Source organism: Pseudobdellovibrionaceae bacterium, assembly GCA_019637875.1.
Classification (GTDB): Bacteria; Bdellovibrionota; Bdellovibrionia; order Bdellovibrionales; family Bdellovibrionaceae; genus JAHBUW01.
On record JAHBUW010000012.1, the window covers coordinates 56,796 to 144,549 of the forward strand.

The following is an 87,754-nucleotide window of genomic DNA, read 5'->3' on the forward strand; positions in this document are numbered from 1 at the left end:
ATCATTGAGCTGACCTGAGAAAATGCTGCCACTTTTAACTTTTATCTCCTAGCGTCAATAGACCAAGGGAGAGTCAGATGAAGAAGCGGTTCACGGAAGAACAGATCGTTAAAGCGATCAGCAGACTTCGCAACGGTACGCCAGTAAAAGAGCTCGGTCGCGAACTCGGAGTCACGACGACAACGCTCTATGCGTGGAAGAAAAAGTACAACGACATGTCGGTCAGCGAAGCCAAACGCCTTCGCGAGCTCGAACAGGAGAACGCAAGATTGAAGCGCTTGGTTGCCGATCAAGCACTCAACATTGAAGTCCTGAAGGACATAAACTCAAAAAAGTGGTGAGCCCAAGAGCACGCAAGGAAGCGGCCAGGTACGCAATCACCGAACACGATTTGTCGCAGCGGCAGATCTCACGGTTCTTGGGCATTGCTCGAACGACATTGAGTTATACGCATCGCCCGAAGAACGATGAGTCGATCGAGGCGCGCATGAAGCAGCTCGCATCGAAGCATCGTCGCTGGGGCCTCAGAACATTGCACAACCTCATGTGGCGCGAAGGTCTTGTCGCGAAAAGCAAATCGAAGTCCGAGCGAATTTACAAGAAGCTGAGACTTCAAATCAAAACGCGAAGGCGTCAGAAGCTTCCAAAGGTCGTGCGGGTTCCGTTTGAAAAGGCATCGCGTCCGAATGAGATCTGGTCGTTTGATTTCATTCACGACTACTTCGAGACGAATCGTCGGCTGAAATGTCTCGCGATTGTCGATGATTGCTCAAAACGCTCGCCAGGACTCTTACCTGCGTACTCGATCACGTCGAAAGATCTCACCGAGTTCTTCGACTCGCTACCAAATCTTCCGGTGAAGCTTCGATGCGACAACGGACCAGAAATGAGCTCTCGTGAATTTATGGACTGGGCAATGAGGCGCAACATCGAGATAGAATTTATTGAACCAGGAAAACCGATCCAGAACGCGTTCATCGAATCGTTCAATTCTCGGTTCAGGCACGAATGCCTCAATGGAGAATTGTTCTTTGATCTCGAAGACGCACGGAAGAAGATCGAACACTGGCGACGGATCTACAACGAGAAACGACCACACTCGTCTCTCGGAATGAAGACGCCGGAGGAATTTGAAGAAGAGTTTGAATGATAACCTGACGCTGGACGATAGAAGTAAAAAACGGACGGAAAATTCAGGTCAGCTCAACACTCCTAGCTCAGAAATATCTTTAGGGAACCAAAAAGTGCGCCCGCCAAGACCAACCATGCTGAATTGATCTTCCATCGGATCAAGATGACGGCACTAACCACACCAAGAGCAATGGTTGTTGTATCAACCAAAGCTGCTTTTCCAAGTAGAATGGTGACAGCACCCATAAGGCCAAGAGATGCCGCATTCACGCCATCTAAAAATGCACCCGCCCACGTTGATTTTCTAATTGCCGGAATCAGTCGGCTCGAAATCGCCACAAAAAAGAAGGATGGGAGAAAAATGCCAAGTGTCGCGATGAACGCTCCGCTTACGCCAGAAAGAATGTAGCCGATGAAGGTTGCTGTGGTGAAGACGGGACCTGGAGTAAATTGACCCACTGCTGTTGCATCTAAAAGCTGACTTTGAGTGAGCCAGCCATATTTTTCAACCAGCGTGCCTTGCAAGAACGCAAGAAGAACATATCCACTGCCATAGAGCACTGAGCCAACTTTCAAGAAGAAAAGAAATAGTTTTCCATGGCTAAAAGGAACAAGCATTGGAACTGTCGCCAAAGCGCCGAGTGCCCATGCAGATCGGCGTGAAAATATGCTTACAGCCAATAGGGCACCGATAGTTGGACCGCTTCCTCGCATTTGGACCTTCCGAATGAGAAGAGTCAGAAATCCAAAACCAAGCAAAATCAAAAGCTCCGATTGTCCCAAGAGACTTGCACCCATAGCACAAACCCCTAAGACAGCTAAGAGCTTGGACTTCATTGTTTTACGCGCAAGATTCCAAATGGCTTGAGCAATGATGGCTACAATGACGGGCTTCGTCCCATACAAGAGGCCCTGCACTTCCGGGAGCTTTCCGTAGATAGAATAAGCCCAAGCAACGACCATAACGATGGTCATTGCGGGAAAAATGAAACACACACCAGCTACAATCAATCCCCAAAAGCCTGCGCGTTCTTGTCCAATGTGAATGGCCATCTCTGTAGAGTTCGGACCTGGAATCAAGTTCGTGGCTCCGATGAAATCCAAGAATTGATTTTCGGTGAGCCATTTGCGTTTTCGCACAACCTCTTCTTCCATCATAGCGATATGAGCCGCAGGGCCACCGAAGCCTATGGTTCCGAGTTTAAGAAAAAGAAGTGCGAGTTCTTTAAGGTTTTTTAAAAGATCCTCTTTTTTTAAATCGTGCACGGGTCATCACCTAACAGCAGTTATCTTGTCTGAGTTTACTTATTTTTTGCGACCAATCGCTAAGGTGTCGCTGATAGCGGTCAAATACTTTCCAGTCGATACAATATCGAGATCTTGGACCATCAACCGTGCCTTTAATGAGTCCTATTTCTTTAAGAGCCTTTAGGTGCTGACTCACGGTGGATTGTGCCAGAGGAAGGTCCAATACCAGATCGCCGCAGATGCACTCCTTTTTTTCTGCAAGCAGGGTCAAAATCGCAATCCTTGCGGGATGCGCCAAAGCCTTGGACCATTCGGAAAGTTGGATGTCACGATTCGGAAAATCTTCTGTTCTTGCTAATGCCATAAATTAATCGTATATCGTAATCATACGATTATCAAGGATCACTTATGAATAGACTTTCTTTTTTGGATCGCTACCTAACCTTATGGATTTTTGCGGCTATGACTTTTGGCGTTCTGGTAGGACGCTTTGTGCCTTCGTTTTCATTAATGCTCGAACAGATGAGCGTTGGCTCTACCTCGATACCCATTGCGGTTGGATTGATCCTGATGATGTATCCTCCACTAGCAAAAGTGAAATATGAGGAGCTGCCAAAGGTTTTCTCTAACACGAAAGTGCTTATGCTTTCTCTTGTTCAGAATTGGCTCTTGGGACCAATTCTGATGTTCGCGTTGGCAGTGACATTTTTGAGGGACTACCCGGAATACATGACAGGCCTTATTCTTATCGGAATAGCTCGATGTATTGCAATGGTCATCGTATGGAATGACCTAGCGGGTGGAAGCAGAGAATACTGCGCGGGACTCGTGGCGCTCAATTCACTTTTTCAGATTTTTACTTTTCCTTTCCTGGCTTACTTCTTTCTAACTACGGTTCCCGGTTGGCTTGGAATTGCGGCTGTTGAGGTGAATATCACCATATGGGATGTTGCCGTAGCGGTTCTTATTTATCTGGGGATTCCGTTTTTGGCAGGATTTCTTACGAGAAGAGTTTTGATTGGAGCCAAGGGAAAAAATTGGTTTGAGCAGGAGTTCGTGCCGATAGTTTCCCCTCTCACGCTCGTGTTTTTGCTTTTCACGATTGTAGTCATGTTCTCCCTTAAGGGTGATCGCATTATCGAGCTTCCATTAGATGTTTTGAGAATCGCAGTTCCTTTACTGATCTATTTTGTGTTGATGTTTTTATTCTCCTTCTATATGAGCCGAAAAGCCGGGGCTGACTATGAAAAATCAGCGACACTTTCATTCACCGCTGCGTCTAATAACTTTGAACTAGCAATAGCGGTCGCAGTCGCAACATTTGGAATCCACCACGGAGCTGCTTTTGCAGCGGTGATCGGTCCTCTTGTTGAAGTGCCTGTGCTTATTGGACTTGTTTCCGTTTCACTTTGGATTCGTAAAACTTATTTTTTGAAGGTGGCTTAAAATGAAGATTCTATTTTTATGTGTAGCAAATTCTGCTCGCAGCCAGTTAGCTGAAGGTTTAGCAAAAGCATTATTTGGAAATAACGTGCAGATCGAAAGTGCTGGTTCTGAGCCTTCAGGGAAGGTGCAGCCCTTGGCGGTTGAATCGCTCAAAGAAATTGGCATCGACATCACTCAAAATTGGTCGAAATCTTACGATCAACTCTCACCGAAGTTTTTGGTGGATCTAGATTTTGTCATTACTCTCTGTGCGGAGGAAGTGTGTCCCGCGATGGTCTCTAAGGCGAAAAGAATCCACTGGCCAATAAAAGATCCAGCGAAGGCCCCAGAAAATGAAAAGGCCGAGGCCTTTAGAATTGCTAGGGATGAAATCAAAGAAAAATTGGAGTTATTCGGGCGAGAGCAGAACCTGCTTTGATTTATTTTTGGAGATTTTTTTTCTGCACCGGAAGAAGCATCGGTTTTCCCCAGTTTGAGCTTTGGGCTTCCTTAAGAAGCCTAAGCTGTGCAATGCGAAGCTCTAAAATGACATTAGACAAACGACCACTCGCTACGGCAGTAATCGCTAATCCTAACGCTATCGGAATCAATTTTTCGATGCCCATAGAATTTTCTTCCTTTCTCTTTCAGAAAGGCCAGAAACACAAAATTCCCGCCGTTTAAGATCTTGAAAGTAATTCTGGATCGCCACCGTCGTTTTTCCGTATTTCTCGGCCAGTTGTTTACGGGAATAGCCTTCGACCCACCGCAGTCGCGCCAGCTCCGCGAGATCAAGCCTTGGCTCCCGCCACTGGATCGGGTAGGTTTCTACCTTAACCAGTGGTTCTCCTATCCTCGGATGGCGGGCACCAAGAAAATCGGCGCAGCCGATTTTCATGTCCGTTGATCTGCTTCCGCGCGGGTGCGCGGTGATCGCGACGAACCCGCTCCACGGGTTCGCCGGCCCTTCGGGGCTGCTTCGTCTGCGGACCCGGCATGCCGTTGATACGCGCCATTATCTGCATTTTTCAGAGCTTTGCGAGGTCACCATTTCGAAATGTTTAGCTGTCGTTCAGGCGACCTTCCTACGCGCGACCCAAAGATCATACTCCGCCTGAATTCGTACCCACATCTCCGCCGTCGTGCCGAGCACTCTCTCCAGAATGATGGCGAAGTCGGGGGAGATCGCTCTTTTTCCGTTCACAATTTCATTGATCTTGCGTGGGGAGCATCCGCATCTCTCTGCAAGCTGGGTCTGGTTCACACCCATTTCGGCCATGTAGACTTCATTCAACACCACTCCGGGATGCATGGGCTTGGGATTTTTAATCATAAACACCTCAATGATAATTCTCGATCTTGACGTCAATAAACTCGCCGGCCTTGAACTTGAAAGTGATGCACCAAGGCAGTTTGATCGTGAGGCTCCAATCGTCCTTCCGATTCCCTTGCAGCTTATGCAGCCGAATGTTCGGTGGTTGTCCTTTGATCTTCAAGTCGTTCATATCTGTCGTGCCGTGCATGATAGTCAGTAGGGCTTTGGCGCGAAGCCAAAGCTCCTTGGGGAGTGACTTGGAGGCATCGGTTTCCCCGCTGAAAAATACTTCAGATCGACGTCGCTTCTTTCTTAACAAGCGACTTGTGGGTTTAGTCGAAAATGGATCTGGCTATTCGAAATCCCAAATCGTCGATTTGATAACTCTGCATACTGCGGCGCCGATTCGTGGCAAGGCAGCCTCGCTCGGGGTCGTTCCATCCACCACCACGAAAGACGCGATAAGTTCCATAAACTTCTGGATCGTATAAATCTTCGCACCACTCCCAAACATTGCCTAACATGTCGTACAAACCCCATTCGTTAGGTTTTTTCAAACCCACAGCATGAGGGGTTCCCGAAGAGTTTCCCTCGTACCAACCAATTTCGGAGAGTTCTCCATACCTTGGCTTCTTCGAGCCTGCCTTGCATGCGTACTCCCACTCGGCTTCTGTCGGAAGGCGATATCCATTTGCTGTCTTGTCCAAAATCGACGTCTTTTCGCCGATCTCGTAACAACGTCTGAGTCCCGATTGCTCTGATAGTTTATTGCAAAAATCGATGCAATCCGTCCAGCTCACGCTCTCGACGGGATTTTCTGAGCCCCGAAATACCGATGGGTTTTCCCCCATAACGCGGAAGTAAACATTTTGCGTCACCTGGTACTTCGAGAGAAAAAATGAGGCGAGGTCCGTCGTCCAGATTTTTCCTTTGCGATCATCTCGCATAGAAAGACTGCCCGTCGGAATTTTTACTAATTGATTCTCAATTCTCAACATAAGTATTAGATACTAACTCTATTGCGTCGGCAGACAAGCGGTTCAAAACTCTTCAAGCCCGGCGCACCAGAAAGCAAAGGCATTCCCATCGAAGACTTTATTCCGCCCCGGCCCCCCAAATCTTTTCGTGTCACTCTCGAGCTGAATAAGCGAGCGGCGCGGTTAGACACGATTCTTTTGGCCGCCCTCAGGGAACAAAAAGAGAATCTTGATCTTCGAAATATCACCCGCTCCCAGATCAAAACCCTGTTCACCACGGGTAAGATTTTGATCAAAGGCCAAAAGGCGACCCCGAAATCCGCCATCGCCAAGGGCATCACGTACGTCGATATTTTGGGTTACTAGACGCTGCATTCGAAATGGCGAGCTGGATCTGATTCAGGTCCCCCGGGGCTTTTTCAACGACAAGATTGTCTTTATGTCGATTGCTCTCGCCTTCGGTGCTTGCTTGGGCGTGACTCTGCCGGAATAATTGACGTGGGTTTTTAACCTTCGAAAGGATTCGTATGGCGCACTACGTGGACGGCTTTCTTATTCCGATCAAAAAATCGAAACTCAAAGCTTACAAAAAGATGGCTCAGATCGGGTGCAAGACCTGGATGAAGCATGGGGCTTTGAGCTACTACGAATGTGTCGCCGATGAACACATGGCTTACGGCACGGGCTTCAAAAAGCTGTGCAAGCTCAAGCCGAATGAGACCGTCATTTTCGCCTACATCGTCTACAAGTCGAAAGCGCACCGCAATCAGGTGAACAAGAAGGTCCATAAAGAGTTTAGCGACATGGGCGGAGAGGCGGCCTTCGAAATGCCTTACGACATGAAGCGCTTCTCTTCCGCCGGCTTCAAGGCCTTGGTGAAATCGAAGTAGCGTCTTCACCCAAAGCGGGAGAGCGCCTTGATCATCAGCCGGAATGACGTCTGCGGTTTGTGGATCTGATTGACCGTGCCGGAGAGGAAGAGATTCTTCTCCGGGCAGTGGAACAAAAAGGCGCCGGAAAGACCCGAGTGTCCCACCAGATCCGGAATGCGCGTGAACGGCGGCGTTCGTTTCGCGGAGTTTCTGCAGGATCCGCAGATCTATATGAACAAAGCGCGAGCCGAAGCCGCGAAAACGTCCTCGCCCTGAGCGTTGACGAACCGGGAGGAACGGATGTCCGACTATTTCAGTAAAGACGCTTCGAAAAGTTACGACGAAAGAAATCGCAAGCTGGCGCCGATTGCCGACGGGATGCACTTCCTGATCCGTTTGGCGCTCAAAGAGCTGCCGCCGCGCGCGCGGATTCTGTGCGTCGGTGTCGGGACGGGCGCCGAGATTTTGTCGCTTGCCGAGGCCTATCCCGATTGGACGTTCGTGGGCGTCGATCCCGCGGAAGGCATGCTCGACGTCTGCCGCGAACGCCTGGCGAAAGCCGGTCACGCCGCACGCGTGGAGCTGATTCACGGCTACGTTCAGGATGCGCCCGCCGGGGAAAACTTCGACGCCGCGCTCAGTATCCTCGTCGGTCATTTCGTGAAACGCACCGAGCGCGCCGATTTCTACGGCCAGATGACGAAACGTTTGCGGCCCGGCGGTGTGCTCGTGAACACGGAAATCAGCTTCGATCTCGACTCGCCGGAGGTTTCCTCGATGCTCCCGAACTGGATGCGCGTGCAAGAGATGATGGGTGCCACGCCCGAGTCCCTCGCGCAGGTGCCGCGGCTGCTTCGCGAAGCGCTCACGGTTTTACCGCCCGCCGAGACCGAGAAATTCATCAAAGAATCGGGGATTCCCGTCCCGGTTCGCTTCTTTCAAGCTTTCATGATCTCGGGCTGGTACGGGCAAAAGTCCTAAAGACCGACTCAAGGTCCGTCGCAGGTCAGCGGCAGATAGGTTCCGCGCATCGCGATCCCCACGTAGGGACCGTACTTGATTTCGCCCGCGTCGTCCCAGACGAGGATGCGGGCGTTCGTTTCCTTCGCCGCGCCGATCTTGAAATCGTGACGGAAGGTCACCTTCGCGTTCGCGGGCGCCGCGAACTTCAGCGGGGCCAGGTCGTGCTTTTCGTCCACCATGGCGAGCGCGACGATTTTCGATTCACCATCGGCGGCGACGGGCGCGCGCTGGAGCTCGGATTTTGGAACTTCGACCGTGAACTCGGGGCGGTACTTCGAGCCGCCGTCGTTTTCACACCAGAATACGCCCAGAAGATGCGCGGGGGCCTTCAACGTCCCCAGTAAACCTTTGGCGTCGTAAAGGGCGATCGTGCCCGCGAGCTTCACCGGATAGTTGCGCGCGGTGTAGGGCGTGTCGTCCTGATTCGAGGGGGAATTCGTGCCGTCGACCTGCTCGTTCGGGAAAACGATTTTCAGGCGGTAGTGGTTCGCTTGCTGAGCCACCTCGAGGTACACGGCGCCCAGCGCACCTGCGGGAAGTTCCCCCGGCGTCGCGGTGGTCGTCGTGGGGGCCGCGGCCGAAGCCGGCGCGAGTTCCGTGGCGGGGGGTGCCGCTTTTTTCGTGCAGGCAAAAATGCAGGGCAGAAGCAGGAAAACGAAAAGTTTCTTCATCCGGACATTGAAGAGGACTCTCCGTTCGGAGTCAATTTCCGTATGGGCGCAACCTCAATTCGCGGGAACTTCGACGAGGCCGTTGTAGAACAGAGGTTTCGTGCCGACACGCCACTTGCGTCCCCCGTTCGAGGTGGTGGCTTTGAAGATCAGCTCTTGGCCGCGTTTCATGTCGCGCTCCAGTGTCTTCTCGGAAGAGGTGAAGCTCGCGTCTTGCGTGAGCCAGGCTTCGCCGATCCCGCGTGCGTTCACCCAGATATGCGAAAGCGTCGCGCGCGGATGGACCGAGGGGCGCATGAGCGGTTCGCCGATGGCCCAGGTATCGCCGCCGTCGTCCGAAATGATGAACTCGTACTGTTCGCCCGGTCCGGCCACGCCCCACTCCAGGATGACCCAAACGCGGCGATTGTATTCATCTTGCAGAACGTTGGTAACGACGTGGTTGCGAAATCGTTCGCTCAGGTCGAGGAGCGATTTTTCTTTTCCCTTCGTGATTTCGATGACGGGACCGAAACCGTACTGTTCGTCCATCGCGGGATCGTCGCCGGGTTTCGCCTTGATTTGCAAAACGCGAAACGCGCGATCTTTCCATTCGAACTTGCGATCCGTCGTGGGCGTTTGCGAAACGAGCGCGGCGGTGCCCGGGGCCGCGAGCACGGGCTTCAACTGCGCTTCCTTGGTTGCGGCTTGGCCGACGATCGAGAACAGCAAAATGAAAATGGCGAAAAGAGTTTTCATACTCCGCAGGTCTAGCGAACCAGGAACTCCGCGACAAGGTCCAAGATCAGGTCCGGTTTTTCCCGATGCGGAACGTGACCGCAGTCCGTCAAGAGGTGCATTTCCGTGGACCCGGCGGCGCCGTCACGGAGCGTCTCGGGAAAGCGCGCCGAGCCGTACTCGTCTTGATCCCCATGCAGAATTAAAAGGGGCGAGGTCACGTGGGCGAGCGTCGATCGCAAACTCCAGTCGCGAAACTCCGGTGAAAGCCAGACGCCGATCCACGCGTCGAGTACCCAAGCGGTTTTCGGCCCGTGGTATTTTTCAAGTTTCGCGAAGACCTCGGGGCGCGCGAACTTTGTCGCGGCCGCTTCGATGCCCGTGCGGGTGCGGTCTTCCACGAAGGCCTGCGCCGATTCCGAAATCACCGCTTGGCAGCGTGATCCGAAATGTGCGGCCGCCGTGACGGCCATCGCGCCGCCGACGCTATGGCCGAAAAGCGCGAACTCCCGCACGCCAAGCGTGTCGAGAACCCGCGGCAGGTAGATCTCGGCTTCTTCTTCGATGAAACGCGCCGACGGGCGCAAGGGGCGGGCGGAAGACTCGCCGAAGCCCCACCGATCGTAGGCAATCACTGAGCGATCCAGGCGCGCCGCCAGTCGCTCCGGAAAATCCCGCCACGTCGCGATCGCGCCCAGCGAGTCATGAAGCAAAACGAGCGGCGCTCGATCCGCCTCGGACTCCCAAAGACGTGCGATCATCTCGCCTTTCTTTTCCGGAAGGGGAATACGGATCGTTCGGCTCGTCATCATCTCGCTCCTCGGGACTCTCATCTTGATTCACGGGGCGGGAATGTCTAGTCTGAATGCCGATGAATCCACTGAATCCACGCAACGAAACGCTGCTTTTTCAGTTCGACATGACTTGGGCGCTCGCGACTTACCACCTGCCGCGGCTCAACGAGCAAAATATGTTCTGGGAGCCCTCGCCCCATGCGTGGACGATCCGCCAAGGCGCGGACGGACTTTGGCGGCCCGACTTCGCCGAGACGGAGCCGATCCCGCTCCCCACGCCGACGGCGGCGTGGGTGTTATGGCAGATCCGTTGGTGGTGGACGGGGGCGCTTCAGGCGGCGGAAGGAAAACCCTTGCCGGGCGTTCACGAGGTTGAGCCGTTCGGAACGGCCGCGATGGCCGAAAAAGAAATCGCCGCGCTGGCGCAGACGTGGCGACACAAACTGCAAACGGCGGATTTGGACGTCAAGGTCCAGCATCTTTGGGCTGAGCCGACGCCGCTTTGGCAAACGGCCGCGTGGCTGAACGCCGAGCTCATGAAGAACGTTTCCGAAGTCGGAAACCTGATCACGCTTTTCGAAGCGCGTTAGTTGTAGCGTCGCGGGGGTGCGCGACGGTCTTCGCAGCTTGCGGGCAGCGAACGGACGCTGGCGCGGCAGCGGGCGGCCTCTTCGTCACCGCGGTGTTCGCGAACCTGTTCGCAGAAGTCGCGGCGGGCTTCGATCTTGCGACGAAGATCGTCGCAGTCGACGGTCGGATTGTATTTCGCGAAGACGGGAAGAGTGGTCAGAACCAGGAGTGAAGTCCAAAGAAGTGCGCGCATAAGTCCCTCCAGGGCCGCTTCTAACCCTTTCTGCGAGCGGCTCACAAGGCTTTTGAAAACTCGAAACGTTGACAGAGGCGAATCTTAATTCGTGGCGAAATACCCCATGGGATTTTTCCATGCTCTTTCCATTTCAACGCGATAATCTGCGCCGATGACTCCCTTTCTCTTTGTGTTCGCGCTCTTCGGTTTGGATTTGGCTCAGGCTCAGGATTGGCGCACGGCCGATCGCTCGAGCGCGGGCCTCGCGCCCCGTCCCCAAGACGAGAAGCGCGCCGTCGTGCAAATGTACGCCGCCCGCGTGATCGGGTGGAAGGGCACTTTCGGCGTTCATTCCTGGATCGCGGTGAAGGAAAAGGACGCGACCTTCTACGAACGGCTGGAGGTGATCGGTTACCGCGCACGCCGGGGGCTGGAGGTCGTCGTCGTGCACCAGGCCGAACCCGATGGGCGTTGGTTCGGCGCCGAACCCGAGCTGCTGCGCGATTTGCGTGGCGCTTCCGCCGAGCGCGCCATTCCGAAAATCAAGGCGGCCGCCGCGAGCTATCCTTACCCGAAAGAGTACCGCGTTTGGCCCGGCCCGAACTCCAACAGCTTCGTGTCGCATATCCTGCGGCAAGTGCCCGAGATCGGCGTGGAGCTGCCCGCGAACGCGGTGGGGAAAGACTGGATCGGGCGGGGCGCGCCGTTCGGGCTCAGCGAAACGCGGACGGGGATTCAATTTTCACTTTTCGGGCTCTTGGGACTGACGCTGGGGCTTGGTGAAGGGATCGAGTTCAATTTCTTGGGCGCGACGTTCGGCATCGACTTTCTTCGCCCCGCCTTGAAGCTCCCGATGGTGGGACGCGTGGGGATGCAGGACAAACCGATTTTTGCCGACGATGACGAAACCCCGCTCGATCAGTCCGAGACCCAACCCCTGGTCATCGAGCGTGAGCCGAAACCCTAGCGCGAGTCCAAACGGTCCCACACCTTGCCGAGCCACGAGAGCTGCGCGGGGTCTTTCGTGACGACCCGAATCGTCTGCGTGCAGGTGTAGGGACAGCCCGACACTTTCAAGGGCACGAGCTGCGCGCTGGCGATGAAGTAATCGGGAAGGTAGGCGAGCGCGAGTCCGCGGTCGACCAAGTTCTCCATGAGCTTCAGGCCGCAGACCTTGTACTTGATCTGGCGTGGGAATTTGTCGTCGCGCCAACCGTCGATCGACGAGGCTTTCGCGATTTTTCCCAGGATCGCCGAGTCGGGCGCGACGAAGGGATGTTTAAGCAATTCCTCGACGGGGACGGCGCGGCTGCCGTACTTTTTCACCAACGGGTGGCTTTTACCCGCGCAGGTCAAGAACTCAACCCGGCTCAAAGTTTTCGCCACCAGATCTTGCGGCGGTTCCTGTGTGATGAGGGCCAGATGCGCTTCTCCGGTCCGTACCTGCTCGAGCGCTTGGTTTTCACTGCGGATCAGGAACTGAAGCTTCGCGGACGGGAAAAGCGCGTTGATCTCGCCCGCGATGTCCAGTCCCGCCGAGGTTTGCAGGATCTCCTCCGACGAGATGTAGACGTTCAAGCTTCCGCGTTCGCGACCGCGTAGCTCAAGGCGGGCGTCCTCTTCGAGCTGGAGAATGTGCGCGGCTTTACGGCGTAAAAGCTCGCCTTCGGGGGTCAGTCGGATCCCGCGACCGGATTTGAAGAAAAGCGGGGTTTGCAGCTCATCTTCCAGGCGCGCGATGGCTTTCGAGAGCGATCCGGGGGAAACATGGATTTCCGTAGCGGCACGATTCAGGTTTTCTCGTTGGGCGACCGCCAGAAAATAGCGCAGTTCGAAGATTTCCATGGACGAAACGGTTAGTCCGAAATCGTTTCGGCGTCTACCGCTTTTGTCCCGAATTTCCCCATTGTTTACGGGGTTGCTTAAGGTTCCCTAAATGACTACGCTTTTTCCATATTCCGTTCTGTGATGAGGGGTCCCCGCGAATGCCCGAAGCCACGATTCTCAAGTACGAGCGCGAGCGTATGCTCTTATCACCCGCCGTGGTGTTCGTGCTGTGCTCTTTGTTCACCGTGCTTGCATGGTTCGTGGCCTCGCTTTTGTCCACGGCGGAAAATAGCGCGCGTTTTGATCGCTCGGCTTTGTCGCTTCACTACGCTTTTAAAAACCGGATGAACGTGTACACGAATGCCCTCGTCTACACCCGCAACCTTTTCCAATTGAAGCCGGATTTATCCGCGGATGAGTTTCGCCAGTTCGTTCGCGGAATGAATCTGAAGGCGGAATATCCCGGCATCACGGTGATGGGCTACGTGCGGCGCTATTCCCGCGCCCAGCTTCTGCAGACCTTGCCGCGGCTACCGGAAAACGCGCGTGCGGTCCTCGATGTCGCGAAGGATGACTACGACGTCGTCGTCTATGCCGAAAGTTTGGTCGAGCAGGCTGGAAATGCCCTCGGCATGGATTTGTCGACCAGCTTACCACGTTACGAGGCGATGAACCGCGCGGCGACGCTCGGTCTTCCGGTGGCGACGGACAAAGTGACCCGGATTTCCGTGCCGGAATCCGCGGACGCCGGCGCGATCTTTTTGGTTTTTTCCCCGCACTACCGACAAGGCGTGAAGCTCGACACTCCCGAAGAGCGCCGCGAGGCCCTGATCGGTTTTGTTTACGCCGGGTTTCGCGCCCCCGTCCTGTTCGGGAATCTGGCGCAGGACGCGAAGATGCAAGATTCGAAACTCATTTTGCGCGTTTATGACGGCGCCGAGATGAGGCCGGAAGAGCTCGTATACGCCAAAGGGGATTTGCAGGACGCGGGCGAGTTTCGCACCACGATCAAGCTGCGCGCGGCCGAACACGACTGGGCCATTGATTTCATGGGCACGAAAGACTTCGCGCCCCCGTACTCGCGATATCTGCCGTTGATGGTCCTTTTTATGGGCATCGTCCTGACTTTCGCGGTCACGCTGTGGGCGCGTAAAGGTCAGCGTTTCGCCGCGAAACTTCAAGAGGACATCGAGATCCGGCACCTGACCGAAGCGCAGCTGCAGGAAGAAAAGCGCATCGTCGAGCTGACGTCGACCATCGGCACGACCCTCAAAGCCGAGCAAGATCTCGAGTCGATCGTGCAGATGGTGACGGACGTCGCGACGGATTTGACGGGCGCGAAATTTGGCGCGTTTTTCTACAATCTGCTGGACGCCAAAGGCGACACGATGACCCTGTACGTCCTGTCGGGCGCGAAGATTTCGGACTTCGCGCGGTTCGGAATGCCCCGTAATACGGAGGTGTTCCGAACGTCGTTCGAGGGCCGCGGCATGATGCGCGTGCATGATATCACGAAAGATCCGCGCTACGGCCGCAACGCCCCTTTACACGGAATGCCCGAGGGGCATCTTCCCGTGCGCAGCTATTTGTCCGCGCCGGTCATGTCGAAAAACGGGAAGGTGTTGGGAAGCCTGCTGTTCGGTCACCCCGAAGCCGGCGTCTTCACCGCGCGTTCCGAAGCGATTCTGAAATCGCTGGCCATTCAGGCGGGAATCGCGATGGACAACGCGAACCTCTATCGCGAGCTGACCCTCGCCCGCGCGCAAGCGGATTCGGCCAATCGCGCGAAGTCACTTTTCTTGGCGAACGTCAGTCACGAGATCCGCACCCCGCTCGGAATCATGCTGGGCTTCGCGGAATTGACCTCCGAACACAAAACCGATCCCGCGCGCGTGGACGAGAACATGAAGAAGATCTTGCGCAACGGACGCGAACTTACGCGCATCATCGGCGAGGTTCTGGACCTTTCCAAAATCGAAGCGAACGCGCTTTTGATCGAGAACTCGGCGATTCCGTTGATGCCGTTTTTGACCGAGATGCGCAACGAGTGGGGGCTCCTGATCCAGGCGAAGAAGCTTGGCTTCGAGTTCGAGATCGAAGGTGTGCTGCCCGCCGAAATCCGCACGGATTCGACCCGTTTGACGCAGATTCTGACGAATCTTTTGAACAACGCTTTGAAGTTCACCGAAAGCGGCGCCATTCGCGTGCGCGTTTCGGTGGCCGAGTCGCAGATTGACTTCGAAATCGAGGATACGGGGCTCGGGATTTCGCCAGAGAACCAGCAGCAGCTCTTCAAAACCTTTTCGCAGGGGGATTCGTCGATCACCCGTCGCTTTGGCGGCAGCGGGTTGGGCCTTGCGCTGTCGAAGCAGCTCGCGATCGCGTTGGGCGGAGACCTGCGTTTGGGGCGCAGTCAGCTGGGCCAGGGTAGCCTCTTCATCCTGACCTTGCCGATCCGGCAAGAGGCGGGAGTTGCGATCGACGTCGTGGGTTCGCGTCCCGGCGTGACCGCGACGGACTTGACTGGGATCAAGGTTTTGCTGGTGGAAGATTCCATCGATAACCAGCAGCTCATCAGCACCTTCTTGGAAAAAGCGAATGCGACCGTGGTCACCGCCGACAACGGCGAAGAGGGCGTCACGGAAGCTTTGCGGACGCACTACGACGTCGTGCTGATGGACATCCAAATGCCGGTGCTCGATGGCTACGGCGCTTACGAAAAACTTCGCGGCGCGGGTTACGATCGCCCGGTGATCGCGTTGACCGCGCACGCGCTCATCGAAGAAAAAGACAAAGCCTTCAGCATGGGTTTTTACGACTATTTGACGAAGCCCGTGAATCGCAAAGCGCTCATCATCGCCATCGGCCAAGCGGCTTTCTTTGGCGGTCGCGGCGCCGACGCCAATCCTTAAGCCCGGATGAGTCGGGCCACGCGCTGACCGCTCATGAAGGCGCCATGCATGGTGCCGCGGGCGGAGCCGGTCTGGGTGGCCTCGCCGGCGAAGAAAATCGTCTCCGCGAGCGGTTTCCCGAAGGCCTTCGCGCCTTGCTGGCCTCCCACGCCGACGTAGCTGTACGCGCCCCGCGCGAACTCGTCACGGCTCCAGTCATGGTGGTGAACCGAGACGATCCTTTCGCGAAGTTCGACTTTCGAGAGCCCACTCCACGCGGTGAGTGTCGTGACCGCGGCGTCGACGAGTTCCGTTTCGCTCCAGGCGCTCATGGCCTCGGCGCGGGGGCCACCTTGCCAAGCCACCAGCAGCGGCGTGCGCCGCGGATGTTGGGTCCACCAGGTCGGAAAGTTGAACTCCGGACCCAAATGGACGAAGGAGACGGGGAGGTCCGCGCCCAGGTTTTCCCAGAATCTTTCCCGCATACGAAAGACGAGCTTTTGCACGTGGCCCACCTCGAGATGTCGCCAACGGCGACTCAGCTCCGAGGGGGCCGGGGACCAGACGAGGTCCGTGCCGTTTTTCAAAACGCCTAAGGGCAGGGTGCAGACCAGTTTTTTTGCGTGAAAGGTGCGCGTCCCTCCAGCGGCGTCCGTGACCTCCACGGTGACCCGACCGGGGCGCCACTCGATGCGGCGGGCCCGCGTATTGAGTCGGAGTTTTCCCTTCGCGATCAACTCCCGCGCCATCGCGTCGAGAAGCGGCCCATACCCGCACCGGGGACGAAAGTTCGCGACGCCTTCCAAGTCGGGGTCGTCGGTTTCCTCCGTGTCCATGAGTCCCCGTACGCTCAAACGTTCCAGGTTCGCCGCATGAAATCCTTCGACGAAACTTTGAAAAAGCGCGCGTTGATCCACCGTGAATGAATTCGGGACCTTCTTCCGCGCCGAGCGAAGAGGTCGCGGTCGGATGCGTCCGCGCGCGACCGCCGACGCGATCCCTCGCCTCCAGCACGAGCACGCTTAAATCCGAGGTCTGGAGTTCGCGCGCGCAGGCCAGGCCCGCGGCTCCCGCGCCCAAGATCAAGACATCAAGAGTGGAATTTTGAACCATGACTCACCTCGGATGAGTCCTTTGCAAACTCAATTCCGGTCGAGAAAGGCGATGGTCTTCGCGGTTAAATCGTCCGCGATGGCCGGAACTTCGTTGTGAAGCTCGTGATAGCCCTCGGAGTAGCGGATCAGCTCGAAGTGGCGCGCGTTTTTCTTCAAGAGCGTTTGGCTTTTCACGGCGTCCACGTAGGTGTCGTGCTCGCCGCCCAGAAAGACCAGGCCCTTGATCGCGGGATCGACCTTCCAACCGGGGGCTTGACGGTAAGCGGTCGAGAGCAGGTTCGTCGCGAACTCTTTCACCATGAACGGGGAGTTCGGCTTAATGGGGTCGAAATGAGGATCCTTGCCGTCGGGATAGCGATTGGAGGTGAGCGTGCGCAGCGTGATGATCTGATCGACCTGCAGGCTCTTCAGCAGGCAACGCGGAATCGAGGGGCCCGCGATTTCGCCCGCGCACGGATTCGGCGCGAGGCCCGGCGCGATCAAGATGACGGCTTGCGCCCACTTCTCGCTCGCCATGCGGTAGGCGGCGAGGCCTCCGGTCGACCAGCCGATCACGCGGATCGGGGATTTGGAGCAGTCGCGACCGTAAACGGGGTCGGGCGTTTCGGAGTAACGTTTCCAGACGAACTTCGCCTGCTGGTCGATTTCGAAATCGCGTTCGGTGACGAAGGGATCGCCGCCCGCGACGATGCGGGTCTTGGCCATGTCGCCGTCCGAGCCGCCCTGACCGAGATAGTCGAACATCAACACGCGGTAGCCGGCGCGGTTGAGCGCACCGAAATAGAAATCGTGATTGCGAATCGAGTCGCCCAAGCCCGGCAAGTAAAGAACGCAGCCCTTGAAGGTCGTATCTTTCGCTTCCAGCTGGTAGCCCATGCGCTGCGCGAAGGGGAGTTTACCGATCTTCTGTTTTTCGAGAAAAAGCGGCGACTGGCTGAGCGCGGTTTCGATCAGCTCGGCGCCTTTCCCCGCGGCCGTCTGGGCGACCGTACGGGCGGGCTTCGCCGCTCCCGTGGTGGACGTTTTTGCCGGGCTTCCCGGCGCCGTTTTCGGTGGGTGAGCGCAGCCCAAAAAAAGGAAAGAGAGAAGGAGGAGTCCGCGTGCCATCAGCTGTGGATTCTTGCGCGAGGACGCCCGCAACGCGAAGTCATTTTTGTGTGGCGGGGCCAAGCATCATGAGTCGGACCGATCACGAATTCGTGAATTTCCGGCGCGAAGACAGATCAAGACAGATAACGACGGTCGAACCAAAACGAGCCGAAGGGAATGGAACTCGTGATCAGCGCGAGGAGGGTCTTCTTCGTCCCCCACTTCTCTTCGAAGGCGAGGGTCAGTGCCGTATAAATGAACATCAAAAACAGCACACCGTGAATCGAGCCCATCAGGGTCACCATCGAGCGGTCTCCGGTGAGTGCCCGATAAGGCATCGCGCCCAGCAGCAGAAGCAGCAGCGAGCTGCCCTCAGCCCAGGTCAGCCAGCGGAAGTAGCGGTGCGGGCTGAAACTCATGACAGCCCCCGAATCCACGCACGCCCCACGTCCATCCAAGGCCACGGAATCGCGCTCAGGACAATCACGAGCGTGAGCGCGATGGTCACCGCGAGTTTTTTGAAGCGCGCCGCGCCCTCGAGGCGACGGGCTTTCGCTTTCATCATGTGGAAGACGCCGATCGCGACGAACATCGTGAGGGGGTGACGGAGGCTCCAGAAGAACACGAACGGATTTTCCAGACTTCCCACGGGATCTTGGAAAAAGGCTTTCGTCCATGGACTCATGCCCGCCCACAACGTGAGGCCGAACAGGAACTGGTATCCGAAACTTTGATCAAACGCCCAAAGCAGATGCTGGTCGCCGCCGTTCCAGGGGCGATTCGCGCGCGCCGCGAGCGAATAACGAACGACCAGATAAAGCCCCGCGAACAGCACCACCCAACGCACCCACGAGTGAATGAAAAGAAGCGGCTCGTACATCACGCGCCTCCGATCAGGACGAGGTGACGTTCGACATCGAGGACCGGCGATTTCAAAATTTCGATGCGCGTCTTCACGTCTTTCGCGATCTTGCGCGCGTCGCGCAGCTCTTCTTCGATTTTTTCCAGACGTCCCTTCAGCAGGAAGTAACGTCCGCCCTGAACGGCGTGCGCGCGGCTGAGTTGCAAGATGACGTCGATGGGTTTGAAAGCACGCGCGGTTACGAGGTCGATCTCGGGCAGGCGTGGGGGAATATCGGCGTTCACTTTCAGGTTGGGGGCGATCGCCGTCGCCCGACGCAAAAACTCCTGCTTCAGTTTGGACTTTTCGAAAAGCTCGAAACGCACGTCGGGAAATTGAATTGCGTAAAGGACTCCGGGCAGTCCGCCGCCCGAGCCGAAATCGGCGACCGCTTTCACGTCTGTCGGAAAATGCCGCAGGGGCAGCAGGCAATCGATCACGTGATTGTCGATCAGATCGTCGAAAGTCATCTTGCGGCTGATCAGATTCAGCTCTTCGTTCGCCGACCACAAAAGATCGAGGTAGCTCTGAAGCTGCGGCAGGGCCGCTTCGCGAAACCCCAATTGCAAAAGAATTGGGCGTCGTTGTTCAAGGGTCGTGGACATGGGACTTTTCTAAGTCGGCGCGGATCGAAAATCTAGCGATTTCCGAGGTGACGGCGCGACCGCGCGAGACTGCCGAGGCCCCGGTGATCGAGTGTGGAGTGTCTTTCGGGGTCCATCTCAAAATCGCGGCATTCGGTGTGGGCGAGCACGCCGGGTTTCACGACGACTTCCGCCAGGGTCACGAAAGGGGCCTGCGCTTCAGGCCAACGCCAATCCAGATTTTCGACCCACTCGCGCGGGGCGTGTTTGCGACCATCGGTCGTCGTCATGGTCGCCGCCTCGAGGACTTGTCCTTCCAGCCAGAAGCAGGCGGGGACGCTATCTTCCGTGAGGTGCCGACGCAGTTCCCGCGCGCGGGCGCCCGGGGCGTCTCCGGGCGCGAGGGCGGGGTTCCAGGCACAAGGCCGCAGACGGTAACGGACGGCCTCCATGGGGCCGAGGCGGTAGGGGTGTTCGCCGTAGTAGCTCAGCTTCTGGTAAGCGGCGGGGGGCGCGGGAATCGCGGCGCGCTCGGGTCCCAGGCGGAGGACCTCTTCGATGCCGAAGGTGCGCCCGGTACTCCAGAATCCTTCGATCTCTTTTTGCCGGCGGATCGCGAGTTCGACGACATCTTTCGCGCCGACCTCTGAATCCGTCGAGAACCGAAAATCCAAACGGGTGTCGGGCGTCGGTGAGTCGGGTCCGGTCATCACGGCGATTTCGGCCGTGAGCTTCGGACCGAAATCTTGAAAGCGCAGTAAAGCGGGGGCTTTTTGTTTGCGGCTGAAAAATCCTTGGCGCAGGCGGGGCGGCAGCTCTTCGCTCACGCGAAATTCCACCCGCGCGCAGACGACCTGGGCGGGGTCGGTTTTGGGGCTCAGGCGTTTGAGAGTGGCGCGGGCGAGGTCCTCGCGGGGAAGGACCCGTTCAAAGACCGGATGCAGGGAGGCCCCCGCCGGAAGCGTGAAGAGCAAAAACAAGAGAAACGCGCGCATGGCATCCCTTAGGATGCGCGGCGCTTGCGGTCAATCCTAACGACCGAAGAGCAGGCTTTGGAAGACGGGAACCATCAGCTGAATGAGCTGCTCGCGGTCGCCGTTCACCAGGCTGGGGTAGCAGGCGACGTGACGGCCGGTCGAGAGCCCTCCCAGAACCGCCAAGACGAGCTCCACGCGGGTTTCGGCATCGGGCGAGTTCAGGCGCGCGACCATCGGCACCACGAGACGCTCGCGGAGCGTTTCGCGGATAATGGGGCCGGCCACTTCACTGGGGGCCGAGCGGTGCAGGATCAGCATCGAACGTTGATCGATTTCCGTTTCATTCCCCAGGATCAGACGGGTGAGAACTTCCGGATATTGGGCGAGTTCAATGCCCGCCAAGGAGTCGATGTGAATGTGTGTTTTGATAACTTCGCGAAACAAACCTTCTTTGGAGCCGAAGTAACGGATGATGAGCGCGGGGTCGATCTTCGCTTCTTGCGCGATCTCGCGCAGGCCCACTTCGTCGTAGGACTTTTGCGCGAGCGCCGCCTGGGCGGCCCAAAGGATGGCTTTTTTCGACGCTTCGGAGTTGCGCGGCCGGGTGGCTTTCGCGGTGTCGGAAGTCGAATTTTCGGAGCCCGCGTTTGCGGACGGATCGGAATTTTCGGTCATAAAACTGAACCCCTCAGCGCTTGTGAGACTGGCACGAGGAGACTGTCGATTACAAGAACAGCTTCGAAAAAAACACCGGGTCTCTCTCGAAGTGGCACCAGTTCTCGGCGTCCACAAGCATTGAGATCATCCTAGCGCTCACTTCGTCCCTCTCGCAACTGGCACCGATCTTGGAGAAGGGCTCTTCATATTTGGTGGGGTTTACGAAATCTAAGGGGCAATTTGGGAGGTCCTTGATGTCAATCTTTGGAAAAAAGGCCGCAGTGGCCTTGCTCATCCTCGCTTCGAGCGGGATGGCAACAGCTGATGAAAACGTGGAAATGAGCCTGACCACGACCTGCAACTGCTATCAGGTGGGAAATAGGGCGGGATATTTGGGTGAGGTTTTCGCGGCCGCCGTGGTCGAAGTTCCTCGCTCGTCGGTGATGGGAAAGACGGAAGAGCAATTGCGCGAAGATCTGACCGCACGTCAGTACCTCGCTCTGCAAGACGCCGCGAGAAGCGCGTGCAGCCTGCAAGCGTCGCGTAACCTTTCGCAGCGTCGCATGGGCAGCGGCTCGGGCGCAGGCGACATGCACTTGTCGCCGATGGAAAGCACACGCGTGCACTGCTCGGCCGACATCCGGATTCGTCTGTCGCGCCGTTAGTAGTTAGTAATTGCAACCCAGGGCCGTGAGGGCCCGGGCGAGCTGGGGATCCTCTCCCGACTCGGAAGAAAGACGGGCCTGTACGCAGGCCGTCAGTTTTTGGAGCGCCTGAGGGCGTGGGGTAACCCACTTCTCGGGCGTTTTCTTTTCCAGGCGCAGCGCTTTGGGAAACAGATCAAATTCACGGGGCACCCACTCGTCGTCGCCAGGGGCGGCGTCGACCGCGAGATCCGGAAAGATCCCTTCACCTTGGTTCGTGCGTCCGTTCGGCTGGTAGAAGAGTTGAACGGTGCGCGCTTCGACGGCTTCGCCGGGGGCTTCTGTGAAGGCGTTGAAGTCTTGGAGCGAGCCTTTGCCGAAGCTACGTTTGCCGACGACCCAGCCGGCGCCAAGATCTTGGACCGCGCCGGCCAGAAGCTCGGACGCGGAGGCGGAGGCCTCGTTGATCAAGACGACGAGGCCGCCCGTGTAGCGACGTTCGCCGGACGTGCGGTAGACCGTTTCCGCCGAGGTCGCGCCGGGCGCTTTCGCACGCACCGCCACCTGATCGGGTCCCGTGAAGAGCGACAGGATGCAGATCGCCTGATCGATGAAGCCGCCCGGATTGTCGCGTAGATCCAGCACGAAGTTCTTCGCGCCGTCCTCTTGCAAGTCATGCAATTGCAGATCGACTTCCGTGCAGAGTGAGAGATTCTGATCGCCGGTCGCGGCGAAGCGCTCGATGCGCACGACGCCCGTCGCGCTGGCGGGCAAGAAACGGCTTTCGATGTTTTTCATGCGGAAGGGCCGACGCGTGACTTTGAAGATGAGCGGTTGTCCCGCGCGTTCGATTTTCAATGTGACGACGGAACCTTCGGGGCCGCGCAGGCGTTTCACGACCTCTTCCGAGGACAGATCGAAGCCGATCTTTTGACCGTCGATCTCAAGTAAAAGGTCGCGGTCTTTCAGGCCCGCTTGGGCGCCGCCGCCACTCGCGATCACGCGCTGAAAGCGGTAGGCGCGGTTCGCGGGGTGCAAGGTCACGCCGACGCCGATGAGGCCCGGATCGTTCGAACCTTGGAACTCTTCGAAGTCCTGATGGGTCATCAAAAAGGCGTGGGCGTCGCGCGACTTCAGCTGACCGTCCAGCGCGGCCAGCACGATTTTGGACTCGGGCGTTCCGGTGGGCACGAGGGCCGCGACGCCGCGGATTTCCGCGCGGTAGTCGAAGGGGGGCGTTTTGCCGATGAGCGCTTTCACGCCCTCTTCCAGCGCTTGAAGTTTGCGGTCGCGGAGCTGGAGGGCCTCTTGATAGGTCGCGGGTTGAAGGCGCGTGATTTCGCGCGCGAGTTTCACGGGGCCGTAATCTTTCAGCAGCTCGTAGCGCGCCGACATTTCGGCTTCGCCGATGAGTTCACGACCATCGGGTACGAGTTTCAGGGCCGAGTTCAGGCCTTCCGCGCAGGTCATGGCGAGCTCGAAGTTGAACTCAAAACACTTCACGGGTTTGAAGTAGGTCTCGATGATGGTGAAGTTCAAACCGGGGTTGGGATCTTTCGCGGCGAGGTCCGCGAACACGGGATGCTGACAGGACGTGAACAGAAGGAGGACGACTTGAACCCAGAATTTCATGGCTCCGGGATCTAGCACAAAGGGCTTCGTGACGGGGAGGGGGCCCTCACCGCCATGTGCTTATTTCATGAGCGGAGAGGGGGCGAATCCCCTAGGTCCGCTTTAAAGCCTCGGCGATTTCGAGGGCCGCGTAGGTGAAGATGATCTCGGCGCCCGCCCGGCGGATCGAAATCAGCGACTCCATCATGATACGGGGGGCGTTGATCCAGCCCTTTTCGCCGCCGGCTTTGATCATCGCGTACTCGCCGCTGACCTGGTAGGCCGCGATGGGTAGATCCGAGGCCTCGCGCAGCTCGCGGATCACGTCCAGATAAGCGAGCGCGGGTTTCACCATCAGAATATCCGCGCCTTCGGCCGCATCCAAACGGGCTTCGCGGCGAGCCTCGCGGCGGTTGCGCGCGTCCATCTGGTAGGTCTTCTTGTCGCCGAAGCTCGGCGCCGACGAGAGCGCGTCGCGGAACGGACCGTAGAACGACGAGGCGTACTTCGCGCAGTAAGACAGGATGCCGACGTTCGTGAAACCCTTCTCGTCGAGTGCTGAGCGGATCGCGCCGATGCGGCCGTCCATCATGTCCGAGGGACAGACGAAGTCCGCGCCCGCTTCGGCGAGCGTGAGGGCCTGCTTCACCAGGACCGCGACGGTTTCGTCGTTCACGATCTGGCCGTCTTTGACGAGGCCGTCGTGTCCGTGGCTGGTGTAAGGGTCGAGCGCGACGTCGCAGAAGATCACGAGATCGGGGTATTCCTTCTTCAGCACGCGCACCGTTTCGGCGCACAGACCCTTCGGGTTGTAGGCCTGGCTGCCGCCGTCGTCTTTGAGCTTTTCGTCGATGACGGGGAAAAGGGCGATCCCCGGAATGCCGAGGTCGACCAGCCGGTCGCAGGTTTCAAACAAGGACTCGCGGCCCTCGCGGAAGATGCCGGGCATGGAGGGGATCGGAATACGCGCCTTCGGATCTTCGACGATGAAGACGGGAAGGACCAGGTTGCGCGCACCGAGGTCGGTCTCGTGGACCATCCGACGGATATTTTCAGTGCGTCGATTTCTGCGTGGCCGCTCGTTCATTTTCAGCATGCTGCAAGTCCTCCAGTTCGATCTCGACCTGTTCTTCGATTCGGTTCAATAAGTAGTTGTGCACTTTTTGGGTCCACTGCGCGTCCGCGTTCAGGCACGGGATGCGGTCGAAGACCTCTCCGCCCAGCGCGAGGAATTTTTCGCGCAGGCCCATGTCGAGCTCCTCGAGCGTCTCCAGGCAGTCCACCGCGAAACCGGGCGCGAGCACCATCAGCTTCTTCACGCCTTTTTGCGCCAGCGCGGTGATCGTGGGATCCGTCGCGGGCGTCAGCCAGGGTTCGCGCGTGAGTTTCGACTGGAAGGTCACGTGCACGGGCACGTTCCGCCACTCGGGGAAACGGGCTTTCAATTTGCGCTCCAGCGCGCGCGAGGTTTCGTAGCACTGGCCGCGGTAACAGAGTTCATGCTGCAAGATCTTACACTCCGGCGTCTTCACGCAATTCTCGCAGCGCGGATGCATTTTCGTCACGTGCCGGACCGGAATCGAATGGTAACTGAAAACGATGGCGTCGGGTTGCTCGAGCTTGCGATGTTCGGCGACCGAGTCCACGAGCGCGTCGATGTAGAAATCCAGATGGTAGTAATGCTGGACGAGCTTGACGCCCCGAAACGGCGAGCGGCGCAGTTTCTCTTTCAAGTTTTCGAAGCTCGTCAGCGTCGAGCTTTCCGCGTACTGCGGGTACATGGGCATGACCATGATGCGCTCGACCTTCTGTTTGCGCAGTTCCAAAAGCGCCTTCATCAGATCGGGTTCGCCGTAACGAAACGCCCAGACGATGGGAAGGTCCATCTGGCGGGTCAACGGCCCCTCTTGAAAATCCATCTTCAGATTTTTGACGAAGTCTTCGGTCAGGTATTTGAGCGGGCTTCCGCGCGAGGTCCAGATTTTCTTGTAAAGCGCGCCCGATTTCGGGGCGCGAAACGGCGCGATGATTCCGTACACGAGGAGCGCGCGGAAAAGCCACGGGCGGTCGATGACGAAGGGATCCATCAAGAACTCGATCAAGTAATTGCGGACATCTTTGGTTTCGGTGGTGCGCGGGGTCCCCAGATTGAGGATCAGTAGGCCCCAGCGGCTGGTTTGCAGGCTCATCGGTTTTTTCCTTCGAACTGGTCGTCGACCCATTCGGTGATTCGGGTCAGCCCGATCCCCGCGACGTAGTTACCGACCAGACGGATCTTGCCCCAGTCCTTCTGGAACTCCGGCTGCACTTGGGCGAGCGCGAAGTCGTAGCGGGGAAGGCCCGCGGGCCATCTTTGGATTTCGACGTGCAGGGCGGGCAGGGCGCGGCCCGTATCGCGGGCGCGGGTCTCCTCGATCAGCTCGCGGATTTTCGCGTCCGGGGCCTGGGCGAGGTTTTCGCCCTTCATGATGTAAGTTTCCGAGCGGTGGGCTTCGCTGCGGCCTTTGAAGATGCGGTCGTTGAAGAGGACGCCCAAGACTTCGCCGCCGAGCTCGGGATGGTTCAGGTAACCGAAACCGTCACGGTCGCGGGCGTCGCGCGTGAAAAAGGCCGTGGCGGTGACGACCGGAACCCGCGGAACCGCCGCGAGCGCCTGAGCCAGCTTGGGCTCCAGGTTTGCCGTCAGGGCGGCCGCCGCAGGCGAGGACAAGGCGATCCAGATTTTACGGACGGCGGGATTCTTGTGAAATTCTTCGAGATCGGCGGGCGTCACGCGTTTTTGGATCAGTTGCGTTCCCGGATCTTCGTTGAGCCTTTCCACGAGCGCGCCGATCAGCTGCCCCATACCACGCGGGAACGAGACGGTGCCTTTGATCCGGCCTTTGAGTTTTGCGCGGCGTTTGCGTTTCGCGAAGAAACGGCCCAGCACGAGCTGCGCGGACAGCTCTTCCGCCGGCAGGACGTAAATCCCGCGCGTGGCGGGACGAAGCAGTCGTTCGGTCGCGGCGTGACCGAGCACGCGCTCGCCCCAGTCGCGGACGCTCTCGTCCGCGCGCGGGGGCATTCGTCCAGAGACGAGACTCCACAAAATCCGCAGCGCCATGAGGACCGACTGCAAAATCGAAAGCGGCCAGCGTTGAAAGCCACGGGACGAGTGGATGAAACGGGCCTTGGATTCGTCGTTCGCTTTTAAGATCGGGATCTCGAGGTCTTTCGCCAACTCCACCAGACTGGGATTCGCCAAAAAACCGTTGGCCGCGGTTTCGGTCGGACCGAAAACCGTTTGCCGCGTCTGGATCATGCCGCCGAACTGACCGGCTTCGTACAAACGCACCCACACCCCGGCCTGACGTAAACGCCAGGCGAGGTAAAGCCCGCTGAACCCGCCACCGATGATGACGTGGTGGGGTTCTTGGCCGTCGGGATGGCGTTTCAGTTCAAACATGTCCGGCCTCAGATCGACGAAGAGAAAATACGGGTTTGGGGTTGCGCGCGGCGGAAACGCAGATCGAAACCCAGACACGCGTTTCGCAGAAACGGGCGGCCCGCGTCGGTGATCTTGAGTTCGTGCGCGTCGAGTTCGACCAAGTGATCGGTCAGCATCGGCGCCAGAAATTCGCGAAGATCTTTTTCCTGCTCGGGACCGGTCAGGCGCACGTGCCCTTGGGTCATGAGCTGCAGGATCTGCGCGCGGGCCGTGCGGTCCTCTTCGCTCAGGCGGTGGCCGCGGAAAATGGGAAGTCCCCCTTTGTCGACGAGCTGTTCGTACTTCGGCAGCACCTTCTCGTTTTGCGCGAACGCGGTCGGCGTTTCCGAGATGGAGCTCACGCCCAGGCCCAGCAGCACGTCGCTCGGCTGATCGCCGTAGCCCATGAAGTTCCGGTGAAGCGTTCCGTTCGTCAACGACTGCGCCAGCGAATCCGTCGGCAGCGCGAAGTGATCCATACCGATCTCGACGTAGCCCGCGTTTTTCAGCTCCGTGCGGGCGATTTCGTAGAGTTTACGTTTCGCTTCGCCCTTCGGCAGATCTTCGTCGCGGAAGAGTTTCTGCCCGGGCTTGATCCACGGAACGAGCGCGAACGAGTACAGCGCGATGCGATCGGGGCGAAGCTGCAGGGTCTTTTCGACCATGACCCCGATGGTCTGTTCGGTTTGTTTCGGCAGTCCGTAGACCAGATCGAAGTTCAGTGAACGGAAACCGAGTTTACGTCCTTCGTTCACGACGGCTTCGGCCTGCTCGTAAGTTTGGTAGCGGTGGATGATGCGCTGGACTTCGGCGTCGAAGTCCTGCACGCCCAGGCTCAGCCGATCAAAGCCCAGCCGCCGCAGGACCTGCAGCTGCGTGGGGCGCGTGCGGCGCGGATCGACCTCGATCGAACCTTCGAAGTTCGAGGTGCGGGTGAGGCCCTCGAGCATTCGGGTCAGCAGCGACTCCATGTTTTCTTCGCTCAAAAAGGTCGGCGAGCCGCCGCCGAGGTGGATGTGCTTGAGCGGGCGCTCGCGAAACTCCGGAACCCGCTCCAGATAAGCCGCGCGCTCTTTCAAAAGTCGCTCGACGTAGGGGATTTCGGTTTTGTGGTTTTTCGTGATCGTCGTATTGCAACCGCAGAAGGTGCAAAGGGTTTCGCAGTATGGGATGTGCAGGTAGAGCGACCACGCGGAATCCTTCGGGGTCAGGGCGTCCTTCAGGGACTTCACCCACTGCTCTTCGGTCGGCGTCTCGGACCAGTAGGGAACGGTGGGATAGCTCGTGTACCGGGGGGCCGGGACGTCGTACTTGCGAATCAGATCGGCCAGGGCCGGGGCACCCGCGGTGCGCGTGACGTCGCCGCTCACGAGAAGACCTCGCGCACGCGCTTCACGAAAGTGCGGACGTTCTCTTCGGGGGTTTGCGGCAGAATCCCGTGACCCAAACCGCAGACCCAACCGCGGCGCTCTTCAGGCGTTAGACGTTGCAACGGCAGGACCCAGCTCCACAGCATGCGGTCAAAATCCGTCGGCGGCAGGAACAGCCATTCGGGATCGAAGTTCCCTTGGATGAAGTGCGCACGCGGATGCGCGGACGACGGGTCGTGCAGAATGTCGGTCAGCTCATGGCGGTGATCGAAGCCCAACCCCTTGAAGGACTTGGTCATCAAACATTTCGCGAGCGCCGACTCGGAGAGTTCTTTGGAGTAGTAACCGATCTTCCCGGGGAACGCGCGCGCCAGGCTTTCCGCCGGCTCCAGCGCCCAGGTCTGGAAGTAGTCGGGGGCGAGCTCGCCCGCTGCCGTGTCGAGGATCATCACGACCTCGGCGCCGCCTTCCAGTTGCAGGCGGATGTTCTCTTTCAAGAGCGGCATCAGGTGCTCGTAGAACTGCGGCAGGATTTGGTTCGCCAGGGTTTTGGCGACTTTCATGCCGCCCTTGTGGCTGCCCTGGGTCGCGTAGGTGAAGAGCGTGAAGGGGCCGCCGATGAAACCGATCAGGCTTTTGTCTTTCGGCAGGACCTTGCGGGTTTCGATCAGCGCTTCTTTCTGGAAGGCGAGCTGGTCCACGACGGTCAAAGGATCGTTCAGTTTCAAAAGTGATTCGTTCGTCAAAGGCATGCGCAGCTTCGGGCCGCCGGCGTCTTCGAAGTAAAGACCCATGCCGAGCGCGTCCAGCGGGAACAGGATATCCGAGAACAGGATCGCCAGATCGAAGTCGAAGTCCTGAATGGGACCCAGCGCGGTTTCGGCGGCGAGTTTCGGCGAACGGCACAGCTCGAGGAACGTGTGATTCTTGCGGAGCGCCTGGTAGTGACGATGGTAACGTCCCGCTTGGCGCATCATCCAGACGGGCGGCGTCGCTTGCGGGATCAGCTCGATGGCGTTTCGAAATTTGTCGTTCATGTCGTTTCCTCGTTTAGATTTTTAACCCACTGATAACCCACGCCGCGAACCGAACGGACGATCTGGCCTTCGTCGTCGCGGATCGTTTGACGGATCCGCACGATGGCGTTGTCGATCGTGCGCTGGGTGGGGAAGTTGTCGTGCCCCCAGACCTGATCCAGGATCTCGTCGCGGTGGACGGGCTTGGGCGAATGTTCGATCAGCATTTGCAGGACGCGGAAGTCCTTCGGCGCGAAGAAGGTGATGCCGCCGGATTCGTCGGTGAAACACATCCGCTCGAGATCCAGCTGGCCCGATGGAAGCTCGATCACCTTGGGCGCGGCTTTGCCGGAGTGGAACTCCATCATGTGGTTGATGCGCAGAAGCAGCTCGCGGAAGTGAAAGGGCTTCGGGATGAACTCTTCGCTGCCGAGCTCGTAAGCCTCAAGACGGTTTTCGGCGGTATTCTGCGCGGTCATGATGATCAAAGGGCGTCCGCGACGTTTCACTTCCATCGCGAGATCAAAACCCGAACCGTCCGGCAGCCCCAGATCCAGAATCGCCAGATCGTATTCGCCCGCGAGGAGCGGCTTCGCTTCGGCGAGACTGCGCGCCCAGTGGACTTCGAAATTTTCTTTCTTCAGACGTTCGCTGAGGGTTTGGCCCAGCGAAGGATCGTCTTCGGTCAGCACGATCTTCAGACTCATCGCGCACCCCCGGCTTTGGCTTTCGGCAGCACGACTTCACCGGGCAGGATCACTTCGACCTGAAAGCCGGGGCCGTCGTCGACGAAACGGATTTCGCCGTCGATCTGATGCAGCAGCTGCGCCGCGAGCGACAGGCCCAGGCCCGATCCGCCCGTGGGGCCTTGCGGAGTGAAGAGCTGGCCGAGCTTCGTGCGGTCGCCCGCGAAGCCTTTACCGTCATCCGAGATCTCGAGTTTGACGTGATCGGGGCCGTTCGCGCCCGGCGTGATCCGAAAGGCGCCCGCGTCCCCGTGCACGACCGCGTTCTGCATCAGGTTCTTGAGCACGGATTCCAGGATGCGGATGTCGGCGCGCAGCTTGGCGTCGCTTTTCAAAGTGATCTGGAGCGGGAACTGCGGTTGCAAGGTCGAGATCACGCTGGCGAGGCTGAGCTCCTGCACGAAGATGCTTTGGCCCGCGCCGCGCGCGAGGAAAAGCGAATTCTCCAGTTGAACTTCCAGGCGCCCCAGGTCTTCGAGGAGCTGCACCGCTGGCCGGCCCAGGTCGCTCGATTTGAAGTCGCTCAGGATGTTTTCGGTTTGCAGCTTCAAGCGCGAAAGCGAGGTCTTCAGCTCGTGACTGAAGGTCGCGAAGAATTTCTGGATCTGGAAGGCCCGGGCGCGCTCTTGCAGGATCAGGGCGAAGAGGGCCGCGCCGCCGATGAGCAGCGACAGGATGAGCGTCAGCATCTCCCAGAAGATCATGCGGTGATGGCGCGCGAGTTCATCCACGCCGAGCGCGCTGCCGCTTTCAACGCGGTCGAAGAACGACAGATTGAAAATCAAAATCCAGACCGCGAGCGCCGTGGTGAAGCCCAGCCAAAGAATCGCTAGGAAAAGGCGCGCGTCGCGGGTCCTCAGTTTCACCGGATCTTCTTTCCGGCGGCTTCGAAGGCGGCCAGGGTTTTGGCTTGGATCTCGGGCGTGTGCGCGAAGCTCATGAAACCCACTTCAAATCCCGACGGCGCGACGTAGACGCCTTCGGCGATCAGCGCGTGGAAGAGCTTCGCGAAGCTTTCTTTCTGTCCGGGGGGCAAATCACCCAAAGAGCGGATCGGCTTTTCACGGCGCTCGTGGAACCAGAAGAGCGAACGGAACTCGCTGACTTGAAGGTTCCAGTCCGTGCGGTCAAACAGCGCTTGCAAATCATTCGCGAATTTTTTGGAGCTCGCGTGAAGCGCGTCGAGTCCGCCTTGGGCTTCCACGCGTTCGAGTGAAGCGAGGCCTGCGGTCATGCCGACGGGGTTCGCGCTGAGCGTGCCCGCTTGGTAGACGGGTCCTGCCGGGGCGACCCAGTCCATGAGCTCGGCGCGTCCGCCGTAGCAGGCGACGTTGAAGCCGCCGCCGAGGACTTTGCCGTAGGCGCAAAGATCGGGGGTGATGCCGGTGACTTCCGCCATGCCGCCTTTGGCGACCCGGAAGCCCGAGATGACTTCGTCGAAAACGAGGAGCGCTCCGTGTTTCGTCGCGATCTCGCGCAGGAATTTCAAGAACTCGGTCCGCTGCGGGAGCAGGCCGTAGTTCGCGGGGATCGGCTCGATCAGGATCGCCGCGATGTCATTGCCGTGGGCTTTGAAGATGCGCTCCACGTCCTCTTCACGGTCGAGCTCGGCGACCAGGGTTTCGCGCGCGGCTTCGGGGCTCACGCCCGCAGAGTCCGACGAGGCTTCGCCGGCCATGCCCGAGCCCGATTTCACGAGCATGCCGTCCGCGTGACCGTGGTAGCAGCCGTTGAACTTCAAAACGTATTTGCGTCCGGTCGCGGCCCGCGCCACGCGGATCAGCGACATGACCGCTTCGGTGCCCGAGGCGACGAAACGGAGCTTTTCAATATGCGGCACCCAGGTTTTGATTTTTTCCGCGAGCGCGAGCGAGTAGGGCTCGCAGGTGCCGAAGCTCCAGGCGGTGCGGATCATCTCTTCGACTTTGGCCTGCACGTGGGGATCGCGGTGTCCCAGGATCAAGGGGCCGAAGCTCATGCAGTAGTCGATGTACTTTTGTCCTTCGACGCTTTCCAGGTAAGCGCCCTGACCGGCTTTGAAAAAGAGGGGCTCGCCACCAACGCTGCGAAACGCGCGGACGGGAGAGTGGACGCCGCCGGGAGCGACTTTTTGCGAGCGGGCGAAGAGTTCTTTGGAGTTCATGATGTTAACCTTTCGAAGAAGTCTCGACCCACGTTTTCCAATCAAGTTCGTTGAAAAACAAGCGATCCTCGAGGGAACGCCCTAAGTCGTGCTCGAGAACTTGGCGCGTGGCGCCGGGCCCGCAGGCGTGGTCTTTTTCCTTCAGGGAGGGAACGTGTTTTATCGCTTCTTTATAAAGCGCGGCGGATCGCCAGAAGAAGGCGACCGCGTTCTTCAAAGTCTCGAGCGTCGCGGCGGTTGGCGCTTTGGGAGTCAGGCGATAGGTCGCGATCAACCGCTCGTCATCCCCGAGTCCGCCCGCACGATCTTCGTGCGAGACCCGCGCCCAGAGGGGGGGAGTCCTGTCGGAGGAGCGACCCGCATTGACGCGCATCAGATGATCGAGGCCGCGCGAAAGACCGGACTCGGTGCCCAAACCTTCATCGCAGCCGCGCACCCAGATTCCCTGCGCCGCAAGTTTCTTCCAGCTTTCGAGTCCCGAGGCCCAGACCCAGGGATCTTTCGGCCCGCGCGACTTCAAAAGTGCCGCGATTTCGGTCGTGAGTGCGCGCGAGTGCGCCAGACGCACGGGCGCGGATTTTACGAACGCGAGCGGATCTGCAGCCGCCGAGGGATCGTCCGAGACCCCACGCACGGGGATCGACGCGGTTTCAAAAAGGTCTTCCGTGCGCAGCGAGGCGACCGGGCCCACGGGGGCGGGCGCTCGTGTCAGTCCGAAGGCGCCGCGGTGGGAAAAATCCACGCCCGCAGGAGTTTGACCACGTTCGATGGTGAGCCGCAGGGACGAGTCGGGTGCCCAGCGGGTTTGCAAAAGGCCGATCTTCAGATGGCATCCGCCGCCGTGGTCGGACAGACGTTGTCTTTCCCAGTGCACGGCCTCGAAGGTCGGCGCGTGATTCAAAGGCGCGAAGATCTGGCGCAGATCCGCGCGATCCGAGCGAATCTCGATGGCGAGCGCGCCCTGCGCGGCGGCGGGGGGATTGAGTTCCAAGGGCAGGGCGATGATCCAGAAATTTTGCAGCCAGCGCTGAAGTTTTTCGCGTGTGGGGGCGAACTCCGCGTAACGGTCATCCAACAGACGGTCCAGCGCGGCCTTCGCCAAAATCAGTCCGTCGCCTTCGCCCTCGGTGAGTTTTTCGATCCGGCGGGGAACGTTTCCGCGCACGGATTTGAACTCCACCGAAGCGGGTTTCACGGGCAGGAAACTTTCGAAGAAACCTTGCAGATTGTGCGCGCGGCGCGGGGACGAGCTCAGGATTTTCCAGTCGCCGCCCTCGGGAAGATCCCGGCGGAGTAAAACCAGATCGCGCGCGTCCGCGCGGGGCAGGGTCGCGACGATTTCGGCGCCGGGTCGATTTTCCGTGGGCAGATCCTTCCACGAATGGACCACGCAGTCGAACTCACCGCGCGCGAGACCCTGGACGAAGTCTTCGGTGAAGACGCCGCGCTCGGGAATTTTCCAAAGCGGATCGGTCAGATTGATGTCGCCGAGGGATTCACGGAAGTGGTGTCCGACCTCGAGGCCCGGCCATGCGGCGCGGAGGGCGTCAGCCACCATATAAGCTTGGATTTTCGCAAGGTCGCTTTGCCGGCTGGCAATCAGGACGCGAGGCGTGGGCTCGTTAGCCACACAGATCCTCCCACCCCATCGGCCGGTGCCACAGCGAATCCCAGGTCTTCTCGGTCAACTGAATGATCCGCGACTGGGCCCGCTGCAGAATGTCCTGCTGACGGTGGTGGTGGATTTCGCTCAAAGAATCGATGTCCTTCAGATCGAAGTCGATAAAGTTCAAGCGTGAGGCCTGCACTTCGCGCAGATCCATGATGTAGTCAAAGCGGGAACCTTTGAGCTTTTCCAGAAACATCATCTCGTCGTTCGAGAGCGGCGCGCAGACGACCAGCGCCCGGCGACCGTCGAAGTCGGGCGGGTTCTGGCTGAGCGCGACTTGCGGGCGATTGAGTTCGGTTTTCATCCGGCGCGCCCAGTAGGTGACATCCGACGACTTCAACGATCCCGCCACCGAAACGGCGAGCTCACCGTTGCCCAGAATCCAGACCTGATCGAAGGGACGCAAAGTCTTGCGCACGACGCCGCCCCAGGTTTGGGTCGTGGAGTCGCGGAAGAACTCGGAGCGGATGCGTTTCACGTCTTCGAACAAAAACTTCGCCCACGGTGCGAAGAAGGACGCCTTGACGGAATCTTTCTGCGCCACTTCCCAGAAGTTTTTGAATTGCGAGAAAACTTCGGTTTCACCAAAGACCGGCGACTGGAGGCCGCTCAGGACTTCGAGGAGGAAAATGTAGGCGTCGGGTCCCGCGATCAGCTCATAGCCTTCACGCTCGGCGAGCTCTTCCCCCCCGAAGTGGGCTGGGGCTTCGCCCCAAGGAAGGATGCTGATCTTTCTCATGCAGGTTTCAAAAACGAGGGCCGCGGGCGAATCCACGACGACGGGCACCGCGCCGACGTTCACGGCGGGGGCTTTCGCTTTCAAATGATGTTCAATAACGAATGGAACCACGTGATCAATGTACTTTGCCGAGGGGGTGTGAATGTCACGGATTTGTCACCGGAACGGGGATTTTCCGAGACACTCATTGACTCAATGCAGCGTTCGCCTTTGAGTCTCTAAGTTTTAGGCAAAATCGGCCACTTTGACGTTCGATCTTGCGAGTGCTTCTCATTCCGGGAGCTGAATCGCGATGCCATCGCTCTCCGCCCTTGGTCCGGCTTTTGGATTCTCTACAGGGGTCCGCGGATGAAGGACAAGGTGGAGCACTTCAGGGGGGCCCGATGTTGAGAGTTTCGACGATTTTGGCGGTGTTGCTGGCGATCGGTTTTCCTTTTCAAGGTTATGCCCAAACGTCTCAAATTCAGACGCCCGTGTGCGAGCTTCCTCGCTAAACCACGCCTCGACCAACGTCCTTCCAGCGAATTCTTCACCTTCAAGTTGATGCCAACTTAGAGGCTCTCGCTCATGCTGAGGGTATGATTCAAGCCAAAAATATCATGCACCGTTCAACTCCGGTTCTGCCGTTTTCGGCGAGCATTCCGGAGGCCATCGAGTTTCTGAAAGCGCAACCCAAGGGTTTTGCCATCGTGCAGGCGACGGCAGATCGCTTTCATGGTGTGCTGACCGAAGCGCAGCTCATGCGCATCTTTCTGCGCTACCAAGCGAATCCGGATCGCGACACTTTGATTTTGTACCGCGATCTTTTCGAACCCGCGCAGTTGATCCACGAAGACGAATACTTTCCCGAGATCGTGAAGAAACTCGTTTCGGCGGCGGGGAATCGCGTTTTTGTCATCGACAACAAATCGAACGTCGTCGGCTACATCACGGCGAAAGACATTCTGCCCTATTTCTCGCCGAAGGGGGCGGACGGGCAGGCGGGCGACACCGCCGGTGAAGCGTTGACGTCGAACCTTTATCTTTACGAGAGCTTCTTCACGAAGTCGCCGTTTCTGATGCACTCGGTGAATCGTGAAGGCGTCATCCAGATGGCGAACGAGGTGCTGCACCGGGTGCTCGGTTTTGAGTTCGGGGAACTGCACGGCCGCACGATCTTCGACATCTATCCGAAAGAGCACCACGCCAAAGCCGAAGCCGGATTGAAGGCGATTTTGAATCAAGGCTACCATTCGGCGATTTCGGCCGAGATGCGCGCGAAAGACGGGAAGACGGTCGCCGTCGAGATGATTTCGCGCGTTTTGACCGATCAGCGCCAAAGCCCCGTGGGCACGATGACGGTCTCGCGCCCCTTGGATATGAATTTGCTGTTGAAAGTGCTGCCCGAAATGGACGCGGGAATCTAGATTCCCGCTCCCGCGTCGACGAACTCAGGGGCGTCCGTCAGAAAGGGCTGCGCGTTCGGGTTCGCCGCGAACTCGCACGATTCGGCGCCCGCTTTGATTTCGCTGCGGATACGTTTCAGCTCGGTCTCTTTCATCGCGAACTCTTTTTCGTCACAGCCGGCTTGGCGGACGTGTTCGCGGATCGCTTCGCCTTCTTCGATCGACATGGTCAGATCCCAAGACGCTTTGATCACGAGCCAGTTTTTCAAGTAACCGCACTGCACGCGGCGGAGCGGGGGCATGTAGCGATCCGGTCCCGCATCGCCTTTGACCGCATTTTCACGCTCGCCGACGGCCTGCAGGTGGTAGTTGTTCTTCTGGTAATTGAAGTAGCTGCAGCGTTTGTTCATCGACCACTTCCAAGCGCCATTGTCGTAGGCGTTTTTCAGCGGAACGAAATGATCGATCGCCATTTTTTCGGCCGACTCGATGATCTCTCCATTATAAGGATCGACCCAGCGGCCGGTCACGACCGAGCAGCCGATGGCGCTGGGGCGGGTCGAGATCTGCTCTTGGGATTCGCGCTGGAGGACGAGACCCCGAGAATCCAGGCAGCTGCCGTCGCGGGCGATCCGGCGCCATTTGCCGAACTGCAGGCGGCGATTGTACTTCTCTTTGGGCTTTTCGAGATTGTCGCGATGTTTGACCCAGTGGAGCAGGTCGACGGTCGTCGCGGTGTCCGCCTTCACGTCGATCGAGAAGTGTCCCGGCGATGATTGCGCGAAGCTATCAACGGCCAAGATGTCGTATTTGTCTCCGACTTCGATCGCACTCTCGGTCCGAAAGTCGTCTACGCTTTGCGCGCGAGCCGACAGAGCGGCGAGGGCAAGAAGCCCCACGCTGAGTCCGATTTTGACCGTTCGGATGACATAAGATCTAGTGACCCGACCTTGGTGCTGCCCCAGTCCCGTTTCGTCTTGAAACATGAACTCCCCCCTCAAATTGTTCCCCTGAGGATATTGAAAACGCTACAAAGGTCCGGGGCAAGCCCCGAATCTTCAGAGTTTACACAGGTTTACACGGAGCAACATTATCATGCGCTCCAGATCTAATATATTTCAGCCCGCGCATGAATGTCCGGAATCAAACGTTTGATTAAAAGGATTTGCTCTTAATCAAATGATTGAATTATCCTTTGAGCCATGTCGGATCCCAAAAAGAAGGTCGAAAATCCCCTGTTCACGGCCACGGAGAATTCCGGCGTCGGCGTGGGGGGCGAAGAGAACGAATCGCGGCGTCGTTTGCTCAGCACGGCGGGACGTTTGTTTGCGGAGAAAGGTTTTGATGGCGTCTCGACTCGCGATATCGCGAACTCGGCGGGCGTGAACATCAGTCTGATCAGCTACTACTTCAACGGCAAAGAAGGGCTTTACACCGCGGTTCTGCGCGACGCCTGCGAAGGCGCGGAAATGAAGCGCGACGAGCTTTTCAAGACGTTCAAGCTGGAAGAGATGACGAAAGACATTTTTGTGAACGTCATGACCACTTTGGTGCGTGAGCTGCTTGAGATGAAAATCAAAAATCCGTTCATGCCGGCCTTGATTCACCGCGAGTTGATCGCGAACTTCCCCCGGGCGCGGGTGTTTGTCGACGACCTGACGAGCCGGGTCCTTCCGTCGATCTTCTCGATTCTCGAAACCGCGCAGAAGAAGGGGATCATCCGTCAGGATTTGCACATCCCGACGTATTTCATGACCATGGTCCACGCGATCGACACCTACTACTTATTCATTCAAACCAAAAGCGCGTCCGCCGATATGTGCATGCAGCTTCCGCAAGAGAAGGAAGCTTACATCCGGCAGAACGTTATTATGTTCATCGAGGGAGTCTTGAAATGAAGTCGAAACTGAAGGCCGTTCTGCAACCGGAGTTGTGGTTGATCCCTCTGGCGGCGCTGGTTTGTGTGGACGCGCAAGCGCAAGGTGCGAAGGTTACCCCGGTGAAGCCAACCGCGATTCGTAAAGACGCGGGCCCGACGATCGACTTGTCCGCCTTCCTCGAACAGGTCGGGCAGCGCAACGGGAACTTCCGCGCGTTGCAATCCTCGCGTGAGGCGGCGGTCGCCCGTCGCCTGCAAGGTGACCTGGAACTTTCGCCGGTTTTCACCGCGAACGCGCAAGCCGTGGACGATAAACGTCCGCAAATTTTCGGCCCCGCGTTTTCACTGACCGGAACGAAAAACCAAGAGGTCTCGCTCGGTCTTTCGAAGAAATTCTCGACGGGAACCCAAGCGTCGTTGACCGGCAGCGTTTCCGAAACCACGACGACCCTCGCGATGGCGGGCGCGCCCGAAAGCAGCACGACCAATGCGATCGGCGGACTGGGGCTTTCGGTTTCGCAAAGCTTGTGGAAGGACTTCTTCGGGACTTCGACCGACCTGCGCCGCGAGCGTGAGTCGTTAATCGAGAAGGCCGAAACCCAAGGCCTGGATCTGCAAACACGCCAAGTGCTGATCGAAGCCGAAGGCGCGTTTTGGGATCACCTCTACTTGAAAGAAGAAATCCGTCAGCGCGAAGACTCCCTCGCGCGCGCCAAAAGAATCGAGACCTGGGTGCGCAACCGCGCTTCGAACGGGATCGGGGACCGCGCCGACGTTTTGAACGCGCAGGGCCTGGTCGCCGGCCGTGAGCTGCAACTGCTGAATAGCGAAGACGAACTGCGCGCCTCGGAAGAGAAGATTCGCGACCTGCTCGAAATGGGCGCGGCCGAGCCGCTGCCGAATCTCGCGGGAAATCTTGAGGGCGCGCGCTCGCCGCAAGCCTTCATCGACGGCGCGATCCGCGCGCGTGGAGAAACGGCCGACAGTGCCGCGCAAGTGGTGCGCTTGGACGCTTACCTGTCGGTTCTGGAAGCGAGGACCAAAGCGGTCGTCGCGCGCGAGGTCGCCGAAGGCGTGAAACCCGACTTGGTTTTGCAAGGGATGTATAAGACCAATTCCGTGGAGGACGGCATGAGTGCCGCGTTCAGCGGCGTGACCGATCCCGCGAAACCGACCACCATGGTCGGCGTGAAGTTCACCTACCTTTTGGACGGGGGCGTGAAAGATGCGGCCCGCAATTCCGCGAAAATGGAATCATTGGCGGCGGAGCAGCGTCAAAGCCGCAAGCTGATGGAAAGTCAGACCTCTTGGGAAGAGCTGCAGCGCCGTCACGCGGAGCTCACCAAGAAGATCGATGCGGCGGCGAAATCGAGCACGATCCAAACGCAAAAAGCCGACGCCGAACGCGATCGTTTGGCGAAGGGACGCACGATCACGTCCACGGTGATCCTGGCCGAACAAGACGCGGCCGAATCCCAGCTGTCGCTGGCGAAAATGCGCGCCGAGCAGCGCAAACTGGAATCGCAAGGAAGACTTTTTATCCAAATTTCCGAACAGCTTTCGGAGGCTAAATAATGAATCTCGCATCACTCTCCATCAAACGACCGATCTTCATCACGTGTATCGTGAGTCTGATGCTGATCCTGGGGTTCTTCTCGCTGAAGAAGATGCCCGTCGATCTGTTTCCGGACGTGACGTTCCCGATCGTTTTCGTCCAGACCATCTATCCCGGTGCGTCCCCTGTCGACGTTGAAAAACTGATCGTGAAGCCCATCGAAGACGAACTCGGTTCGCTGTCGGGTCTGAAGACTTTGACTTCGACCGCGGCCGAGTCGGTGGGTTACGTCATCCTTGAGTTTCAGCTCGGGACCGACGTCAAAGACGCCGAACAACAGGTGCGTCAGCGACTGGGGAATATCCAGCGGACTCTTCCGGCCGATATGGAAACGCCGATCGTGCGTCGTTTCGATCCCGCGGATCAAGCGATCATCCGTTTGGCCGTCATCAGCGAGATGCCGCCCGCCGAACTTTTCGATATGGTGGATGAACTCGTCAAACCGCAGTTCGAGACCATCGATGGCGTCGGTCAAGTCGACATCATCGGGGGCCGTAAGCGCGAGATCCAGGTCCTCGTCGACAAAAAGAAAGTTGAAGACCGTCGTTTGTCGCTGTCGCAGATCGCGGACAAGATCCGCGCGACTTCGAAGGACGTTCCCGTCGGGAAACTGGACTCGGGCAAGTCCGAGATGTCCTACCGCGCCAGCGGTGAATTCGAGTCCATCGGTTCGATCAATAACGTGAACGTCAGCTTTTTCGGTTCGGACGTCTCGACGCCGCTGTCGCAAGTCGCGCGGGTCGTCGAGGGCCTGGAAGAAGAGACGGCGTTTTCGACCTTGATGACCCGTGGCGGGAATTTCGAAAGAAAACCCGCGATCTTTCTGGACGTCTTTAAACAGTCCGGCGGGAACTCGGTGGCCGTCGTCGATCAGGTCTTGTCCCGTCTGGGCAAGGTGAACGAGACCCTCGCGGCCAAGGGAATTTCCGCGAAAATTGAACGCGTCCGCGACACGGCGGGACCCATCCGGCTGAACATCTTTGACGTCACCGAATCCATCGTGATCGGGATCATCCTTTGCGTCGTCGTCGTTTTGTTCTTCCTGGGTTCGTTCCGTTCGACGTTCATCACGGGGATGGCGCTGCCGAACTCGCTGTTGGGCGGTTTCGTCCTGATGTACGCGATGGGCTTTTCGATCAATATCATGTCGCTGCTCGCGCTGTCGCTGGCGGTCGGTCTATTGATCGATGACGCGATCGTCGTGCGGGAAAACATCTTCCGTCACTTGGAAATGGGGAAAAGCCCGAAGGATGCGGCCCTCGAAGGGACGTCCGAAGTGGCGCTCGCCGTCGTCGCCACGACCCTCGTCGTGATCGCGGTCTTCGGGCCGATCGCGTTCTTGGATGGAATCATCGGCCAGTTTTTCCGACAGTTCGGATTGACGGTCTGTTTTACCATGTTGATTTCGCTGTTCGATGCGTTCACGGTCGCGCCGATGCTGTCGGCTTACATGGCCGCGCCCGTTCACGGCGAGAAGAAGGGGTTCTGGAACAGCATCTTCAAGAAATTTGACGCTTTCCAGACGAAGCTGGAAAACGTGTACGTCGTGATCCTGAAGTGGGTCATGCGTTACCGCATGGTCACCCTGGGCGGCGCGGTCGTGATCTTCGTCGCGTCCATGTCGCTGGTCGCGTTCATCCCGAAAACCTTCTTGCCCGCAGGGGATAACGGAGAGTTCGCCGTGATGGTGGAGCTGCCGGTGGGGTCGTCGATGTCGCAAACCAAAGAAACCGTCAAAGCGGTCGAAGACAGACTCAAGGAGCTGTCCGAGATCGAGCTGATGGCGACCGTCGTCGGCTCGACGCAAGGGGCTTCGGCGGCGAACAAGGGGACCGTTTTCGTGGCGTTGGTGCCCGCGAAAGAGCGCTCGGCCAATACCTCGCAGGTGAAAGAAAAGGTGCGTGAGTTCTTCAAGGGAGATACGTCGGGTACGATCTTTTCGGTCGGCGATATCGATATCGGCGGTGGTAACCAAAAGATCTTCAACCTGAATTTGTTCGGCGAGAACTTGGAAGAGCTGGCGGCTTACGCGGATAAGTTCAAAGCACGTTTCGAGAAAATTCCCGGCGTCGTCGACGTCGATACGAACTTCCGGGCGGGGAAGCCCGAATTCCACGTCGCGTTTGACCGCGTGAAATCCGAGCAGCTCGGGGTCTCGACCGTGATGGCGGGAGCCGAACTGCGTGCGCGGGTTGAAGGAACGGTGGCCTCGACTTACCGTAAGGATGGTCGCGAATACGATATCCGCGTTCGTTTGGACGAACAAGATCGTGACTTGCGCAAGAACTTCAATTCGACGCTGGTTCCGAACGTCAATATGGATAAGATCCCTTTGAACCGGGTCGCCCACGGGGTCGAGAAAGTCGCGTACTCGCAGATCAACCGTTCGAACAAAGCGCGCTACATTCAGATCAATGCCGGTCTGGGGCCGGATGGCTCGCTCGGGACGGTCATGGCCGAAGCCGAACGTATCCTGAAAGAGGACCCGGAGCTCAAGATGCCCGCGGGCATCAGCTACCGCTTCCTGGGGCAGGCCGAGAACTTCCAAGAGCTCATCGCGAACATGCTCATGGCGATGTTCTTAGGGGTCGTTTTCATCTACTTGGTGCTCGCTTCGCTGTACGAGAGCTTCGTGACGCCGTTTGCGATCTTGCTGGCGCTGCCGCTGGCGATCTGCGGGGCGATGGTCGCTTTGTTCATGTTCGGCAAGTCGATCGACTTGTTCAGTATGATCGGGATCGTGCTATTGCTCGGGGTCGTGGCCAAGAACTCCATCCTTCTGGTCGATTACACGAACCAGATGATGGATCAAGGTGTCGATCGCACGAAAGCGCTGATCGAGGCGGGACGCGTCCGTCTGCGCCCGATCTTGATGACGTCGCTCGCGCTGATCGCGGGAATGATTCCGATCGCTTACGGTCTGAACGAAGCGTCGGCGCAGCGGACTTCGATGGGGATCGCGATCATCGGGGGTCTGATCAGTTCGACGATTTTGACTCTGGTCGTGGTGCCGGCGGCGTTCGGTTACATCGACGACTTCCGGATCTTCTTCCACCGCAAGATCTTGCGTCGGAAGGACTACAATCCCCACGGTCAGGGGCCGACGCCTCCGACCTCCTCCACGAACGGTCATCACGACCTGCCGATGGCGAAGTAAAAAGAAAAACCCGGCTCCGGCCGGGTTTTTTTATGCGTGACCGCGATGACCGTACAGACCGCGCATCGCGCGCAGTTCGTTGATGCGGTACTGGTAAAGTCCCCAGTCGTCACGGAAGCGGATCGCATCCCAGATCGCCTCGATCTCATCGATCAAAAGAGTGACCGGCGCCGTGCGGGTGAAATAAGGGTCTTGCGCGTGGTTCGCGTTCGCGATTTGGTAGTCGTTCCATTGACGCATGAATTCTTGCGCCCGCGCGGATTGGTAGGCGGGAAGCGAGTCGGGGCTCACGTTGCGGCCGCGATAGAAATCGAAAAAGGTCCGTTCGAACGGTGCGCGGCTTTCGGCGAGGAAGTCAAAAAGCGCGATCAAGAGCGCCTCGTCATGATCTTCGCCGCGTGATTTGATGTTCAGACGCCGGCAGAGATGCGCGCGGGCCTTCGCGTGCAGCACGTTTTGGTAGTAAGGCCCGATCTCTTCCAGATTCAATTGCGGTTCGAGCACGCGCAGGCAAAAGCCCAATTGGTGCAAATTCCAAAGCACCGCGTGGGGCTGCTCGCCGTACGCGTAAAGTCCCGACTGATCAAAGTACGCCGCCGTGAACGTCGGGTCGTAATGGGGTAGAAAGCGGAACGGACCGTAGTCGAAACTTTCCCCGGTGATGTTCATGTTGTCGGTGTTCAGGACTCCGTGGACGAAGCCCGCCATCATCCACTGCGCGACCAAATCGGCGGTCCGGTGAATGACCTGGGTGAAAAGTTCGGTGACTTCGCCTTTTTGCGTGAACGCGTTTTCGAACGGCGGGCGCACCAGATGCTCCCGCGTATAGGCGAACAGTTTGTGAAGTTGCGCCGTCTGCTGCAGGTAAGTGACGCGTTGGAACGTCCCGAAGCGGATATGGGAATGACTGAAGCGGGTCAGCACCGCCGAACGAGTGGGCGAGGGCTCGTCGTTTCGTTGCAGCTCTTCGCCCGTTTCGAAAAAGGCGAGCGTGCGACTGGTGCGCACGCCGAGCGATTCCAAGAGTTCGGTGGCGAGGCTTTCGCGAACGGCGCCCTTCAGTGTCAGTCGTCCATCGCCGCGACGAGAGTAGGGCGTTTGCCCGGAGCCTTTGGTGCCGAGCTCCCACAGGACGTCACCCTCTTTGAATTGCGCGAAGCTAAATCCGCGACCGTCACCGAGCTCGGGATTGTATTGTTGGAATTGGTGTCCATGATAACGAAGCGCGAGGGGCTGCGGGAGCGAGCCGGGAACGGGTTGGAACTCTCCTAGGTGTGTCTTCAGTTCGCTCGCGCCCCAGCGCAGCTGATCGCAGAGGCTGGGGTTGTAGTAGCGCAGCTCCAAGCGGGGAAATTTCGCGGCCTCGACCGGATCGTAAAAGTCGGGGCCGAGGTCCAGAAGAGTTGAGCTAGGAAGCAGTGAAGAGTTCGTCACGCGCGCCTCGCAAAATAATCGAAATTTGCGGGGAGAGGGAGCATTGCGCGCAGCGCAAGTGAAAAGCAGTTGAGAATGGGGTGAGAATCAATTGAGAATAGCTCTGCCGAGCTTTGGAATCGGCTCTCCACTCGAAAGGAGTCTCTTATGACCACTCGTCGTCAACTGCTGAAAACTCTCCCGGCCATCGTGGGTGTCGGTCTGCTCGGAGGCGCCAGTCTCGCCTCGGCTCAAGAACGTCGTCGCGCGAAGAAGGCGGACGCCGGAGGCGCCGCGGGCGCACTGCCGCCTGTCGATCCCGCGAAGGATCCCATGGCGAAGTCGGTGAACTACGTCGAGAAGCACGCGGATATGAAAAAAGCCGAGCTGAAAACCGAGCGCCAAAGCGTCGCTTGGGACAAGCAGTTCTGCAACAACTGCCAGCTTCACACCGTCGTCGCCGGTCAAACGGCACGTGTGGGCTGTACGCTCTTCAGCGGCAAAACCGTCGCCGCCGAGGGCTGGTGCAGCAGTTGGGCAAAGAAATCGTGAATTGACACGCACTCCCCCCTTTCCTAACGTGGGAGCGATTTCGGAGGTGGGAGCCAGTGCGACCGATTTCATTTCTAGTCCTGTGCTTGGCGCTGAGTTTGGTCGGCGCCTCCGCGCATGCGCTTCCCGTGCGCATCACGGAAAATTCCGTCGAGATCGCGATCAATCAACAGTACGCGATCTATTTACGTCCCCAAGGGATCTCGCTGCGGGGAATTCAACTTCATTGGGTCGAGGACGTTCAAGTCTCGGACAAAGGCCGCATCGAGCGTTCCGACATCGGTTCGGTGATCAAGGCTGCGGACGCCATCGGCAATCCCATCGAAATTCAGTGCGTCTCGTCCTTCGTTTCGCAGAACGAGCGTCTGGTGTTCGATCCGCGTTTGGCTTTGAATCCGTCGTGCATCGTGAACACGACGCCGTCGCCCATGAGCGAAGCCGACTTCTCGGTCGCCGAGTGGTATCCCCATGCCGGCGCCGTGGATCGTTATTCGTTCCACGCTCTTTATGATGCCTTCGATCTGTTCCTGACCCGGCGTGGGTACTATACGCCGTCGTGGAACCGCGACTCTTGGATTTTGCGGGCCAAGGTGAACTCCTCTTTGAACGTCGACCGGCTTTGGATCTTCGCGAGCGCCCTCATCGATCGCGAGTCCTTGAACATCGAAAAACGCGCCGACTGTCACGGCGAAGTCTATCGCCAGCCCACGGGCAAACATAACGGCGACATCGAGTTGGCCGACGCGTGGGGCGTTTCGCCCTCGTACACCTGCCGAATTCAGATTTATCGTTACTCCAAGATTTGTTACGGTCCTCAGCCCGGGGATTGCGAGTACGAATGGGCGCCTTGCGAAGGCGCGGCCTGCACCCCCTAAAATAAAAAAGGCACCCCGCAGGGTGCCTTTTTTATTCGTTCTCTTTGTCGACGGCAGTCTTACGCGGAGTCGCGCAGCGCGCGGCGCAGGATTTTACCGACGTTCGTTTTCGGAAGTTCGCTGCGGAACTCGACCTGCTTCGGAACCTTGTAGTTCGTCAGGCTTTGCTTCGCGTGTTTGATCACGTCTTCGGCCTTGAGGTTCGGATCTTTGCGCACGACGAAGGCTTTGACCGCTTCGCCGGTGTCCTCGTTGGGGACGCCGACCACGGCGACTTCAAGGACGCCCGGGTGGCTGGCGATCGCCTCTTCCACCTCGTTCGGATAGACGTTGAAGCCCGAGACGAGGATCATGTCCTTCTTGCGATCGACGATTTTGAAGTAACCGTTCTCCATCATGACGGCCATGTCGCCCGTGCGCAGCCATCCGTCGTTCAAAACTTTCGCGGTTTCGTCCGGACGTTTGTAGTAACCCTGCATGACCTGCGGTCCTTGGATGCAGAGTTCGCCTTCCTCGCCCACCGCGACTTCTTTGCCGTCGTCGTCGACGACTTTGACCACGGTCGAGGGAAGCGGGATGCCGATGGTGCCGATGATGTCGCCGCCGTTGATGGGATTGCAGCAGGCGACGGGCGAAGATTCGGTCAATCCGTAACCTTCAAGCAGCGGCGTCTTCGTGAGTTTCCGCCAGCGTTCGACGACCGATTTCTGCAGCGCCATCGCGCCGCCGACGGAAATCTTGCAGTTCGAGAAATCGATTTTGTCGAAGTCGGGGTGATTCATCAAACCGTTGTACAGCGTGTTCACGCCCGTCATCGCCGTGAACTTCGTCGTCCGCAGCGTCTTGATGAAGCCGGGAATGTCGCGCGGATTCGTGATCAGGATGTTGCGCGCTCCGTAGCGCATGAACGCCAGGCAATTCACCGTGAGCGAGAAGATGTGGTACAGCGGAAGCGCGGTGATGATGTGCTCTTGACCTTTACGCAAAAGCGGCTTCATCCACTGAACGATCTGTTCCATGTTCGCGCAGATGTTCCGGTGCGTGAGGACCGCGCCTTTCGAAACGCCCGTCGTGCCGCCGGTGTATTGCAAAAACGCCGTGTCGTCGAGGGTCAGCTCGGCCGGAGTGTAGGGCTTCGCCGAGCCGATCTCGAGCGCCTGACGGAAACGGTACGCCGTCGGCAAATTGTAGGCGGGCACCATTTTCTTCACGTACTTCACGACCGCGTTCACGATCATGGATTTCGGGAAAGGGAGCAGGTCCCCGATGTCGGTCACGACGATCGATTCGATCGGCGTTTCTTTCAGGATTTTTTCGAGATTCGAACCGTAGTTCGAGAGGATCACGATCGCCTTCACGCCGGCGTCTTTGAACTGGTGACGCATTTCCACGGGGGTGTAGAGAGGGTTCGTATTCACGACGATGAGTCCGGCGCGCAGCGCTCCGAAGAGCGCGACGGGGAATTGCAGAAGGTTCGGCATCTGGATGGCGATGCGGTCGCCCTTCTTCAGTTTCAGCTCGTTTTGCAGAAACGAAGCGAATTGGCCCGACATCCGGTCCAGGTCGCGAAAGCTCAAAGAGACGTCCATGTTCGTGAAGGCGGGGGCGTCCCCGTGTTCACGAATGGCCTCGTCGATCACGGTCAAGATGGACTTGAACGGAGTCAGATCGATCTCGCGACTCACACCTTCGGGGTACGAACGCAGCCAGGGTTTTTGTTGCGATGACGTCATGCGGTCCCTTTCGCTAAAGAAGTTCTCAGTTGATGACGGTTCATTGTGGTGGGCGCGCGCTTGGCCAATCAAGCAAAAACTCCAGTTCCTTCATCGACTTGGATGCGAAGTTTGAAGCGCTTCGCGAGCGCCACTTTTCGGCCCGCGGGCGCGAGTTCGTGTTTCAAGCTGAGGCGTCTTGAAGTGAGACGTGTAAGCATCTGAAATTACAAACTTTAATTGGAGGCTTGTGGGGCGTCTTGGCGGCGAAAATTGCACCACCGAGGGGTATGAAACCGAGCCGCGCGTTTTCCACATTTTGGTTCTTGGGATTGGGGCTTCTGCTCGCTCTCAATACCGGCTGCACGCCGAAGACCGAAATCGCGACACCCGTCGTGCCCGCGAAGAGCGCAAAAAAGGTGGTCGTGAAGACGCTCCGCCAAGCCGAGATGAAACCCGAAGACAAACAACTCAAAGACTGGGCGATCGAACTGAAAAAATCGCACGAGATCTTCCGCGAAGTTTGGGCGCACCTTTGGGAAGACCGTTTGCAGAATCCGATGTCGGTTTTCTTCGAGGTCGAGCGACTTCTGCAAACTCACAAAAATCCCGAGACCGGTCACTTTCAAGCGCGTCGGACCGAATGTCCCGCGAAGGCGAGTGAAGTGGAGTTCCTGCGCGACGCCGCGGGCGCGATTCAAGGCGGCGTATTTTACCGTTTGCCCTGTCGCGGAACCGAGCTGCTTTCGGGACGCACGGAAATCGCACGTGTGCATAAAAACGGTCGCCGTCAGATGTGGAGCTTCGTGAACGAAGCGATGCCGCGCGCGGCGGGACAGAGTATGGCGTTTTTGCGTGAAACCACACGCTGTGTGTCCAGTCTGGATGAACGGTCGCGGATGACGGCGCTCGAGTGTCAAAACCTGGGGCAAAACCGCGATCTCGAAATGCACATCAACTTCTCGCAGTTCAGATATCAAAAGAATGCGGCCACACTCGTCGAGGTCGAAGGGAAGAAGTTCAAACTCTTGACGACGCCGGTCTGTGACAGTCCGAAGTTCTGTACGACGTTGAAGGTTCCCCTTGCGGGAACGATTCAGGTTTTTGACGACACCGTGTCGGAGCAAGTGCGCCAGGAGCGCCTGCAGGCGATGCGCAAAAAGGAACGCGACGAAGAGGCGAAAGAGGCCTTGGAGCAGCATAAGAAAAACATCGCGGAACTTCAGAAAAATCCCCCGAAGATGGCGCCGGCCCCGGGGAGTCCTACTCCGTCGATGCCGTCCGGAGTGATTCCGGGGCAGACGTTGGGACACGGTCAGCTTCCTCCCGGCGTGGAGCCTCAATTCGGTGGCGACGCCTTTATCGGGAATGATCAAGCCGGACCGCCGAGCTTCTCGCCTCGACCCGTCGGTGCCGATGGCATCGCGGTGGACCCCGTCATGGAGTTCGAGCACGGCGAAGCGACGCCCGGCGTGGCGACGCCCGGCCCCCAAATCCTTTCCGAGGAAGAGTACAATGCTCGTCTCGGTCAACCTGATGGCGGCGCCCCCGTGGAGCTGCCTCGCGAAGCCCATCACCAACCCATCGAGCGCTAAGGCGCGGGTCACGCCGCAGTGAGCTTGCGCGGGTCACGCCGCGACATCCCTATACGTCACGGGGAAGTCGGCTTAATTTTGGGGGTGGAGGCTCACCCCATGGCAAAAAAGAAAAGCGCTTCGAAAAAGACCCGCCCGAAGGCCGCAAAAAAAGCGGTGAAAAAAACCACGAAAAAGAAAAGCGTGCGCAAGGCCGCGACGGTGAAGAAAACCGCCAAGAAAAAGGCGGCCCCCGCGAAGGCCGGCAAGGCCATGGCGAAAACATCCGTCGCGAAGCCCGGCTACCGTGGACCCGCGATCGGCGCGATGGTTTCGGACTTTGCGCTGCCCGCCACCGGCGGTGAATTCCGTCTCTCCACGCACAAGGGACAAAAGATCGTCCTCTATTTTTATCCGAAAGACGCGACTCCCGGTTGCACGCTGGAAGGTCACGATTTTTCGAAACTCAAAAATGATTTCGCGGCCGCCGGCGCGGTGGTGATGGGTGTTTCGCGCGACGATATGAAGTCGCACGAAAAATTCAAAGCCAAAGAAGGCTACAGCGTCGATCTCATCTCGGACGTGAACGAAGAACTTTGTCAGATCTTCGACGTCATCCAAGAGAAGAACATGTACGGCAAAAAGGTCTTGGGCGTTGAGCGCAGCACCTTCTTGATCGACGCGGACGGAAAGCTGGCGAAAGAGTGGCGGAAAGTCTCTGTGCCCGGCCACGCCGCGGAAGTCCTGGAAAGCGTCAAAGCTTTGTGAGTGCCCCGTGAGCTGGATCGACATCAGTCCCATCATCAGCGAGCGCCTCGGCGTTTTCCCCGGAGACACGCGCTTTTCGCGCGAGATTTTGCTCGACTACGCGAAGGGGCACAATCTGCGCTTGTCCGCGGTGAAAACGACGCTGCATCTGGGAGCGCATGCGGATAGCGTGGGGCACTACCATCGCGATGGCGGGGGCGTGGATCAGCGCGATGTGGGGGCTTACCTCGGAACCTGTCAGGTCGTGCACGTAAAAACGGGGCAAGGCCGCATTCAGCTCCAAGATGTCGCGGGGCTCGTCGTGAAAGCGCCGCGCGTGCTTTTTCGCACGGACTCGTTCCCGGATCCGGATCATTGGAACTCGGATTTTCGCAGCTTCTCTCCGGAGGTGCTGACGTTTTTGGCCGATCACGACGTGAAGCTCGTCGGCATCGATACGCCGAGCGTGGACCCGGAAGACTCGAAGGCTCTGGAAAGTCACCAGATCCTGCACGCGCGCGGGATGGCGGTCCTGGAAGGACTCGTGCTGACGCAGGTCGGGGAAGGACTTTACACGCTGATCGCGCCGCCGCTCTTGATCGAGGGCGCGGACGCGTCCCCCGTGCGGGCGCTTCTGCATCCGCAGGCCGGGCTGATTCCGGAATAACCCGGCGCGCGGGCGTGGTCCGCGCGGAATTTTCCCGTTACGCTTGATCGATGCGTTCTTTGTTCGCTTTTCTTCTTTTGACGTTCGCGGTCGCGTTGCATCTGCACGCGCGGGTCGAGGACGGGGTCCTTCTCGTGATCGACGATCCGCGATTGCTCGCGGCTCTCGAAGAGAAGGGATTTTCGGCGCCCGAAAAGATTGAAGGCGCGAAAGTCACGCCCGCGCATCTGCAGTCCTGGTCCGCGAAACCCTTTTACGACTCCATCCGCAAACAGCTCGTCACCGATCTCCAAGAGGTGAAGGCGGGGGACCGCGCCCTTGGCGTCACGATGGCGAACGGGCACCGCCTGTTCAACGGCGAGTGGCTCGCGAGCCCCGACGCGCGTTTCGATCTGGTCGGCGTCGTGAATCGTCTGGACCGCGCCTCTTTTTATCGGGCCACCGACGAGGGGGCCTGCGGCGAGATTCGTTTCATCTACCGGTTGAGCTACACCCGGCGCATGAAAAATCTCGAAGGCGTCATGGAGACCGTCTACACGCGGCTGCCGATGACGTTGAACGTGGTGTACTGGGCCCCGGGCCCGGACTGTCAGGGAACCGCGAAGTTGTGGCTGCGCGCGGGCGAGCCGAAACTCGCCGACGTGGACGCGCTGCTCGCCGGCCCCCTGAAGCCCGCGCTTTTTCCGATTCAAAAACTCAAAAGCGTCGAGATCAATCTGCAGTCCGTGCGTTGGCCCTCGACGATCCGGCCGGATTTGGGCGGGCACGCCGAGTACATCCTGCGCGTTTTTCACCGCACGGGCGGGAAGTTCGTGCCTGCGGGACTTGAGAACACCCCGGACATGGCGCGGCCGTCCTTGGGGGCGGATCTGAAAAAACACCTTCGGCAAAACGAGGTTCGTCAGGCCTTCGACGAAGGGATCGCGGTCTTACCCGAAAAGTTTCTGGCCAAACGCGCGACCTCGGTCGCCTTCTACGGGCAAAGTCGCCAGGCGAACCGGCCCTTCGAAAAATTCCTGACCGAAAAAGACGTTCGCGATCTGGTCTACGACGGCGCGAAGTTCGTGAAGTCGCCGGCGGGTTACGTGCGGCGACTGAACGAGATGTCGTGCATGGGCTGCCACCAAGGTCGCTCGATTGCGGGCTTTCATTTCGTCGGCATCGACGCTCCCGGCACGCATCCGGCGAACGCGATCAAGGTTTCGCACTCGGCGCATCTGCTGCTCGACCTGCCCCGGCGTGCGGCTTTCGTGAAGGCCGTCGCGGGCGGCACCGGCGCGGATCCCGCGCGTCCTTTCGCCGAGCGGGTCGAAACCGCGAAGGGCGGTTACGGCGAGCACTGCGGACTCGGGAACGATCCGACGTTCAAGGCGTGGACCTGCGAAAAGGGACTCGAATGCCGACTGGAGAGCGGTCCCGCGAACGGCTCGCCGGTGGGCGTATGTCTACCGCCGCGCGGACGCGTGGAGTTGGCGCGCTCGGGCGATCCCTGTGATCCGGGCCGGATGACCCAGAACTTCAACGCCCATAAGGATCGTCTGACCGACAAAAAAATCGAAAATTGCGGCGAGCACCGCGGCTGCTTCGCGGCCGGCGAAGGTTTCCCGGGCGGTCTTTGTTTCGGGGATTGCGATAAACTCGAAAGCGGCGAGGCCTGCGGTCTGATCGCGGTTTACGGTTTCAACGAATGCCTGTTTCAGGGAAAGCTCTTCACCGATTGCCTGAAGAACCACACGGGCCCGATCTCACTTCGCAAATGCGACGAAAATACCCCGTGCCGCGACGATTACATCTGCACCGGCACGGCCGAGGGCCCGGGCACCTGCATCCCACCCTATTTCCTGTTCCAGCTCCGCCTGGACGGCCACGTCAAACCCGTCTCCCGCGAAAGGTAGCGCCTACCATCCGGAAGGTACCTGCTACTTTCCGAAAGGTAGCAGGTACCTTTCAGAAAGTAGATGCTACCTTTTTTCGCTAGTAGTGGAACGACATCCGCTTTTGCAGTTCGGCGGGGAGTGGCGGGATCTGCGAGCGCGGGATCAGGAAGGTGGCCAGGTTGAAGAGGTCGCCGTAGATTTTGTGCTTTTCGGTGGCCGAGCGCAGATAGTCGTGGCCCGAGGTGCCGCCGGTGCCGATCTTGCGGCCGAGCATCCGGTGCGCCATCAGCGCGTGTTTGTAGCGCCACTCGGTCATCTTTTCGTCGATGTTCTGCAGAACCCGCAGCAGGCGGAAGGGTTGTTGCAACGCCGGTTCGTCGCGGTAGATCTGGACGAAGAGGGCGCCCTGCAGGCCCTTCAGGCCCATACGGAAGTAGCCCTGCTCTTGCAGCTTCGCGTATTCGGCGGGTTCGAAGATCGAGCGGAAGGTTTTCAGAGACGCTTCGATCTGCGCGCGGGTCCGGGCTTTGGTTTCGTCGTTCAAGTGGGTCGCGCTGTCCACCAGCTGCAGGTCGCCCACGAGCAGCTTTTCGACCGCTTCGCGGTAGGTCTTCCAGAATTCGAAGTCGCCGTCTTTCAAGAAGGGCGTGCGCGCGAGCCATTTTTCGACGGCGTCGAAAAGGCTGTCGCCTTCGAGCATCTTCAGCATGCGGGTCTGCTCTTCGGGTTTCAGGGCCGCGTGGAAGGGCGTGCCGTTGAAGACCAGGCGCTGTTCGCTGCGCAAACCCAAGAGCGTTTCAATGGCGCGCCACTGGAAGCTCTGAAAACCGCTCGCCGGGAAAAGCGCGTCGCGGAAGTCCATGAAATCGAGCGGCGTCATCGTTTCGAGGACATCGATCTGCTGGTTGATGAGCTTCTGGATCTCGAAAATGCGTTCAAGGCGCGCGCAGGCGAGACCCATCTGCGATTCGTGGACGTCTTCGCCACGGAAGATTTCGAGCACGGATTCCAGTTCCCACAGAATCTGGCGGAACCACAGCTCGTAGGTCTGGTGGACGACGATGAAGAGCATTTCGTCGTGCGCTTTCAGGCCGAACTCGGGGCCGCGCGGAACTTGAGAGCCCAAGAGCGAGTTCAGTTTCAAATAGTCGTAGTAAGTGACCGCGGGGTACTTCATGTTTTCGGGCTCCCTTGGCGCTTGAGGACTTCGTGAATCGAAGAGTGAATCATCAGGGCCGCCACGCGCGATGTGCGGTTGTCGACATCATGCGGAGGCGAGACCTCGTAAATCCCCAGTCCCTTCACGTCGAAATGAGTGAAAAGCCAGGGCCACAAAAGCTGCAGATCGCGCACTTCCAGGCCCGAGGCGTTCGGCGCCGAACAGCCGGGCGCTTCGCTCGAGCGCAAGCAGTCGATGTCGAGGCTGAGAAACAAAGGACGACGCGGAGCGGGCTCAAGAACCCCGGCGAGACTTTCTTTCAAGCCGTGCTGCTGGATCTCTTCCAGGCTGACGACGCTTGCGCCATTTTGCAGCGCCCACTCCCAGTGAAAGGGGCTGTTGCAATGATTCTGAAGTCCGACCTCGACGAAGTCGAAGGTGTCGGGGAAGGCCTCGATCAAACGCCGAAACGGCGTGCCGCTCGTCGGGCCCCGGTCGAGGGGGCGCACGTCGAGGTGCGCGTCGAAATTGATGACGATGGGTTTTTCGCCGCCGTTTTTGGTGAAGGCGTCCAGAAAGCCCGCGGCGTCGGGATAGCCGTAGTCGTGACCGCCGCCGAGCGTGATCAAAAAACTTCCGCGCTCTTGGTGGTGGGCGGCCGCCGCTTGGCGCAGCAGTTCCCCGCGATCCCCGAGTCTCATGCCGTCGAAGACCCAGTCGCCTTGATCGCGCACCAAGCAGGTGCGTGGCCAGCTGCGGGCGGGCGTCATGCGGTAAAGGCACAGACGGATGGCTTCGGGGGCGAGGGCCGCTCCGGGGCGTCCGCCGTTCAGGCGAATTCCCTCATCGTCGGGATAGCCCCAAAGTGTCGCGACCTCGGGACCTAGATCCTCAAGCGTGAATTCGCCGAGGCGTGGGTCCTCGGGGTCAGACCGCGAGAAAAAGAGTTTTTCATCACACGGCTGCAAAAAAGAGTTGGGGTCTGTCACGGATTCTTTCGCACCAGTTCGAGCGGTTTTTCAAACGCGCCCGTGTCGAGGTTGATGAATTGCAGAACCAGACGCTCGCGCTCGATCTTCATCGTCGCGATCGAAACCGACTGCGCGCCCGAAACGAAAATCTTCCAGCGGCTGCCGGTGTCGGGCGCGACGCTGTAGTCGAACATCGCCACGCGGTCGTAACCGAGCGTGCGGGGATTGAAGATGCTGAGCGTATTGTAGGATTCGAACGTGACCAGGGCCCGGTCCTGCTTGGAGTGCCAAGGGCCGAGCAAAGAATAGAGGCCCACGAAGTCGACCGTTTGGACCAGGAAAACGGTGCCGAAGAACTCGCCTTGGCCCTGATAGAAATCCTGATCGGCGAGGCGCTCGAGATTGCGTTTGGCTTCTTCCGTGGAGGGACGCATCTCGAAGAGCGCGGTGGACTCAGGCAGCTGCAGATAGCGTGCGCCTTCCTTCACCTTCACGACGCCCGTCACCGACGCGGCGTGGGCGAAGGCGCTCAAGCAAAACACCGCGATCCAACTTGTCAGTCTCGTCAGTGCCCAATTCCAGAATGAGGAACCTCGGCGGGCAGTTACGCTCCGGAGGCTCAAGTCGAGCTTCAACTTCATAAAGCCCACCATGAACACCGTGATTCCGAAAGGGGGTCAATCCTGAACGTATAACTTGGCGCATTACGTCTGTTCATTTTCCTCGGTGATTTCAAGATTTCTGTTCATAATAGAAGCACCAGGAGGGTTTGGTAATGACCGACTTTGTCCGAGAACTCGAGAGAGTTTATCCGGCGACAGTCAAATCGCTGCGGCGTGCTGATCAGGAAGATCTCATCCACCAGTTTGAAAATTTCTTGATGGAAGACCTCTCGGGCGTCTCAGAGCCCGCACGTTGGCTTCCGCTGTTTCTGAAGACCCGGGCCGTTCCGGGTAAAATCTTGCAGGCTTCGGAGTGGGAGTGGGCTCACTTCGTCTGTCAAATTGTCGACTACGGTCGTCGGCCCCTGGATCCGGGGCAGATCCACATCAATCCGTCGATGCAGTTCATCGAGCTGCACGAGTCCGTCCCCGATTTGCGGCGGGACTCGGGTCTTTACGGAATTTTTGTGTTCGGGAACCGCGTGCACTCGCGCCAGTTCGCGTTGGGCGAGGCCCTGCTTCTAGAGACCCTTCATGAAGATCGTAAGTTCAGTCGTTCGCAGCTGATCGAGGCGGCACGGATCGAAGCGCAGTCGTGGCCCCAGCTTCAAGCTGTCGACTGGGATTCTTTGTTGAATGAAATGACGGTGGCGGGCGTCCTGACGGAGTCGCCTCCGGCAACCACACCCTAGGAGGGGCGGATGAAACGGATTTTATTGGGCCTTCTGGTGAGCCTGCTGGCGACACCGGCCTTTGCGGCATCGGCGGGGAGCGGTTTCCACGTCGGGCTCAGCGCACTGAAGTACGACGAGGCTTGGTCGGGCGATGCCTATGCGACGGGCGAGCAAAAAGATAACCGTACGCACTTCGATCTCAAGCTGGGCTATTTGTTCTCGAACTCCGTTTATGTCGGTGCTTTGTACTCCAACCTCAGTCGCAACACGACGACCGATTCACCGTCGCGCACGGCGACCGGTTTGAGCGTCGGTTACCATGCGGCTTCGGGCCTGTATTTTGACGTGAACTACTTCCTGCAAGCCGAGTACAACGTCGGCGGCAATACGACCTACAAAGAGGGTTCCGGCTTCGGCGCGGACTTCGGTTACAACATCCCGATGTCGTCGTCGTTCTACTTGGGCTTCCAGTTGTCGTACAAGTCGCTCACGTTCAAAAAGATCAACACGATCTCGAGTTCGAATACGCAAACCGAACTCGCGCCGATGTTCAATCTCGGTTTCGTGTTCTAAGAAATTCCGTTACAAAATCGGAATCGAAAGGCCCGCGTCAGCGGGCCTTTTTCGTTGGCGCGTGCCGCGCGCGGACGGCATCATGAAAGCACAAACTTTTTCCGAGACCCGCGGGCGCGGATCTTTCGATCAGGAGGAGCTGGTGGGGCGTAACGCCTTGGCCGCATTGACGGCCATTTTGTTTTTGCAGACGGGCTGCGCGATCTTGCACCACGTGCAGATCGGGCAAATCGACAGTCGCGACGGGAACGCCGCATGGATTCCCTTCGAGGTCATGGTCTCTGAGACCGGCGTGAACACCGAAGAGATCGGCCGCTTCGCGAAAGCCGCGAACAACGGTCAGAACAACGCCGTCAGCGACGCCGCCGCGATCGTGAGCCTGTTCCAGATCGGGCCGCGGACGGGGAATCTGGTGTACAACCAGACCTACGCCGAAAAAGTGATCTACCTTATTCACGAGAAGTGCCCGTCGGGCCGCGTGACGGGACTGATGTCCGTGCGTGAGATGCGTAAGTATCCCGCGATCTCGGGCGAAATCGTGAAAGTGACCGGTTATTGTTTACGGACCCGCAAAGCGGGGAAAGGTTCGGACACATGAAAAAGCTTTTAGGTTTGGGGTTGGCATTGAGTTTGGTATTGAGCCTTGCGGGTTGCGCGTCGATCAACTCGGTTTCGCTGACGCCCGTGCCGGCAGGACGTCAAAACGTCGTCCGTTCGCAGGTCGAAAAGACGATCATTCTTGGTTTTAACTTCGACAATGACTTCATCAATCCCATCGTACAGGACTTGAAGCGCCAATGCCCGAACGGAACCGTCACCGGTATCCTGACCAAGGATGAAATCATCAGCTACTTCCTGGTCTACACTCACCGCGTGGTCGCGACCGGTTACTGCTCCACCGCGACCACCGCGTCGGCGGGACGTCGGAACGCTGCAAGCGTTCAAGGAAGCAGCAACGCTGCGAGCGTTGAAGGTGCGGAATGAGACTCGCGCTGATCGCTCTGTCCGCGCTTGTCTTCGCGGGCTGTGCGCACTCCATTCACCAGGTCCATACGTCGGACTTCGTGCCGATGGCGGAGCTTGAGAGCGGCAAAGTCGTGCGCGGTTACGCCGAGCAGTTCGTCATCATGGGCTTCGTGCAAGAAACGGATTACGTGAACCAGGCCTACGCCGACATTCAACGTCAGTGTCCGCGCGGTCAGATCACCGGCATCACGACGCAGCTCTCGACGAGCATGGGCTTTTTCTCGTGGACCAATAAGGCCCTCATGCAGGGACTTTGCACCGGCGGAAACTAAGTCTTCCGGCGAAACGCGTAGATCAGAAGTGCCAGGGCGGGAAGAGTCAATCCCGCCCAGGACGTGAGCTCCCATCCCCCGCGGGCGTAAGCCCAAGCCCCCAAAGTCGATCCGGCCGCACCGCCGATGAAAATGATCGCGATGTAAAGACCGTTCAGGCGTCCGCGCGTGTGCGCGGGCAGCATGAAGATCGTGCGCTGTCCAAGGACAAGGTGCGCACTCACGCCGGCGTCGAGTAAAATAGCGGCGGCCAGTAAACCCATCAGCGCAAGTGAACTTCCCCGTTCGACGATGAGCCCATCATTGAAGTGATGCCCGATGACGAAGCTGAACGCGCCCGCGCCCAGCGCGATCCAAGTCGCGCGCCGGGTGTGCCCGCGATCCGCCATACGCCCGGCGAAGGGGGCGGCGACCGCGCCCGAAACGCCGGCCAGCGCGAAGACCGCGATTCCTGTCTGCGACAAGCCGAAGTCCGGGCCCGCGAGGTAAAGCGGGACCGCCGTCCAGAAAAGGCAGAACGCCCCGAACAGGCAGCCTTGATAGAACGCGCGTTCGCGCAGTGCGGGCGTCGTTTTTAAAAGTGTCCACATCGAGGCGAGCAGACTCGGATAACGCAGTCCCAACGAAGCCGGGCGCCGCTCGGGGAGAAGCGCGCGCAAAGCGAGGGCCAGGATCGTCATCAACGCCGCGGACAACATGAAGATCGCGTGCCAGCCGAAGAAACTTGTCATGAAACTCGAGAGCGGCCGCGAGAGCATGATCCCGATCATGAGTCCGCTCATCATCGAACCCACGACCTGCCCGCGGCGCTCCTCGCTCGCGAAGTGTGCCGCGTAGGGGACGAGGATCTGGACCGTCGAGGTGCCCAGGCCCGTCGCGAAGGCCGCCGCGAAGTAGGGCAGCGCCTGATCCGCGAAGATCAATCCCAGTAGACCGAAGATCGCGATCGAGAGCATGGACAGGATCAACCGACGATTTTCGATGAGGTCGACGAGCGGCACCGCGAAAAGAACGCCGAGTCCGTAGCCGATCTGCGTGAGCGTCACGACGAGGCCCGCGGCGGCGGGATCGATGCCGAGGGCTTCGCTGATTTCGCGGACCAGGGGTTGCGCGTAGTAGAGATTCGCGGCGACCACGCCCACCGCAATTGTCAGAAGAAAAAGCACCGCACGGGACATGGCGCGACTTTACGCCCGGGGGACGGGCTCCGCAACTGGAGCTTTTCTTCTAATGTTTGTCCAGGAAGTTCGGCACCGGGGACGACTGGTAGTCGGCGCCGCCGCCTTCGGGTTTCAGATCTTCGAGGGACAGATCGAAGTACTCGATCCGGCCGTTTCGCTCGTAAGCGATGCAGCCTTTTTCGTTGGCGCTGATGTTGAAACCCGCGCCCCACCAGTAGTAACCGGGAAGGCCGCCGGTCGTATTGTGTTTGTGCGTGGGGTTTTGCACGAGGGCGAGTTCGCCCTTTGCGCGGTTATCGCCGACGAGGTTGCGCGAGAAAAAGCGCCACTGCAACCGACGATCGGGCAGTAGCTGTGAGTTGTCGTCGGTCATGCGGAGCTGTTCGGCCGTATGGTAAACGACGAGGAGTTCGGGATCGTGGAAGAAACGGTTGTAGGTCTTCGACATCTCTTTCACGGGCGAGTTGCGGTATTCGGCCGCGTACTTCGCTTCGGGAATCAGGAAATGCGAGTGGCCCATGTCGGGGAAGAAAAGCCCGTCGATGTAGTCGTTACGGAAGGCGGTCTCGACGTGGCGGATGACGCTCAAAACGAAGCGGTAGGGAAGCTCGACGTGACCGCCGCGGTCCGCGCCGAACGGCAGCATCAGCGAGCCGCGGTTCTCATCCCAGTAGGCGCGATCGGGCAGGCGTTTCGCGCCGGAGTAGATCTCGCGGAATTTCTCGATCATCTCGGGTAGCGAAAAGTTCCAGTGAAAGTCGTTTGAATGCAGTCGGGGATCGTTCGCGCCCTCGCGTGCGCAGCGAAGCTGAAGGTCGCGCGGAAGATTCGGAGCGGCGGCGGCGCCGATGGAGAGGGTCAAAAGGCAAAGGGTGATGATCGCGCGCATGGGGCCTCCGTTCGTTTTTCCGAGGGTCGGCTCAGGGTTAGTCGGAGGGGGTGCGGGCGCGCAAGGGACGGGGGCTTCGCTGTAAAATGGACAGTGCGTTTCGTGGGGACGCGCTGATGCGTCCCATTCGGGATTATTTGGGAAGGATCTCGGTCATGGTTTTCATGATCTCGAGGGGATAGCGGCCCAGGGCATTGATCATGTATTTCTTGGCCGCCTCGGCGCGGGGGACGCCCTCGAAAGCGACCATGCGGTCCAGGGCATTGGCGGCGGCGACGTAGATCGCCAGCGGCTCCATTTGTGACTCTTTCAGGCCGTTGGGGAAGCCACCGCCGTCGATATACTCTTCGTGCTGGGCGATGATTTTTACGACCTGCGTGTCCATGTGTTTGAGCGCCTGGAGTTTGCGGGCTCCTTCCGCGGGATGGCTGCGATAGTACTTCATCTCGTCTTCGGAAAACTGCGCGAGCGGGCGGGCGATCTCGATGGCGGAATGGAAGTGCTCGATGTCGTGAAGAAGCGACGCGAGCACCAGAATCTGGATCGCGCGTTTGTCGAACTTGCCGATTTTTTGCGCCGCCGCGGTCGCGAGTGTCGCGACCGTGACACCGTGATGGGCGATGGAGCGGTCGATGTTTTCGATCTGCAAGATGATCCCGGCGGCGCGCGCCTCGGCGGCAAGGAACTGGGCGAAACGTTCGGAATCCTCTTTCGCTTTTTGGTAATGCTCGGGGCTTTCGGGATTTTCGAAAACGGCCTCGGCGGCACTTTCTTTGATGCCTTGGACGATCTCGCAGCGGACCTCGAGCGGCTTGCCGCTGAGGGGATCGAACGCCATCGAGATGTTGCGTGAAAGGTAAGTGCGGTAGTTCGCCTCTTCGTCGGGAATGATGAACATCTTCTTGAGTTTTTTCTCGCGCAGACGTTTCAGGCGCGGCCCTTCGAAGCTGTCCCCTTGCCGCAAATACAGAATGTAGCGGTCGTTGATCTTGATGTACGCGTTGAAATCGATGGGGACATCCCCACGCAAAGTCGAGACGCGAATGGGGAGGAAATTCATTTCCAAGGCGCTCTCCGGACTGTTAGGCTTGTTTCCATGTCAGCACAAGATTTGAAATTGATGAATGAATTTCGAGGTCGGGCCCAGCCACTGATCGTGCAAATGACCGGAATTCTGGAAGAGGTCGAGGGTCAATTGCCCTCGGCCGCGCGGCTGACGGAGTTCGCGCGCATCATCGACCTCATTCATCAGACGAGCCGGACCTTGGGGCAGGGGGCGGACAATCTTATGCACCCCATCCACCGCATCGGCGATTACGCCCTGATCTGCCGGGCGGTCGCGCAACAAACCGCCGAGATCACCGAAAATCAAACGCTCTTCGATACGGCGGTCGCGCTTCTGATGGACGCGACCGAAGTGCTGAACGAGATGGTCGAAATGAAGGGCGAGGGGAAGGAAGATCCGGTCCGTAAATTCCTGAATCAAAAGCTGGTCGAGCGGCTGCAATGGCTGAACTACCAGTTTCGCGGGATGATCCCGAAGAGCAAGATCCCCGAGGACAAAAAGCTCAATCAGGGCGACATCGACGATCTGCTGAAGAAGCTGGGCGTGGCTTAGGCGGGGGCGGGCTTACGTGGGCTCGCTGCGGAGTTCGCGTTGGTTTGGAATCGGATTTTGATCCTGCGCCCCACATCCCTTCCGAATCGCAATTCAGGTTTGGCTCACGATGCCGTCCGCGGACAACACTGGATATCCAGTGCTCATTGGAGAAAGCTTGTTAATCCACAAGAAATTCATACATCGTTTTAGCGGCGCAACGTGTTCGAAGTTTTCCGAGCGCAAATATAAAAATCTGTTGACCGATTTTCTCGCTCGCGAGGAACGCTTTGAGCGCGAGGAGGCTCCGTGGATCGAAAAATTTGAATTTGGGTCGGCAAAGATCGCCGCAAGAGCCTGTCCGTGGCAATAGCGAGAGGTTTGCCTCAGGTTCTCCATCGCGAAAACGTCTCTCCCAAAAAAACCGTGTTAAACAAAAGCCATGACGAATCAAGAGCTACACCTCAAAACCAAATCCGTCGCGAAAACTTATCTGCAGATCGAGGCTGACCTGGTGGCGCTCCTGATCGAGATGGATCGTCGCCGCGCCTTCCGCGATCTTGGGTACGCGAGTCTCTTTCAGTACTGCGTGCTCGAACTCAAACTCTCCGAAGCGGTGACGTCGGCGTTCATCACCGTCTCCAGAAAAGCCGCGGTCGTTCCCGATCTGATGGAGGCTCTCGAGGCTCAAGTCCTTACGGTATCGAAAGCCGCGAAGATCACGTCCGCACTGGATATCCAGCACGTCGAAGAAACCAAGCAAGTGATCGAGTTCGCTTCTCAGCATTCGGCCGCGGAAACGGAAAAGTGGCTTCGTGAGAAGAAGGGGCTCGAGACTCTCCATACGCTGAAAATCGATTCAGCCACCATGGCGAAACTCAAAAAAGCGCGGACTCTCACGAAACGCGATCTCACACTCGAAGAGACCCTGAATATGTCCCTGGACGAGTACATCCAAAGGCACGATCCGCTTGAGAAAGCGAAGCGCCGTTTCGAGCGTGAACGCTCGGCGGAAGAGCGTCTCGCCCGCGACGAGGCCAAGAAAGAAATCCTGAATCACAAAAGCTCAAACGGCGTTGGATATCCAGCGGAGCGGGCTCGGCCGCTGTGCCCGCCGGGAAAGCGCCGACCGCTTCCGGCGCACGTCAAACATCTCGTGATCCGTCGGGACGAAAATCGTTGCACCCACGAGATCCGGCCGGGGCTCCGCTGCGACCACAGAAAATTCTTAGAGATTCATCACCGGCGGCCTCTCTCGGAAGGCGGGCGGAATGTGATGGAAAATCTTGAGCTTCTTTGTTCCGCGCATCACCGGTCGAGACATCGGTAGAGCTGAGTTTTGACGAATCCAGTCGTGGCGGCACGAAGGGCGCGGCTCGGCCGGGGGCTGGTTTTTGGATCTTCTTACCGCCGCCGCAAACTCACAACGAAGCGCACGAGCTGCACGCTCCACAGCAGCGCGAACAGCGTCCCGAACTTCACGAGGTCGGCCTTTTCGATGGACAGGACGTGCGCCGTGACCAGAAACGCCGCGAGGTGGACCGCGCGGTGGATGTTCTTCCAGTCCCGGCCGCCCAGACGGCGCACCGAAAAATCGTTCGACGTCGCGGCCAAAAGGCCCAGCAGCAAAAACGCGAGCGAGCCGAACATCAGGTAGGGCTTCGAGATCATTTGTTCAAAGGCCTTCGCCTCAAACCCCTCGTAGGCCAAATACAAAAAGACGTGGCCGCACAAAATCACGAAGGTCCATACGCCCAAAAAGCGCCGGGTCAGCACGAGCGCCCGCAGCCCCACCGGCCGCGCACGCACGAACGCGAGCGCCGCCCCCACCAGCAAATTCAGCAGTAAAAAATAAAGCGCGACCTCGCCCATCAGGTGATTGAGCGTCTTCGCCGGATCCGCGCCCAGTCGGTCCGCGAAGATCAGGTAGATCCAGTAGACCAAAGGGATCAGCGACAGAACCTTCAACACGCGTGCGAGCGTCTTCGCCGTCAGGGGGGCCGTCATTCGCGCCCCCTTAGTAGTTCTTCTTCAGGTCGAGGCCCGTGTACAGACTTGCGACCTCTTTGGCGTAACCGTTGAACAGCAAAGTGGGTTGCCGCTTCGGGAAAAAGCTTTTCGAAAGAACCCGCTCGGTCGCCTGCGACCAGCGCGGGTGATCGACCTCGGGATTCACGTTCGCGTAAAAACCATACTCGCTCGGCGCGAGCTCTTGCCAAAGCGTCTTCGGTTGGGTGGCGGTGAATTCGATTTTCACGATCGACTTGATGCTTTTGAAGCCGTACTTCCAAGGTACGACCAAGCGCAGGGGCGCGCCATTTTGTTTCGGCAGGGGTTTACCGTAAAGCCCCGTGGCGAGCAAGGTCAGCGGATGCCGGGCTTCTTCGAGCGTGAGGCCTTCCGTATAGGGCCACGGATAGTGCGGAAGCTTCGCGATATTGGGACCGATCTTCGCGTCGCCGAAGGTCGTGAACTTCACGAACTTCATGCCGGCCTTGGGCTTCAGCGCCGCGATCAAACGCCCCAGCTCGAAACCCGTCCACGGCACCACCATGGACCACGCCTCCACGCAGCGAAAACGGTAGACGCGCTCTTCTTCGCCGCCGCCCATTTCGATCAGCTCGCGCACGGAAAAGGCGCGCGCGTTCTCGGTGCCCGTGATTTCGACTTTCCACGCGGCGGGATCGAGTTTCCAGTTCTTCGTCGCGGGAGTGACGTCTTTGTCGAGATTGAATTCGTAGAAATTGTTGTACGAGGTCGCGAGTTCTTCGGGCGTGAGCGAAAGGCCCGCGCCGTCGAACTTCGCGTTCTTGCGGGCGGCGCCGTAAGCCTCGGCGGTCGCAAGCCCCGCGAGTCCCGCAAGTCCCGTTCGGGAAAGGAGAACGTGGCCCAGTCCCCAAAGGCTGCCGTGCCGCATGAATTGGCGGCGGTTGCGGTAAAAAACTTCGGGAGTCACGACGAGTTTCGGATCTTCTTCGCGCTTCATCCCCTCAGCCTGAAACCCGAGGCTTCTTCGCGCAAGCTTGGCCGCGTCAACGTCGTGAACGCGCGGTCAAATCAACTGGCTCCGCGTGCGCGCGGCGAGCTCGCCCAAGTCCGGATCATCCAGGAGCGCCTCGACCTCCGGAAGCAAAGCGAGCAGGCGGCGGTTGCCGATGACGACCAGGGCATTTCTCCTGAGGCCCACGGGTTTCGCGCGCGACAAAGGCGTCGTCTTCAAAAGGCGGCGCAGGTCCGTATCCGTCATCGTTAAAACCTCGCGCAGCTCCGACGCCATCGCGGCGTCGTCGCCGGGCAGAAGGGGCGCGGCATTCAAGACCGCTTCCCCGCGCAGAGGCTTCGCGTTCCACGGGCAGACGCTTTGGCAGATGTCGCAGCCGAAAAACCAATCGCCGAAGCGGGAAGAAAGCTCCGGCGGTGCGAGCGCGCGCGACTCGATCGTCCAGTACGAAATGCATTTCGTCGCGTTGAGCGCGCGCGGCGCTTCGAGCGCGCCCGTGGGGCAGGCGTCCAGGCAGCGGGTGCAGTTGCCGCAGAAATCCGGCAGCGGCGCGGGCTCCATGCTCACCGGCACGGTCGAAAGGATCGCGCCGATGAAAAAGAACGAGCCTTTTTTGGGATGAATCAAACAGGTGTTTTTACCGACCCAGCCCAGGCCCGCTTGGCGGGCGAGATCGCGTTCTAAAACGGGGAGTGAATCCGTGCCCGCGCGAAAACCCGCGCCGGGGAACAGCTCTTCCAAATGCCGCGCGAGGCTTTTCAGTTCATCGCCGAACTCCTCGTGATAATCGCGGCCCCGCGCGTAGGCGGCCATACGCAAATTCGCGAAGACGCCATGAGGTTTGACGGGCGGCACGTAGGATTTGGTCACCAAAATCAGACTGCGCACGCCCGGGAGCAGCAGCGCCGGATCCCGCTTCAACGCCAAGTGGCGGGCGAGGTACTCCATCTCGCCGTGATGCCCTTTTTCAAGCCAGGCCTCGTAAGTCTCGAGCGTCTCTACGCCTTGAAACGGAATCCATTTCGCGTCCATCCAATCGCGGCACTCTTGGCGCGACGTGAGGAGGCTTTGGAGGCACTGATCGGCGTTTTGCCGCGTGGCTATTTCGGGTGTGACGGCGGTCGGCGTGCCGGTCTTTGGAGTGCCTGTGGACAAACTGAAAACTCCCTGTTCTGATGGGGCATGCCGACGCCGATGACGCTCCCGTTTTTTGAGCATCCCGATGCTGCTGTCGTAAAGAGCATTTATCACAGTCTCGGACGTGAGGGCCATCAGCTTTTGATCGTCGGCGGTGCCGTCCGCGATTGGATTCGGGGCGAGCCGCCCAAAGACCTCGATTTGGTCACGACGGCGACTCCCGATGAGCTGGAGCGCATTTTCCCGAAGACGGTGCCGGTGGGTAAGGTTTTCGGGGTCATGATCGTGGTCGAAGGCGAGAAGTCCTTCGAGGTCGCGACGCTCAGAACCGAAGGGCGTTATCTGGACGGCCGTCATCCCGAAAAGGTCGTCTGGGGCACCATCGATCAGGATGTGCACCGCCGCGATTTCACGATCAACTCGATTTACTACGATCCGTTTAAGGGCGTGGTTTACGATCTCGTCGGCGGGCTTGCCGATCTGAAGGATGGCATCCTGCGCACGGTGGGTGAGCCCCGCCGCCGGTTCGACGAGGATCATCTGCGCGTGCTGCGCGCTTACCGGTTTCGCGCGCAGACCGGATTTACTTTCGATCATCAGCTGAAGGGGGCGCTGAAAGAATCGCTCCCGCTGCTCGCGGACGTGACGGGGGAAAGAAAACGCGAAGAGCTGAGTCGGCTTTTCGCGGCCCCGCACCGCGGGCAGGTCATCGAAGAGATGGTGAACGAAGGCGTCTTCAAAATTTTGCTGCCGCAGGTGGATCTCGACTTCAAGGCCTACCGTGAATGGCAGTCCGAGCAGACGGTGCGCATGATCGGGCTTTTCCGCTGGCTCACGGTGCTTTACCGTGAAACGGGAAAATCCGCCGTGCAGACCTTCGGGGAGCTTTTGAAGCTCAGCCGCGACGAGAAAAAAGCCCTCGACGAGGCCCTGATCTTCTGGCAGCAGCCGGGGATTTTAGAGCAGTTGTCGCTCGCGGAACTCACGCTGAAGTTGTGGAGTCCGCACTTTCGAACGGGTTTGGAGCAGTATCTGCACGAGTTTGCGCCGACTCCCGAAATCCAAACGAAAGTCGACGAGGCCCGGCGCCTGAAAAACCGCTGGGGGGCGCGTACGCCGCCGCCCTGGATGTCGGCGAAGGATTTTCCGGAGCTCACGGGGGCGGCCCTCGGCGAACGTTTGAAGAACGAATATCATGAACAGATCGTCAGCGAAGCGGCGAACCGCGAGGAGTTTCTGAAGTGGAAGACCAAAGCGCCCGCCAAATAAGACATCACATCCCCACGCTCACGCGGCGGTTTTACGCGTTCTATATCGACGAGGGATTGCGGATCACTTTTTTCCTGCCGTTCTTTTTCATGAATCTCGGCGAGCTCGGGCTTTTCGGCGATCCCGTGAAGAGCGTCGCGAGCCTCGCGCTCGGGATCGTGACCTACCTCGCCTTCCGCATGGCGTGCCTGTATTTCTTGGGCGCAAGCCTCGGGAAACTGGCGTGCGGCCTGCGGGTCGTGGACCGTGAAACGGGCGGGGAGCTTCAGCCGATTCAGGTCATGCTTCGGGTGATTGCGGACGAACTCGCGATCTTTTTCGCCTTCGCGCCCCGGGCGCTGGCCCTTTTTCGCTGGGACCGGACCCATCTTTCGGATTGGATTGCCGAGACCCGGGTGGTCAGCCTGAAAGAGCAAGCCTACATTCCCGAGCTGCGCCCGGTGGCGGGATCGATCCTCGTGCTTTTGGGGCTCTTTTGGGGCGCGGCCGCCTGGCTTTAGCCCCTCGTTGTAAGCTCTCCCTGTCCGAATCCTTACAGTCGAGGGTGACGATCTTTGGCGCTACATTGGGCCCCACAAGAAGACTGGGGTGGTCGAATGGGGATTCGTCTCGCGGTATTGGGGTGTCTTTGTCTCTGGGGTGCGGTCGGGTCCGCGGACTCGATTTTTTCGGGGGCGCCGAGTGGCGCGAACCGGCCCGGGCCGGTCATGATCTTGAGCCCCGGCATCAATGATCTCATTCTGGAAGACGCCTGCGCGCGGGCGACGCACGATCGCCTGAAAGCGGACGCCAAGAAGTCCCGGGCGGATATGATCGTCGTCGAGGATCTGCGCGCGGTGGAAAGCGGGAAGTCCTATGAGGTGAAACTCGAAGGCCGCTCGTCTTTCGTCGCTCGGACGAAGATCACGGGGCGAAGCTGCGCGGTGGCGCAATTCCCTAGCCGGTCCAAAATCTTTTAATCGATTTTCTAACCGCAACATAATCCCTGCAGTTTGAAAGAACCTGGACTATTTCCAGGCCTTGATCCTAAGGCGGCGACCGATTCGGTCGCCGTTTTGCGTTTTCTCCCCTCGAAAAGTCGGTCCAGTTTCAAAAAAATGTGGCCCGAAGGTCTTGCGTGGGTCTTGTTTTATTGTCAGACTTTGAGACAGGAACGCTTTGCAGAATTCGTCGAGCACGACGAGTGAAAAGTCGGGCAGGTCGGGGAACCGAAACGGGACCTTCAGACAAGAAGCCAGACCTGTGAACGGGCAGCGGGGAAGAAAGTTAAACCTACTCACCCAAGTCAAGAGGACGACGGGGGTAGGAAAAAGACGAACGACGCTAACCAGGGTGAAACCGATTGGTGTCTAAACAAAAAAGGGGAGGAGCAAGGATGCTCAGAGATATCCTGATTCAAAAAGGTCTGTCGAACCGCGAAGCCGAAGTTGCAGAACTCGTTTCGAAAGGTCTTTCCAACAAGGAAGTTGCGAACCAATTGTTTGTCACAGAAAAAACTGTGAAGTTTCACCTGACCAACATCTACAAGAAGATGAACGTCAAATCGCGCGCGCAGTTGATCGTGTGGTGTTTGCCTCACTTGGGTTTCGTCGAGTCGAACGAAACAACCAAAGAGAACACTCTCAATATGGCGTCGGGCGCTCAAGTTGCTCAAACCATCCCCGCGGGCGTTGCGACCGTCGGTGGCATCCAGACAATCATTCCCGGTCGTTCGAATGACCTCGGCGGTGGAAACCGCGGTGGTAATACCGACGCCGGCGCAATGGGTCTCTAAGCCCAGCTCCACGAGGTCATCACCATGGCAGGTAAACCGGTCTCGGATTCCGAAGTGGTGATGACCGAACTCGTTCTTCCCTCACATACCAACTCCCTCGACAGTATTTTCGGGGGAGTTGTCATGTCCTGGATCGACATCTGCGGGGCCATCGCGGCCCAGCGGCATGCCTCCAGCGAAGTCGTCACCGCGTCCATCGACGATCTTCACTTCATCGCGCCCGTCTACAAAGGCTGGGTCGTCAATCTGAAAGCCTCGGTCAATTTCGTTTCGAAAACCTCCATGGAGGTCGGTGTGCGCGTCGACGCGGAAAATCCGCGGACGGGCGACACCTTCCACACCGCGAGCGCCTACCTGACGTTCGTGGCCATCGGTCCCGACGGGAAGCCCCATCCGGTCCCGCCGCTCCTGCTGGAGTCCGACGAACAAAAGCGTCGCCATCAGGCCGCGCAGACGCGTCGGTCGCTGCGTGTGCAACGCCGGAAAATCTCGGAGACGAAAGCGTGATCGCCGCTCGCGCGCTCGGTGTGGGACTGCTGCTGTTCTTCGCCGCCTGCAGTTCGCGCACGCCCCGTGAGTCGGCCCCCAAAGAATCGACGGTTCCCGTGACGGAAGAACCCGCGCTCCCGCCCGATCCCGTGCGTGACGAAGCCGCGCGCGAACTCGAAGCGACTTGCGTAAAACTTGCGCGCCTCAAAGCGCCCGCCGCGATCTGCGGCTGTGTTTCGCGCAATCACCGTCAGCGTCTCTCCGCGCAGGACCTGCGTTTACTCATCAAGAAATACCAATCCGGTCGCAAAGGCCTGGCCCCGCGCACGCCGAGCGAAGAGCAGCTCTTCCTCTACGACACAGGCGTCGCCGCCGAATGCGCGAAGAACGCCGCTTACATCGTGCCCGAGGAGCCGTAAGGCGACTTCCGCATTCAGAGCCGTAAGGCGACCTCCGTATTCGGAGCCGTAAGGCTTTCACCGTGTCCTTCCCAACTTTGTCTCATCCCGAGACGCTCGGGTCAGACTTGTCAGCCGTGACGAGCGTCTCCGCCATTTAAACTGGTTTCCAGAGGCCGGTCGTGTGGATCGGTCCCGCAAAAGGGGAAACCATGCTGACGCCGAAAAGCCTGAAATCGATCCTGTTCCTGATGTTGATTTTCAGTCCCGTCGCCTTCCTGGCGCGCACGCTGGTCGCGAACCAAGAGCGGGTTGAGATCTACGAGTGGCGAGAGAACGGCATCCCCACCGAAAAGGCCGTGCTGCCCGCGACGACGGGTCCGAAATCGGTTTCGCCGCGTGCGCCCGCGAATGTTCCGGAAGAGGTCGAAGCGGTCGAGATCGACATGGACGCGGCCGCGAACTGGTCGCTGCCCGAGAAGTTTTTGCCGGAGCTGCGTGAAGGTGAGTGGGTCACGCAAAGCTTTCAGGATGAGCGCGAAGTCTTCGGAAGGAAACTGAAATTGATCGTTTTGATCGATCTACGCCGCGTGAAGATGCGTGGAAAATTGAGCGGCGTGCAGTTCCGTGAGCCCCGTTTCTTCATCGAAGGTTCGGAGCGGGCGATCGTCTTTCGCCATCTGGATCTGGTGTTCAATGCGCAGAAGCTTTCGGCCATTCAAGCCTATCACGATCTGAACGTCGTCGTGCCGGAAGGCGAGCTTGTCAGCCTGGGGACGGAGGGGGCGAAGCCCCTGGTCGTCCTGCCGCTGAACGAGGGGGGAAACTTTTTGGGGATCAAGATCTCGGAGCTGGAAGTCTTCGAGGTCCGTGGCGGCGAACGGATGGTGGCCAACGGAAAATAGGTTTTAAGGATTCAGCTGACGGAGTTCGTACAGATTCATCGGGATGCCGTTGAAAGAGTGGCCCTCGAAGCGGAAATAAAACTGCAACCCGCCGACCTGTTCGTCCCACTCGGTGCGGATGCGGAAGGGGACCGGGCGCCCTTTGCGTTTCAGGCTGCGTTCGGATAGTTGGAAGACCTCGCAGGCTTCGGTCATGTAGCCGGCGGCGCCCGAAACTTCCGAAGCGACCCGCTTGCAGCCAAAAATTTCGAAGTAAAGCCAGCCCCGACGGCCGCGATCGTGGTGAATCAGGATACTGCGGCCATCGAAGGGTTCGGGGCGTGCCAGACAGAAGAAGAGGGTGTTGGGAAGGGGACGGGTAAACGCACGGGGTCCATGAGTGGTTCCGCAAGTGACGAGGTGCAGGCGCTCTTCTTTGAATTTCAGAACTTGGCGCGCCCAGGGTTCGTCCGGCGAAAAGGCGAAGGTGGAAAGGGCGTAGGCCTGCGAGGTCAGAAAAAGCGAGAACAAAACTTTGTGCATGTGGCGGGCAGGCTTAAGCCAGGAAATCCGCGGGCGCCACGAGTGATCGGGATCTTGAAATGTTTGGATGTCGTGAGCGTTGGAAGCCGGCTTGTCGGTTCCGAATCGGCACTATCAACAGAGTTGTGTCGGCTGGGCGTTTACTTCACGAGATATTCGCGCCAGCGGTTGATCAAAGAGGGCGTCATCTGTGCGTAGCAGATGGTGCCCTCCGAGGCGGGCTCTTGGCGCACGATTTTGGTTTCGCGGCCGAGGTCGAAGATCTTGTGCTCTTGGGTCTTCGGGAAGAAAAGCTCCACGTCCTCTTGCATCGAGGAGATGCAGTCGGCCATCAGCTTCTTGAGCTGCTCGATTCCCTGCCCGGTCAAAGCCGAGACGAAGACGCGGGGGAAGGCGCGGACCTGGAACTGACGCTCCATGGGGGCCGTGTCCACTTTGTTAAAGATGTGGATGATCTTTTTCTCCTGCCAGCCGAACTCTTCGATGAGCTTTTCGACCACTTCCACCTGGCGGACCATATTGGGCGAACTCAGGTCCACGACGTGCAAAAGCACGTCGGCTTCGGCGGACTCTTCAAGTGTCGCTTTAAAAGCTTCGATCAGCTGCGTGGGAAGTTTACGGATGAAACCCACCGTATCGGTCACGACCGCGGGCGGACCGTCGGGCAGAAAGATCTTGCGCGTGGTCGGATCCAGTGTCGCGAAGACTTGGTTCTTCGTCATGATCTGCGCGCCGGTCAGGCGGTTCAGCAGCGAGCTTTTTCCCGAGTTCGTGTAGCCGATCAAAGCGAAGGACGGGATCTCGTGACGGCGGCGCGACTGTCGGTGCTGCGCGCGGTTTTTACGGACGGTTTCGAGCTTTTTCTTGATGATGGCGACGCGCTCGCGGATGCGGCGACGGTCGCTTTCAAGCGCGGTCTCGCCCGGTCCGCGGGTCCCGATTCCGCCGCCCAGGCGTGACAGCGAGCCCATCCAGGCGTCGACCATGCGGGGGAGTTGATCGAGCATCTGCGCGAGCTCCACTTGAAGTTTTCCTTCAAAGGTCTGCGCGCGCATGGCGAAGATGTCGAGGATCAGTTGGTTACGGTCGAGAACCTTGCAGCCGATGGCGGTCTCGAGGTTGCGGGCCTGAACGCCCGAAAGCTGGTGATCGACGACGACGAGGTTCGCTTGGGTCTCTTGGACCATCTCGCGGACTTCGTCGACTTTTCCCGTGCCGATGAGGGTGGCGGGGTTCCACTGGGGCAGGATCTGGATGATCGAGCCGACGACTTCTCCGGAAGCCGCGCTCACGAGCTCTTCGAGCTCGAGCAGGTTCTCTTTCACCTCAAGGGTGGACTCGGTCTTGAGCCCCACGCCAATCACGATCGCCCGGTCCGTGGATTTGATCGAAGCTTTATTCAAGTCGTCTGCCTCCGCATCCGTACCTGTTTGAGATATTGAGCCTCAAGAGTGGTTAAAACAACCGAATTTACGATGGAGTCGACGGTGGTGGTGCGTTGAACCACGTTGGCGGAGCGGCGGATTCCCATGAGGAACGGACCGATAACTTCTCCTTTTCCCAACTGTTGCAGAAGCTTATAGGCGATGTTTGACGCCTCCAGATTGGGGAATATTAAAATATTAGCACCGTCTTTGAGTTCGCTAAAGGGGAAAATGCGCTTCGCGATCTCGGGGTTCACCGCCGTATCGGCTTGGACGTCGCCGTCCACCGTCAGATCGGGGCGTTTCTTTTTCACGAGCTCGGCCGCCCGGCGCATCTTGGCCGGAGTCCCGGGCGAGTTGGTGAAGTTCGAGTAAGAGAGCATCGCGATGGAGGGCTTCTGGTTGAAGTACTCCTGCACGCGCGCCGCTTGAATGGCGATCGCGGCCAGCTGCTCGGAGGTCGGATCGAAGTTCACGGTGGTATCCGCGAGCACCAAAATCTTGTCCTCGGTCAGCATGAAGTTCAGGCCCGAGGCGATGCCATCCGAAGTCGTGCGGATGATTTCGAAGATCGGCTTCACCGCGTCTTTGTAGTTCTGGCTCGCGCCGTTCACGAGCGCGTCGGCGTCGCCCATTTCAACCATCATCGCGGCGAAGTAGTTCGGATTCGCCATGAGTCGCTCGGCTTCCGCCAGCTGTACGCCCTTGCGTTGGCGGCGGGTGTAGTATTCGAGCACGTAGTCTTGCAGACGCGGCGATTTCGCGGTATCGATGATGGTGACATCGTCCAGATTCCGCAGTTCCAGTTGGCGGATGCGCTCTTTGATCCTTTCGGGGGATCCGAGCAGCACCGGGCGGCACATCTCTTCGTCCACGAGGGTCGCGATGGCGCGCAGGATTTTTGTCGAAGTTCCTTCGGGGAAGACGATCTGCGGTAGGACTCCACCGTCGTTCGCGGCGTTCGCCTTCACTTTGTTGATCGCTTCGCGGATGAAAACCTTCGACGGTCCCTGGAAGCGCTCCAGACCGTGGCGGTAAGCTTCCATGTCTTCGATCGGGCGCTGGGCGACGCCGGACTTCATCGCGGCTTGGGCCACGGCCGGAGCCACCCACAGAAGAACGCGGGGATCGAAGGGTTTCGGGATCAGATATTCGGGGCCGTAGTTGAAGGTCTGTCCCCCATAACGGGCCGAGACGTTTTCGGGGACCTCTTCGCGCGCGAGCGAGGCCAAGGCGTGGCAGGCGGCGAGCTTCATCTCTTCGTTGATTTGCGTGGCGCGGGTGTCGAGGGCGCCGCGGAAGATCGCGGGGAAGCCCAGGACGTTGTTCACTTGGTTGTTGTAGTCCGAGCGGCCGGTGGCGGTGATCGCGTCGGGGCGCGCTTTTTTCACCGTGGGCGGATCGATCTCGGGATCGGGGTTCGCCATGGCAAAGACGATGGGATTTTTCGCCATAGGCATGATCATCTCGGGCGTCACCGCACCCGCCACCGAAAGACCCACGAAGACGTCGGCGCCCTTCAGTGCGTCGCTCAACGAGCGCGCTTCGGTGTCGTTGGCGAAACGCTCTTTGTATTTGTTCATGCCGTCTTTGCGGCCCTTATAGATCGTTCCCTGGCTGTCGCACATGATCAGGTGTTCGCGACGGACCCCTAACGCAATAAAAATATTCGAGCAGGCAATGGCCGATGCGCCCGCGCCGTTCACGACGATGCGGATGTCTTCCAGTTTGCGGCCCGTGACGTGGCAGGCGTTGATGAGGGCTGCGCCCGAAACGATCGCCGTTCCGTGCTGGTCGTCGTGGAAGACGGGGATCTTCATTTCCTTTTTCAAGCGCTCTTCGATTTCAAAGCACTCGGGGGCCTTGATATCTTCCAGGTTGATGCCACCGAAGGTGGGCTCCAGCGCCTTGACGGCGGCGCACATGCCGTCGACGTCCAGTGTGTTCATCTCGAGGTCAAAAACGTCGATGCCGGCGAACATTTTGAAGAGGATGCCTTTCCCCTCCATGACGGGCTTCGAGGCGAGGGGTCCGATGTTCCCCAGACCCAGGACGGCGGTTCCGTTCGAGATGACCGCGACCAGATTCCCGCGTGCGGTGTAGTCCCATACTTTGGAAGGATCCTTCGCAATGGCCATGCAGGGGGCCGCGACGCCGGGCGAGTACGCGAGACTCAGATCCTTTTCGGTGTTCGCCGCCTTGGTGGGGACGACTTCGATCTTTCCGGGTTTGCCTTGGCTGTGGAACTCCAGCGCCTGATCGTTGAGGGATTTGGCTTTCACGGGGGTGGCGGTATCATCCGGGGGGCGAGTCGCGGTCACGGTATCTCCTTCGCAGCTGAACAAGTGGCCGCATTCTGGACCTTCTAGAGCTTATCGTCAAAGGTGTCGCCGCGTCATGTCTCGGTCGAGGGGAGGCGTTCGGCGTTTGCCTCGCTTCCCCTCTGGGGAGTAGAATTCTGCTGTTCAGAACGAACACGGAGGATCGATGAGTGATCGTGATGTTGTAATCGTCGAAGGCGTCAGAACGCCCTTTGCTAAATCAGGAACCAAATTCGCTAAGGTTCACCCCGCAGAACTGGGACGCGTCGCCCTGCATGAATTGCTGGAGCGCACGGATGTCGACGTGAATCAGATCGACGAAGTGATCATCGGTAACACCGGAAATCCGGCAGATTCTGTGAACATTTCAAGAGTCGTCGCGCTGGGTGCGGGCATTCCGCAAAAAACATCGGCCTATACGGTGCACAGAAATTGCGCGTCCGCGCTCGAGTCGATCTCGAACGGTTATGAAAAAATCAAATCGGGCACCATGGAGATGATCGTTGCGGGCGGCACCGAAAATATGTCGCAGCTGCCGATTCTGTTGCCGCAGAAGTTCCAGGATCTTTACGGCAAACTTTTCGCCGCGAAAGGCCCGAAGCAGGCGTTGCCGCTCTTGGGCTCGCTGCTGAAGATGAACCTCAAACAAATCAAAGCGCTCGCCACCGCCGACCAGAAGAACGAATACTTCCCCATCATCTCGGTGATGCAAGGCCTGACCGATCCGTTCGTCGGCATCAATATGGGGCAGACGGCGGAAATCCTCGCCAAAGAGTGGAACCTCTCACGTGAAGAGCAGGATCGCTTCGCTCTGCGCTCCCATCAACTGGCCGCGAAGGCGATCAAAGAAGAGCGCCTGAAAGACGAAATCGTCGCGTTCCCGCTGGCGCCGAAATTTTCGGAAACGATTCTGACCGATATCGGTCCCCGGGAAAATCAAACCATCGAAGCGCTGGCGAAGCTGAAGCCCTTCTTCGATAAACGCACGGGCACCATCACCGCGGGCAATTCGTGCCCGGTGACCGACGGCGCGGCGATGCTTTTGATGATGTCGCGTGCGAAAGCGAAAGAGCTGGGTTACAAACCGCTGGCGAAGATTCGTGGCTATGCGTTCGCGGGTCTCGAGCCCGAGCGCATGGGGCTGGGTCCCGTGTACGCGTCGCCCATCGCGCTGAAACGTGCGGGACTGACGATGAAGGACATGGGGCTCATCGAATTGAACGAGGCCTTCGCGGCGCAGGTCATGGCCTGCCAGAAAGCGGCGGACTCGGACAAATTCGGTCAGGACAAGCTGGGGCTTCCGGGGAAGCTCGGCGAAATGCCGCTGGAAAAAATCAACGTGAACGGCGGCGCGATCGCCTTCGGACACCCCGTGGGCGCGACCGGCACCCGCATCGTGGTCACGCTCGCCAAAGAGATGAAACGTCGCGGAACCCAATTCGGTCTGGCGACTCTTTGTATCGGTGGCGGCCAGGGCGGCGCCATGGTTCTCGAAAACGAAAACTAAAAGGAAACGACGATGGACACGCAGACCAACACCACAGCGAAGGGTCAAAGCAATATGAGCAACATGAACGACGCGATCAAGATCGTCCGTCACCCGAAAAATGCCGATATCGCCATTGTTGAGTTCGATCTCCCCGGCGAGAAGGTGAACAAGTTCTCGACGCCCGTGATGATGCGCCTGAAGGACGTCGTCGCCGAGTTGAAGAAAAGTTCCTACAAAGCGGTCATCTTCAAATCCAATAAGCCCAAGATCTTCATCGCGGGCGCGGACATCGACGAAATCAAAGTCATGAAGACCGCGGAAGAGTTCGAGCGCGCGGTGGCCGGCGGCCAGCAGGTGTTCAACGAAGTCGAAGATCTGCCGATGATCACCATCGCGGCGGTGAATGGCGCCTGCGCGGGCGGGGGCTGTGAGTTCATCATGGCCTGCGACTACCGGATCGCTTCGGACGACGCGTCCACGCGGATCGGTCTTCCCGAAACCAAACTCGGCATCATCCCCGGCTTCGGCGGCTGCGTGCGCATGCCCCGGCTCATCGGCCTGCAGTCGGCCCTCGACATCATCCTGAACGGCAAACTCGAGCGCGCGGCCAAGGCGCTGAAAATCGGTTTGGTGGACGCGGTCGTGCACCCGTCGATCCTGCTCGATCAGGCGACGCAAATGGCGCAAGAAAAAATGGGCCAAAAACGCCGCAAGACCTTCAAGCCGAAGGGCGCCATGGCGGGACTTCTGGAAGGTCCGCTGAAGTTCGTCGTCTTCAAAAAAGCGCGGGAAGGCGTGATGAAGTTCACCCACGGTCACTACCCGGCGCCGCTGAAGGCGATCGAGGTGATCCAGAAGACCTACGGCATGTCGGACCGCGAGCGCGCGCTCGAGATCGAACGCAAGGCCTTCATCGAGTGCGGCATCACCGACATCTCGAAAAACCTGATCCACGTCTTCGACCTGATGGAGTCCGTGAAAAAGCAATCGGGCGTCGCGGGGACCACGGTGAAAGCGAAGGACGTCACCCATTTGGGCGTTCTGGGCGCGGGCACCATGGGCGGCGGGATTGCCTACGTCGCGGCCGACAAGGGCGTCTACGTGCGCATGAAGGACGTCAACTGGGACGCGATCAATCGCGGACTCAAACACGCGTCGGATCTGTGGGGCAAGCTGCAGAAGAAAAAGGCGATCAACGCCTACGAAAAGCAGCACCGCATGGACCGTGTTTCGGGCACGCTGGATTTCAGCGGCTTCCGTCACATGGAGCTGGTGGTTGAGGCCATCGTCGAGGACATGGAGATCAAAAAGAAAGTCATCGCCGAAACCGCGAAGAATATGAAAGACGACGCGATCATCGCGACGAATACGTCTTCGCTCAGCGTGACCGAAATGGCGGCGGGGCATCCGCGCCCCGAATACTTCGCCGGCATGCACTTCTTCAACCCCGTCGACAAGATGCCGCTCGTGGAAGTCATCCGCGGCGAGAAGACCTCGGACGAGACCATCGCGACCGTCTACGAACTGTCGAAGAAAATGGGCAAACTTCCGGTCGTCGTGAAGGATGGCCCCGGATTTTTGGTGAACCGTCTGCTGCTTCCCTATATGGCCGAAGCCGCGTGGCTTCTGCAGGAAGGCATGTCCATCGAGACGGTGGATAAGGCCTATGTGAAAGAGTTCGGTATGCCCATGGGGCCTTTCGCGCTGATGGACGAGGTCGGCCTCGACGTCTGCATCAAGGTGCTGAAGATCTTCAAGAAGGCTTTCGGTTCGCGCATCGAGATCGCGCCCATCATGGAGAAACTCGAAAAATCCGAGCGCAAAGGAAAGAAGAACAAAAAAGGCTTCTACACCTACGATGAACGCGACAAGCGCCAGGGTGTCGACACTTCGGTTTATTCCGAGCTCGGTCTGTCGTCGCCGACGGATCCGCTTTCGACCAAAGAGTGCATCGAGCGCGGGGTCTTCGCCATGGTGAACGAGTGCTCGCGCGCGTTGATCGAGGACAAAATCGTCGAGACTCCCGGCGAGGTGGACTTGGCGATGATCACGGGCACAGGCTTCCCGCCGTTCCGTGGCGGTCTTTTGAAGTACGCGGACAGCGTGGGCGTGACTTATATCGCCGATCAGCTTGAAATGTACGGCGCGAAACACGCGCGCTTGAAGCCCGCGCCTCCGCTTCTGCAAATGGCGAAGTCGGGCGGCAAGTTCTACAAGTAAGTCTCGGTTTGAAGTTTCAAACGAAAGCCGCTCCCGCAAGGGGCGGCTTTTTTTTATTCGCCGGACGGCAAATCGTCGGCGTTGAAGGGCAGGACCGCGGCGTCCTCGACGGGCGGCGCGGGGGGAACGACGGGTGCTGAGGGTTGCACGTTCAGCGGGACCGGGACCTCACGCGTTTCGATCTGTAAAGGCGAGTGGTACTTCTCGGTCGGTAGCGCCGAGTCTTTGGGGTGCTCGGCGAAGATGTCGCCGCTGGGCTGTTCGACTTTCAGCTCGCGTCCGGGCTTCACCGTAAAACTGATGCTTTTTTCGGTCCCATCGGCACGGGTGAAGGTCAATACATGCGCACCCGCAGGAAGAAGGCCGAGATGGATCTTTTCGTTGAAGGTCTTTTTGCGGGGCTTACAGTTGTCGCCGGTGATCTTCGCTTCGATGATGAGGCGGTGCTGGCCGGGGCTCGGGCTTTCGATCCGCGCGGCGTGCAGCGCGTGGCAGCTCTGCTCGAAACTTCCGGTGGCTTGCACGATCGTTTCGCGGTCCGCACGCAGCCCCGTGGGGAGCTTCGCATTTTTCACGCCCACGTTGATGACCGACGGCGGCTCTTGGGCCAGACTCGTCGATCCAAAAAGAAGAAGCTGAGCATGAAGGCAGAGAAAAAGGCAAAGAACCGCGTGGCGCATGCTCGTTCACCTGTTAATTCACTGAGGAGTTTAAGATCTTCACGAACTTCAGTCGCAAGACGTTGGCGCTGAATTCGATTTCAAAAAGGGCGCGTGCGGCGTAGCTTTTCGCCGTATCGCTTTTCGGGCGATCGGCAGAGTAAGAGGCGACGATCAGGTTTTTTCCTTGATCGCCCGGCCGCCGCTCGAAGCTCATGGAACTCACATGTTCGGTGACTTTACGTTCCCACTTCAACGCTTTCACGATCGCGTTTTCTGCATCCGCCGTGCAGGTCCGGCAGAAGTGCGCTTTTTCTTCGATGGGATTGCCGCTGGATTCCGGGAGGACCGACACGAAAAGGGTTTCGGTCGAGGTCCACTTCGCGCCTTCCGACAGGGAATACAGGGTGGCGTTTCCTTGAGTGAGCTCACCCAAACGTTCGATGCCGCGTGAGTGGTGATTCATGCCGTGCGAACGTACGACCCAGTAGCCGTCGTCCTGCAGGTCGTGGACGATGCGGTCTTCGTAGGTGTTCAAAAGGAAGTTTTGGATCTTGCAGGATTTGAGCAGGCTCTCTTCATAAGCCTCGTCGTAGTCCATGCGTTCGAAGTCCACGAGTTGGTTCTCGCAGCCCCAGGCCAGGCCGTAACTTCCGGCCGTGGCGTAGATGCGATAAGCGCGGGGACCCGAAGCGGGCGCGCGTGTTGACGCGTAAGCGGGACCACGTCCTTGATATTTCGGACCGGGGTCGTGCGCGCAACCGGCAACGAGAACGAGAAGCAGGAACGGCAGGATGGACTTCATGGGGGCTCCCTTGGGACCGGGGCATGACCGGACCTCACTTGATCATCGGAAAAGTGAGGTCGGCGGTCGAGTCCAGGTCTGTGGGGGCGCGTTTCAAATCAGGGCAATTTTGCGGCTTCGCGGGGCGCGAAGAAGCCGTTCTCGAAGAAACGCGGCGCCGAGGTGGGGAACTGGCGGGCGGACAGTTCGCGCATCATGCGGCCGGCTTTGTCTTCGCGGTCGAAGCGCACCAGATCGGGGCGATCTTGCTGGAAGCTTGCGAGATGCCCTTTCACGAAGCGTCCGTCGCGGGCGAGCTGCGCGCGCAGGATCGGCGCGTAGCCGTTCGCGCCGCGAATGGAAATCCCGCTCATGGTCGCGAAGTTACCGAGCGAGTAGACGATGAGGCGGTCGCGGTAAACTTCCATCGCGCGCGGGACGTGGGGGCCGTGCATGACGATCAAGTCCGCGCCGCGGGTGACGGCCTCGCGGGCGAAGGCGACGGGGTTACCGCGATTTTCGCCCAGGAAAATTTCGTTCTGGAAGGTCAGCGTCTCGGCCCCTTGGCCTTCGGCGCCGACGTGGCAGCTGACGATGACGATGTCGAATTTCTTTTTCAGCTCTTCAATCTCTTTGAATGTCGATTCCGGGCGAATCAGGCTGCGGCGACCGTCGTAGTAGTCGGTCGCGATCAGCGCGATGCGGGTTCCTTTGATGTTGAACTCCGCGACCTCGCCGTCTTTCGACGAATACTGGATGCGGGCGTCATCGAGCGTGCGTTTGGTGCTCTGGACGCCCTCGCGCCCCAAATCCCGGATGTGGTTATTCGCTAGGCTCACGACGTTGAATCCCGCGTCGCGAAGCAGATTCACGTAGCGGGTCGGCGAGCGGAAGAGGTAGCGGTTCGGTCCGGGACGCTTTGCGCCCGTGCCGGGAGGGCCATCGTAGAGCGTGCCTTCCAGATTGCCGAAACGCACGTCCGCCGCCGAGATATACTCTTTGGCCGCTTGAAAAATGCGGGCGCCGTCGTTCGGGGGCAGGCGCTGTTCGGGGAAGTCGGTCCCCATCATGATATCACCCACGGCGGAAATGGAAACGAGCTCGGCATCGGTCTGCGCGTGCGCGTAACCCGCAAGGGTGAGGCTCGTTGAAAGAAGCAGCGTCCAGCGCCAGATCGTTTTCATCATGAAGGTCTCCGCGTGGGGACGGAGTCCAAGATTCGGGCCAGAAGACAGACGTTTTAGCCCGTCCTGAGAGCTGGATCGGGGCTTTCCGGGTGACGGAGGGCGGCCCCTGTCCAGGCTCTGGTCAGAGCCTAGAGCTTCTGGTATTCCGCGATCGCGCCGATGATGTGGTAAAGCGAGCTCGCCCGCGACGGCTCTTGGTGAAAGCTGCCGTCGGGATTCATGCGGTCAAACCAGAGGCCCGGCGTCGGGGTCACGAAAAACCGCAGGAGCGCCTCCATCCCTTGATCCGCGCTCTCGGGAAGTCCGAGCGCCACGCAGGCTTTGATGCGTTCACACTGCGGCCAGAAGCGCGAGGTCGGTGACTTCACGCCGTAGTCGCTCCACATCTCGTCGCGAACCGCGCCGGATGCGGGATCGATACCGAAACGTTCCGCGTTCATCAGAAGGGACGCGATCGGATCGGCGAGCGGAACTTTGGTGGCGTGTTGGTATTTGTTCATCAGCCACGCCCACTCGAATTGATGTCCGGGCTCCCAGATGAAGTGCGCGGGTTCGCGGCGGTGTTTCCAGTTTTCGTCGAAGTGTTCGCCCAGAAGTTTCGTCGCGGGATCGATGAAGCGCGTGAGTGCGAGATCCAAGATCTCGTTGGCGTAGCGGCGCCAGTGGGGATCGTCGTCGACCTCCAGCCACGCGACGTAGGCTTCGAACAGATGCATGTGCGGATTTGACTGGTAAAGGGTCGCGCCGTCTTTGGCGAACTCGGAATAACCGCCGTGGGGAAGGTGGCGCTCGCGTTTCAAATAGTCGGCGACCGCGAGGGCGCGCGCTTTATAACGCGTGTCCTTCAGCTCGGCGAAGGCCTGCGCCAAACCGAAGATCGCGAAGGATTGGGTATAGAGGTCGGGCGTTTCGTTGTTCGGCACGAGGTCGGGACGCACGGAGTGGATGAAACTTCCGTCGGGACGGGCGAAATGTTTCAGCAGGAACTCGGTCGCTTCTTCCATCATCGGGAGCGCGGTTTTGGCGTCCAGCAGTCCCATCTGCAGCGCCGTGCGCACGGCGTAGATCTGCCGGGCCTGCACCATCGCGCGCCGGGGGGCCGCGTGCGGGACGCCCGTCAGCGTGATCGCCTCCTCAAAACCGCCGTCTTCGCTGCGGCCGCGGCCCATGAGCCAGAGGGGGAGGACTTGGGTTTTCAGCCAGTCGTGGGAAACCGTTTTCAGATCCATGGGCGCATCTTGGACGTGGGGGCGGGAGCTGTCAAAAGCTTCGACGACTGCCTGCCCCGTCAGGGCGATGCGGAAGGATTGTCTCAAAACGGGGCAAGCGGGGAGTCCTTCTGGCCCTTATCGCTGGCATCAGGCTTGCGATAGGAGGGAGTGAGACCTCAATTTGAAGGAGAGATGTCCATGAAACTCATGAACCGCCAAAACCCGCTTCGCCACGTTCTGGGTGCCGGACTCGTCCTCCTGATGCTCGGCTCGGTGGGCTGTAAGAAAAGCTCGAACGACAATAGCCAGCAGGTCACCGCAAGGAACGCCCGCGCCGCCGTCGCGCCGGTTCCGCCCAATGCCGTGAACCCCGCGACCGGACAAGTGACGAGCGCCACGGCTTACGTGACGACCGATGCTGCGAACTCGACCGCATTTCAAACCGCGGTGAAATCCCTCGTGTCGGGACAGATGGATCCTCAATATGTGGGTTACGTCAGCGCGACCGATGGCGTGATGATCCGCGCCTACGTCGAAGTCGATGCGCAGGGTCGCGTGGTGCCGCAGAACTCGCGTCTTTCGCTCGAGATCAAAGATGAGTTCACGAACCAAACCGACTCCAGTGGCGCGCGTATCCCCTCGATCACGATGACGGTGCCCGCGAGTTCGGGTTACGCCTATAACGGTCAGGTCCAACTCGTGTTCCAAGACAGCGTGGGCCGCATCGAGATCTACGGTTCGTTCGCGAACGGCGGAATCTTGAATGGGCAAGTGTGGTTCTCGAATTCGAAGACTTGGGATGGATCCACGGCGGCAAGTACGCTGACCGGTCTCGGCAACTTCCAAGTTCAGACTTGCGGATTCTTCCGCTGCCAGTAAGCGCTTGACCTCGTCCCGAGAGCCGCCCACGATTTGTGGAAGGGGGCTCTCGCATGCAAGCCAAAATCACTCTCGTTTTACGCATCCTTCTCGGTCTGGCCTTTTTCGTCGCGGGCCTCGTCTATTGGCTCGGCGTCGCGAACCCTCCGCCGGATCTTCCGGAACGCCTGCAAACTTTCAACGCGGGAATGGCCGCGAGCGGTTATCTGCTCGAACTGGTGAAAGCGCTCGAGGTGATCTGCGGATTGCTTTTGATCGCGGGATTTTTCGTTCCGCTCGCGTTGGTGATTCTGGCGGCGATCACGCTGAATATCTTTTTAGTGCACGCTTTTATGGCTCCCGAGGGCGTGCCCGTCGCGCTCGTCCTGGGGCTTCTGCTTATTTATTTGGGATTTTTCGCTGAGCCCTATCGGCACACGATTCGCTCTCTCTTCCGTCTGCGTTAATTCGCGTGGGCGGTGCGCGCTTCTCTGGAGTGTGCGCTTCGCGTTGGTTATTGACCCGTAGCCCCATCCGGCATCAAGTGGGGTGATGAGCCACCGCTTCGACTTTGACGCGGCGATGATGACGTCTGTCGCCGGCGGAAAATCTGTGATCGATCTGCCCCGCCTTGCGGTGCAAACCGAAGCACAGGCGGCGGCCTTCATCGAAGCCTACGGCTTCCGTTTGGAAGACCCGAAAGATCTCAATCAGCTTTGGTATTTCTATCGCCGTGCGCTCGTTCTGATCGAGGAGCGCCTCGGCTTCAAGATCGACGAGATTCCGGAAGTCCTGCGCGACCGCAAGAACTTCGAAGATCCGCGTCAGCTTCTTTTGTGGGCCAGTTCCGCGAATCCGCAGGACCGCGAGCTGCAAAAGTGGAGCTGCGCGATTCTGCGGGCGATTCACGTTTTCGTGCACGCGGAAAACAATATTTTCTCCTCGTTTTCGGAAGAGATTCAGAAACAGATCCTGACGCCGTTTCAGGAGCGTATCTTCACGGAAGGCACGACGGGCACCGTCTATTTGAAGGCGCCGGAAGCGCCGCCCGGAACGCCCCACGTCGGCGAAGACGAGATCGCGCTCGCGGGTTTTGAAATCAAACCTTTCAAAACTTCGGCGTCGACCGTGATCAAACTCTTGGCGAAACCCGATGCGGTGGCGATGAACGTTCTGGATAAACTCGGGATGCGCTTCGTGACGCGCTCGGTGTTCGACACGTTCCGCGTGATCCGTTTTTTGATCGAACATAATCTGATGAGTTCCCCCCACATCATGCCGGACCAGAGCACGAACAACCTCTATCCCGCGGAATTTTTCTGCGAGGTCGTCGCCGAGATCGGTCGCGAACGTCCGCGTCTGTCCGACGATGAGCTCGAAGCCGAGCTGCGACGCCGGCTGGATTTCGCGGGGGCCTCGCTGCCGATGCTGCGGAAAGAGAACTCCTTTTCGGGGGAAGACTACCGCTTCATTAAGTTCATCGCGCGCAAACTCGTCCGCGTGCCGATGGGTGAGGGGTCCAAGCGGGAAGATTTCAGCTTTTTCTTTCCTTACGAAGTGCAGATCCTGGATGCGGCCTCGATGGAGCGCCACCTCTCGGGTCCGTCCGATCATCAGAAATACAAGGACCGCCAACGTCACGCCGCGCGCAAGCGCCTGATGCCCGACGCCGCTGCGGACGGAGAGATCATCCCTTGAATCCGCTTTTGAAAGTGCTCGTCTACGCCCGTTCCATCTTTGTCGTGCTCACGGTGTTTCCCATTTGGGCGATCATCATGTGCTCGTTGAATCTGCTCAACAACTTCACGATTCAAAATCGCGCGATCAACGACTGGATGATCAGCCGTTGGTGCCGGGTGAACTGCTGGATGTTCGGGGTGAAGCTGCGGGCGCACGGTCGCGAGAATTTGCCACCCGGAACGTGTTTGCTTCTTTTCAACCACACGAGCTTCTTCGACATCTTCGCCATCCAGTCCATGGTTCCGGACGTGCGTTTCGGCGCGAAGATCGAGCTTTTCAAAATCCCGCTCTTCGGGCCGGCGATGCGGCGGATCGGCGTGCTGCCGATCGCGCGCGGGCGGTTGGAAGAGGTTTTGCGCGTCTACAAGGCGGCGGAATCGCGCGCGGCGGCGGGCGAACGTTTCGCGCTGGCCCCCGAAGGCGGGCGCAATAGCGGCGACGAGCCGCTTTTGAACTTCAAGTCGGGGCCGTTTCTGTTCGCCGTCAGCGCGCAAACGCCCATCGTGCCGGTTGTCGTGCACGGCGCACGCGAGGTCTGGCCCAAGGGGCATCTGGTCCCGCAGACGCTGGGGCTCACGACCACGATCGACGTTTATTTTCTGAAGATGATTCCGGTCGCGGGCGTCCCGCCGGATCAGAAGCAGAAACTCCAGGCGCAAACTTATTTGGAGATGTCCGAAAAGATGCGCGAGCTGGGGGAAAAGGTCACTTCGAGAGCGGAGTCTTCGTTTTCCACTCCGTGACCAGGCCGAAGCGGGTCGAGCCGATGAGCTTCGCGGTCCGCACGCCCGTGTCGATCTCGATTTCGACTTTCTTCGCGTTCAGGGGATTGATTTTCACGAGCCTCAAGATGCGCGAGGCTTTTTGTCCGCGGCCTTCGATCATCGCCGCGATCTGTTCCCACTTCAAAAACGGCTGAAAACTTTTTCCCTGATCGACCGAGCAGTACTGACCCACGAAGATTTCGTGTTCGGTGCTGATCGCGACGGGCAGATTGTCGTTACCGAAGTAGTCGATCTTCGTCCAATTCAGTCCGTCGGTGGTCATGAAGACGCCCTCGGCCGCGATGATGCCTTGACGGGGATTGTTCGGATGAAAGGCCACCGAGAAAATGGGCTTTTTCAAAATCTCTTCGAAGCTCACGACCTGCTCGTTCACGAGCGGCTTGAAGCCCGGGGCTTGGCCCTCGTCTTTCCAGTAGACTTCACCGTGGCCGGGAAGGTTGCTCACGCCCCATTTGAACGACTCCCAGCTTTTGATCGTCACGAAGCTGCGTTGGTAAAGGCCGTGGGGTTGTAGATCCTGGGTCAGGATGCCGAGCTCGGGACGCGTCATCATGGACTGTACGTGTTCGATCGGGACGCGTTCGCCCGCGCTCGTCACGAGGACCGAGCCTTGACGGTATTTGACCGGTGTCCACTTTCCCTCGATGGGCAGGATGAAAGAGGCGAAGTCGGCTTTCAACAGCACCGAGTTCACATCGACCCAACCCCTCACTTCCGGATCGGTGAGAGGCGAAACGAGGACCCAGTCGCCCCGGAAATCGATCAGGCGCAGGCGCGCGAGCGGGTCGACGGAGCGGACGATTTGCGTTTTCCATTCGGGCTCGGCGCGCAGCTGCACGCGCGTGAGCGGGATCGCGAGGCCGCGATCGTCTGGCATCGGCAGTCCTTCGTTCAGCGCCCACCAGGTTTTTTTGCCGCCGCTCACCACGTAGGCCCACGGCCCGCGCGTGCCGACGACCTGCGCGACTTCGCCGGTCTTGGAGTGCGCGAGTTTCAGGCTCAGGTCCATGTCCCGCAAAAGCAGCGTGGTCGGAAGTTTCAGCGACACTTTGTCTTTCTGGATCAGGTAGTTGATCTCTTGGAACTCGCGGATCTTGCGACGTTCGAGATCGCTCGGATGCGCCTGTCCCGAAGCGAAGAGCGAGTCGGGGCGGCGAAAGTAAGAGCGCGCGCTCACCGCGGCCGCGGCATCGTGCGCGCACAAGGTGAAAAGGAGCGGCAGTCCGAGAGTGAAGCGGCGTTGGGACATCGGTTTTTTCATTCTGGCCGAGAGGCGTGGTGGGAGCAAGTTCCGCGCGGATTTCCGGGCGGGGCTCGACTGATTTTCGTTCGTCGGGAACTTGATCTTGGGCTTTAGTCTGGCGCGAGGGGTGTGCTTGGGGCTCGGCCTTCGTCGAGCAAAAATGTGCGGGACGGCTGACGGAAATGGCGTTCGTGTGTGAGAATGAAGGCGATGCGAAATCTGTTTCAACTTTCCAGTCTTTGGCGTGGCGTCGGTCGCGGGGCGATCGGTGGTGCGCTGCTGTGGGTGGGCCTCGGCACGACCGATGTCGCACGCGCGGCGCCCAGTCAGGAAGTTATGGGACGTTTTCGCTTTTCGGAATTGCAGCTGTCGCCGCGTCTTCACTTGGAAGAGCCGGGCGAAGGCGGATTCGAGCTCGAACAGAGTTCCCTCGGTTTTGAATGGAGTCGCGACGAATGGGTGCGTGGCGTCCTGAAGCTCGGCAGTCCCGATCTCGTGCGCCAGGCGTTTTGGTATACGCCGAAGACGAACGGCTTTTCCGTCGCGGAGGCGTGGATGGAAGGGCGCGGTGACTACGGCGACATTCGCGCGGGCCTGGTGACCGTGCCGCAAGGTTTCGAGGGTGCGCATCCCGAATGGAACGCGATTTTTCCGGAAAGCGGTCCGCGTCGTCGCGGCTGGCTTTTGCAACGCGATCTGGGCGTGCAGTTCCGCTGGGAGACGCGGCCGTTCGCGACCTCGATGACGATTCATAACGGCGAGACGGGTCCGAACCTTGATCGCTGGCTGTGGGCCTCGGGGCTTTGGGAGTACCGCAACTCCGACGGCGTCGGCATTCTGCTGACGGGAAGCGTGGGCCACACGCGCCCGGAATCCACATTGGGCGCAGTGCTGCCGCAGGCCGAGGGCTTCACCTTCGATCCGGCGAAGTCGGCGAAAATGCGTTACGCGATTCTGACATTGTACCGCGAAGATCGTCGCAACTTGTTTCTGGTCGAAGCGGGCCGGGGCGAGCTGCTCCAGGAAGACGTGAAGCATCCCTATGCGTGGGGCCGGATGGATCTGTCGTGGAACTTCGCGGACGACATGAACTGGCTCGTGCGCTACGAGCAGACGCAGTCCGATCTGCGTGAATCTTTGACCATCACGAAGAAGGCGGGGATGGGCATCGTCCTGTCGTCGAAGGACAACCTGCAAAGCGTGACCTTGTTCGGATCGAAGAACTCCGAAAGCGGCGTCGAAGTTCCGAACGACGAGTTCCTGATGATCTTCCGCCTGCACTCGAATTTGCTTTAGGTGCGTCGAGCTGGCGGTCTTGCATTGGGTTTTTGATCGGCGTTACTTTCCAATCGGCGTTACTTTCCAATCGGCGTTACTTTCCAATCGGCGTTACTTTCCAATCGGCATCACTTCCCAATCGGCATCACTTCCCAATCGGCATCACTTCCCAATCGGCAT

93 protein-coding genes (1 of these 93 running past the window's edge) are annotated in these 87,754 nt (G+C 58.8%); 42 read left to right on the forward strand and 51 right to left on the reverse strand.

The window, feature by feature from the left end; all coding sequences use genetic code 11:
• Window positions 1-32, reverse strand: the 5' end (the start) of a protein-coding gene (locus KF767_14715; protein MBX3019135.1) for a hypothetical protein. Its footprint begins 127 nt before the window's first position; only the first 32 of its 159 coding nucleotides appear in the window; its start codon is at window positions 30-32; the stop codon falls past the left edge of the window.
• A gap of 45 nt (window positions 33-77) precedes the next feature.
• Between KF767_14715 and KF767_14720 the strand changes: the two genes are divergently transcribed.
• Together KF767_14720 and KF767_14725 are read left to right on the forward strand one after the other, a co-directional pair.
• Window positions 78-341: a transposase gene (locus KF767_14720; GenBank protein MBX3019136.1), complete on the forward strand. Its 264-nt coding sequence runs from the start codon at window positions 78-80 to the stop codon at window positions 339-341.
• The gene (locus KF767_14725; protein ID MBX3019137.1) at window positions 338-1,150 is read left to right on the forward strand and encodes an IS3 family transposase; all 813 of its coding nucleotides are present in this window, start codon (window positions 338-340) and stop codon (window positions 1,148-1,150) included. Before KF767_14720 ends, KF767_14725 begins: the two co-directional genes overlap by 4 nt.
• A 62-nt stretch (window positions 1,151-1,212) precedes the next feature.
• Here the strand turns inward: KF767_14725 and chrA are convergent, their stop codons facing one another.
• Window positions 1,213-2,397, reverse strand: a complete 1,185-nt coding sequence (gene chrA, locus KF767_14730; protein MBX3019138.1) for a chromate efflux transporter — start codon at window positions 2,395-2,397, stop codon at window positions 1,213-1,215.
• 10 nt (window positions 2,398-2,407) lie between these two features.
• Entirely contained in the window at window positions 2,408-2,743 is a 336-nt protein-coding gene (locus KF767_14735) for a winged helix-turn-helix transcriptional regulator (protein ID MBX3019139.1), read from the reverse strand.
• A gap of 44 nt (window positions 2,744-2,787) precedes the next feature.
• On the opposite strand from KF767_14735, the gene arsB reads away from it, so the two are divergent.
• Window positions 2,788-3,825, forward strand: a complete 1,038-nt coding sequence (arsB, locus tag KF767_14740; protein MBX3019140.1) for an ACR3 family arsenite efflux transporter — start codon at window positions 2,788-2,790, stop codon at window positions 3,823-3,825.
• Between the two features lies 1 nt (window position 3,826).
• Window positions 3,827-4,243 (forward strand): arsenate reductase ArsC, encoded by a 417-nt coding sequence (locus tag KF767_14745; GenBank protein ID MBX3019141.1) that lies wholly within the window; start codon window positions 3,827-3,829, stop codon window positions 4,241-4,243.
• Window position 4,244: 1 nt separating this feature from the next.
• Here KF767_14745 and KF767_14750 read toward each other — a convergent pair whose 3' ends face one another.
• From KF767_14750 to KF767_14770, 5 genes are all read right to left on the reverse strand, one after another.
• Window positions 4,245-4,430: a hypothetical protein gene (locus tag KF767_14750; protein MBX3019142.1), complete on the reverse strand. Its 186-nt coding sequence runs from the start codon at window positions 4,428-4,430 to the stop codon at window positions 4,245-4,247.
• The gene (locus KF767_14755) at window positions 4,412-4,702 is read right to left on the reverse strand and encodes a hypothetical protein (GenBank protein ID MBX3019143.1); all 291 of its coding nucleotides are present in this window, start codon (window positions 4,700-4,702) and stop codon (window positions 4,412-4,414) included. Before KF767_14755 ends, KF767_14750 begins: the two co-directional genes overlap by 19 nt.
• A 174-nt stretch (window positions 4,703-4,876) precedes the next feature.
• Window positions 4,877-5,137, reverse strand: coding sequence for a HigA family addiction module antidote protein (locus KF767_14760; GenBank protein ID MBX3019144.1), 261 nt, complete (start codon window positions 5,135-5,137; stop codon window positions 4,877-4,879).
• Between the two features lie 7 nt (window positions 5,138-5,144).
• Complete coding sequence (locus KF767_14765; protein MBX3019145.1) at window positions 5,145-5,438, reverse strand: type II toxin-antitoxin system RelE/ParE family toxin; 294 nt, start codon at window positions 5,436-5,438, stop codon at window positions 5,145-5,147.
• 13 nt (window positions 5,439-5,451) lie between these two features.
• Window positions 5,452-6,117, reverse strand: coding sequence for a formylglycine-generating enzyme family protein (locus KF767_14770; protein MBX3019146.1), 666 nt, complete (start codon window positions 6,115-6,117; stop codon window positions 5,452-5,454).
• 87 nt (window positions 6,118-6,204) lie between these two features.
• Here KF767_14770 and KF767_14775 point away from each other — a divergent pair, with 87 nt between their 5' ends.
• The 3 genes from KF767_14775 (at window position 6,205) to KF767_14785 (ending at window position 7,949) form a co-directional block, all read left to right on the forward strand.
• Window positions 6,205-6,462 carry a hypothetical protein gene (locus tag KF767_14775; GenBank protein ID MBX3019147.1) on the forward strand — a complete coding sequence of 86 codons (258 nt, stop codon included), beginning with the start codon at window positions 6,205-6,207 and terminating at the stop codon, window positions 6,460-6,462.
• Between the two features lie 161 nt (window positions 6,463-6,623).
• Window positions 6,624-6,986, forward strand: a complete 363-nt coding sequence (locus KF767_14780) for a DUF1428 domain-containing protein (protein ID MBX3019148.1) — start codon at window positions 6,624-6,626, stop codon at window positions 6,984-6,986.
• A 282-nt stretch (window positions 6,987-7,268) separates the two neighbouring features.
• Window positions 7,269-7,949 (forward strand): class I SAM-dependent methyltransferase, encoded by a 681-nt coding sequence (locus KF767_14785; GenBank protein ID MBX3019149.1) that lies wholly within the window; start codon window positions 7,269-7,271, stop codon window positions 7,947-7,949.
• 8 nt (window positions 7,950-7,957) lie between these two features.
• Here the strand turns inward: KF767_14785 and KF767_14790 are convergent, their stop codons facing one another.
• Genes KF767_14790 through KF767_14800 form a run of 3 tightly spaced genes read right to left on the reverse strand, consistent with a single transcriptional unit; the run spans window position 7,958 to window position 10,188 of the window.
• A complete protein-coding gene (locus KF767_14790; GenBank protein ID MBX3019150.1) occupies window positions 7,958-8,662 on the reverse strand; it encodes a hypothetical protein in 705 nt (234 codons plus the stop codon).
• 54 nt (window positions 8,663-8,716) lie between these two features.
• Window positions 8,717-9,400, reverse strand: a complete 684-nt coding sequence (locus KF767_14795) for a hypothetical protein (GenBank protein MBX3019151.1) — start codon at window positions 9,398-9,400, stop codon at window positions 8,717-8,719.
• Window positions 9,401-9,411: 11 nt separating this feature from the next.
• Window positions 9,412-10,188, reverse strand: coding sequence for an alpha/beta hydrolase (locus KF767_14800; GenBank protein ID MBX3019152.1), 777 nt, complete (start codon window positions 10,186-10,188; stop codon window positions 9,412-9,414).
• A gap of 62 nt (window positions 10,189-10,250) precedes the next feature.
• Here KF767_14800 and KF767_14805 point away from each other — a divergent pair, with 62 nt between their 5' ends.
• Window positions 10,251-10,763 (forward strand): hypothetical protein, encoded by a 513-nt coding sequence (locus KF767_14805; protein ID MBX3019153.1) that lies wholly within the window; start codon window positions 10,251-10,253, stop codon window positions 10,761-10,763.
• Here the strand turns inward: KF767_14805 and KF767_14810 are convergent.
• Window positions 10,760-10,996 carry a hypothetical protein gene (locus tag KF767_14810; GenBank protein MBX3019154.1) on the reverse strand — a complete coding sequence of 79 codons (237 nt, stop codon included), beginning with the start codon at window positions 10,994-10,996 and terminating at the stop codon, window positions 10,760-10,762. The two genes, KF767_14805 and KF767_14810, sit on opposite strands and share 4 nt — an antisense overlap.
• Before the next feature lie 154 nt (window positions 10,997-11,150).
• On the opposite strand from KF767_14810, the gene KF767_14815 reads away from it, so the two are divergent.
• Window positions 11,151-11,945, forward strand: a complete 795-nt coding sequence (locus tag KF767_14815) for a DUF3750 domain-containing protein (protein MBX3019155.1) — start codon at window positions 11,151-11,153, stop codon at window positions 11,943-11,945.
• Here KF767_14815 and KF767_14820 read toward each other — a convergent pair.
• A complete protein-coding gene (locus KF767_14820) occupies window positions 11,942-12,823 on the reverse strand; it encodes a LysR family transcriptional regulator (GenBank protein MBX3019156.1) in 882 nt (293 codons plus the stop codon). The genes KF767_14815 and KF767_14820 overlap by 4 nt on opposite strands.
• Window positions 12,824-12,963: 140 nt before the next feature.
• Here KF767_14820 and KF767_14825 point away from each other — a divergent pair, with 140 nt between their 5' ends.
• Window positions 12,964-15,717: a CHASE domain-containing protein gene (locus KF767_14825; GenBank protein ID MBX3019157.1), complete on the forward strand. Its 2,754-nt coding sequence runs from the start codon at window positions 12,964-12,966 to the stop codon at window positions 15,715-15,717.
• 195 nt (window positions 15,718-15,912) lie between these two features.
• On the opposite strand, the gene KF767_14830 is transcribed toward KF767_14825, so the two are convergent.
• From KF767_14830 to KF767_14860, 7 genes are all read right to left on the reverse strand, one after another.
• Window positions 15,913-16,809, reverse strand: a complete 897-nt coding sequence (locus KF767_14830) for an FAD-dependent oxidoreductase (protein ID MBX3019158.1) — start codon at window positions 16,807-16,809, stop codon at window positions 15,913-15,915.
• 29 nt (window positions 16,810-16,838) lie between these two features.
• The gene (locus KF767_14835) at window positions 16,839-17,918 is read right to left on the reverse strand and encodes an alpha/beta fold hydrolase (protein ID MBX3019159.1); all 1,080 of its coding nucleotides are present in this window, start codon (window positions 17,916-17,918) and stop codon (window positions 16,839-16,841) included.
• A 116-nt stretch (window positions 17,919-18,034) separates the two neighbouring features.
• The gene (locus tag KF767_14840; protein MBX3019160.1) at window positions 18,035-18,319 is read right to left on the reverse strand and encodes a DUF3817 domain-containing protein; all 285 of its coding nucleotides are present in this window, start codon (window positions 18,317-18,319) and stop codon (window positions 18,035-18,037) included.
• Complete coding sequence (locus KF767_14845) at window positions 18,316-18,780, reverse strand: hypothetical protein (GenBank protein ID MBX3019161.1); 465 nt, start codon at window positions 18,778-18,780, stop codon at window positions 18,316-18,318. The genes KF767_14840 and KF767_14845 overlap by 4 nt, the downstream gene beginning before the upstream one ends.
• The gene (locus tag KF767_14850; protein ID MBX3019162.1) at window positions 18,780-19,406 is read right to left on the reverse strand and encodes a class I SAM-dependent methyltransferase; all 627 of its coding nucleotides are present in this window, start codon (window positions 19,404-19,406) and stop codon (window positions 18,780-18,782) included. Before KF767_14850 ends, KF767_14845 begins: the two co-directional genes overlap by 1 nt.
• A gap of 32 nt (window positions 19,407-19,438) precedes the next feature.
• Window positions 19,439-20,380, reverse strand: coding sequence for a hypothetical protein (locus tag KF767_14855; GenBank protein MBX3019163.1), 942 nt, complete (start codon window positions 20,378-20,380; stop codon window positions 19,439-19,441).
• A gap of 36 nt (window positions 20,381-20,416) precedes the next feature.
• On the reverse strand, window positions 20,417-21,037 hold the full coding sequence (locus tag KF767_14860) for a TetR family transcriptional regulator (GenBank protein ID MBX3019164.1): 621 nt from the start codon (window positions 21,035-21,037) through the stop codon (window positions 20,417-20,419).
• 236 nt (window positions 21,038-21,273) lie between these two features.
• Between KF767_14860 and KF767_14865 the strand changes: the two genes are divergently transcribed.
• Window positions 21,274-21,684: a hypothetical protein gene (locus tag KF767_14865; protein ID MBX3019165.1), complete on the forward strand. Its 411-nt coding sequence runs from the start codon at window positions 21,274-21,276 to the stop codon at window positions 21,682-21,684.
• Between the two features lie 3 nt (window positions 21,685-21,687).
• On the opposite strand, the gene KF767_14870 is transcribed toward KF767_14865, so the two are convergent.
• The 11 genes from KF767_14870 to KF767_14920 all read right to left on the reverse strand — a co-directional run bounded on the left by KF767_14870 (window position 21,688) and on the right by KF767_14920 (window position 34,534).
• Window positions 21,688-23,295 carry a hypothetical protein gene (locus tag KF767_14870; GenBank protein ID MBX3019166.1) on the reverse strand — a complete coding sequence of 536 codons (1,608 nt, stop codon included), beginning with the start codon at window positions 23,293-23,295 and terminating at the stop codon, window positions 21,688-21,690.
• 91 nt (window positions 23,296-23,386) lie between these two features.
• A complete protein-coding gene (gene hemB, locus KF767_14875) occupies window positions 23,387-24,370 on the reverse strand; it encodes a porphobilinogen synthase (protein MBX3019167.1) in 984 nt (327 codons plus the stop codon).
• Entirely contained in the window at window positions 24,327-25,463 is a 1,137-nt protein-coding gene (hemH, locus tag KF767_14880; protein MBX3019168.1) for a ferrochelatase, read from the reverse strand. The genes hemB and hemH overlap by 44 nt, the downstream gene beginning before the upstream one ends.
• A complete protein-coding gene (locus KF767_14885) occupies window positions 25,460-26,719 on the reverse strand; it encodes an NAD(P)-binding protein (protein MBX3019169.1) in 1,260 nt (419 codons plus the stop codon). The genes hemH and KF767_14885 overlap by 4 nt, the downstream gene beginning before the upstream one ends.
• An 8-nt stretch (window positions 26,720-26,727) precedes the next feature.
• Window positions 26,728-28,071, reverse strand: coding sequence for an oxygen-independent coproporphyrinogen III oxidase (gene hemN / locus KF767_14890; GenBank protein ID MBX3019170.1), 1,344 nt, complete (start codon window positions 28,069-28,071; stop codon window positions 26,728-26,730).
• 35 nt (window positions 28,072-28,106) lie between these two features.
• Window positions 28,107-29,147 carry a uroporphyrinogen decarboxylase gene (locus tag KF767_14895; GenBank protein ID MBX3019171.1) on the reverse strand — a complete coding sequence of 347 codons (1,041 nt, stop codon included), beginning with the start codon at window positions 29,145-29,147 and terminating at the stop codon, window positions 28,107-28,109.
• Window positions 29,144-29,833, reverse strand: a complete 690-nt coding sequence (locus tag KF767_14900; protein MBX3019172.1) for a response regulator transcription factor — start codon at window positions 29,831-29,833, stop codon at window positions 29,144-29,146. Before KF767_14900 ends, KF767_14895 begins: the two co-directional genes overlap by 4 nt.
• Window positions 29,830-30,738, reverse strand: a complete 909-nt coding sequence (locus tag KF767_14905; protein MBX3019173.1) for a HAMP domain-containing histidine kinase — start codon at window positions 30,736-30,738, stop codon at window positions 29,830-29,832. Before KF767_14905 ends, KF767_14900 begins: the two co-directional genes overlap by 4 nt.
• Window positions 30,735-32,015, reverse strand: coding sequence for a glutamate-1-semialdehyde 2,1-aminomutase (locus KF767_14910; GenBank protein ID MBX3019174.1), 1,281 nt, complete (start codon window positions 32,013-32,015; stop codon window positions 30,735-30,737). Before KF767_14910 ends, KF767_14905 begins: the two co-directional genes overlap by 4 nt.
• A 4-nt stretch (window positions 32,016-32,019) precedes the next feature.
• Window positions 32,020-33,645, reverse strand: a complete 1,626-nt coding sequence (locus KF767_14915; GenBank protein MBX3019175.1) for a hypothetical protein — start codon at window positions 33,643-33,645, stop codon at window positions 32,020-32,022.
• A complete protein-coding gene (locus KF767_14920; GenBank protein MBX3019176.1) occupies window positions 33,638-34,534 on the reverse strand; it encodes a hypothetical protein in 897 nt (298 codons plus the stop codon). Before KF767_14920 ends, KF767_14915 begins: the two co-directional genes overlap by 8 nt.
• A 467-nt stretch (window positions 34,535-35,001) precedes the next feature.
• On the opposite strand from KF767_14920, the gene KF767_14925 reads away from it, so the two are divergent.
• Window positions 35,002-35,829: a PAS domain S-box protein gene (locus KF767_14925; protein ID MBX3019177.1), complete on the forward strand. Its 828-nt coding sequence runs from the start codon at window positions 35,002-35,004 to the stop codon at window positions 35,827-35,829.
• On the opposite strand, the gene KF767_14930 is transcribed toward KF767_14925, so the two are convergent.
• Window positions 35,826-36,794: a hypothetical protein gene (locus KF767_14930; GenBank protein MBX3019178.1), complete on the reverse strand. Its 969-nt coding sequence runs from the start codon at window positions 36,792-36,794 to the stop codon at window positions 35,826-35,828. The genes KF767_14925 and KF767_14930 overlap by 4 nt on opposite strands.
• 216 nt (window positions 36,795-37,010) lie before the next feature.
• Between KF767_14930 and KF767_14935 the strand changes: the two genes are divergently transcribed.
• From KF767_14935 to KF767_14945, 3 genes are read left to right on the forward strand one after another with little or no spacing between them, the layout of a single operon-like run.
• Entirely contained in the window at window positions 37,011-37,706 is a 696-nt protein-coding gene (locus KF767_14935; protein MBX3019179.1) for a TetR/AcrR family transcriptional regulator, read from the forward strand.
• Window positions 37,703-39,262 (forward strand): TolC family protein, encoded by a 1,560-nt coding sequence (locus tag KF767_14940; GenBank protein MBX3019180.1) that lies wholly within the window; start codon window positions 37,703-37,705, stop codon window positions 39,260-39,262. The genes KF767_14935 and KF767_14940 overlap by 4 nt, the downstream gene beginning before the upstream one ends.
• Window positions 39,262-42,459 (forward strand): efflux RND transporter permease subunit, encoded by a 3,198-nt coding sequence (locus KF767_14945; GenBank protein ID MBX3019181.1) that lies wholly within the window; start codon window positions 39,262-39,264, stop codon window positions 42,457-42,459. The genes KF767_14940 and KF767_14945 overlap by 1 nt, the downstream gene beginning before the upstream one ends.
• Before the next feature lie 30 nt (window positions 42,460-42,489).
• On the opposite strand, the gene KF767_14950 is transcribed toward KF767_14945, so the two are convergent.
• Window positions 42,490-43,893, reverse strand: coding sequence for a YdiU family protein (locus tag KF767_14950; GenBank protein ID MBX3019182.1), 1,404 nt, complete (start codon window positions 43,891-43,893; stop codon window positions 42,490-42,492).
• Between the two features lie 147 nt (window positions 43,894-44,040).
• Here KF767_14950 and KF767_14955 point away from each other — a divergent pair, with 147 nt between their 5' ends.
• Both KF767_14955 and KF767_14960 read left to right on the forward strand, forming a co-directional pair.
• A complete protein-coding gene (locus KF767_14955) occupies window positions 44,041-44,424 on the forward strand; it encodes a high-potential iron-sulfur protein (protein MBX3019183.1) in 384 nt (127 codons plus the stop codon).
• A 56-nt stretch (window positions 44,425-44,480) separates the two neighbouring features.
• Window positions 44,481-45,299, forward strand: coding sequence for a hypothetical protein (locus KF767_14960; protein ID MBX3019184.1), 819 nt, complete (start codon window positions 44,481-44,483; stop codon window positions 45,297-45,299).
• Window positions 45,300-45,358: 59 nt separating this feature from the next.
• Here the strand turns inward: KF767_14960 and KF767_14965 are convergent, their stop codons facing one another.
• Window positions 45,359-47,032 (reverse strand): AMP-binding protein, encoded by a 1,674-nt coding sequence (locus tag KF767_14965; GenBank protein ID MBX3019185.1) that lies wholly within the window; start codon window positions 47,030-47,032, stop codon window positions 45,359-45,361.
• 269 nt (window positions 47,033-47,301) lie between these two features.
• On the opposite strand from KF767_14965, the gene KF767_14970 reads away from it, so the two are divergent.
• From KF767_14970 to KF767_14985, 4 genes are all read left to right on the forward strand, one after another.
• The gene (locus KF767_14970) at window positions 47,302-48,606 is read left to right on the forward strand and encodes a hypothetical protein (GenBank protein ID MBX3019186.1); all 1,305 of its coding nucleotides are present in this window, start codon (window positions 47,302-47,304) and stop codon (window positions 48,604-48,606) included.
• 306 nt (window positions 48,607-48,912) lie between these two features.
• Window positions 48,913-49,353 carry a peroxiredoxin gene (locus tag KF767_14975; GenBank protein ID MBX3019187.1) on the forward strand — a complete coding sequence of 147 codons (441 nt, stop codon included), beginning with the start codon at window positions 48,913-48,915 and terminating at the stop codon, window positions 49,351-49,353.
• A 7-nt stretch (window positions 49,354-49,360) separates the two neighbouring features.
• Entirely contained in the window at window positions 49,361-49,999 is a 639-nt protein-coding gene (locus KF767_14980; protein MBX3019188.1) for a cyclase family protein, read from the forward strand.
• Between the two features lie 50 nt (window positions 50,000-50,049).
• Window positions 50,050-51,894 carry a hypothetical protein gene (locus KF767_14985; GenBank protein MBX3019189.1) on the forward strand — a complete coding sequence of 615 codons (1,845 nt, stop codon included), beginning with the start codon at window positions 50,050-50,052 and terminating at the stop codon, window positions 51,892-51,894.
• Between the two features lie 79 nt (window positions 51,895-51,973).
• Here KF767_14985 and KF767_14990 read toward each other — a convergent pair whose 3' ends face one another.
• From KF767_14990 to KF767_15000, 3 genes are read right to left on the reverse strand one after another with little or no spacing between them, the layout of a single operon-like run.
• Window positions 51,974-53,053: a tryptophan 2,3-dioxygenase gene (locus tag KF767_14990; GenBank protein ID MBX3019190.1), complete on the reverse strand. Its 1,080-nt coding sequence runs from the start codon at window positions 53,051-53,053 to the stop codon at window positions 51,974-51,976.
• Window positions 53,050-54,003, reverse strand: a complete 954-nt coding sequence (locus KF767_14995) for a formimidoylglutamase (protein ID MBX3019191.1) — start codon at window positions 54,001-54,003, stop codon at window positions 53,050-53,052. The genes KF767_14990 and KF767_14995 overlap by 4 nt, the downstream gene beginning before the upstream one ends.
• A 17-nt stretch (window positions 54,004-54,020) precedes the next feature.
• Window positions 54,021-54,539 (reverse strand): hypothetical protein, encoded by a 519-nt coding sequence (locus tag KF767_15000; protein ID MBX3019192.1) that lies wholly within the window; start codon window positions 54,537-54,539, stop codon window positions 54,021-54,023.
• Between the two features lie 242 nt (window positions 54,540-54,781).
• Between KF767_15000 and KF767_15005 the strand changes: the two genes are divergently transcribed.
• From KF767_15005 to KF767_15025, 5 genes are all read left to right on the forward strand, one after another.
• Complete coding sequence (locus KF767_15005; GenBank protein ID MBX3019193.1) at window positions 54,782-55,360, forward strand: hypothetical protein; 579 nt, start codon at window positions 54,782-54,784, stop codon at window positions 55,358-55,360.
• Window positions 55,361-55,369: 9 nt separating this feature from the next.
• Window positions 55,370-55,915, forward strand: a complete 546-nt coding sequence (locus KF767_15010; GenBank protein MBX3019194.1) for an outer membrane beta-barrel protein — start codon at window positions 55,370-55,372, stop codon at window positions 55,913-55,915.
• Window positions 55,916-55,997: 82 nt separating this feature from the next.
• The gene (locus KF767_15015) at window positions 55,998-56,513 is read left to right on the forward strand and encodes a hypothetical protein (GenBank protein ID MBX3019195.1); all 516 of its coding nucleotides are present in this window, start codon (window positions 55,998-56,000) and stop codon (window positions 56,511-56,513) included.
• Complete coding sequence (locus KF767_15020) at window positions 56,510-56,899, forward strand: hypothetical protein (GenBank protein MBX3019196.1); 390 nt, start codon at window positions 56,510-56,512, stop codon at window positions 56,897-56,899. Before KF767_15015 ends, KF767_15020 begins: the two co-directional genes overlap by 4 nt.
• Window positions 56,896-57,213 (forward strand): hypothetical protein, encoded by a 318-nt coding sequence (locus tag KF767_15025; protein ID MBX3019197.1) that lies wholly within the window; start codon window positions 56,896-56,898, stop codon window positions 57,211-57,213. The genes KF767_15020 and KF767_15025 overlap by 4 nt, the downstream gene beginning before the upstream one ends.
• On the opposite strand, the gene KF767_15030 is transcribed toward KF767_15025, so the two are convergent.
• From KF767_15030 to KF767_15040, 3 genes are all read right to left on the reverse strand, one after another.
• Window positions 57,210-58,391 carry an MFS transporter gene (locus KF767_15030; protein MBX3019198.1) on the reverse strand — a complete coding sequence of 394 codons (1,182 nt, stop codon included), beginning with the start codon at window positions 58,389-58,391 and terminating at the stop codon, window positions 57,210-57,212. The genes KF767_15025 and KF767_15030 overlap by 4 nt on opposite strands.
• 49 nt (window positions 58,392-58,440) lie before the next feature.
• Entirely contained in the window at window positions 58,441-59,283 is an 843-nt protein-coding gene (locus KF767_15035; GenBank protein MBX3019199.1) for a hypothetical protein, read from the reverse strand.
• A 133-nt stretch (window positions 59,284-59,416) separates the two neighbouring features.
• On the reverse strand, window positions 59,417-60,343 hold the full coding sequence (locus KF767_15040; protein MBX3019200.1) for an HD domain-containing protein: 927 nt from the start codon (window positions 60,341-60,343) through the stop codon (window positions 59,417-59,419).
• 36 nt (window positions 60,344-60,379) lie between these two features.
• Between KF767_15040 and KF767_15045 the strand changes: the two genes are divergently transcribed.
• Together KF767_15045 and KF767_15050 are read left to right on the forward strand one after the other, a co-directional pair.
• Entirely contained in the window at window positions 60,380-60,901 is a 522-nt protein-coding gene (locus tag KF767_15045) for a hypothetical protein (GenBank protein MBX3019201.1), read from the forward strand.
• A 421-nt stretch (window positions 60,902-61,322) separates the two neighbouring features.
• A complete protein-coding gene (locus KF767_15050) occupies window positions 61,323-62,210 on the forward strand; it encodes an HNH endonuclease (GenBank protein ID MBX3019202.1) in 888 nt (295 codons plus the stop codon).
• Window positions 62,211-62,284: 74 nt separating this feature from the next.
• Here KF767_15050 and KF767_15055 read toward each other — a convergent pair whose 3' ends face one another.
• From KF767_15055 to queG, 3 genes are all read right to left on the reverse strand, one after another.
• The gene (locus tag KF767_15055; GenBank protein MBX3019203.1) at window positions 62,285-62,887 is read right to left on the reverse strand and encodes a ferric reductase-like transmembrane domain-containing protein; all 603 of its coding nucleotides are present in this window, start codon (window positions 62,885-62,887) and stop codon (window positions 62,285-62,287) included.
• A gap of 10 nt (window positions 62,888-62,897) precedes the next feature.
• Complete coding sequence (msrP, locus tag KF767_15060; protein ID MBX3019204.1) at window positions 62,898-63,866, reverse strand: protein-methionine-sulfoxide reductase catalytic subunit MsrP; 969 nt, start codon at window positions 63,864-63,866, stop codon at window positions 62,898-62,900.
• A 66-nt stretch (window positions 63,867-63,932) separates the two neighbouring features.
• Window positions 63,933-65,036, reverse strand: coding sequence for a tRNA epoxyqueuosine(34) reductase QueG (queG, locus tag KF767_15065; GenBank protein MBX3019205.1), 1,104 nt, complete (start codon window positions 65,034-65,036; stop codon window positions 63,933-63,935).
• Between the two features lie 27 nt (window positions 65,037-65,063).
• Here queG and KF767_15070 point away from each other — a divergent pair, with 27 nt between their 5' ends.
• The 7 genes from KF767_15070 to KF767_15100 all read left to right on the forward strand — a co-directional run bounded on the left by KF767_15070 (window position 65,064) and on the right by KF767_15100 (window position 69,853).
• On the forward strand, window positions 65,064-66,287 hold the full coding sequence (locus KF767_15070) for a CCA tRNA nucleotidyltransferase (GenBank protein ID MBX3019206.1): 1,224 nt from the start codon (window positions 65,064-65,066) through the stop codon (window positions 66,285-66,287).
• Window positions 66,260-66,787 carry an RDD family protein gene (locus tag KF767_15075; protein ID MBX3019207.1) on the forward strand — a complete coding sequence of 176 codons (528 nt, stop codon included), beginning with the start codon at window positions 66,260-66,262 and terminating at the stop codon, window positions 66,785-66,787. The genes KF767_15070 and KF767_15075 overlap by 28 nt, the downstream gene beginning before the upstream one ends.
• Before the next feature lie 96 nt (window positions 66,788-66,883).
• Complete coding sequence (locus tag KF767_15080; GenBank protein ID MBX3019208.1) at window positions 66,884-67,246, forward strand: hypothetical protein; 363 nt, start codon at window positions 66,884-66,886, stop codon at window positions 67,244-67,246.
• Window positions 67,247-67,662: 416 nt separating this feature from the next.
• Window positions 67,663-68,061 carry a helix-turn-helix transcriptional regulator gene (locus KF767_15085; protein ID MBX3019209.1) on the forward strand — a complete coding sequence of 133 codons (399 nt, stop codon included), beginning with the start codon at window positions 67,663-67,665 and terminating at the stop codon, window positions 68,059-68,061.
• A 60-nt stretch (window positions 68,062-68,121) separates the two neighbouring features.
• A complete protein-coding gene (locus KF767_15090) occupies window positions 68,122-68,568 on the forward strand; it encodes an acyl-CoA thioesterase (GenBank protein ID MBX3019210.1) in 447 nt (148 codons plus the stop codon).
• Window positions 68,565-68,969, forward strand: a complete 405-nt coding sequence (locus KF767_15095) for a hypothetical protein (GenBank protein MBX3019211.1) — start codon at window positions 68,565-68,567, stop codon at window positions 68,967-68,969. Before KF767_15090 ends, KF767_15095 begins: the two co-directional genes overlap by 4 nt.
• Window positions 68,970-69,160: 191 nt before the next feature.
• On the forward strand, window positions 69,161-69,853 hold the full coding sequence (locus tag KF767_15100) for a hypothetical protein (protein ID MBX3019212.1): 693 nt from the start codon (window positions 69,161-69,163) through the stop codon (window positions 69,851-69,853).
• A gap of 3 nt (window positions 69,854-69,856) precedes the next feature.
• Here the strand turns inward: KF767_15100 and KF767_15105 are convergent, their stop codons facing one another.
• The 3 genes from KF767_15105 to KF767_15115 form a co-directional block, all read right to left on the reverse strand.
• Complete coding sequence (locus KF767_15105; protein ID MBX3019213.1) at window positions 69,857-70,375, reverse strand: hypothetical protein; 519 nt, start codon at window positions 70,373-70,375, stop codon at window positions 69,857-69,859.
• Between the two features lie 140 nt (window positions 70,376-70,515).
• Window positions 70,516-71,778: a GTPase HflX gene (hflX, locus tag KF767_15110; protein MBX3019214.1), complete on the reverse strand. Its 1,263-nt coding sequence runs from the start codon at window positions 71,776-71,778 to the stop codon at window positions 70,516-70,518.
• On the reverse strand, window positions 71,775-74,081 hold the full coding sequence (locus KF767_15115) for an NADP-dependent malic enzyme (protein MBX3019215.1): 2,307 nt from the start codon (window positions 74,079-74,081) through the stop codon (window positions 71,775-71,777). Before KF767_15115 ends, hflX begins: the two co-directional genes overlap by 4 nt.
• Window positions 74,082-74,286: 205 nt before the next feature.
• Here KF767_15115 and KF767_15120 point away from each other — a divergent pair, with 205 nt between their 5' ends.
• Entirely contained in the window at window positions 74,287-75,627 is a 1,341-nt protein-coding gene (locus tag KF767_15120) for a thiolase family protein (GenBank protein ID MBX3019216.1), read from the forward strand.
• Window positions 75,628-75,681: 54 nt separating this feature from the next.
• Window positions 75,682-77,829, forward strand: coding sequence for an enoyl-CoA hydratase/isomerase family protein (locus KF767_15125; GenBank protein ID MBX3019217.1), 2,148 nt, complete (start codon window positions 75,682-75,684; stop codon window positions 77,827-77,829).
• Window positions 77,830-77,882: 53 nt separating this feature from the next.
• Here KF767_15125 and KF767_15130 read toward each other — a convergent pair whose 3' ends face one another.
• The 4 genes from KF767_15130 to KF767_15145 form a co-directional block, all read right to left on the reverse strand.
• A complete protein-coding gene (locus KF767_15130; protein ID MBX3019218.1) occupies window positions 77,883-78,509 on the reverse strand; it encodes a hypothetical protein in 627 nt (208 codons plus the stop codon).
• A gap of 13 nt (window positions 78,510-78,522) precedes the next feature.
• Complete coding sequence (locus tag KF767_15135; protein MBX3019219.1) at window positions 78,523-79,293, reverse strand: hypothetical protein; 771 nt, start codon at window positions 79,291-79,293, stop codon at window positions 78,523-78,525.
• 98 nt (window positions 79,294-79,391) lie between these two features.
• Window positions 79,392-80,459 (reverse strand): CapA family protein, encoded by a 1,068-nt coding sequence (locus KF767_15140; protein ID MBX3019220.1) that lies wholly within the window; start codon window positions 80,457-80,459, stop codon window positions 79,392-79,394.
• 128 nt (window positions 80,460-80,587) lie between these two features.
• Entirely contained in the window at window positions 80,588-81,688 is a 1,101-nt protein-coding gene (locus tag KF767_15145; protein MBX3019221.1) for an AGE family epimerase/isomerase, read from the reverse strand.
• A gap of 180 nt (window positions 81,689-81,868) precedes the next feature.
• Here KF767_15145 and KF767_15150 point away from each other — a divergent pair, with 180 nt between their 5' ends.
• From KF767_15150 to KF767_15165, 4 genes are all read left to right on the forward strand, one after another.
• On the forward strand, window positions 81,869-82,549 hold the full coding sequence (locus KF767_15150; protein ID MBX3019222.1) for a hypothetical protein: 681 nt from the start codon (window positions 81,869-81,871) through the stop codon (window positions 82,547-82,549).
• A gap of 53 nt (window positions 82,550-82,602) precedes the next feature.
• Window positions 82,603-82,995: a DoxX family protein gene (locus KF767_15155; GenBank protein ID MBX3019223.1), complete on the forward strand. Its 393-nt coding sequence runs from the start codon at window positions 82,603-82,605 to the stop codon at window positions 82,993-82,995.
• 85 nt (window positions 82,996-83,080) lie between these two features.
• Window positions 83,081-84,226: a TIGR04552 family protein gene (locus KF767_15160; GenBank protein ID MBX3019224.1), complete on the forward strand. Its 1,146-nt coding sequence runs from the start codon at window positions 83,081-83,083 to the stop codon at window positions 84,224-84,226.
• On the forward strand, window positions 84,223-85,011 hold the full coding sequence (locus KF767_15165; GenBank protein MBX3019225.1) for a 1-acyl-sn-glycerol-3-phosphate acyltransferase: 789 nt from the start codon (window positions 84,223-84,225) through the stop codon (window positions 85,009-85,011). The genes KF767_15160 and KF767_15165 overlap by 4 nt, the downstream gene beginning before the upstream one ends.
• On the opposite strand, the gene KF767_15170 is transcribed toward KF767_15165, so the two are convergent.
• The gene (locus KF767_15170; protein ID MBX3019226.1) at window positions 84,974-86,302 is read right to left on the reverse strand and encodes a hypothetical protein; all 1,329 of its coding nucleotides are present in this window, start codon (window positions 86,300-86,302) and stop codon (window positions 84,974-84,976) included. The genes KF767_15165 and KF767_15170 overlap by 38 nt on opposite strands.
• A 204-nt stretch (window positions 86,303-86,506) precedes the next feature.
• Here KF767_15170 and KF767_15175 point away from each other — a divergent pair, with 204 nt between their 5' ends.
• On the forward strand, window positions 86,507-87,592 hold the full coding sequence (locus tag KF767_15175; protein MBX3019227.1) for a hypothetical protein: 1,086 nt from the start codon (window positions 86,507-86,509) through the stop codon (window positions 87,590-87,592).
• Window positions 87,593-87,754: the final 162 nt, after the last annotated feature.

Coding starts and splice junctions, on each gene's coding strand:
- KF767_14720 (MBX3019136.1), top strand. CDS start 78: ATGAAGAAGCGGTTCACGGAAGAACAGATCGTTAAAGCGATCAGCAGA.
- KF767_14735 (MBX3019139.1), bottom strand. CDS start 2,743: ATGGCATTAGCAAGAACAGAAGATTTTCCGAATCGTGACATCCAACTT.
- arsB (MBX3019140.1), top strand. CDS start 2,788: ATGAATAGACTTTCTTTTTTGGATCGCTACCTAACCTTATGGATTTTT.
- KF767_14745 (MBX3019141.1), top strand. CDS start 3,827: ATGAAGATTCTATTTTTATGTGTAGCAAATTCTGCTCGCAGCCAGTTA.
- KF767_14750 (MBX3019142.1), bottom strand. CDS start 4,430: ATGGGCATCGAAAAATTGATTCCGATAGCGTTAGGATTAGCGATTACT.
- KF767_14755 (MBX3019143.1), bottom strand. CDS start 4,702: ATGAAAATCGGCTGCGCCGATTTTCTTGGTGCCCGCCATCCGAGGATA.
- KF767_14760 (MBX3019144.1), bottom strand. CDS start 5,137: ATGATTAAAAATCCCAAGCCCATGCATCCCGGAGTGGTGTTGAATGAA.
- KF767_14770 (MBX3019146.1), bottom strand. CDS start 6,117: ATGTTGAGAATTGAGAATCAATTAGTAAAAATTCCGACGGGCAGTCTT.
- KF767_14780 (MBX3019148.1), top strand. CDS start 6,624: ATGGCGCACTACGTGGACGGCTTTCTTATTCCGATCAAAAAATCGAAA.
- KF767_14785 (MBX3019149.1), top strand. CDS start 7,269: ATGTCCGACTATTTCAGTAAAGACGCTTCGAAAAGTTACGACGAAAGA.
- KF767_14790 (MBX3019150.1), bottom strand. CDS start 8,662: ATGAAGAAACTTTTCGTTTTCCTGCTTCTGCCCTGCATTTTTGCCTGC.
- KF767_14795 (MBX3019151.1), bottom strand. CDS start 9,400: ATGAAAACTCTTTTCGCCATTTTCATTTTGCTGTTCTCGATCGTCGGC.
- KF767_14800 (MBX3019152.1), bottom strand. CDS start 10,188: ATGACGAGCCGAACGATCCGTATTCCCCTTCCGGAAAAGAAAGGCGAG.
- KF767_14805 (MBX3019153.1), top strand. CDS start 10,251: ATGAATCCACTGAATCCACGCAACGAAACGCTGCTTTTTCAGTTCGAC.
- KF767_14810 (MBX3019154.1), bottom strand. CDS start 10,996: ATGCGCGCACTTCTTTGGACTTCACTCCTGGTTCTGACCACTCTTCCC.
- KF767_14815 (MBX3019155.1), top strand. CDS start 11,151: ATGACTCCCTTTCTCTTTGTGTTCGCGCTCTTCGGTTTGGATTTGGCT.
- KF767_14820 (MBX3019156.1), bottom strand. CDS start 12,823: ATGGAAATCTTCGAACTGCGCTATTTTCTGGCGGTCGCCCAACGAGAA.
- KF767_14825 (MBX3019157.1), top strand. CDS start 12,964: ATGCCCGAAGCCACGATTCTCAAGTACGAGCGCGAGCGTATGCTCTTA.
- KF767_14830 (MBX3019158.1), bottom strand. CDS start 16,809: ATGGTTCAAAATTCCACTCTTGATGTCTTGATCTTGGGCGCGGGAGCC.
- KF767_14835 (MBX3019159.1), bottom strand. CDS start 17,918: ATGGCACGCGGACTCCTCCTTCTCTCTTTCCTTTTTTTGGGCTGCGCT.
- KF767_14840 (MBX3019160.1), bottom strand. CDS start 18,319: ATGAGTTTCAGCCCGCACCGCTACTTCCGCTGGCTGACCTGGGCTGAG.
- KF767_14845 (MBX3019161.1), bottom strand. CDS start 18,780: ATGTACGAGCCGCTTCTTTTCATTCACTCGTGGGTGCGTTGGGTGGTG.
- KF767_14850 (MBX3019162.1), bottom strand. CDS start 19,406: ATGTCCACGACCCTTGAACAACGACGCCCAATTCTTTTGCAATTGGGG.
- KF767_14855 (MBX3019163.1), bottom strand. CDS start 20,380: ATGCGCGCGTTTCTCTTGTTTTTGCTCTTCACGCTTCCGGCGGGGGCC.
- KF767_14860 (MBX3019164.1), bottom strand. CDS start 21,037: ATGACCGAAAATTCCGATCCGTCCGCAAACGCGGGCTCCGAAAATTCG.
- KF767_14865 (MBX3019165.1), top strand. CDS start 21,274: ATGTCAATCTTTGGAAAAAAGGCCGCAGTGGCCTTGCTCATCCTCGCT.
- KF767_14870 (MBX3019166.1), bottom strand. CDS start 23,295: ATGAAATTCTGGGTTCAAGTCGTCCTCCTTCTGTTCACGTCCTGTCAG.
- hemB (MBX3019167.1), bottom strand. CDS start 24,370: ATGCTGAAAATGAACGAGCGGCCACGCAGAAATCGACGCACTGAAAAT.
- hemH (MBX3019168.1), bottom strand. CDS start 25,463: ATGAGCCTGCAAACCAGCCGCTGGGGCCTACTGATCCTCAATCTGGGG.
- KF767_14885 (MBX3019169.1), bottom strand. CDS start 26,719: ATGTTTGAACTGAAACGCCATCCCGACGGCCAAGAACCCCACCACGTC.
- KF767_14895 (MBX3019171.1), bottom strand. CDS start 29,147: ATGAACGACAAATTTCGAAACGCCATCGAGCTGATCCCGCAAGCGACG.
- KF767_14900 (MBX3019172.1), bottom strand. CDS start 29,833: ATGAGTCTGAAGATCGTGCTGACCGAAGACGATCCTTCGCTGGGCCAA.
- KF767_14910 (MBX3019174.1), bottom strand. CDS start 32,015: ATGAACTCCAAAGAACTCTTCGCCCGCTCGCAAAAAGTCGCTCCCGGC.
- KF767_14925 (MBX3019177.1), top strand. CDS start 35,002: ATGATTCAAGCCAAAAATATCATGCACCGTTCAACTCCGGTTCTGCCG.
- KF767_14930 (MBX3019178.1), bottom strand. CDS start 36,794: ATGTTTCAAGACGAAACGGGACTGGGGCAGCACCAAGGTCGGGTCACT.
- KF767_14935 (MBX3019179.1), top strand. CDS start 37,011: ATGTCGGATCCCAAAAAGAAGGTCGAAAATCCCCTGTTCACGGCCACG.
- KF767_14940 (MBX3019180.1), top strand. CDS start 37,703: ATGAAGTCGAAACTGAAGGCCGTTCTGCAACCGGAGTTGTGGTTGATC.
- KF767_14945 (MBX3019181.1), top strand. CDS start 39,262: ATGAATCTCGCATCACTCTCCATCAAACGACCGATCTTCATCACGTGT.
- KF767_14955 (MBX3019183.1), top strand. CDS start 44,041: ATGACCACTCGTCGTCAACTGCTGAAAACTCTCCCGGCCATCGTGGGT.
- KF767_14965 (MBX3019185.1), bottom strand. CDS start 47,032: ATGACGTCATCGCAACAAAAACCCTGGCTGCGTTCGTACCCCGAAGGT.
- KF767_14970 (MBX3019186.1), top strand. CDS start 47,302: ATGAAACCGAGCCGCGCGTTTTCCACATTTTGGTTCTTGGGATTGGGG.
- KF767_14975 (MBX3019187.1), top strand. CDS start 48,913: ATGGTTTCGGACTTTGCGCTGCCCGCCACCGGCGGTGAATTCCGTCTC.
- KF767_14985 (MBX3019189.1), top strand. CDS start 50,050: ATGCGTTCTTTGTTCGCTTTTCTTCTTTTGACGTTCGCGGTCGCGTTG.
- KF767_14990 (MBX3019190.1), bottom strand. CDS start 53,053: ATGAAGTACCCCGCGGTCACTTACTACGACTATTTGAAACTGAACTCG.
- KF767_15005 (MBX3019193.1), top strand. CDS start 54,782: ATGACCGACTTTGTCCGAGAACTCGAGAGAGTTTATCCGGCGACAGTC.
- KF767_15010 (MBX3019194.1), top strand. CDS start 55,370: ATGAAACGGATTTTATTGGGCCTTCTGGTGAGCCTGCTGGCGACACCG.
- KF767_15015 (MBX3019195.1), top strand. CDS start 55,998: ATGAAAGCACAAACTTTTTCCGAGACCCGCGGGCGCGGATCTTTCGAT.
- KF767_15020 (MBX3019196.1), top strand. CDS start 56,510: ATGAAAAAGCTTTTAGGTTTGGGGTTGGCATTGAGTTTGGTATTGAGC.
- KF767_15025 (MBX3019197.1), top strand. CDS start 56,896: ATGAGACTCGCGCTGATCGCTCTGTCCGCGCTTGTCTTCGCGGGCTGT.
- KF767_15030 (MBX3019198.1), bottom strand. CDS start 58,391: ATGTCCCGTGCGGTGCTTTTTCTTCTGACAATTGCGGTGGGCGTGGTC.
- KF767_15035 (MBX3019199.1), bottom strand. CDS start 59,283: ATGCGCGCGATCATCACCCTTTGCCTTTTGACCCTCTCCATCGGCGCC.
- KF767_15040 (MBX3019200.1), bottom strand. CDS start 60,343: ATGAATTTCCTCCCCATTCGCGTCTCGACTTTGCGTGGGGATGTCCCC.
- KF767_15045 (MBX3019201.1), top strand. CDS start 60,380: ATGTCAGCACAAGATTTGAAATTGATGAATGAATTTCGAGGTCGGGCC.
- KF767_15050 (MBX3019202.1), top strand. CDS start 61,323: ATGACGAATCAAGAGCTACACCTCAAAACCAAATCCGTCGCGAAAACT.
- KF767_15055 (MBX3019203.1), bottom strand. CDS start 62,887: ATGACGGCCCCCCTGACGGCGAAGACGCTCGCACGCGTGTTGAAGGTT.
- msrP (MBX3019204.1), bottom strand. CDS start 63,866: ATGAAGCGCGAAGAAGATCCGAAACTCGTCGTGACTCCCGAAGTTTTT.
- KF767_15070 (MBX3019206.1), top strand. CDS start 65,064: ATGCCGACGCCGATGACGCTCCCGTTTTTTGAGCATCCCGATGCTGCT.
- KF767_15080 (MBX3019208.1), top strand. CDS start 66,884: ATGGGGATTCGTCTCGCGGTATTGGGGTGTCTTTGTCTCTGGGGTGCG.
- KF767_15085 (MBX3019209.1), top strand. CDS start 67,663: ATGCTCAGAGATATCCTGATTCAAAAAGGTCTGTCGAACCGCGAAGCC.
- KF767_15090 (MBX3019210.1), top strand. CDS start 68,122: ATGACCGAACTCGTTCTTCCCTCACATACCAACTCCCTCGACAGTATT.
- KF767_15100 (MBX3019212.1), top strand. CDS start 69,161: ATGCTGACGCCGAAAAGCCTGAAATCGATCCTGTTCCTGATGTTGATT.
- KF767_15105 (MBX3019213.1), bottom strand. CDS start 70,375: ATGCACAAAGTTTTGTTCTCGCTTTTTCTGACCTCGCAGGCCTACGCC.
- KF767_15120 (MBX3019216.1), top strand. CDS start 74,287: ATGAGTGATCGTGATGTTGTAATCGTCGAAGGCGTCAGAACGCCCTTT.
- KF767_15125 (MBX3019217.1), top strand. CDS start 75,682: ATGAGCAACATGAACGACGCGATCAAGATCGTCCGTCACCCGAAAAAT.
- KF767_15130 (MBX3019218.1), bottom strand. CDS start 78,509: ATGCGCCACGCGGTTCTTTGCCTTTTTCTCTGCCTTCATGCTCAGCTT.
- KF767_15135 (MBX3019219.1), bottom strand. CDS start 79,293: ATGAAGTCCATCCTGCCGTTCCTGCTTCTCGTTCTCGTTGCCGGTTGC.
- KF767_15140 (MBX3019220.1), bottom strand. CDS start 80,459: ATGATGAAAACGATCTGGCGCTGGACGCTGCTTCTTTCAACGAGCCTC.
- KF767_15145 (MBX3019221.1), bottom strand. CDS start 81,688: ATGGATCTGAAAACGGTTTCCCACGACTGGCTGAAAACCCAAGTCCTC.
- KF767_15150 (MBX3019222.1), top strand. CDS start 81,869: ATGAAACTCATGAACCGCCAAAACCCGCTTCGCCACGTTCTGGGTGCC.
- KF767_15155 (MBX3019223.1), top strand. CDS start 82,603: ATGCAAGCCAAAATCACTCTCGTTTTACGCATCCTTCTCGGTCTGGCC.
- KF767_15160 (MBX3019224.1), top strand. CDS start 83,081: ATGAGCCACCGCTTCGACTTTGACGCGGCGATGATGACGTCTGTCGCC.
- KF767_15170 (MBX3019226.1), bottom strand. CDS start 86,302: ATGTCCCAACGCCGCTTCACTCTCGGACTGCCGCTCCTTTTCACCTTG.
- KF767_15175 (MBX3019227.1), top strand. CDS start 86,507: ATGCGAAATCTGTTTCAACTTTCCAGTCTTTGGCGTGGCGTCGGTCGC.